Genomic DNA, 115343 nt, shown 5'->3' with positions numbered 1-115343 from the left:
AGTTCCCATCAAAATCTGTTTGTGCACCTCTAGTTGTTCCTTTAACAATAACCGATACGCCTGGTAATGGTAAACCATCACTAGATGAAATAATAGTACCACTTACTATAGCTTTTGTAGAATCTATATGATGTGTAGCAACTGGCCTTGTGTTTAAGCTGTGAGAACTATTATTAACTATGCGTGTTTCTGTATTAGTATTAGTCGTGTTATTTACATTATTAACTTTGGGTTTCTTCTTTATTGGTGTCGTTTTAAGAGTAAAATCTTTGTTGTACCAATCTCTTATAGTCTTATAATCATCTTTTAAATTTGATTTTCTACCTTCTAAATTAGCAAGTAAGTTTTGCTGTTGTAATTTTGATTGTGATAATCTACGCTTATACTCTTCCATTAATTCTGAAGGAGGCTCTATTTTATAACGCACATAATCTTCTATGCGATCTAGCACAATCATTGATGTATAAGGTGAAATTAAATGGTAAGCTTTAGCCAATTCTATTATATCACTTTTATGTTCTTCTTTGTTTTTAGTTAAATAATTAAGCTTCGCTTTTGCCCAAAGGCGTTTAGATATATCAGAATTTGAAGATGAAGAGATATCTACTTTAATGCGTTCCGTAATTTCATCGCCATAACCAAACAATAATTCAATAGGTTTCGCTTCAATATATTTTCCGCTTAAATTGAAATTTTCATCAACAATAGTATGAACTTTTGGATACATTTCATAAAGTGAATTATTATGCTTTACACCGAGAAACTGAAAAGCTTCATGTTTTAATTTTTCTAAAGCTGAATTTGTAGACGTCGTATTCAAATTTATATAATTGCCTCCATGATCAGATGCCATAACACCTAATAATTGATGATTTGCAGAACTAACAGAATTTAAACAATACAGTGTAGACTTATTCTGTAGATTTAATGTTCCTAAATTATGTAGACCATCAGAAAATAGTAGAACTTCATCAGATTTAGGAAGGGACAACCCTTTGTAAGATGTACCACCATCGTACGTAATTTCTTTTAGGGCATTTATGAGCTCCATACTCTTCCCTTTTTTTATTCTATAGACCGTATTACTAATTTCGGTATTACTAAATACCACTACTGTCACTTTTACATCACTTAGATATTCCAAATAATTAGAGATAACATCTAACTCTTTGTCTAGCTTTCTGTAATGCATAGAATACGAAGCATCCCAAAGAATTGAGATGGATCTAGGTTTTGTTTTTAGTCTTTTTTTAGGAACAAAAGTTTTACTCAAATGAAAGTACTCTTCAAAAGTTTGTAGTGCAAAAACATTTGTAATAGGTATTTCTAATTTTAAGTCTTTATCTAGTAGTATTTTTTTCTCATGATATGCAGCAGAAAGACCGTTATCGGTATTAATAAATTTAAGCGTTTTATTAAAACTTTCTGTTACAACCGGTACTTGATCTAGATTGTTGCATTTAATTTCAATTTTAAAATCATTTAGAGCGTCTTTAAAATCAAAAGGAATACTAAATTGACAGTTACCTTCATTTACCAATAAATTTTGCTCATAAGTAATAACAATTCGTTTATAACCCTTAGCAGGAATAGGATAAACTCTAGCTTTGTAATTATTTCCCTGGGTTTGCTCTAATAGCGCTGGATCTATACGTTGTTTAATGGTGTTTTCATAAGCCACTCGGCCTAATTCTTTCTCCACAACAACCGCAGAGCGTAGTTTTCCATTTAAGTCCATAGCAAAATGAGAAACACTTTGGCCTTGCGCTAAAGGAAAAGCTAATTCCCCTTCGAGAACTCTATTGAGTCCGTTATAAAACGTCATGTCATAAGTCACGGTCGCGTAGTTTCCAGAAATCTCTACATTTACCTGTAGTTTATCTAGTTTTAATTTGGACTTATCTTCTAATTTTACGGATGGGAAATTTTGAGAATTACTTGCTACTGATTGCATCAATACAAGTATTAAAAAGAGTAGTTTTTTCATTGGTTTAGCATTTAAAGTTCAATCAAAACTAAATGCCAAACCAATAAAATAAAACTTATAATGAGTAAAGTATGCGTTTCAATGAGTTAACTCCCTAAAACAGCTTTTATGGTTTTTTTACGTTGAATTTTTCCGTTTACAGTTTCTGAAAATTTCTCTGTAGTATAAATTTCCTTAGGAACTTCAAACTTACCTAAAGTTTTTAATTCTTTAATAGCCTTTGCCATATCTACTTTAGAATCCGTCGGATTTTCAACAATAAGAATCAATTTTTCGCCTAAAGTTACATCGTCTTCACCTGCAACAATAAAGCGTTGTTTTATAGCGGGCTGTAATTTATCTTCTATTTGTTCTGGGAATAGTTTTACTCCACCAGAATTGATAACATTATCAAAACGTCCGAATAACTGAAAGCTAGTTTCCGATTGTAATTCTACAATATCATTAGTAATTAAGGCTTCTTCAACCAGTTTTGGAGCGTGTATAACTAAACAGTTTCTATCGTCTTGCTCAAAAGTGACATGTTCTAAAGCTTTAAAATACGGTTCTTTTTCAGCAGATTTAGATTGTAACTGTCTTACAGCAACGTGTGTTACAGTTTCTGTCATTCCGTAAGTTTCAAAAAACTTAGGCTCACAGTTTTTAATTTTTTCTAACAGCGGTTTAGTGACTTTAGACCCTCCAACAATAATTGATTTAATATTCTCAATATAATTAATAGTGTGTTTTAATTGTATTGGCACCATCGCACAGAAATCATAAGTCTTTTCATAATCAAAAATTGGATGTGCAGACGGTTCTACAAAATCAATTTCTAATCCTAGAACCAAAGCACGTACAAACATCATTTTACCAGCAATAAAATGACTTGGTAAACAATGTAAAGCTTTATCTCCTGGTTCTAAACCGAAGAAATTACCTGTAGCTATGGCAGAATTCACCATCGCTTGTTTCATTAATTTAATTTCTTTTGGCTGACCTGTAGAGCCCGAAGTCGTTACATATAAAAAGTCCTTATTATTTAACCAATCGATTAAAAAATTACCTGTTACTTTTTCGTAAGCTTCGCCTTCTTTTATGAGACTATAAGCAACTTCTTTTAGATCTTCGTGACTAAAATGAAGTCCATTAAACTTAAAACGGTTGTGTACTTTGTTATATTCTGGTGTCATATTCTACTCAATTATTTTATAATTTTCTTTTGGTGGTTCTTCTACTTTTCCGAATAATTTATCTTTCCAGTTGCTCCATCCATATTTTTTTGAAAGTATTAATAGCATTATAGGATACACTATTAAAACAGGTAACATAATTTCTGAAATTGATCCTAATCCCGGTTCAGACGTATCTTTAAAAAGGGCATCAGTTTGCAATGCTGTCCAATCTGCTGTTACTAATAATGATGCAATTAAATTATTACCTAAATGAAATCCTAAAGCTAGCTCTAAACCTTCATCCATTAAGGTCATAATTCCTAAGAGCAATCCTGTTCCAACATAAAAAATCATCATTTGCCAAAATCCAATAGCACCTACTTCAGGGTTTGCACTATGCGCAACACCAAATAATATTGAGGTAAAAATTAAAGGAAACCATTTGTTCTTTACTAAGACACCTATGTGTTGCATTAAATAACCTCTAAAGAGATACTCTTCTAATCCAATTTGAAACGGGAATAAAATAATACTTATTATAAATAGAATTGAAAATTTAACAGGATTAAACTGAAACACAATTTCAGATGAATCTATAGAATACATTATAAAAAACGAAACAACGGTATAAATTGTAATCATTAAAAATGAGAACAAAATACGTTTAAAATCAACTTTATTTCGTGATGTTGTTAAGGATAAAAGACTCCGTTGATGTATAAATTTAACCAAAATAAATAACAGACCGAGCAAAAACACAAAAGGCAATAGATTAATAACTAACAAAACATTTGCGGGTAAACCCCAGCTATTCATAGCATCCATCGCAGCATCTAAATCACTTGGATCAGACACTAAATAAAAAATAAAATTACTAATAAAAATACCTGCGACTAAGATTGTTGTAAGGACAAACATCCAGAGTTCGCGTTGTCCTTTATAAGCTTGTTGTATGTAATTCATGTTATAAATTAAAGTTCCAGTGTTGTTTTAAATCGTAATGCAAAGTACCGTTTTTTACGCTTAATGGCGAAATAAAATTGTTAGTAAATAAACTTCCGGTTCCTAAACCTTGAGGCCTTGTATTTTTTAATGTATACGTCCATTGCGCTATGGCATTCAATCCTATATTACTTTCTAACGCACTGGTTATCCACCATTTTATATTTAAATTTTCTGCACTATCAATCCATTGCTGACTACCTCCAAACCCACCAACTAAGCTCGGTTTTAAAATGATGTATTGTGGCTTTATAGTTTGAAGTAAGTCTTGCTTATTTTCTTTAGAAAACACACCAATTAATTCTTCATCTAAAGCAATAGGCAATGGAGTTGCTTTACAAAGCTGAGCCATCGCATCAAATTGTTTTGGTTTTATGGGTTGCTCAATGGAATGTAACTGGTATTCTGATAATCGTTTTAACTTTTCTAAAGCATCATTAGGTGAAAAGGCTCCATTAGCATCTACTCTTAATTCAATATCTGAAACTGAGAACTCATTCCGTATCGATTTTAAGATATCTAATTCCGTTTGAAAATCAATAGCCCCAATTTTTAATTTAATACAACTAAAACCTGCCTCAATTTTATCCTTAATTTGAGAGCGCATAAAGTCTTCCTTGCCCATCCAAACTAAGCCGTTAATTGGTATACTGTCTTCTCCCTTTGAAAATTCAGAAGGAAATAATTGAAACTGATCTGTACGTTCTAATGATTTAAAAGCGGTTTCCAATCCAAACTGTATACTTGGAAACTCTATCAACTCTGCTAAAAGTTTTTCTACCCCAAGATGAATGTTGTTACAAGTCCATTTTAATTTATCTTCAAAATCTGGCCGATCATCAATAGATAAACCTCTTAAAATACCACACTCGCCAACGCCCGTTTTATCTTCATTTTCTAAAATTATAAACCAAGTTTCCTTGGTTGTCATCACTCCTCGCGATGTGCCACTGGGACGTTTAAATTTTAAAACATAGTGTTTGTATTCTGCTCTCATCATAGTAATCAAAAATACTTAATTATTTTCGTAAATTAGAGCTCAATTAACAATACAAAATGCCAAATTTTCCTAATATTATTCTTTATGCTATCCCGTTTTTTGTGCTGGCAATGGTGTTAGAATTATATGTAACTACTAAACAACATATTAAGACTTACGAATCTAAAGATGCCTTTACCTCTATTGCTATGGGATTGGGAAACGTGTTTTTGGGTTTTGCGAGTAAAGTTTTGGTGTTATTGGTTTTCTTTTTGGTTTATGATAACTTTAGATTGTTTACTATTCCTGTGGCTTGGTGGTCCTTTTTAATTCTATTTTTTGCGGATGACTTTGCTTACTATTGGTTTCATCGCGTCTCGCATGAATGTCGCTTATTTTGGGCTTCACACGTCGTTCATCATTCATCAGAACATTACAATTTAAGTACAGCACTTAGACAAACATGGTCTGGCGGTTTTTACACCTTTATCTTTTGGTTATGGTTACCGTTGTTAGGCTTTCATCCAGCTATGATTTTATTACAAATGTCTATTAGCTTGTTGTATCAATTCTGGATTCATACGGAAGCTATTAATAAAATGCCCAGATGGTTTGAAGCTATTTTTAATACCCCATCACATCACAGAGTGCATCATGGCAGTAATCCGATTTATTTGGACCGTAATCATGCTGGAATTCTAATTATATGGGATAAACTATTTGGAACATTTCAACCTGAATTAAGCGACGAAAAAGTAAGGTATGGTTTGGTCACAAATATTAAAACATATAATCCAATTAAAATTGCATTTATTGAATGGTGGTTGTTATTGAAAGACGCATCTTCAGGAAAAAAATCATTAAAAAACAGACTACTCTACCTTATTAAACCGCCCGGTTGGAAACATGATGGAACAGGCAAAATCAGTAATGATTTAAGAAATGAATGGTTAATGCGAAAAAAATAATTCTAGTTACTTTTAATCCGCATGCTATTGATTTATAGCGTTGAATTGTAAACTTTCAGCATTTTGTTAACCATTATGTCTTCAGAAAAATGATTAACAGCCTGTTTATATGCATTTTCTCCCAACGCCTTTAAAGTATTCGGGTGTGAGACGATAGTTTCAATAATAGCTGCTAATTGTACGACATTTTCAGACTCAAAAAGAAATCCATTCTCCCCCTCATTAATTTGGTCTTTGGCTCCTTCAATATTAGATCTAATCACGGGTTTTCTCATCATCATTGCTTCTAAAGGCACTAATGGAAAGCCTTCCATTCTCGATGGTAGAATTAACACATCTATCATATTATAAATATCTCTTGGATCTCTAAAAGGAATTAGTGTGACTAAATTTGACATTTTTTTGGCATCGATTAAGTTCTTTAACCAATCTATTTTCCCATCACCTACTATGATTAGATGTATTTTTAAATGTTTACACCGGTCTATCGCTGCAATTAAAATATCTACTCCTTTACGATGACTTATCCTGCCTACAAAACCAAAAATAACCCTATCAATAGGTATATTATTAATTCTCTTTAAATTTAAAACACTGTCTTTATCTAGGGTATACTTATGATCTTTAACTCCGTTGAAAATAAGTTTAACTTCACTTTTTTTATAGTTGTAATCAGACACTAAATTGATTTCTAGCTCTCTACTAATTGCAATTACATAGTCTCCTTTTCTATTGAACATGTGCTTTGGGATTTTCATGTTGTGATGTGTCACAATAAATTTTTTGCCCGTTAGAAATCTATATATAGCAGCTAAATAGGTAGTTACTGGATAATGGGCATGAATGACATCTGGCTTAAGCTTAAACAAATAAAACAAGGCAAATGGAATTGAAAAAATATATGAGAATAACTGATATAACTTAGTACGAAAATTAATCTTGTTATATATAGGAAAAGGCAGTTTAATAAATTTTACACCACTGCTTTTTACCTTTTCGAATAATGTTGTGGCACTTGGATTATCCCCGTGACCACCTGAAAGGATATAAACAGAATGTCCTCTTTCTATAAGGTTCTCAGCAACAGAATACATATGTGTTGTTGAACCTTCAGCAGGTAAATATCTAGCTAGGTATACGATTTTCATAACTATTAAAAAGAGAATTAAATAATTTTCATTTTTTTAATCATCAAATTAACACACTATGCTAGGTGACTAAAGCATATTTACTTTTACAAAAAATATGTACAACCTATAGGATTGTATATACCTCCTGAACTAACAAGTGAATAATATGATGTATGTAGCTATGAATCAAGTTCATATAAAGATATGTTTTTTAACTGAACTCTCTAATAAATAATTATAAATTTAAAGTGTATGCTATAAAACGAATTAAATTATCTCACATCTTTTCATAGAGATAACTATAAAATATGCATGTAATTTTCAGAAAACACAGAAGACATAAGACATAAGAAGGATAAGGTAAATTTAGCAATGATACTTAGAATATCTTCTCTATTAGGTTAACCGGCTTGAGCGTGTCGTTAATAATAATTTCAAAATCAACTACACCTATGATTAACTCTTCTTCGGTTATTACTTCTACTTTCCACAACCCTGGCATCGTATTATTTTTATAGGTGTAGCCACGATACCCATAATTTCGACCTCCTTTTATGGTATAACCAATATCTTCAATAGTTTGCCACTCTTCAGTTTGATTATTGTACCATTTCCAGCGGTGATAAATTGATTTTTCGATATCAGTTGGAGCAAATATGGATGTAAACACATAAACCGTTTCTTCAGGCTCTGAAATAAATTTTAACCGATGATCTCGCCAAAATATATACCAGTCGTCTGTTTCATATGTCACTGTATACGTATTGTTTTCAACTTTAATATTATGTGCCACTAATCCATTTTCTAAAGCCAAAGGCACAGGCGGAATTAGATTAAAAACATAGAACAAGTTAATCATACCGTAAAGGCCAAATACAAGTCCTATCACCTTTCCTAGTTTAATTTCAGCTCTAGTACTAGGACTTTTAAAATAAATAACGCTAATTAAAGTCAATGTTAATGCGAAACTAATAAGACCCGACAAAATAAAGACATTCGTATTCATTACTTTGATGAGCACTGGTATAATGAAAGAAAAAAAGGTGAAGTTGATAAAAAAGTAAACGCTGAATTGTAAATACTTATTGGAGATTCGTTTTTTTAGAAGCTCGTTCGCAAAGAGAAGCACTAATAAGATGATAAAAAACGACATCGTCTTAGATAGAGAAACACTTCTAGAAAAGTAGATGACATACGCGCTTGACAGTGCACCAAAGAAGAATTGAATAGCTAAGGGGTAATAGTCTCTTAATCTTAGTAAAAATCTATTTTTCCATTTAAAATCGTCTGCTAAGTTAAATAAGTAAATCGTAATCGTTAAAAACGTCATATGCAGACTTAAAACGGTTAAATCATATAAGCGATCAACGCGTCCAAGTGTTAACGTATCGAAAACAAATCCACCGATAAAGAAAATAATAGGTGCATATTTCTCGTGCTTACGTATGAATTCCCGAAAAACACTACTCCTAAATTTAACTAATGTTCTTTTCATTTCAATTATAGAAGCATCTAATTATTAAAGTTAATGTTTCACAATACGATATACCTTTTATCAAACCTATTTGATCTAATCAATCTGTTTTACTAGCGTTTAACGTCCAGATTAAAGCTTTTTCTTTTGTCGCTCTAAAAATGGTATTATGCTGCTCATTTGGTTCGTCTGAATATTTCCACACTAACTGCTTAGGTGATTTATTTTCTAAAATTTCAGCAATATTTTGAGAGTGAATAGAAATATCTTTTGCACCAGAAGCGGCAAACCAAAGTTTAGTCTGTCTTTCTGGGAAATTTTCTAAATAGTTTTCCGTGTTTTTTACTAAATAATGATCGTTCCACCATAATGACGGATCCATGGCTATATAAAAATCGAACGTATCTGGGTTAAGAAGAAACGTTTCCATTACAAATAAGCCAGCCAAAGATTCTCCAATAATACCTGTTTTATTAGCCGTTCTATACTTACCATTAATGTCCGTCATTAATTCATCTGTAATAAAAGCTCTAAAATCTTTTGCACCATCTGTTAATGGGCAATACTCCTCATCTGCTTTTACTTCAGAAGCACCAGACAAATCTTTTCTTCTATCTATGTTTTCTATGCCAACAAGGATAATTGGATCTATACTTTTATTTTCAACAAGTTTAGAAATCGTATTTGCAATATGTGGGAAATCCTCCATTACAATACCACCATCTGGCATATAAATTACTGGTAAAGAATCAGTACTCGTTTTATAATTTGGAGGTGTCCAAACGTTAATAACGCGCGTTTCATTTAGAATTGTAGATTCTATCTTAAAATTATCATGTGGAGGAATAGGATCGTTATACTGTGGTGCATTTGAGCAGCTATAAACAACAACACTAATTAGAAAACAACATATTAGATTTTTCATATTTTGAGTTTTTATTAATAGATTATAAACATTATTAAAAGTTGACCGTTTTATCAATGCAAAATACTATAAAACAACCAACTATAAAAACACACCAACTCTAGTGTCCGTTTTGCTCTAGTTTAATATTTAAACACGATTAAACTTATAACTCTATACGCTCTCCAATCTCTAGCAACATTAAGTCTTTACCCTTATCGAAGAATTTCCGTTTGGCTTCTTCATGATTAATCTCAATATACCCAAAGGTATCGAAATGATAACCTAGAATTTTATCGCATTCAACAAAATCGCTTGCTAAAATAGCATCATCAATACCCATAGTAAAATTATCTCCAATTGGTAAAATGGCCAAATCGAGTTTGGTTTGCATCGGAATTAATTTCATGTCCATAGTCAAAGCGGTATCGCCTGCAATGTAAATCGTTTTATGCTCGCCTTCAATAATAAACCCACCAGGTTGTCCGCCATAGGAACCATCAGGAAATGACGAGGTGTGAATGGCATTGACATATTTAAGATTCCCAAATTCGAAATCCCATGATCCACCATGATTCATAGGATGACCTTCTAAATCTTTGTTTTGGAAATGCGTTACAATTTCAAAATTAGAAATGATAATAGCACCCGTACGTTTAGCAATAGCTTCTACATCTAAAATATGATCTTGATGTGCATGTGTTACGAGAATATAGTCGGCCTTAAGCATATCTATGTCTATCTTTGAAGCTTTATCATTCCCCGTAATATAAGGATCTACTAAAATATGAATGTCCTTAATTTGAATACCTAAAGCGGCATGACCATAAAATGTGATTTTCATAATTATATATTTATGTTATTGTAAAATCATAAATTGTCTTTTCTTTCGACCAGAACTCATCATAATAAATTTTCCGTCTTGATAAGTTCCATAAAAAGGTTGATAATAGGTTTTACCCTTATTATCTTGAATCTTACTATATATTACTTCTCCAGAGCTGTTGTAAACAATATCGTAGAGTGATGACGATTCAAACCAACCTTTAGAAACTTTAGTTCTGCCATCATCTTTTTCGAGAAGGTTTTTTCCAGAGTTTAAAAGCACGTGCAATTCATCATTTTTTAAAAATGCGTTATAAGAAGGAGAATTAGAGCGTTTAAAGATACTTCTTCCCCAATCTAAATTTCCAGAGGCACCAAATTTAAAAATAAGGATATCATCATAATGATAAACGGTTTGCCAATAACCATTATTCATACCTGTAGAAACATAAGTTTGTGTGATATAAAACTCTTCAGCTAATAAATACGTGTTGCCTTGTGAATCTTTTAAAACATAATCTATGTAAAAATTAGTCAGTTCTTTTCCTTTTTCTTTTTTTCTTGAGCCTTTTTTATCACCATACAAATCTTCATATACATCTAAAGGTAACTCATAATTATTTTTACTAGCAACCGAGAAAATATCAGAATCAATGATAAAATTACAGCCCCCTTTAATCTTACCAGTTCTTTTTTCTGAATAAAAACCAATGAGGTGCAGTTTATTATCAACTATTGAAATCCTTAAGTTTCTAATATGCTGATCATCGAGACTTATAGATATTTCTTCGTTAGCTTTTTCTGTAATTTTATTTAAAATAAAACTATAGTTCGCTTCTCCTTTTTTCTTTTCTTTTTTGCCATTTTCGTATAGTTTTCCTAATACAAATACCACACCGTCGTCATTTATAGAAATATCATTATGTTGAAAATATTTTTCTTCATGCTTTTGATAACTCTTAGTGTATATGTGCTCTAAGGTAGTAGCATCAAACACTCTTATGGCATAATCATTTACATCTTTATAAATATTATCTGTAGCCATTGCCAAATATTGACCATTTGGAGATATATCTATACTGGTTTGACGATCTTTTCGATTACCAAATAAGAATCTTTTTTTTGCTACTGTAGCTTCGAATAATTTCTTTTTGTTATGTGATCCGCTTTTGATATTAAATGTATGACAGTAAACCAAACGCTCTTTAGCCTTAGGCGAAAACACCGTAAACACTTTAATTTCATCACCATAGACAACTTCGCCTATATACCTTTCCTTTTTGTCACTTTTTACGACTAGGTTATGTGTTTTATTGAGGTCATTGTCAAAAACATCGAACAATATATCATGCTTACTCTCTCTGACTATCCCTGTTAAGCCATTTTCAGTAGTATGAATTGTTAATACATCTATTGCTTTTTCTTTATCCTTGTATTCTGCGCTTTCGCTGATATTTAAGGTTGTGTTTTGCGCATTAATAATTGTAAATAAAATTAATAGGATTAACGTAAATAGCTTTTTCATATCATTTATGTAAATTAATTAAAGTGTTAAAATAAAAAAAACTTAAGCATTTACGAGCTTAAGTTTTATAAAAATTTTTATAAGTAACTATGTTTAAATAATCTAATATAAAATATATCCAACTCCCAAAAGTATTGCAATGAGGAATGTGGACAGGGCTAAAACCTTTAATTGACTATCGAAATCATTAGGTTTTTCTGCTGTTTTTATCTTTTTAAGATGAATTAATAAAGGGATAAATGCTAACAAATACATAAAATTATAAGGCTCAACATAATATAATATTGAGAATAATACTGAGACTAACATAGCACCTATTACAAGCGCAAAATGATACTGTTTAGCGCGTTTCTTTCCGAGTTTAATTGCTAAAGTAATTTTCCCTGCATTGGTATCAGAATCAATGTCTCGCATGTTGTTTAAATTTAACACACCTACACTTAATAAACCTATTGAAATAGCTGGTAAGATGACAACATGATCTAATCTATGCATAAAAAGAAAATAACACCCCAAGGTACTAATTAACCCAAAAAAGATGAATACAAAAACATCGCCAAGTGCACGGTAACCATAAGGAGACCTTCCCATAGTGTAATTTAAAGCGGCATAAACTGAAAATCCACTAAGTACTAAAAATAATAAAATATATAAAATACTCCCAGAATCAAAAGCGCTCCAAATAAGGACCATGGTTAATATAATAACGATAATAATATTAAGTTTAATACCATCCATCATTTCATCTGGAGTAATGGCACCACTCTGCAGGGCCCGTTGCGGACCTACACGTTCATCATTATCCGTTCCACGCATACCATCACCATAATCATTAGCTAAGTTTGACAGTACTTGCAAAGCAATTGTTGTTAATATCGCAAGAGCAAAAACCCATGGGTTAAATTTTCCATTATAAAATGCAAAACAACCTCCAAGAATAATTCCAGAAACAGAAAGTGGTAACGTTCTTAATCTCATGGCAGAAAGCCACGGTTTAATTTTATTCATTTCGTTTAGATTAAGGAATCCATTTTTTCGGAAAATTAGGCTTCCTTTTTTCTAAAAAGGCATCTCTACCTTCTTTAGCTTCATCTGTCATATAAGCCAATCGTGTAGCTTCACCTGCAAATACTTGTTGACCAACCATACCGTCATCGGTAAGATTCATCGCAAATTTCAACATTTTTATAGATGTTGGTGATTTAGCTAATATTTCTTGTGCCCATTCGTATGCGGTATCTTCTAACTCTTCATGAGGAATAACGGCATTTACCATGCCCATGTCATAAGCTTCTTGGGCAGAATAATTTCGTCCTAAGAAAAAGATTTCTCTTGCTCTTTTTTGGCCTACCATTTTTGCCAAATACGCAGAGCCATAACCACCATCAAAACTAGTAACATCTGCATCTGTTTGTTTAAAAATAGCATGTTCTTTACTCGCTAAAGTTAAATCGCAAACCACGTGTAAACTATGGCCTCCACCTACAGCCCAACCTGGCACAACAGCAATAACCGCTTTTGGCATAAAACGAATTAAACGTTGCACTTCTAATATGTTTAAACGATGGTAACCATCCTCTCCAACATACCCTTGGTGACCTCTAGCCTTTTGATCGCCTCCAGAACAGAAACTCCAAATACCATCTTTGGTAGAAGGGCCTTCTGCACTTAAAAGTACGACTCCAATATTTACATCTTCGCCTGCATCATAGAAGGCGTCATAAAGTTCTGAAGTGGTCTTTGGGCGAAATGCATTGCGTATATCTGGTCTATTAAATGCAATTCTGGCAACCCCATTGCATTTATGATAGGTTATATCTTCATAAGACTTGGCAACTTTCCAATCTATATGGCTCATATTTATCACTATTTAGAGCGCAAAAGTAAGAAATTAATAATAATACGCTAAACACTATTTTTTACTTTATTTTATTATGCAAGCATAGTATATTTGCGTTCAAAATATTAATATACAATGAATTATAACCCTAACCTGCATCATGAAGAATATAAGGTCTATAAATTGAAGTTAGGAACCGTATATATTTACTCGAATTTTTTGGTATCAGAGTTTGATGAAGGTGCAGATATAACTTTCAAAAACTTTGATGAACTCGCATTCATAATAAAAACACATTTTGAGGATAGACCTTTTGGTTTTATAGCTAACAGAAAAAATTCTTATTCAATAAACCTTAATGACGCTAAAATATTTAACGAAACATTCAAGAATCTAAAAGCTTATGCTATAATTGTTTATAGCAATCTTACTGAACGTATTATTGAAATTGAAAGTCACTTTTTCAAATTCAACAGAAAAGTATTTAAAGATTTCGAAAACGCTATAGATTGGATTGAAAACTCATTAGCTAATCCAGAAAACGATTCTTATAATAAATAAATACCGTCTTCTTTTATTTCTATCTGACGCTCTTTATATAACGAACCAACCGCTTTTTTAAAGCTCTTTTTACTCATCTGTAATAAATCTTTAATCACTTCAGGATTCGATTTATCATGCACAGGTAAAAAGCCTCCATTGTCATGTAATTCGTTTAGAATATGCTCCGCATTCGGTTCAATATTTCTATAACCTATTTGATTTAGTGAAATATCGAGCTTATTATCCTCACGGACTTTTTTAATAATTCCCTTAAATCTATCACCTACACTAATATCTCTATAGATATCATCATTAAAAACCAGACCTAAGTGCGTTTTATTTACAATAACATTCATTCCTAATTCTGAAGGGTGAGACACAATAAGATCTACCTCGTCAAATTGAGCAACAGTTAATTCTTTATTGTCTAAAAAACGATTGGTTTTACTAGAAGCAACAAGTCGCTGAGATTCTTCATCCAAATAACAATGTATTAGATACCAACCACCAGATTTCATTTTAAAAGCTTGTTCTCTAAATGGGCAAAACAATTCCTTTACCAAACCCCAATCTAAAAAAGCTCCGTAATCTGTAACTTGGTTACAACGTAATAAAGCAAAATCACCTTTTTTAATATAAGGTTGATCTGTTGTAGCAACTGGTCGTTCTTCGTTATCTAAATAAACAAAGACTTCAATTTTGTCACCTATATCAAATACTTTAGGCACATATCTGTTAGGTAAAAGGACTTCACCATCTGCACCATCTCCCAAAAACAATCCTGGTTCGGTATCTCTTAAAATTTCTAACGTATTGTATTCTCCTAAATATATCATGTTGCAAAGGTAAATATATTTTGATGAGATTTTAAAAAGAAGTTGAATGTATAATTAATTTTTTCTGCACAAAAAAAGCGTCATAATTTAAAAATTATAACGCTTAATCGTATTTAAACTTTTATCTATGAATAAACAGACTCTTTTTTGAAATGTACTGTTAATAAGTAGTAAACCACTACTCTATATTTTGACCGATTAGAACGACCATATGTTTCCATTACAGAATCAATGGCTTTGTCTAATTCAGCACCATCTTTTAATCCTAATTTTTTAATTAAAAAGTTGTTTTTTACGGTTGCTAATTCTTTTTCATCAGAACCAGAAACTGTAGATGAATCTGCATTGTAAATTGAAGGACCTAAACCTATAGTTACTTTAGTTAATAAATCCATATCAGCATTAACACCACATTTATCTTTTAAATCTGCCGCATACTTTACGATTAAATCATCTCTTTTACTCATGTTTCTATTTGTTTTAAGTTATTTAGTTTTCAAAATTATACCATTTAAAGGTAACAATTTTTAGACACAATAAAAATCAAATAGTCACATCTTTACTATTTTGCAACATTTATTTAATGTATTTAAAAAAATCTAATAGGATTTTATCATTACTACGCGATGGTGTAAATATCTCTAATAATTTTGGTTTTCTAGCTCCTTTATAAAAGGATTCTAATTGCTGTTCTAATTCCGTTTCATTTTTAGCAACAGCATACTCAAAACCATACATTTCAGATAATTGCTTAGCTGTTAAGTGATGTTTGGTTTCAAAGAAACGATCAAAATTTTCTGTGTTTTTATCACCTGGTAAGATTCTAAAAATACCACCCCCTTCATTATTAATTACAATAATTCTGAAGGTTTTTGGAATGTAATTGTTCCAAAGTGCATTGCTGTCATAAAAGAAACTTAAATCACCTGTAACCAGTGTGATTCGCTTATCTGATGCTACGGCTGCACCTATTGCTGTACTCGTACTACCATCAATACCACTTGTACCTCTATTACAAAATACATCAATACTTTTTGTTAGTTGAAACAATTGTGTGTAGCGTATTGCAGAGCTATTGCCCACTTGTAACTGACTTTGCTTTGGAATACTCTTTAAAACTGAATTGAATGCTTTAAAATCCGAAAACGGAAGAGTTTGCAGATAATCATCTTGTAATTTTCGTCGTTTCTGACGCACAGCAAGCCACACACTTTTATATGTACTTTTTGTATGGTGCGTAACTTCAGGTAAAAATGAACTTAAAAATGTATCGGGACGTAATTTAATATGCTTTTCTAGGCAGAAAAAAGTATCATTAGCTCTCGTTAAGCCAACATGGCAATGCAGTTCTGGCTTATAGGTTCTTAAAAATGCTTTTATTTTTTTTGAAACAATTAAGCCTCCAAATGTAATTAATATGTCTGGTTGAAGAGCTTTTAAATCATCTTCATCTAAGGGTGCAATTAACTTGTCAATACCAGGAAAAAAATCAGCATGGTGCAAATTAGAAGTCGTTTCAGTTAATACTATTATACTATCATCATCTGCTATTTCCTGTATCCATTGTGCTTCAATAGAATTGGGTTCTAATACACCAACCAAAATCATTTTTCGTTTAGCACTATGCCAAACATCTAGTAAGCTCTTAATTTCAAAACGATCGACCTTATCCTCTCTACTTCTAATTTTAAAAGGCTTTGGATTTATGGTTAATTCCTCTGTCGTTTCGTATAAAGGTTCATCAAATGGGCAATTAATATGAACTGGTCCTGAATTTAATTTCGCAACCGTAAGGGCATCATGAATTTCAGATTCATTATGTGTCTGTATGTCTTTTTGAAGCCCTAGGAAACGCTCTAGCTTATTCTCTATACTTTTAAGAATAGCTCTTTCACTATCTGTATGAGCGTTTTCTCCTTCCTTTAAATCTGATTTTAAATTGGCATTGTACACTACATGTTCTCCATAAACATTTTTTTGTTTTATAGTTTGTCCATCACCGATATCTATAAGATGTTTTGGTCTGTCTGCAGATATAACGACTAAAGGAATATTGCTGTAATAGGCTTCTGAAACCGCTGGATAATAATTTAGTAATGCACTACCAGAAGTACAAACCACAGCAACTGGTTCTTGTAGTTGCTGAGCAATTCCTAATGCAAAAAACGCAGCACAACGTTCGTCAACGATACTGTAACACTTAAAAAAATCATCGTTAGTAAAACCGATTGTTAACGGAGCATTTCTACTACCTGGCGAAATTATAATATGCTTTACATTATGTGTTTTACATAAGGTAACTACAGTTTGGGACAAAGGTATTTTTGAGTACTTCATATAAATACAAAATTACCTAATAAAAGGAGATAATAAAATAGAGCTTCAACTAAAAATATAACTAATTACATTTTTTATTTAATTAAGTACCGTATTGATTGTGCCTGTTTTATTTACGGTTTCTTCCCATTCGTTTTCTGGGTTAGAATCTTTGGTAATACCTCCACCTACATAGATATTTGCATTGGAGTCTTTGAGTTGCATGCAACGTAAATTCACGTAGAAATTAGACTGTGTTTTTACAACAGCGTAAGCATTATTCTCTACGTTACGCCTGTTAGTGTTACGAGTTCTGCTTTGTGTTAAATTTAATTCTCCTAAAAAACCAGTGTAATATTCTCGGCTATAGTTTTCATTATTAAGTATGAAATCCTTTGCTTTTGCTTTAGAAAACCCACAAACCGCTGGAGTTGGATGCAAAGCTTCAATTATCGATTTCAAATCCGCATCATCTTTTAAAACACTAATGATTCTCGTTTTAAGATGTAATAAATTTCCGGCTCTTACAGTATCTACTTCTGATACATTGATATTTGAAGCATATGGCTTTAGTTGTTCTGTAATGTAATCCGTTACAATTTGCTGCTCCTCAAACTCTTTATTTGTCCAGCTTACTTCCTTGTCTTCTTGGTAAGCTTGGGTTCCAGCTAAAGAAATGGTGGTGAGTCGTTTACCTTCAATTTTTAACAATAACTCTGGTGTGGCTCCAATCCATAATCCTACTTTAGGATGATACCAACAGTACACCATTGCATTTGCATAGGTATTAAAAAGCCGTTTAAAAATGTTTAATGGATTCGTATCTTGAAGTGATTTTGTTTCACAACGCGAAAGCACTACTTTTTGTAAATCCTTATTTTTAATACTATCGATTCCTTTAGAAACCAAATCGATATGTTGCATTCTTTCTTTTTCACTTTGAAGAATCTCAGTAGATTCAAAATCTTCAACGTCTAAATTATCAATTGTTATTTCAGAATACAAACAATGCTCTTTAGGAAAAAGAATACTGTTTTGCTTGAGATCGAAAGGAGCAAATAAAAATCCACTTTCGGCAAAAGTCTCTGATTTATAAACAGAATCGTCCTCTTGCAACCAACATTTAATTATTGAATTAATTGGTCTACTGTAAACTACAAAAGGTAAATTGTTTTTGTATTGCTGCTCTAAAGCATCAAAAAAGGATATAGAATCCATTACTTATTTCTTTTTTGGAAGTGAAATCGTAGATAGTCTACATATTGAAATTAGATTATCGGCTTCATCAGTTACTCTAATATCTAATAATTGCGTGGTACGTCCTTTATGTAAAAATGTCGCTTTAGCATAGATATAACCTTCGGTAACACTTTTGAGATGATTCGCTGTAATTTCTAAACCACGAACAAACATATTCTCCGTATCTATAAAAATATGCGAAGCAAAACTACCAACACTTTCTGCTAAAGCGGCAGTGGCTCCTCCATGTAATACTCCATCGGGTTGGTACACTTTAGATGTTACAGGCATTCTGGCTACTAAAAAATCATCACCAAAGTCCACCATTTCAATATCTAAGGTTTCCATTAAGGTATTTTTGCTTGCTAAATTCGCTTTTGCTAAGAAATCCTCTTTAGTCATTTGCATATAAAAATAGTATTTTTGAATCGAATACAAAGATACAGAAACCGCCTAGAAAAATGAATTCACAAGAGAAAGAAATCTCATACACCAGTACCAACTCCTACTCTACTTTAAATACACTTTCTGAACGTACAAAAATGGTTTGGTTGGTATGTCACGGTATGGGATATATGAGTCGTTATTTTCTTAAATATTTTAAAGGCTTAAATGCAGAAGACAATTACATCATTGCTCCACAAGCTCCAAGCAAGTTTTATATTCAGCCTAAAATGCATGTTGGTGCTAATTGGCTAACGCGAGATAATACTGAAGCTGGAATGGATAATATTCTAAATTATATTGATGCGGTATTAGAAGCTGAAAAAATTCCTGAAGGTGCTCATTTAATCGTTTTCGGCTATTCGCAAGGAGTAAGTGTGGCTATGCGATATATAGCAAAACGACAGCTACAATGCCAACAGCTTGTACTCCATTCTGGCGGAATTCCGAAGGAATTAACCGCCGAAGATTTTGAGTATCTAGCTAAAGATACCAAAGTGAAATTGATTTATGGCACTGAAGATGAATATTTAGATGAACAAAGAATTCAACTAGAATCAGCACGTGCTACACATCTATTTGAGGACAAAGTTTCGATTATACCTTTTAAAGGAACACATGTGGTTAATGTTGGGTTTATTGATAAATTAGTCTAAGAAAGATTTAAGCAATAAACCTCCTTTTAAAGGTTATTCATAATTTCTTGCAATTGTCCTGCTTTTATTGGCTTTATAATATAGTCAGAAATGTCGCTAATGTTCTTAGCCCTTTCTATATCTACAGGATCAACAGAAGAAGACACCATGTAGATCGTTATTTTCTTATTTAATTTAGGTTTGATTTTCACATACTCTTCCATAAATTGAAAACCATCCATAATAGGCATATTAATATCTAAAAATATGATATCTGGAAGTTCTTCATTGTTATAGAGATTATCTATTAAAAACTCTAAAGCCTCTTCACCATCTGAAAAAAGACTTATTTTTTTATCTAAATTAATGGACTTAAGTATTTTAACAATTGTAAATTGATAGATGTCATCATCATCAATTACACATATATTGTAATTACTATTCATAATTAAAAAATTATTGTAAACGTTGTCCCTTTATTTACTTTACTCGATACATTAATAGCTCCACCCATCGCTTCAATTTGTGTTTTGGTCATATATAGCCCCACGCCTTTAGCATCTGGATGTCTGTGAAATACTTTATTTAAACCAAAAATTTTATTACCATGTCTCTCTAAGTTTATACCTAAACCGTTATCTGTTATTGTTAATTTTATTTTCCCATTGTGGTTTTCAGATTCTATACTAATCTGTGGATCTCTATCTTTAGACCTGTATTTTATAGCATTTCCTATCAAATTAAGGAAAATACTCTCTAAATAAATTTTATCATAATTTATTGATGGCAATTTAGAAAAATCTGCTTTAATTATAGCACTAGTTTTTAATATTTCTCCACTTAAAATGTCTGTTGTGGTTCTCAGCACGTCTTCAAATCGAATAACTTCCTTATTCCGAGAATTGTCACTTCTAATTTTTAACGCCTCTACCAACGTGTTTAAGGTTACGGTAAGATGACTAATAACTGCTTCGAATTTTTTAAACAAAAAGTCTTTTTCTTCATTATCATCCGATTCTACATAAAATCCTAAAAGAGAATTTAAATTACTTACTGGCGCTCGGAGATTATGAGACGTAATCTGTGCAAAATCTGCAAGTTGACTATTTTGAATAATTAATTTCTGTGCTAAAACTTCTAAATCATTTTTAGCATTTATTATTTTAGTTTGTGCTAATTTTTGAACCGTTATATCTCGTATAGCTGCCGAGACTAATAAGCCTTCTTCTGTTTGAAGCGGGCTCAAACTTATTTGTATTGGTATTTCTATGCCGCTTTTATTTATAGCGAATAGTTCTTTTTCATTACCTACTCCCATAGCACTTACATTTAGGTTAGAGAAAAAACCGTCACTATAAGAAACATAGTCTTCTGAAGATTGCTTAGGAATAAGAATTTCAACAGGTTTATTAATTAATTCTTCTGCTGAATAACCAAATAATTTTTCAGCCTGTTTATTAATAAGTTGAATATTTTCTTCTGCATTTACAATTACCATGGCATCTGGTGCAGACTCTAACAAGCCTCTAAACTTGTTTTCTGCCATTCGCTGTGCCGTTACATCTTGGCAGGTCCCAATCATTTCAACCACATTACCAGTAGTATCTAAAATAACTTCGGCCAAAAGTTGTATGGTTTTTACCGTTCCATCTACTAATGTAATACGATGCATTAAGTCAATAACTTCTTTATCATTAATGGACTTCTCTACATGTGCTGTTACTCTATCTTTATCATCTGTATGAACAAAACTAAAATAGGTATCATACGATATCGTCGTATTTTCTTCAACTCCAAATATATTGTAAAGGTTAGCAGACCAATCTACAGCATTTGTTATAAGATTCCATTGCCAATTCCCCATCATCGTAATCTTCTCAGCAAAAGTTAATAACTGATTCTTGCGCAAAATTTCATTCTCCGCTTGTTTTTGAGCCGTTATATCTCTTATCGCCGCTGATAATAATAGTCCTTGTTCAGTTTGAAGAGGACTAAGACTTACTTGAATAGGAATTTCTTTACCTTCTTTATTTAAACCATATAATTCATTTCTAGCTGTTGTTAAACGTTTCTCAGGATCATTGCTAAAAAAGCTAGCACGATGTTCCGTATGCATGCCTTCAAATCTTTTAGGAATAAGCATTTCTACCTTCTTACCTATTAATTCGTCTATATGGTAGCCAAATAATTTTTCAGCTTCTTTATTAATTAATTGGATTTCATCGTTTTCATCGACAATAACCATAGCATCTGGAGCCGATTCTAATAAGCCTCTAAACTTATTTTCCTCCATCTTTTGTTCGGTGATGTCTTGGCAAGTTCCCATCATTTCAAGAACTTCACCTTGCTCATTGAGTATAACTTCCCCTAAAAAATGAACTGTTTTTATTTTTCCACTACCTGTTACAATACGGTGTATAAAATTACTAGGGAACTTTTTTTCTAAGAACGAATCAGCTACATACTTAGCGATATATTCTTTATCGTCTGGATGAACATAACTGTAAAATGTATCATACCTTAGATTAGTTATGCTTTCATCATGTTCAAATATTTTGTACAAATTAGAAGACCATTTTAAGCTATCAGTGACAACATCCCATTGCCAATTCCCCATCATGGTTATCCGTTCTGCAAAACTTAAAAAGTGGTTTTTACGGATTAGTTCTATTTCTGCCATCTTCTGAGCTGTAACATCTTGGCAGGTACCTATAACTTCTGTTACATCACCAAAATCATTTGTAGTCACCTGAGCTAAAAGTTGAACAATTTTTATCGTACCATCTTTTAATTGAATTCGATGCGTTATATCCGTAAACGCTTTATCTTCAACAGTCTTACGCATGTGTTCTGCTACACGATCCTTATCTTCTGGGTGCGAAAAATTAAGATATGTCTCTAATGTTGTATGCGTATTTTCATCCAATTGAAAAATACGATAAAGGTTCGTTGACCATTTAACGGTATCATTTGCAATATCTACTTGCCAATTCCCCATCAGCGTAATTTCCTCTGCAAAATTTAGTATTTGGTTTTTCCGAATCAATTCATTCTGAGTAATTTTTCTCTCAGTAATATCATTTGACACAGCTAAAAAGCCTATTTTTTTACCCTCATTATTTTTTATGGCCGTTAATGTTAATTCTACAGGAAACGTTGAACCATCTTTTCTTCTAAACGTCCATTCTCTTGTATCGTAAGCATTCTGCTTTGACAATTCTAAATAAGGACTAAAACCGTCGAGATCTTTATTATACTTTTTAGCAATATCTTTCTTAAAAGCGATAAGCTCTTCATCTAAATGATAAATCTCTGGTTTCTTTAATCCAATCATTTCTGAAGCGGAATACCCCAATAAAAATTCTGCACCATAGTTAAAATGCGTAATAATCCCATCATTATCAACCGATACAATGGCTAATGGACCAGAGTTAAATATTGCTTTTAATTGCGTGTGGGCATCAAATAATTCTCTTTCTGCGGCATAAGCGGCTGTAATATCTTGACAGGTTCCAATCATTTCAATAATATTACCGAATAGATCGGTAATAACTTCACCTAGAAGTTGTACAGTTTTAACCTCACCATTACCTGCTATAATACGGTGGGTAAGTCGCTTAAGTCTTTTCTCTACACGTGTTTGATCAAAATAATCGGTTACAATATCTTTATCTTCAGGGTGAACAAAACTAAAATACGTATTAAAACTTAATGTTTGTACCTCCTTATCGAGCCCAAAGATATTATACAAGTTATTAGACCATTCTACCTTATCTGCAACGGTATCCCATTGCCAATTTCCTAATAAGCTAATTTCTTCAGCAAAGTTTAATAATTGATTTTTTCTTAAAATCTCATTCTTCACTACCTGCTTCTCAGTAATATCGAATGCGACACCCAAGAATCCAATTTTTTCACCTTGTTCGTTCCTAATTGCCGTTAAGGTTAATTCTACAGGAAATGTAGAGCCATCTTTTCTTTTATACGTCCACTCCCGAGTATCATATTCATTTCGTTTTGCTAATTCCAAATAAGGATCAAATCCCTCAGGATCCATACCATATTTTTCTGCTATATCAATTCTAAATTGATCTAGTTCTTCGTCTATATGATAAATTTCAGGTGCTTTTAATCCTACCATTTCCGAAGATGAATAGCCTAATAGATGTTCCGCACCACTATTAAAATGAGTAAATATTCCATTATTATCAGTAGATACAATTGCAATAGGACCAGAGTTAAAGATTGCTTTTAATTGCATGTGCGCATTATTCAATTCTATTTCTGCTTCTTTTGTCGCTGTAATATCTTGGCTAGTGCCATTTATTTTAATAATCTCGCCATTACCATTTGCGACAACTCCACCTAATACCTGAATGGTTTTCACCACACCATCTCCTGTTACAATACGATGTATAAATTTATTAAATGTTTTCTCTTCAATTATTTGTCTTACACAGGTACCTACAAATTCTTTATCATCAGGATGAACCAAATTAAAATAAGTATCAAAATTTAAAACATCAATATCTCTATTGAGATCAAAAATATTATAAAGATTATTAGAACTTTCTATATTACCTGTAGCTATGTCCCATTGCCAATTTCCTAGCAAGGTTATCTCTTCAGCAAAATTTAATTGTTTGTTTTTTTGCAACAGCTCATCTTGAGCCATTCTTTTTTCTGAAACATCTGTAGACACTCCTAGAAACCCAATGACTTCACCTTTCTCATCTTTAATGGATGTTAAGGTTAATTGAACAGGAAGAATCGATCCATCCTTTCTCAAGTAGTGCCATTCTCGCGTATCGTAAGCATTATATTTTGCTAATTCTTGTTGTGCACTAAAACCGGTAAGACTTTTTCCATATTGTTTAGCGATATCCGCTGTAAAGTTATCTAATTCTTCTCTGAAATGGTACAAGATTGGTCTTTCTAAACCTATCATTTCATCTGCAGAATATCCCGTTAAAGCTTCCGCCCCAGGATTAAATTTATTTATAATACCATCTTTAGTCGTAGCAACAATAGCAATCGCTTTAGAATTAAAAATGGCTTCTAACTCTGTATGCGCCTTATTTAAAGCTATTTGAGAAAGTTTCTTCTCATTTATATCTTGAAACACCCCGAAAATACGTGTACATTCCCCATTTACAACCTCTGCTTGGCCAATAGCACGTGTCCAAACTATATTACCCTTTAACGTCACTAACTCGACTTCCACATCATATGAAGTTCCATTTTCAATCGCTTCATTTACAGATTTTTCAATAATATCTCTACTTTGTCCTTCTTTAAAAAAATTAATTCCTGTTTCTAAATTTGGTTTAAAATCTTCAGAAGCTTCGTGTATTTCGTACACGATTTTACTCCAAAAGAGAGTGCCGTTAATTAAATCTATATCCCATGTCCCAATACGAGACACTTCATTAGATTTTTCTAAAATTTTTTCTATACGATTTTTTTCATCTTCCTTTTCCTTTAGGTGTGTTATATCACCTGTATGCATTAGTAAACCTCCAATCTTACCTTCTGAAATATACCAAGGACGTACATCCCAAAAAATCCATTGTACGGTTCCATCCGCACGGATAAAAGGTGCTTCATCACAAGTGTCAATAGCACCATTTAAACACCTTTGATTCTTCTCTTTCCAATCCTCACCGATTTCTGGAAAAATATCATAATGGCTACGACCAATAATCTCTTCATTCTCCATTTTAAAATCAGTGACCCACCGCTGAGATACTGCTATATATCTCATATCATTATCTAACATGGCAATAGCTGTTGGTGCTTGCTCAATAAATACTTTATTATAAGCCTCTCTTTTTTCTAAATCTATTTTAAGACTTGTTAGCTCTAATAAATTTTCTTTTATCTTGGTTTGAGATTTTCCTAGTTCACTATTTACTTCTACTAGTTTATTATTTTGCTCAAATAATTGCTTTAGTGCAGGAACTAAAACAAATAGGAATTCCCCCAATAATATTAATATCGCAATAAATGCGAGGATATAAATCGTTTGTAAAAGATTTTGAAGATTTTTATCAGCACTCTTTTGATATTCTCTAATTACAGACTGCATCGTTAAGAAATAAGGCAATTCTGCGTCTGCTATACTATTTACATCTTCGGCAATTAAATTTTTATTAGGATTGTTTATAATATTCCTACTAGACGAAACTATTTTCTGTGATTGTGTATCCGTTATTTTAAGTAAAGAATCTAATACTTTACTTCCTCCTTCTAGTTTATTTACAGAATCTAAATAATGATGTGTGTTTTCAAATTCATCAACATAGTCTTTAAACGCCCCTATTATTTCTGAGCTGATCGTATCTCCATTAAGACTTTCAAAAGAATATACTAAGCTATTCATACGTTCGTTTAACATACACTGCTCAGATGCTTTATTAATTAATAAAGCTTCTCCTTTTTGATCATTAACGCTACTTTGAAGAATAAATAAGATGCCTATAATGATTAATATAAATGTAGATATAAATAATAAATATCTTTTTTTGATTAAATGTTCTAGTCTCTTCACAGTTTTTTAATAAATAAAATACGCCTGTCAAAACAAACAGAAACGTTTAAATACATTTGCTATAAAAAATATTTTAACTATAATACTTCCCGCGTATACATGTTTAGACACATTCAATTCATTGAGAGTCACTTATAAATAAAAAAAAAGACAAATATGACTTGGGGTAATACAAATAGATAAAACGTTAAAATACAAAAATTTTGTTAATGTTTTTAAGCGTCATACATTAAGTTAATAGGAATTTATAAAAAAAAAAAATGAGGATAACTTTTTATAAAAACGTAAAAATGAGTCTTTTCAAGGTTTGAAAAGACTCGTTTTTGCAAAAACATAAATTTATAATATGAGTGAAAACATTACATTAGCTTGTCTTCTGTAATGTTTTATTCTTATCTTTTAAAATAGCTAATTGCTTTTCTAAAAATGTAATAGCTTGTTCTGTTTTGTAACTCGATTTTGAAGCGAAATCTTCTAAATCTTGTTTAAACTTTTCTTTACCAGAAGCGGCTGCTTTAGATAAATCTTCTTTTACTTCAGAAAAATCGCTAGTAACCTGATTTTTAATTATTTTACCTTCTTTTTTAAGCTTATCTCTTGTAACGCTTCCTTTTTCTGGGGCTAACAACACTCCTGCCGCTGCTCCAATTAATGCTCCTAATACTATTGCTCCTTTATTAATCATAACTTTTTTCTTTTTTTATTAAACATGTGTTCTACATTATACGTCGTAAAACAGGCTATTTTGTTACAAACAAATTTATTACCAAGAGTTTATGAAAATATTGAGCTATTAGAAACGGTTATTTAACTTCAGTTTTGAATTCTCCAAAATGCCAAAGTATACCTGAAGGATCATGAAGAAAAAACTCATGTCCCCAATCATTATAAACAATATCTGAACATCTGACGTTTTCGTACTTTTCTATTAATCCACTTTGCTTCAAATGTTGCAGATGGTGTTGAACATTATCAACTTCTAGAAAAATCATGGTGTTATCTACCCAATCTTTTGCGTAATAATCTTGTAAATAAAAGGCGAACTCACCTGTTTTAAAGACAGACATATTATGAGAAATAACAAATTCATCAAATCCTAGATCCCGATAAAATTCTCTAGAAAGGTTGTAATCTTTTGAACCTATGAATGGTCTTATAGATTTTGGCTTTAATTTCATACATCTAAATTATAAATAATAAAGTGACATTTAAGCTTCATGAATCTTAGCAACCGGAATTCTATAAATAGCTCTCGGATAATCGGACATTCTAATGCCTTCTTTTCGTAATTCGGTTATAGCATTTTTTGCAATCCATTGGGCTGATTTACTTTCAAATTCTAGGATTTCATTAGCGACTTCTATAGCTCTAACATTGAGGTCTACATTGCGTTTTCCTATATTTCTTAAAGTCCAATTGACTGCTTTTTTAACGTATATTCTATCGTCATTAGACTCACGTTTTATAACTGAGAAAAACGGTTCAAATAAGCCGTTATCTGAAGTTTTATCTGCCATACAATATGATGCTAAAGTAGCAAATGCGGCTCTTTTTTCAAACTCAGATTCTCTTTCTGACCATTCTAATATTTTAGCAATAGCAAAGTCGCTTTTTGAAAACAACCCCATACAAAAGCTGTCACATATTTCCCAATTCTCAAAGGTCTTTACCCATTTTTCCATGAGCGCTTCTGTAACGTCTTTGGGCTTAAATAGTTTACTGCATAATAAACGCGCTTCATAAATTCCGCTATCAAAAAGCTGTAAAGCTAGTTGGTTGTCCGTACCAATTTCTTTAGCTATTACTTTTAAATCCTTATGATAAATGCCTAATGAATTATTTGAGATAATTCCGAATTTCTTCGCTTTAAACACCACTTTATCTTTGTCTTGTAAGTCATAAAGACAGTCTATGATTTCATTATAGGTCATATTATCGATTATGTTCTTATAAGTAAGTATTATAATAGTATCAAAACTAATCTCCGCTTCAAAAATCTTTTTTTTTTCTAAACTAGAATCGTATTAGTCAAACGGTAAGGCACCAGGTGTGTAGTAATATTGAAATTCTATAACTTCACCTGTATCTAAAGTATCGCGAGCGATAAGATAAAAGCTTTCTCCAACATGATTACTAAAATATGATTTTGCCGCATAAAACGTAATTATATCACCAGGTTGGTATTGTTTTACAGACTTAACATCTTCGTTATTATGGTAAGAATCATCATTAACCTCCAAACTGTAATGACTAAAACGTAGGTTGTCTTTATGCCAACGAACGGTACTAATTGCTTTTAATTTTTGAGGTTTATTTAAAAAAGAAACATAAGGTTCTTCTTTGGAAATATCTTTTTTAGATTCATATAAAATGAAAAAAAGTATAGCTCCGATAAAAAGCAATCCTAAAATCCCTATAATAATTATACTGTACTTGATGGTCTTTGAAGTTATTGCCATTAATTAACTAATTTCTCTACTATAGCTTTTACCGGAAGAATCTCTGTGGTATGCTCAATACTTGGGCCAGCCACCCAAACCGTTTTGTAAGTCGCTTTTTTCGCTGCTTTTTCAGTCGCTTTCATCCCTATTGAAAAACGGATCATTTTTACCCATTTTTTTAGGGTTTTACTTTTATTTAATACATTTTCAATCCAAGTCGCTTTGGTTCCAATTTTCTGAACATATGGCGTGTTAATTACCGTACAAGGTGTACCAGAAATACGCTCTGTCATAATAATATCTTTAGCTCCGTAATCTACACAAGCTTGTTTGTATTCTTCTGTAACACCAGCTTCAACGGAAGCAATAAACGGACTTCCAACAGAAACACCTTCTGCCCCGTAGCTTAACATTGTATCAATATCTGCTTTACAACCTACTCCACCTGCAGAAATCACAGGGATTTTTAATTCTTTACTTAACAAATTTGTTAATTCTTCTGGTGATAAATTTCCTCTATGTCCACCAGCTTCATTATTAACAGCGATTGCCGCATCAGCACCTAACTGTTCTACTTTTTTGGCAAATCTTAAATCGGTAACATCACAAAACACTTTTATACCTACAGCATGTGCTTGTCTGATGGTTTCTTCCGGACTTCCTAAAGAGGTTATTATAAAGTCACAACCTTCTTCGCAAATCACTTCTAACTGTCCTTTATACTTTACATTAGATTTGTTCACAATTAGATTGAATCCAAACGAACCACCTTCAACTTTACTAGCCTTAAGTTCTTTTAAAGCTGATCTTAACTCTTCTAAAGTTCTGTAGTTTAATGCTGGAATACAACCTGCTATTCCCGCTTTCATAGCTTCTGTTACCATAGCAACATTAGAGACTAAAAACATTGGTGCTTGAATAATTGGGTGCTTAATATCGAGTAACTCAGTAAGTTTGGTTTGCATAGTTTTTTGCTAATAAAATGAAAAACGTATTATTATAACTTAGTTATATGATTACAAATATAAAGTAATTTATTATGCGTGCATAACAGTTGGTTGCGAATTATGAAATAAATCTTACCATTATTAAGATAACACTAAAATTAGAGTTCTAAATTATGAAATTACCATAAAACTCTAGTAGTATTTATTTACAAAGAACTTGAATTATTCTAAAAATCGATAATAGCCGCATTTTAAATAGGCTCCTTCAGGGAATGCAATTGGATGATCACTATCGTGTTTGGTTTTAAGTTCTGTTTCAAAAAGTCTTGATTGAGAATTTAAGACCTGAGAATTCAAATCGAAAAAAGCTTGTGCCAATACTCTTGAAGAGCATGATGCTAAAACTAAAAGTCCATTTTTAGCAGTCAGCTGTTCTCCTAGTTCAGCTAATTGTGCATATTTCTTTTTTGCTAAATCTATTTCTGATTGTTGCTTAGCAAAACTTGGTGGATCGATTACTACAACATCATAGGTTTTACCTTTTGCTATTAAGGCCTTCATTTCTGCAAATGCATCACCCGAGATAGTTTTATGTTGACCTGTATAAGCATTTAATTTTCCGTTTTCGCGAGCCATATCTAAAGCTTGCTTACTTATATCTAAACTTGTAACATCGGTTGCCCCCTTTGCTAAAGCATGTACTGAAAATCCACCAGCATAAGAAAATACATCTAAAACTGATTTGCCTTTACTTAATTCGCCAACACGTCTTCTGTTGTCTCTATGATCTAAAAAATAACCCGTTTTGTGACCTTTTATAACATTGGCAGAAAAATTAACACCATGTTCTACAAATTCTACAACTTCATTGTTTAGTGTGCCAAAAATAACTTCACCATCCTTTAAAGAATGGTTTTTACTATTCTGCAAGCTTCTACTTAAACGCATTACGATGGTTTCAGCCTTTGACGTTTTTTGTAAACTTTCTAGAATAGGCTCTAAATAAGGTAACCAAATTTCGGAGTATACTTTTACCACTAATACGGAATCATATACATCAGCTATTAACCCAGGGAAACCATCATTTTCACCAAATAATAAGCGGTAACTATTAGTATTGGTTAAAAGTAACTCTGAACGCTTCTCAAAAGCCAATTTAATTTTATGCTGAAAAAAATCGGCATTAACCTCAACTTTAGTTTCGGCATTATGAATAATTTTAATACGGATTGGAGAATCTGCATCATACAATCCTAAACCAACGACTTTGTTTTTATTCTTACTGAAAATGATAGCTAAATCACCTGTATTAGCATCATCGTTAATCTTAACTATACTATTAGAAAACACCCAAGGATGCCCTTTAACTACGAACTGTTCTCCTTTAGCGTTAAGTTTTACAGCTAATCGTTTTGGGGTGTAATCGGTTTTGATTTGGATTGAAAAAGACATTCTTATATATTAGACTTCGAAAGTACAAAACTTAAATAAATAATAGTGAAAATTGATGCTTTCAGTTAAACATGTTACTTAAGATAATTGGGATTAACATCAATACAAAGAGTTGGTTTTCATCTAAAATTGAAGATTCAAAAATTCATAAAAGAAAACGTAATCGACTTAAGGAATTCTAAAGTGATTACGTTGAATTTACAAACCAAATAATTGGATTTACATTCTAATTTATATCCACCCTTAAACCAATTGAAAGTGTATTTATGTCTTCAGGATTATCTTTAAATACGGGATTCACATCATATTTTGCATACATACTTACATCTCTATAACCAAAATAAACACTTGGTCCAAAATTAAAACTGTTCATATTAAAGTGGTAAGTTTCTGTCTGCTTTATATCTTTACCTCCTTCTTTATATTTAATAAATTGGGATGTCTGAGTCCTTACTGAGAAAAATCCCCCAAGACCTAATCTAAAACCACGCTGAGATCTTAAATAGGTTTGCTCCGTTTTACTGTGGTATTGTGGCTTTGAAAAATCTAATTCTAAATGCACAGGAATTCCAAATGATAAATTATTTAATCTCGATTTTTTTAAGTCAAAACCAATATCTTGAAGCGTCGTTTGGTTGCCATTAGTAACCAATACATCATTATCCTCTTTTGGTCTTATTTCATCTGTCATCATTGATAATCCAAATTTTAGATTCCAAAGATTTGTATTTTCTTTAAGTCTATATTTAAAAGTAAAGCCTAACTCACCGTAACCTATCGGATTCACCTTAAAGCCATCTCCATAATAATCACCTCCATTTAAAACGGTATTTATACCTAAAGCAAAGACAAATTGAGTTGTGAAACGCTTTTCAACTTTTAAACCGCTAATAGAATCATTATAAAAATTTTCCTCTTTAAAAACGCTTATGAATGGTTTATCTAGTTCCTCAGTACGCTCTAATTTACCATTAACCTTATTTTTTATTAATAATTGTAACTTTTGTTCTTCAATAAAAACAGCAGCATTAATGCGTTTTGCATGGTAAGCAGCAAGTTTCTTTTTTTCTACCCCAGCTGCGTCTGCAGTGATCTCATTTTTTTCTACCATCTTATCAATCTTCTTAATCTCTTTTTTTAGGATGCTTTTTTCTGAAGTGGTGATAGAATCAATTCTCGAGGCAATAATTGCGGCTTTTTCTTCAAAAATATTGGTCTGTGCCATTAAATATGGCGTACAACATAGTATGGCAACTAATAAAATGGTCTGCTTCATAATAAAATGGTTTAACGTGATTAATTGTTGTGTTCGTAATTTCTGTTGGCAACAGCTTCGTTTATTTGCTTAAGCTGCTTACCTGCTTTCTTAAAAATGCTTTTGTTTTTTTCGTCGAATAGTTCTTTTTCCATTTCGAGTAAAAGTTGGTCAGCATCTAAATAAGAATCTGATAATTGTTTTTTATTCTGAATTAAATTTAAACTACTATCCTTTCCTGTTGACGTCAAAAGTTCCTCTGCTGTAATATATTGAAATTGTTGGGGAGACTTTATAACTGCTATATCTTCGGATTCTTTAGCTTTTACAAGATCTTTATCTATAACAATTGTAGAATTTTCCGTCAGTAATTTAGCTTCCTCAGTAGTTTCAATGTCTTGTTTTGTAACTGTATTTTTAGAAACCGTTTCATTTAAATTTGAAGCTATTTTAAACTGTTTTCTTATTTTAGGTTCTTGTTCAGAGTCTTGCTGCGCTTCTAATACTATAGCCTTATTATGATTTACAGAATCTGAAGTGTGTTGCTGCTGTGTTTCTTTAGGTACTTCTTTTTCATAACTGATTTCAATGGCTTGCTTTTCGACTCCTTCATGAAACAAAAACGTACCACCAACAAAAATCAAACCTAAAACCAAAGACGCAGCTACCGCATAGTGTATCCAAAGTTTTCTCTTCTTTTTTGGCTTCGAGTTTAAGGCTATAATTAAGCGTTCTCTAGCTTGTGAAGACGGCTCTATATGCCGGTCTTTAAAATTGTTCTGAATTAACTTTTCTATATTATTGGGTTCCATTGTCTTTATTATTTAATTTAGCCAGACTACATTTTAAAAGCTTTTTAGCATGTGCTAATTGCGATTTTGAAGTACCGATACTTACATTTAAAAGCTCCGATATTTCTCTATGCTTATAACCTTCAATCACATAAAGGTTAAAAATTGTTTTACAACCAATTGGCAATTGGTCCACTGCCTTTTGTATACTATCCGAAGTTGAATTATCTGTCGTTGACGCTGGTTGTGTAAAATAATAATCCCCAATTTCAACCACATTAAATTTATTCTTCTGAATGCGTAAATATGAAATACATTCGCGAACCATTATGCGTCTTAACCACCCCTCAAAACTACCATAAGGCTCATATTTATTAATATTTTGAAATGCTTTATGAAACGATGTGATCATTATATCTTCCGCAAATTGTAAATCTCTAATGTATTGCCTACAAACACCAAGCATCTTTCCCGAAAAGGTATCATATAGTGCTAGCTGCGCTTTTTGATTGGATTTTTGTGCTAATCCAACCAGCTCACTTACACTTTGATTTATAGATACTAGTTTTGACATTATTTTATACTTATAATTGAATAAGGTAATTTAAAATATGGCTATTTAAAAGTGATTTATATTCTGTAACTAAAATTAATACCGGCATTCAATATAGCTCCTGGTGAAAAACTACTGTAAGTTACTACAATTCTTAACCCATAATTTAATCTATGTTCTAAGTTAAAAGTGGTTTGAACTCCTAAATCTATACCTAGTCCATTGTTATCGTCTTCAAGAATTTTTTTATCAAAATTGAGATATGAAAACCCTAATATAGATTCTAGTTTTGTGCTTTCAGATTTTGCAAAATCATGAGCAACTTGAATCGCATATTTATCTAATTTATAATTTGAATCTAATGCTTTACTTCTCATCGTGGCATTTGCCGCTGACAAATATATGCTCATATTGGAAGTAATGGCATAGCCCAAAATTCCTTCAATGTTTTCGCCAGAATCTTTACCAACCAACTGTTCACTTAAAGTAAACCCTAATGAAAATTTTGATGTATCCGTTTTCTCTTCTTGAGCAGATATTAAATTAATACTTAAGATAAAGGCTAAAACAATAATGTAGTTTACTTTTTTCATAAAATGTGTTTTTAAATGATTATTAGTTTGTTTAAAGCTCACTTAAGTTTCGCTTCTATTATTAAAAACGCTTTTAAAACTAAAAGGGTTGGATGAGAATCAAAAAAAATAAAAAAAAAGGCAAATAAAAAAACGCAACCAAATTAATGATTGCGTTTTTCACTCTATAATTTCAGTCTTTAGCTTCTTCAAGCTTCTGACTTTAATTGTTGTTGAGATCCCCAAACAAGTTTGGGATAAGTGATTCACTCAAAATATGCCAAAAACATATTTTGGCTCTCTGAGATACCCACCTTAGTTGGCATAAGCGATTCACACAACTTTCACAAAAAAGCAAAAGTTGGTTCTCTGCTTACTTAACTTCTTCGAAGTCTACATCTTCAACATCACTACTATCATCAGCAGCTTGTCCTTTTGCACCTGCACCTGCGTCAGTTGGTCCACCTTCTGGTGCTCCACCTTCTGCTTGCGCTTTATACATTTCTTCACTTGCTACTTTCCATGCTTCGTTGATTTTCTCTAAAGCTGGAGTGATTACTGCGATATCTTTTGTTTCGTATGCTGTTTTCAATTCTTCAAGCGCTGATTCAATTGGTGCTTTTTTATCATCAGATAATTTATCACCGAATTCTTTCAACTGACTTTCTGTTTGAAAAATCATTGCATCCGCTTCATTCAATTTATCAGCAGTTTCTTTTGCTTTCGCATCAGATTCAGCATTTGCTTCTGCATCAGCTTTCATCTTTTGAATTTCCTCTTCTGTTAATCCAGATGACGCTTCAATTCTGATATCTTGAGTTTTGTTTGTTGCTTTATCTGTAGCAGATACTTTAATGATACCATTGGCGTCAATATCAAACGTTACTTCAATCTGAGGTGTTCCTCTTCTTGATGGTGGAATTCCATCTAAGTGGAAACGACCAATCGTTTTGTTATCTGCTGCCATTGGACGCTCACCTTGTAATACGTGAATTTCTACTGATGGCTGATTGTCTGCTGCTGTTGAGAATACTTGCGATTTCTTAGTAGGAATCGTAGTGTTAGACTCAATTAACTTTGTCATTACATTACCCATAGTTTCAATACCTAATGATAATGGAGTAACATCCAATAAAAGAACATCCTTTACATCACCAGATAAAACACCACCTTGGATCGCTGCACCTAAAGATACAACCTCATCAGGATTTACACCTTTACTTGGAGCTTTTCCGAAGAACGTTTCCACTGCATTTACAACTGCAGGAATACGTGTAGAACCACCAACTAAAATAACTTGGTCAATATCAGATTTTGATAAACCTGCTGCTTTTAAAGCAGAAGCACATGGCTCAATAGTACGTTTGATTAAATCGTCGATTAACTGCTCAAATTTAGAACGTGTTAATGTACGTACTAAGTGTTTCGGTCCACTAGCTGTTGCTGTAACGTAAGGTAAGTTGATTTCTGTTTGTGCAGAAGAAGATAATTCAATCTTCGCTTTTTCAGCTGCTTCTTTTAAACGTTGTAAAGCCATTGGGTCTTTACGTAAATCCATAGACTCGTCAGCGATAAACTCTTCAGCTAACCAATCGATAATACGTTGATCAACGTCATCACCACCTAAGTGTGTATCACCATCTGTAGATAATACTTCAAATACACCATCACCTAATTCTAAAATAGATACATCATGTGTTCCACCACCAAAATCAAATACTACGATTTTTTGGTCTACACCTTTTTTGTCCATTCCGTATGCTAATGCAGCAGCAGTTGGTTCGTTGATAATTCTACGAACTTTAAGTCCTGCTATTTCACCAGCTTCTTTAGTTGCTTGTCTTTGTGCATCGTTAAAATATGCTGGTACTGTAATTACAGCTTCAGTAACATCAGTTCCTAAATAATCTTCTGCAGTCTTCTTCATTTTTTGAAGCACCATTGCAGATAATTCTTGAGGTGTATATAAACGACCATCAACATCAACTCTTGGTGTGTCATTATCACCTTTTACCACTTTATATGGTACGCGTTCTGCTTCTTTTTTGGACTCAGAATACTTGTTACCCATAAAACGCTTAATAGAATAAACTGTTTTTGTTGGGTTAGTAACTGCTTGTCTTTTTGCTGGGTCACCAACTTTAATTTCACCACCTTCTACGAAAGCGATAACCGAAGGTGTTGTTCTTTTACCTTCAGCGTTTGGGATTACAACTGGCTCATTACCTTCCATTACAGAAACACAAGAGTTGGTTGTACCTAAATCAATTCCAATAATCTTACTCATAATAAATATATATGTTTTGTTGTGTTATAATTTTTTTAACTCGGTATGTATTAGTCAATGATTATGCCATGGCAAAAAATATGACATGATGTCACTTTAATAAATCGTTATCAGTTACAATGGCTCATAACACTTAAAATACCTGTAGATAACATTCATAATAATTTCTTCATCCTATTATAATACTGAGTATATACTAACGAAACCTCCGCTTGATAGTTTTACAAGAACTAAAACAACCAAAAAATTATGAAACATTTTTTACGCTTATTTTTTATCTTTTTTACATGTATTGCAAGTGCTCAGCTCAATACTGGCGACATGGCATTTACGGCTTTTCATGCCAATGACGATGACGACTTTGCTCTGGTAACGTTTGTTGACATACCAGCAAATAGTAGTATCTTTTTTTCTGACAAAGAGTGGACAGGCACCGCTTTTAATTCTGGTGAAGCGAATTATGAATGGCAAACTGGTTCAGATGTCATTGCCGCAGGATCAATTATTACCTTTTATACTATTAGTGCAACACCAAGCGTATCTCATGGAACTATTATTGGATCTCCTGGTGGCATTTCGGCATCATCTGAAGCTATCTTTGTATACCAAGGTACCGATATAGATACACCTACTACATTTATAACGGCTGTTGCAAATTCATCTTCGGCTTATGATGATGGTGTTGGAACAGGTTTAATTGGCACCGGACTTACAGAAGGCTCTACGGCTATAACTTATGCTAACGGAACGTCATTAGCTGTTTACAATGGTCCAAGAACGGGCTATACAGCTAACGGCTATAATGTTGCTTTAAATAATATGAATAACTACAATTTTGAAGCAGCTGCTAGTTTACCCTTTAACACGACTCCGTTTGTAATCTCCACGACAGATACAAACCCTCCAAGTGTTGCTAATGTATACTCATTAGACCAAACAACAATAGACGTTGTCTTTACTGAAGAGGTAACTCAAATTACTGCAGAAACAATAGCGAATTATGTTTTTAGTCCTGCTTTGACGGTTTATGCCATTGTATATGACAATACGACTTTAACAGCAACTGTGACGCACTCAGGATTCACAGAAGGTTTGGCATATAATCTAACCGTTAACAATCTTGAAGATGTATTTACCAATACACAAACAACGGCTTATGTTAGTGAAAACCTCTTTTACAATGCCTTAACTTCTGGTTTAATTATTACTGAAATCATGTACAACGCTCCTTCTGATAACTCTGATGCTTTAGAGTTTTTAGAAATTTATAATAATAGTACAGCTTCTATTAATTTAGGAGGTATAACAGTTAACGATGAAGGTAATTTTAATTTTACATTTCCTGAAATGTCAGTTGCTGCTAGTGAGATCGTATTGTTAGCTACTGACAAAATCACTGCTGATGCTTTTTATGGTGAAACGTTTTTAGATATGCCACAAGCTATTTCTAATGCTATAGGCAATGGTGGTGAATTACTTCAAATTAAAAATTCTAATGGAGATGTTATATCTCAAGTAGAATATAGCGACGATGCTCCTTGGCCAACTTCTGCTGATGGCGACGGCCCTTCATTAGAGTTATTAAATCCTGATGCGGACTTCAATGAAGGAACCAATTGGACGGCCGCCACAAACCTAGTTGGTCAATCGCTTGGTGACGCTATTTTTGCTTCACCAGGAAGCTATACTCCTGTCACTAATGTAACACCTCAAATTAGTTTTACTCAAAGTACGTATAGTATTAGTGAGGATGGAGTTTCTATTGATATCTCAGTTGAATTATCTGGACCTACATCAGAAATCGTTTCTGTTGATATTAGCTTAGTCACTGAATTACTTACAGCTACTGAAACTGATGATTTCACTTTCGTAAACCAAACTATTAGCTTTCCTGCAAATTCAACAGAGGCTATTACACTTACTATTCCTGTTACAGATGATATACTTGCCGAAATGGATGAACTTTTTATTTTAAAGCTTTCAAATCCTAATAATGGAACGCTTGGCGCTTATGAAACTGTTGGTATTTATATTTTAGATAATGACACTACGGTTCCTGTTGCAACTGATTTACTAAATATTGAATATGTCACCAGTTATTTAGTAGATGCTGATGGATCTGCAGAAATTGTAGCTCACGATCCTGTATCTGAACGTTTATTTGTACTGAACTCCATAGGTCAAAAATTAGAGATTATAGATTTTTCGGATATTAATGCAATCTCAACACTTAGTGCTATTGATTTATCTACGTATGGTGATCCAACAAGTGTTGCTTATATGAATAATATAGTCGCTCTTGGTATTTCAAAAGGGCCTTTAGAAGATGGTGTGGTTATTTTTTGTGATATTGATGGTACAATTCTTTCTACTGTAACCGCTGGAAATCTTCCAGATATGGTTGGATTTACTCCAGATGGCACAAAACTTTTAGTCGCTAATGAAGGTCAACCAAATGATGATTATTCTATAGATCCTGAAGGTAGTATTTCTGTTATTGATGTTACAGGTGGATTGGGTAATATTTCTCAAACTAACGTTACGCAAATAAACTTTAATTCTTTTGATACCCAAATTGAAACATTAAAAACTAATGGTGTTAGAATCTTTGGACCAAATGCTTCAGTGTCTCAAGATTTAGAACCAGAATATATCACATTCTCTAATGATTCTCAAACGGCTTATGTAACGCTTCAAGAAAACAATGCTGTTGGAGTTATTGATTTAGCAACAAACACAATTACAGCTATTCTTCCTTTAGGCTTAAAAGATCATGCTTTAACAGGAAATACATTAGACACATCAGATAAAACAGATTTTGTATTCTTATCTAATTGGCCAGTAAAAGGGATGTACATGCCAGATGCTATGGCCTCTTATGAAGTTGCCGGAACGACTTATTTAGTAACCGCAAATGAAGGTGACGCTAGAGAGTATGATACTTTTGAAGAAGAAGTAAACGTGAGTGATTTAAACTTAGATCCAGTTGTATTTCCTAACGCAGAATTCTTACAACTAGAAAGCAATTTAGGCCGCTTAACTGCTACAAATGCCAATGGTGATTTAGACAATGATGGAGATTTTGATGAAATTCACGTGTTTGGTTCTCGTTCTTTTAGCATTTGGAATGCAACTACAGGTGCTTTAGTTTATGATAGCGCTGATGACTTTGAACGCATCACTGCAAACGATCCAGTTTACGGATCACTTTTCAACGTAAGCAATAGCAATAATAACTTTAAAAACAGAAGTGATAATAAAGGTCCTGAGCCAGAAGGTGTCACGGTCACAGAAATTGATGGTCAATTTTATGCGTTTATAACTTTAGAACGTGTTGGTGGGTTTATGACTTATAATATTACCGACCCAGCAAATCCTGTATTTGAAAAATATATGAACAATAGAGATTTAGGCGACGATGAAGGTGGTGATTTAGCACCAGAAGGTATTATTTATGTGACACCAGAAAACAGTCCTAATGATACAGGTTTAGTAATTATGGCTAATGAAGTCAGTTCTACATTAAGTTTCTATGCGCTTAATGCTACAGTCCTAAGTACAGATGAATTTACGTTGCAATCTGAATCCTTAAAAATGTATCCTAATCCTTCAAAATCGAATCAAATGGTATATTTTAATAAAACGGTTTCAGTGACTTTATTTGATCTTCAAGGTCGTGAAATAGCATCTGAGGAAAATACAATGGATTTCAAACTACCAAGCTTAACTTCTGGTACTTATATTTTGAAAACAACAAATGGAGAAAGCTTCAAGCTTTTAATTAAATAAATCTGCTAATTTATGTCCATGAAAAGCACCTTCAATTGAAGGTGCTTTTTTTGTTATAATAATTTAATCATTTTTCATTTAGAAGTTAAATCTTAATAATATCTAAAAGGGCATGTTGTTTGATAACAAATAGCAATACATTAGTAATTAATTAAATTTTATATCATCATGAAAAAAATAACCTCTTTATTATTTGCCCTTACCTTTATATTAACGTCTTGTACAGGAGACCAAGGCCCTCCAGGTTTTGATGGTGCACCAGGTATACCAGCAGATGAATATGCTGCACAATCATTTGAGGTATCGCCAATTAATTTTCAATACGATAACAATACAGGTCTTCAGGAAGTAATTGTAGCTTTGCCTTATGACTTGCTAGATAGCGATGTTGTTTTAGTTTATAGATTAGATGAAGTAGTAACTATTAACGGACAAGATACTGATGCATGGTCTCCGCTTCCTCAGAACTTCTTTATTAACGACACTGATATTATTCAATATGTGTTTAATCACACCTTTTTTGATGTTAAATTGTTAATAGATGGAAACTTTAACCTTTCAACTTTAGATACTGGCTTTACTCAAAATCAGGTTTTTAGAATCGTTATTTTACCTGCAGATCCTGTTAATAGCCTTGATATTGATTTTGCAAACTTAGACAGTGTCATAGAAGCATTTCATATAACAGAGTTTGAAACACTATAAACTTACTTTCAAAGAAAAACACAAAGCCTGAATATTCAATTTTCAGGCTTTTTTTATTTCGGAAATTGCCACCATTGAATTAACATCTACCTATATTTGTAATATAATTAAAACGATTTCGTAGATGGAGTGTATTTCAGTTTTCGACATGCTAAAAATTGGTGTAGGCCCTTCAAGTTCTCATACATTAGGACCTTGGAGAGCAGCCGAACGTTGGATTAAAGAATTAAAAACTAAAAACCGTTTTGATAAGGTTGAAAAAATCACCGTAGACCTCTACGGTTCTTTATCTTTAACAGGAAAAGGACATGCCACAGATTTTGCTGTAATTTTAGGATTAACTGGTACTGATCCTGAGCGTATGCCTATAGAGGATATCGATACAATTATTACCGATGTTAAGACAAATCATGTTTTAAACTTTAATAACGAAAGAGCTATTCCTTTCGACTTTAAATCGAATATTATATTTAATCGTAAATCGTTACCATTTCATTCCAACGGAATGATTTTTACAGCACTAATTAACGGTAGAAATTATAAATCGACCTACTACTCTATTGGTGGTGGATTTGTGGTACAAGAAGAACGAAAAGTATCTAAAGCCAATAAAATAATTTTCTATTGTACATTTCCTTATCCTATTGCCTACGGAGAAGAGTTACTTAAGTTTTGTGACCAATTACAATTACCAATTTCTGGTGTGGTTTTAGAAAATGAAAAATCCATAAGAGATGAAGCCTCTATAGATTTTGAATTAAAACGTATTTGGAACACCATGCTAGAATGCATGTACACAGGTTGCCATACCGAAGGCAATTTACCTGGTGGATTAAACGTAAGACGACGTGCTTTTGACATGCACAAAAATATTATAGGAGATAATACTTATGAAAATCCTCAAGAATGGCTTGAGACCATTAGAAAAACGGAAGTTAAATTCCGCCAGATTTTAAAATGGGTCAGTTGTTTTGCTTTAGCAGTTAACGAAGTGAATGCCTCTTTGGGTCGTGTAGTTACTGCTCCAACAAATGGAAGTGCAGGCGTTATTCCGTCTGTATTAATGTATTATTTAGTGATTGAAAATCACGATGCTGGTTTTGACCACATTAAAAGATTCTTGCTAGTCGCGAGCGAAATTGGTAGTATCTTTAAAAAGAATGCCACTATTAGTGCTGCAATGGGAGGCTGTCAAGCCGAAATTGGAGTGTCCTCCGCAATGGCAGCCGGTGCCTTAACTGAATTATTAGGAGGCACACCAGAACAAGTTTTAGTTGCTGCAGAAATAGCGATGGAGCATCATTTAGGACTAACTTGTGATCCTATTGGTGGCTTAGTTCAAATACCATGTATTGAACGTAATTCTATGGGAGCAATTAAAGCCATTAATGCGGCAGAACTAGCTTTAGAAACTGATCCTAAAAACGTAAAAGTTCCACTTGATAAAGTGGTACAAACCATGTGGGAAACCGCAAAAGACATGAGCTCTAAATATAAAGAAACCTCTGAAGGTGGTTTAGCTGTTGGAGTTAACCTTACAGACTGTTAGACTTATGAGGTTAAAAATACTTTTTATATGTCTTTTTGTTTCAACGCTCATTCAGGCACAAAATCACAAATATTTAAACGCAGATACACGTCTTTACAACGAAGCTGATACGAATGAAGGCTTCAAGGGATATTTTAAAGTCAATGCACGCGTTGAAGTCCTTTCTGCACAAACAACCGATTGGAGTTTTGTTAAAGCGGATAATGACACTAAAGGCTATGTACCGTCAAAATACCTTTCAGACAAGCACAATTCAAATCAAAATATTGTAGAAGACAGCGACAATCCCATTTTAAATGGTGACAACTATTACGGAGGACACCATTTATTTGTAACTGTGGCCTCTTTAAGAGCGCGAAGTGAACCCAATTTATCTGGAGAAATCAGAACCATCTTAAGCATGGGGGAACCCGTACAAGTAAAGTATATACCTGTTGAAAAAGATGCATGGGTAAATATCTCTGACAACCGCTACATTCAAAGAAAATATCTTAATGAGCGTCCAGATTATGATGCTTTAGCATTGACTTACGCCAATATAGAAAAAAATAATATCGATGAACGCTTAAAGATTGCCGAACGCTTAGTAGAGTTAGCTTGGAATACCGGCTACGCTTATCTAAAATCTGCTTATCTTGTTTTACTAGATGTCGCCACGGATACAAATAATACAGCGTTGATAAAGTCTACACAAATGTATTTGACTTTAGCTGATGGTTTAGAACAGCCATTACCACAAGAAACGGTTACTAAATATATAGAGAAGGCAAGTTTTAAAATAAAAGGAGTGCAAACACACAAGCTAATTGTAGACTTAAATACTGTTATTGATACTTACGGTCAACCTTTCAAAATCGAAAATATAAGTGATGAATGTGGAGTTTACTATAGTGACACATTTTATCATTATAAAAACATGACGTTATCTGTTAATCCTGAAGAAAACTTGGCAGAAATTGTCGATATTATTTTAGATGAAAACAGCGTTTTTATTCTGAACGAAAACTCTATTATAGACCATACCATAACTGAAACTGAATTCATAAAATTATATTCTAAGTACATACGCACTAGCATACAAGATCTTCACACCTATACTATTTTCAATGATTATGGCGGCTATAACATCGTTTTCAAAAGCGGGAAGGTCTATAGTGTTACTGTTTTCAACCTTTGTTAGTTTTCTAGTATCTTTCAAATACATAATTCCCCAATGGTCTTCAACCAGCAATAACGGAAAAGAATAATACCAAAATGACTTATTTTTACATAAGGCTAAAACTTACAGGTCGCCCAAATGTTTACCATGTCTAGTTTGCAACTAATTACAGATTTGATAGTATTTGTGTCTTAGATTGATAATTATTTTAGCAAATCTCTTTACTTTTACAAACAACTAATAAAAACACAATGTCAACAGCAAAAAAAGAATACAAAAGAATCACCGTTAAGACTTTAGTAGATATGAAGTCTAAAGGTGAAAAAATATCAATGCTTACAGCCTATGATTACACCATGGCTAAAATTGTTGATGGTGCTGGTATTGACGTTATTTTAGTTGGTGATTCTGCCAGTAATGTTATGGCAGGACATGAAACCACATTACCAATCACATTAGATCAAATGATTTATCATGCATCCTCTGTAGTTAGAGCAATTGAACGCTCTTTGGTGGTGGTTGATTTGCCTTTTGGAAGTTACCAAAGTGACCCTAAAGAAGCGTTGCGTTCTGCTATTAGAATAATGAAAGAATCAGGTGGGCATGCTGTGAAGATGGAAGGCGGAAAAGAAGTAAAAGAATCTATAAAACGTATTCTAAATGCTGGAATCCCAGTAATGGGGCATTTAGGCTTAACACCACAGTCTATATATAAATTTGGAACGTACACGGTAAGAGCCAAAGAAGACCAAGAAGCAAAGCAATTAAAAGAAGATGCTTTAATGCTAGAAAAAGCGGGTTGTTTCGGAATTGTATTAGAGAAAATACCTGCTGCATTAGCAAAAGAAGTTGCTGAAAGCGTATCTATCCCTGTCATCGGTATTGGCGCTGGTGCTGGTGTTGACGGTCAGGTTTTAGTATTACATGATATGCTGGGAATGACTCATGAGTTTAACCCACGTTTTTTACGTCGTTATATGAATCTTTACGAGGAAATGACTACTGCTATTGGACAATATGTTGATGACGTCAAATCTGAGGATTTTCCGAATGATGAAGAGCAGTATTAATTTAGATTTTTAGATCCTTAGACTTTATTAGATTATTTAGATAGCTAAACTTAAAATATGGCTCATAAATTTAAAGAATTGCAGATTTGGAAAAGAAGTAGATTATTCTGCTCTGAAATTTATGCTATTACTTCAAAGTTTCCGGATTCAGAAAAATTTGGCTTAACTAATCAATTAAGAAGGGCTTCTGTTTCAATTCCCTCAAATATAGCTGAAGGATCTTCTAGAAATTCGAATAAGGATTTTGCTCGGTTTTTACAAATATCAATAGGTTCAGCCTATGAAATAGAAACTCAACTACTAATTTCTGCTGATTTAAATTTTATTGTAGAAAAAGAACTCCAATCATGCCTTTCGGAATTAGGTGAAATTATCAAAATGATTTCAAAGTTTAAATCTACTTTAATCTAATATTTTCTAAAAGTCTAAAGATCTAAAATGTCAAACAAAATCCTTTCTAACAAAAACAATCTACAGGTTATCCATGAAGACAATCACATCATAGTCGTTAACAAACGTGCTGGTGATATTGTACAAGGTGATAAAACAGGGGATAAACCTTTGAGTGAAGTGGTTAAATCGTATTTAAAAGATAAATACAACAAGGAAGGTAATGTTTATTTAGGTGTTGTACATCGTTTAGACCGACCAACGACGGGTATTGTTATGTTTGCAAAAACTAGTAAAGCATTACCTCGACTTAATAAATTGTTCGCAGAAAAAACAGCTAAAAAAACATATTGGGCTTTGGTGAAGAATCAACCACCTAAAACGAATGACACCTTAATTCATTGGTTAAAGAAGAATCCAAAAAACAATAAATCAACGGCGTATATTAAAGAAATTGACGCTAGTAAAAAAGCTATTTTACATTATAAAGTCATCCAAAAACTTGATAATTTCTTTTTATTAGAAATTGACTTAGAAACAGGAAGACATCATCAGATTCGCGTGCAATTAGCATCAATTGGTTGTCCTATAAAAGGCGATTTAAAATACGGGTTTGATCGCAGTAACAAAGATGCTAGCATTAGTTTACATGCCAGAACCTTAACATTTATGCATCCTGTAAAAAAAGAAAAAGTTTTCGTCACTGCACCTTTACCCAATGATCCTCTTTGGGATGCTTGCAATACTTAAATTTCTCTATAAGGGTATTTCAAATTAAGTATGGTGCCTCGTTCTAGTTGAGATTCTAACTGAAGAGTTGCATTCAATAATTCTGACCTTTTTTCCATATTAATAAGTCCAGATCCCTTCTCTGCATTACTTACATCAAAACCGATACCATCATCTTCTACTTTAATATTTAAGAATTGTTCTTCGTAATCTAAAGACACTAATAATTGTTCAGCTTCAGCATACTTTAAAGTATTTGAAAAAAATTCTTGAAGTATTCTAAATAAAATAATTTCATCTTTTTTGTTTTCAAAATTCACCTTCTCACCTGTTATTGACAAACGAGATTCTATGAGTCCTGATTTATTTAGACGTGCAACTTCATTTTTAACTGTAGCATCAAAACCTAAATTAAATATTATATCGCTATTCAATGATTTAGATAAGGCTCTTACTTCTTCTAATGAATCTTTTAAAGCACTTGCAGCATTTTCAACCTTAGACTTCACTTCATTTTTTGCAACACTCGCAGCAGCGCTCATTTGCATAGTTGCTAAAACTAACATTTGCCCGACATTATCGTGCAGTTCTCTACCGATATGTTTCAAGGTTTCTTCTTGTATTTCTTGTTGGGTTTTCACTAATTCTTCATCAAACACCTTTTGCTGGTTAACTTTATCCAAGAGTAATTGATTTTTACGCCGTTGAAATGTTGTAAAAAAAACAACAAAAACAACAATTAGTGTAAAGGTAAAGAAAATGACATACGAGATAAGTGCAATTAACTCATTGCTAATTGTTTCTTGTGCCTTAATGAATAAAGGAATGCAAATGTGTAACATGAATAAAGTAATATGTTAAAAGTATCTAGAAGCAATCCTCTAAAAACAATGAAATTTTCATTGACAGCATTGTAATACGAGTCAAAAATAAATAATGGAGTTAAACAAATATACCATAACGTAATCCCTAAACTTATATAAAATACATGTGATTTATAAAAGTTTAAAATTTGCTCACTTTGAATTAACTCTCTTAAATATAACAAGAACATAATGAAAAGGGCAAATGTCTGAACTGCCAAATTATAAGGCAGTGACATTATAAAGAAATCGCCAGATATTGAAAAATAGATCACTTTTAACACCGAGCCAATTAGAACAATTATTTTTATTATTCTGTGTGAGAAATCCTTATTGGTGTTTCTAATCATGAACATTCCAATAAGTATTAAGGAAATAAAATCATAAATATTATACAGCCACGTATTACTACTAATAATAGAGGATTCGATCCAATTAATTAAAGGAGTATCAAAATAACTATACAAGTAGGTATACATTGAAAACGTTTCGATGAATACGGTCACCCATAAATACCAAACAAATGGTCTTACAGCATCTTCTTTCGTTTTTAACCAATAATAAGAACCTGCTAAAGCTGCAGCTAACTCAAAATAATGAAATAACACATCGTAATTATCCACTTAAAGGTTTTATATTTTGAAAATTAAAAAAAGATTATTGAGGATAATTTGCACGAGGTGGCTTACCTTTTCCTCCATAGTTTAAGCCATCAGCATCTTCTAGATCACCTCCTCCGTCTTGTAAAGAAAATATACTGCCTTCAGATACATTCTTGTAACCTGTAGGCACGAAAAACAATGTGGCTAAGCCTTTTTCCTTAGGAGTGTCAGGATGAGCTCCAAGATACAAACGCAATCCATCTAAGGTATAACCGTTATCATTTGCTTGTTGTTTTGCATGAGCCAAATAATTCTCAATATCTTCTAATTTATACCAAGACGATCGGTTGTCTCCAGTTGGAGATCCTTTAAATAAAGAATCATTTATAATCTCATAACGCTCATTATAAGCTTGATCTAGAGTTTTAATCTGTTCAGGTGTGATTAGACCTGGTATTTTGTTAATTGTTGGTGGTTTTGTTGACATATTATGGTTGATGTTGAAGTAAAAATACATAGCTAGTGCTCCCAATACAATTCCTAAGACAAGTAATGCGAATTTTTTCATAATCAATGGTTGGTTTTATTAATAGTGACCGTAAATTATTGATTTTATTTAACATATAAAATTTAAATCAATCGTTTTCGCACAAGGTTAGTCTTTTAGTCTGATTTTTAGATTACTACCTGTAGTCTTCTGACTTAGAATGTTTATTGATTTTTCGGTGAATTGAAGAACTCTAGGATAACCACCTGTGGTTTGGCAATCTCGCATTAAAACAATAAGTTGTCCAGATGGAGTCAGTTGGACCGTTCCCGGCAAAACTGGCGACGTTAAAATAGATTCTAAATCATTTTGAATCAAAGGTCCGAGCTGATAAGCCATGCGATTATTGTATTTTAAAACCTGAAGTGTATCACTGAAAAGCAAATTTTGCTGGTTTTTAGAGAGTTTATCAAATTCTGGACCTTTTATGACGTCCAAAGTATCTTCATCCAAATAGGATGCATCAAACTTTAACTTTGCATTTTTAGGAAGTATTAATTTTGAAGATTTCATTGTATCTAAACAGTCATCCTTCTGGATTCGGAAACCATTCGTAATTCCTTTCAGCATACTTCTACTCCCTAAAACCATATCGGTTAAAAAGCCACCTTTTACTGCCATATAAGTTCTAAAACCAGACTCTAAGCGTCCAAAACTAATGGTATCACCATTATGTACAATAATGGATTTAAACATCGGAATAGCTTTGCCATTCAACTTCGGACTCATATCAGCACCAGTAATAGCAATTGTGGTAGATTTTAGAAATAACAAATCAGCTCCAGTCATGGTCATTTCCAAAACCGCAGCCGCTTTATCATTTCCAACAAACACATTTGCAAATTGACTAGAGTATGAATCCATAGCTCCAGAGATAGGCACACCATAATTACGATGGCCTAATCGCCCTTGATCTTGAATCGTGGAATAGAATCCTGTTTTTACTACCTTAATCATTTAATAATAACGTTTTGAAATCGAACTTTGGATTATTGATTTCGGACTTCATTTTTTGATGTTCTAATTTCGAAATTGGATGAAATTTCACCCTATCACCTGCCTTAATAAAACATGGTGGATTGTGTTTAGAATTGAATAATTCGATAGGTGAATTTCCAATAATATGCCAACCTCCTGGACTGTCTTGTGGATAGATTCCGGTTTGTTTTCCACCAATTCCAACTGACCCTTTTTTTATGTTTAGATTTGGTGTTAATTTTCGGTCTAAATGTAAGGTTGAATTGAGCCCTCCTAAATATAAAAACCCAGGTAAAAACCCGATAAAATACACCCTATAAATTGGGTCTGAATGCAATCTTATAATAGTATCTTTAGGCAACTTTATTTCTTCAGAATACGCTTCCAAATCCATGGCAAATTCAGGATCATAACAAACCGGAACCCTAAAGGTTTTTGATTCTATTTGTTTCAGATTTCTTTGGCTTGAGTATAGTTCTTTTAAGTCTAAAAACACATCATTGACATTATCAATAGTGATATTGTAAAATATTAATATTGAGCTATATGCGGAAATTACTTGAATTGATTGTTTAGTGTATTTATTTTCAATTTTTTCTTTAAAAATTAAGATGTCTTGAAGTATCTTTTCATCAATAATTGCTGGCCACTCTACCAAAATAGAATGCTCATTATACTGCGAATACTGAAGCTGAAAACTCATAATTATTATTGAATTTTAATATTATTTTTCACCAAGTTATCGGATAAATATTTCAAAATTTCAAGTGCATTTTCTGTGTCTCCATGCACACAAACTGTCGCTACTTTTATAGGCACTTCTACTCCATTTACGGACGTCACTTTTTGATGTTTTACCATACTCAAAACATGACTCAAAACAGCTTCTTTTTCATGTAAAATGGCATTACTATTTACCCTAGAAACTAGAGATAAATCATCGTTATAATTTCGGTCTGCAAAGGCTTCAAATTTAACTGTAATATTTTCACTTTTTGCTACTTCAGCTAATACCGAATTAAAAGGAGCATATAACTTAACTGGAGACGAAAGACTCTTTATGACTTCAATAATAACTCGTGCTGTTTTTTCATCTTTAGCTGCTAAATTATATAGTGCGCCATGAGGTTTTACATGATATAAATAAGCGCCTTCATTATGCAAAACCGTCTGCAAAGCACTCACCTGATGCCTTAAGCTCGCATACAAATCTGACGCAGAAAGCTGCATAATTTCTCTTCCGAAATTCAATGTATCAGGAAATGAAGGATGTGCCCCAATTTTTACATTATACTTTTTTGCTAGCCTAACGACTGCTTTCATGCTTTCTAAATCACCCGCATGTCCACCACAAGCTATATTACAAGAGGACAACAAAGGCATTAAATCCGTTTCATTACCGATACCCTCACCAACATCTGCATTAATATCTACACTAAATACCTCTTCCATTTTATATCACATTAAAAACGCTTAAAATTCCTTTGACTCCTAAAAAGATTGTAATAATTAAAATTATGACACCTAAAACATTCTGAAACTTCGAATTTACATAAGACCCTAAGACAGAAGATTTATTCATTACCCAGAGTAAAAACCCTGCTATAACAGGCAATAGAAATCCATTAGCAACTTGCGCAAATTTTATAATTTCAATAGATTTAAATCCAATACTCGAAAACACAACGCCCAATACCACAATCACCATCCAAACCGATTTAAACTTTTTAGATTTTAAATCCGCTTCCCAACCCAAACAGCCACTAGTTACAAATGCCGCAGCCAGCGGTGCTGTAATCGCACTTGTAATTCCTGCAGCGAACAAACCAATAGCTAAAAAGTATTTTGCAAAACTTCCGAACAATGGCTCTAAGCCCAACGCCAAGTCTGATGTATTTGTAATGGATTGTTTTTGAATCGCAGATGCCGCAATAATGATACACATGGATACCGTTCCGCCTAAAATCACCGCAACTAAAGTGTCTTTCTTTGCTATGGGTAAATCACTCTTTGACTTCCATTTGGTTTTCGCTAAAGACGCATGCAGAAAGAGATTGTACGGCACCACAGTTGTTCCAATTAAAGCTATAATTGTTAAAATACTTCCTTCTGGCGCAACAGGAATCACTATTGCTTTTAGGATTTCTAAAAGATTGGGTTTTGTGAGAATCGCTGTTGTTATAAAAGCAAAACTCATCAGAATCACCAAGAACACAAAGGTTTTTTCTAATACTTTGTAATTCCCGATATAAAGCAAAATAAAGGCAATAGCACCAATAATTAAACTCATAATATTGAGTTTAAGTTGACCTATTTCCCAAACCACATTCCCGACAATCGCTTCCATCCCCAAAGCACCACCACTAATGTTCCCTGCTTCATAGGCCGCATTCCCAATAACGATTGCACTAATAATTAGTAATACAGCAATGCCTTTTACGATTGGATGTTTAATTTCTTCTCTAATAATTTCAGACAAGCCTTTTTGCGATACGATTCCTAATCGCGCCGCCATCTCTTGCAATATAACGGTAGCAAAAATGGATAAAGCCATTGCCCACAATAATGCGAAACCAAAATTGACTCCTGCCAATGTGCAAACCGTCACTGTTCCCGGACCAATAAATGCCGCTGCAACTAATGGACCTGGACCTATATTTTTAAAGAATTTCCTCATTCTTTACCTATCGAATTTAGAGCGTAAATAGCAAAACTCCCTAACCAATGTCCGCCTTCATAGCTATCTCCAACAATACTAGGTAATGAATAATTAATATGTGCATTGGCTACATTTTGAAGATGCTTATATTCCGGCAAATCCTTAGCTATATAATTAAGACTCCATGCTCTTGAAAAGTTAACTCCATCAAGATGAACTAGTTTTCCATCAGTTCTATCCGAGACCTCACCGACTGCGATATCAAAATCATCATTACTAAGCTCTGGCATAAAATCGTTTATCCAAACTTTAAACTCCGCTACAGACAACACACGCTTCATTAAAGCCGCTTCCTCTAGACACGGAGATAAGAAATCAAAACCGCTCGGCTCCCATTCTATAGGACAATCTTGATCATCTTCATAGAAATCTTTCGCTCTTTGTTCTATTAATGTCTTTAATTCTATATGCTCAACAGCCACAGCATAATCATAAGCAAAACTCAACCCAAAAGCCGTATTTGGATGTTCTCCCACTCTAATTGGGTAATTTAATTTCGGTAAAAACTCTAAGTATTTTTCAACAATTAAATTCGTTAATGGTAGAAGATTAGCTTCTAACCGTCTCGCCACATCACTATCCCAAGTGTACAATTCTTCAGCTAACTTTAACAACCAAGCCCAACCATAGGTCCGTTCAAAAGATTTATTATACTGACCATCAAAGTATAGCAATTCTTGCGTTATATTTTCTTTCGATATATTTTGAAGCAATTTCCGCCCAATCTCCGCTCTATTTTCCAGATCAGGAAATTGCTTTAATAACGACACCAAACTCCAATGCCCATGAACTGCAGAATGCCAATCGAAACAGCCATAAAATGCTGGATGCAACTCTTGTGGTGTTTTTAAATCTAAAGCACTCCCAATGGTTTGTCCTAGTTTATTTGGGTATTCTGTATTAATACAATGTAATGGTAATTGCGCCAAGTGATTGGCCTGAATTAGACTTAGAGATGGTGTTCCTGCTATTTTTTCGGTCTCTAAAGCAGATTCAGTGGTGTTTTGATGCTCTTTTGTGTCACCACAACTTAATGCTAATAGAATTAATGAAAGTATGTATAGTTTGTTCATGTTTTGTTGTATTAAAAATATGGCTTTTGTGAAGATGGATGCTTCTCAGGCTAAAATAAAAAATATTTGACCGTAGTTGTCGCTTAAAATGACTTACTGGCTTATTAAATAGAGATTCCTGCATCCGCAGGAATTGACTATCCTAACCAGCCTTCGCGATCTAAACTGCGATACTGAATAGCTTCACTAATATGAGCACCCAAAACATCATCAGCACCTTCTAAATCAGCGATCGTTCTCCCTACTTTTAAAATTCTATCGTAAGCTCTAGCCGATAAATTTAGCCGCTCCATTGCTGATTTCAATAACTGCATGGAAGCCTCATCTAACTTACAATACCTCCGTATTTGCTTAGTGTTCATCTGTGCATTGTAATGAATGTTTGGCAAATCTTTAAAACGCTCCGTTTGGCGTTCTCTAGCTTTAGTCACGCGTTTTCTAATGTCTACTGAAGACTCACCATTACGCTCGTCTGCTAATTTTTCAAAAGGCACTGGAGTCACTTCGATATGAATATCAATTCGATCTAATAATGGTCCTGAGATTTTCCCCATATAACGTTGCATTTCCGCAGGAGATGATGTTATTGGCGAATCTGGATCATTAAAATAACCGCTCGGGCTCGGGTTCATACTGGCCACTAGCATAAATGATGATGGATAGGTAACTGTAAATTTCGCTCTAGAAATTGTCACTTCTCGATCCTCCAAAGGCTGACGCATTACTTCTAGAACTTCGCGTTTAAACTCTGGTAATTCATCTAAGAATAATACTCCATTATGTGACAAGGATATTTCACCAGGTTGCGGGTAACTTCCGCCGCCGACTAAAGCGACGTTCGAAATTGTGTGGTGAGGACTTCTAAAAGGCCGTTGTGCCATTAAACCCGTATGTTCTTTTACTCTACCAACAACCGAATGAATTTTAGTAGTCTCCAAAGCTTCGTGCAATGTCATTGGAGGCAGAATGCTTGGCAAACGCTTTGCTAACATGGTTTTCCCCGAACCCGGGGGACCAATTAAAATAATATTATGACCACCAGCTGCTGCAATTTCCATGCAACGCTTTATAGACTCTTGACCCTTAACATCTGAAAAATCGAATTCAGGGAAATCTAAATTTTTATAAAATTCTTCTCTTGTATTTATTATGGTTTGCTCTAAAGGCTCACCTTTATCGAAATGATTAATGACCTGCATGATGTTTTCGACACCAAAAACTTTTAAATCATCAACGATGGCGGCTTCTTTTGCATTTTGAATAGGCAATATAAAACCTTTAAACCCTTCTTCTCTCGCTTTTACAGCCATTGGCAAAGCACCTTTGAAAGGCTGTAAACTTCCATCCAAAGACAATTCCCCCATAATGAGGTAATCCTCTAAATTTTCTGCTTTAATTTGATTTGTTGCCGCTAATATTCCTAATGCCAAGGTTAAGTCATAAGCTGATCCCTCTTTCCGTAAATCGGCAGGAGCCATGTTGATGGTAATTTTTTTCCCTGGAATTCGGTAACCATTATTCTGAAGCGCAGCTGCAATACGATAATTACTTTCTTTAATGGCATTATCTGGAAGTCCAACTAAATGATAACCAACACCAATATCTACGTTTACCTCAACTGTTATAACAGAAGCCTCAACACCAAAAACAGCACTTGCGAAAACTTTTTTAAGCATGAATGATTAGTTTTCTTAAATGTAAGAAAACCAATGCAATAAAAAAACCTTTCAAAACTTAATATTGAAAGGCTTTCATACTGTAGACAATAAAATCTATTCTTTTAAAACCTTAATAATTCTTATAGCCTCACCAATTTTAACCTCAACAAAATACATTGCTGATGGTAAATAAGCCATATCTATTGTCGCATTTTCGCTATTAATAATGATGTTTCGCAACAATCTCCCTGTGACATCCATTATTGAAACACGGTCTATTATTGTAGAGTTACTTAAAAACAATTGATCATTCACTGGGTTTGGACGGAATGAAAATTCAGAAAACAAATAATCGTTAGCGCTAAGCGTACTTTCTTCTCCGAACGTAAGATTATCCAAATAGGCTTTATCATCTCTATTTTTACCGAGTTGCTGCAAGGACACTCTTAATGAGTTTCCTGCATAAGATGAAAGATCTACTTCTACATTCTGATAATCAGCTACATTATTAGCGCTAAAACTTTCTAGCACGTTTCCATTTACAACAACTCTAAATACAGATTCTGTATTAGAATCTAAAAACGTTTGTCTTAAATCGAAATTCATAAACAATTCTGAAACGTTAGTTGCATCAACTTCAAAATTCACTTTAGAGATAAAGTTTTGATTTTCTAGCCAATTTAAATCCGCATTCCCTGTGTTATACCACGCAGTATTATCTAAACCACCAGTCATCATAATCACATTTTCGCCATTATCATTAGCAGGCCTACATTGTGTATTTTCTGTTTCTTCCAAAATTAACCCTACAAGATTATCACCATCAAAATCATAACTTGTAACAGTACCATTTACCACCTCAACTCGTTCTTCATATTCACCTTCTAAACTAAAGGAATCAACTGAGATCGTACGAACTATAGAAGAATACCCAAAATCTAATAAAAATGAATAATCGCCATTTACGATTGGTGTAAATGTTGTTTCTATGGTGTAATAATTATAGAAACCATAACTAAATTCTGAAAAATAATTAATATAATTATCTAAGGCATCTGTTGTATTTCCTTGACCTGTCCAAATTTTAACACTCTGAGAACTATAATCCCCTTGCTCTTTTCTTATTTTAAATGAAAGCGTATACGTTGTACCAGCTTGCATATTAAACATTGGGGTTATCATGTAAGCCTCAATACCATACTCATCAAAAATAGCGTAGAGATAATCTGTATCTCCATCTCCAACTTGATAAGCACTTAAATTGGAATTACTAGACACCCAAACATCATCACCCTGAAAGCACTCGGGCAAGATACCTTGACCATAAGCATCCATGGTATCAAAATTTTCTACCCATGGCACACTTTCTACATTACAGGCTGTGGTGGCATTAATTGGTCCAACCCAATCACTTGTTCCTGATGAATCACAATTTGTTCTGACATAAAACTCATAAGTGGTTTCAACATCTAAACCAGTAATCGTTATGTCATTGGTATTTGTACTCGCAATTAATCCTGTACCTGGAGAGAATCCTTCTATTCCATATTCTACATCGAATGTTGCTCCTAAATCTAAATTTTCCCAAGATATCGCAACACTTGTATCTGAAACCGATAAGAAATCTACACTTATAGGTTCTAAACACGCCGGTCTTTCCTTGTATTCAATATCATCAAACATAACCATTGAGTAATCGTTTTCTTCATTATGCTTTATCGCAATATGATGTGCATCTCCTGTATATGACGCAAAATCGATTAAAAACTCTTTTCCAAATAACGGAACCTCATCTGCCCAAATAGTGGTAAAAGGCACAAATGTTTCACTATCTAATGGATTAGTCATAGTACCAATAATGATTCCTGATTGATTATAAGCTGACCCTGTGGTTTCATTTCTAACCCAAATTTTAAGAATTTTATTTGCATCTAAATCTGACAAAAACGGTGAAACTAAAACACCAGCTAAAGGTGAATTATCCGAACCATAAAAATTGACAAAACCTACATTTGGAGAAGAGCTAGGACTAACAACAAGGCCCTCTGAATTATAAATCCCTGAAACCGAACGATCGTTTCTTGTCCAGCAGAAATTTGGAATACCACTATTTGAATTTTGATAATATGCATTATAACTATCAAAATCCTCGTAAAAAGGTGCTGATTCTACACAAGTTATAGTAAAAGCATAAGGCACACTCCAGTCGCTAAAACCATTCTCGACATTACAATATGCTCTGACGCGATATTCATAATTAGAAAACGTATTTAAACCATCTAAAACGAAAGGATTTGAATCGGCTTGCGTAACTGTTCCACTTCCTGAAGAAAACCCAATTGGGCCATATTCAATTTCCCAATTTTGAGGTCCTTGTTGCGTGTTATTATCTTGCCATGTTAAAGTAATTTCACCAGAATCCGTTTGTGTTGCTTCTAAATTAGTTGGTGTAACACATCCGATTTCGGTATACTCAAAATCATCAAAAAGAATAACTTGACGCTCGTTTATTCCAGCCTGTCTAATTCCTATATATTCATCCTCTAGATAGAAATTTGCTAGATCGATCTCGAACTTTGTCCAAGTATCTTCATTGTCATAAGCGTTTGTGATTGTATAATACGGTGTAAACGTTGTATAATCATCAGGATCTGACATCGTACCAATAATAACCTCTGAAGGAGTTGCATAAGCGCTAGAAAGTGGATACATCCAAAACGATATTCTCTTGTAATTATCTAAATCAATTAATCTTGGCGAGACTAAAATTGTTTGTTCTGAAACTTCTTCATGCAATGGATTATTGGTTTCGTTTAAAAACCATATCGCTTGCTCTCCTGTATGCGAATCAGGTGTATAGACAGCATTATTATCATAAACCCTTATCTGAGCAATTTCATCCCAATATGGTGATCCTACTTGTGGTAACAAACCTGTCCAACAATGTTCTAAATAGCCTAATGGATGATTTTCAAAACCTTCTTGATAACCAACCTCATAACCTTCACACTTTGTTTTAAAAGTTTGCTTTACGGACCATCCACTAAATGTACTTCCACAATTTGCTCTTATATAGAAGTCATATTCCGTATCTTCTAAAAGATTAGAAATCGTTAAGAATGAACTATCATTGGTTGTAATAATTGTCCCGCTTCCTATTTCAAAATCTGAAAAACCATATTCAATTTCCCAATCTGTAGGGTTTGAATTTTCATAAGTCTCCCAACGCACATCTACAGCATCATAACGTTCATCTAAAACAACTGGATAAAGTGGCTCTGTACAGTCTGGAACACTTTCAAATGTAAAATCGTCTAAGAAAAAATCGCTATTTGAACTCTCATTCTCTAGCCTAATTGCGATGTATGTATCACTTCCTGTATAATTATCAAAATAAATAGTGTGTTCTTTCCATTGTGCTTGTGGTCTTCCGTCGTTTTTAAGCTCACTCATCTCTTCAGGTTGTACATCTCCAACTAAAGTAAATGTAGAAATATCTGCTGGGTCTGTCATTGTGCCAACCTCAATAGCTAATTGATTGTAAGTTGATGAACCAAAACTCCCATCTGAAATAAGATTAAATCGTAATCGCTTAGTATCATCGATATTTAATATTTGTCTTGAAACAAGATATAATTCGGTTTCTCCTGTATTATTATTGAATCTTAAAAACTGATTTCCACTTACAGGCAATACTCCATATTCTTCAATAGGACTAATATATGCATAAGTATCGCTAGAAATAACACTCCAACACGGACTTAATTCACCTTCAAATTCAAAAGATTCAAAATAATCCCCTTCAATAGGAAGACATGTTGTAAAAAACGTTATCACTTCTGTCCACTCTGAATACAACTCGTCATCTTCACACTTTGCTCTAACTCTAATACCGTATTCCGTGCCTTCAAGAAGGTTTTCTAACACATAACTATTAGATGTTACCACTATTGACTCGTCAGAATTATAGGCATTTAATTGTTCAAACTCAAGTTCGTATTCTATATCTGAATCACCTGCCGTCCAACTTATTTCTGCACTATTGTCATAAATATTATCTAAAGTTAACGCTGTAGGAACATTACATACAACAGATTGTAGATAAGAAAAATCATCAATAAGCACCTGATCACCTGAATAATAATTAGCTCGGCTTTGTCTAAAAGCTATAAATTGATCTGTACCATTATAATCCGTTAAGTATACGGTTCTCTTTTCCCAAACATCAGGTTCAACTTCTCCTGTAATAGTTTGCAACGCTTCAAAGGTCGAAGCATCATCAGGGTTACTCATGGTTCCAACAGTTAAACCTTCATCGTAATTACTAATATAAAACTCAATCTTTTTATCGTTTGATAAATCTGTAAACAATGGTGACACCATCATAACTCCATAATTAGAATATGAACTGGTATCTCCCAAGTAAGCCGAGTAACCATCGTCACCAAAGTTATTATCAATAACCATTTCGAAAGATGTTGTATAATGGTTTGAAGAAAACTCATAAGCTGTCCAACATTCATCTAGCGATGAGCTATTAAAATCGTAAGTATACCCTGTAAAATAAGATTGACCACAACCTACATCTACTGTTACTTTATCTGACCAATCACTCGTACTATTTGCATCACAAATGGATCTCACATAAAAATCATACACAACACCTAATGGTAAATCTGTAACACTAAAAGGATTTGAATTTGCCTGAATCAATGTACCATCATCAAACCAAAACCCTTCTTCTCCGTATAATATTTCCCATTGCGTAGCGGCACTTTGGTCGCTCCAAGACAATTCAATTGCTCCGTTAGAAATTGATGTATTCGCAAAATCACTTGGTGTTAGACAGGTTGGAATATCTGAATATTCAAAACGATCTAAATAAATAATAGAAGTCCCTCCTATTGGCTCATCTGCGATTTGCATTTTGAATGCTACATAATTATCTGTTCCAGAATAATCATCAAAATTGATTGTGAATTGCTTCCACTCTCTGTAAAGCATATCGGCACTTAAAATAGTTTCTTTTGCCGTAAAAGTGTTTTCACCTGCAGGATCAGTCATAGTACCTACAACAATATCAGCGTTGCTATATCTTGGATGCAACCAAAACTTAACACGTTTAGTACCATTACTTAAATCACTAAACCCTGGAGATACTAAATACAGATTATCTGTCTGCTCATAGTTATTGAATTTAATAGTATTTCCACTTCCTCCAAGTGGATATTGATTAGAACCATCTACAATATTTGTATCATTTATTTCTGGATCTACAACCGGTAATCGCGACCAACAATTGGCAAACTCATTGCTATCAAAATCTTGACTATAATATCCTGAAAACAGACCGCAATCAGTATGTAAATTGTAAAGCTTAAACCAATCACTATAACTACCACCACCACAATCTGATCTGATATAAATATCGTAAGTAGAATCTGGGTATAAATTATTAACGGTTGTATTTTCTCCTGTTCCACTAAGCATAGCACCTGAACCTAATTCAAAATCTACTAAACCATATTGAATGTCCCAATCTGTAACTCCTACAGCATTTGACCATTCTAAATCTACTGTCGTATCTGTTATTGCTATAACTTCTACATCAACAGGCTCTAAACAATCTGGTGTATTTTGATATACAAATTCATCTATATAAAATTCAGCATAACTATCTACCTGAACCTGATTAAACGCTATAAAACGATCATTCCCTGTATAGTTCTCAAAATTTATAATAATTTGCTGCCACTCACCTTCTATCAAATCTAATGATGAAATGGTTTGATACGGTGTAAACGTTGACATATCGTTTTGGTTCAATAAAGTACCAATAACCAAATTAGACTCTCCATCTACATTCTTTAACCAAAATTTGATACGCTTAGAACTATTTAATTCAGATAACTCAGGAGTAACAATAGCGCCGTCAACCGAATTTTCTATTTTAAGAGCACCAACAGATGCAGCTGTATTTCCATCTTGAGTTATATATCCACTTCCTAATATTTCCCAGCAATTATAGAATTCACCACCATAACCATCTTCAAAATCATAAGCGTAATCTGCAACAAGTGCTGGACATGCCGTTGTAAATTGACTTGAAAACGACCACTCACTATTTTCATCATTACTACACTGCGATCTTATATAGAAATCATATGTGGTATTACTCTCTAGTCCTTCTAATAAAAATGGTTTTGATGTTGTATTTACAAGTGTACCTGAACCTAAGGTAAAGTCTTCTGGCCCATATTCGATATCCCAACTTGTAGCATTACCTAAGTTGGCCCAATCTATTAATGCTTCTGTAGCATATTCTGTGACTTCTGCATTTATAGGCGCTATGCAATTTGGTGAATCTTCGTAAATAAAATCATCAATATAAGCAAATGTATAATACCCACTTAATTTAAAGGCTACATGATTTGCTGCGCCTGAGTAATTTTCAAAATCGACATGAATTTCTCGCCATTGATTCCCCTCTCCATCATTTAAGCTCATCGTCCTATAGGGCTCAAATGTGGTAATATCGTCAGGATCTAGAATTGTCCCAACATTAAGACCAGTATTTTCTGGCGAATACAACCAAAACGACACACGTTTAGAGCTATTAAAATCTGATAACTCTGGAGTGATTAAAAAAGCCTCATTATTAGATGACACACGCATACCAACAGAATTATTCCCAGTATGAGCCGCGCTTAACGTTTGTACATAATAATAATTAGACAATGAAAGTGGAAATTTTCGCCAACACCCATCAATACCAGGCTGTGTTGTGGTTTCAAAACCCTGTGTATCATTTACCATTAAAGCATCGCAATCATCCGGATTACAAATTTCGGCAAAATAACTAGTTAATGGTATTGTGAAATTCGCATCTGCGTAGCTAACGTTATCGACACAAACACTACCTAAAGACGATGCATTATCGATATTGAAATATGTAAAAATTGTATTATTACCATTCTTAGCATTTACTGATGCTATTTGAGAACCACTCAGATCTAACCATACTAAATTAGGATTATTAGAAACATCTACTGTATTGACGTATAAATTATCAATAGACAAATAGGCCAAGTTGGTATTATTACTTACATCTAGCTCCGAAATAAAATTATCAGTGACATAAAGATTAAATAAGTTAATATTATTTGAAACATCTACACTCGTCAGGTTTAAGTTTCTAAGATATAGCAGTTCTAAATTTGGCATGTTAGACACATTAATTTCAGACTGATTAGTATACCATAATGAAATTTGCTCTAATAAATTATTATTTGAGAAATCTATAGTGTTTAGGCTATAGCAATAAGTGGCGCTGAAGACCTCTAGATTAACATTATTAGTAATATCTAGATCTACAATAGAGGTGAAATTTAATTTAAGATCTTTCAGAGCGATATTAGCTGACAAATCGAGCTCGTAAACCGAATTTGCAGCAACATTTAAAATCTGAAGGTTAGGATTTAAACTTGTATTTAGTTCTGTAATATTATTACCATTACAAGCCAATTCTTGTAAATTAATATTCTGAGAAACATCTAGAATACTCAACTCATTAGCTGCAATATCTATTTTCTGTAAAGCAATATTATTTGATAAATCAACTGCTGTTATTTCATTGTTATTACATAGCAACTCTACAATAGATATAAAACTCTCTATACCTGTAAGATCAGAAATATCTAACGAACCTAAATTAAGACTTCCGGCATAAGCTGCTGCTTCTGAAACCTGAATTTCTTGATCTCCATTGGTATCAATAACTGGATCGTGATTTAAAAGGGCTGTTTTAAAATTTACATCTGGAATATTTACATTCTGAGAAAAGGAGAATTGTGCAACTACAACACAGAAAAATATTGACATTATAAGCTTAAGTAGATTCATTAGGGCTGGTTTAAAAAGGGTATATTCAATTCGTTTAAAGACTATTACAAGATCGTTAAGTTTGTAATATTTGATAATGCGCTTTACACATAAGTATTAATTAATGCTACAAAACAATTGTTCAAAATTGTTAGGCTTGGAATAATGTTAAATAAATGCTAAAATATAAAACAAAAAAACCTTTCAAAGTGTTATTTTGAAAGGTTTTAATTATAAAACATTAGAGAATCTAGCTTTTAATAAATCTTCTAACCGTTTTATCTGTACCAGATTTAATTTCTAAAAAGTAAACGCCCTTGGTTAAACTTGAAACATTTACGTTGTATTCTAGATTAGACAATTCAACTGCTTTTAGGATTCTACCATTAATATCAACTATTGTTAATTGATCAATAATATGATTCGACACAACCTCTAAAACATTTTGTGCAGGATTAGGAAACAACTTCACCAATTGCTTATGAAATTGACTAACACTTAAAGGTGCTACAATTTCAGTACTTACCGCATTAGTTATAATTGGCGCATTAAAATCAAAATAAATAGCAGCTTCGCCTCCAATAATATCACCAACAACGACATCATTTTTTGGCTTTATTCTAAACGCAATGTAGCCTTGCGACAGCTCTTCATCATCAGATTGTGCCAATAAATTAATGTTATCGTAAATAAACGCTACCTTATTTTCATTTGTAACTTCAACCGTGTAATCGTGACTAGAAGCCAAAGGCTGTAATGTTTTCCAATCGAGTTTAGCGTCTAAGACATCTTCAATTCTTACATTGATTGCACTTGCTGTTCCTGTATTTTGAAAACGAATAATATAATCTAAGTAATTCCCTTTTTCTTCTTCAAAAATAGTTGAACCTTGTAACACACGTTTGTCATTAGGATCATACGAATTCACCACAATTTGTTCTAAAGTATAACTATTATCTTCTGGCGTGATATCTGAATTTACAGGAAGAATTTCAGATGTAAATACCAACACGTCATCACTATTTACAGTAGGTGGCGTAAAGACATTAAACTCCAACTTAATTGTTCTTGATTCAAAAGGTGTTAAATCTGTAAAATCAAACGTTACACTGTTTGTTGTTTGCGACGCAATCGCTTCATTAGCCGATAATAAACTAAGCATGGTGTCATCAAAAGTTATGGCTACTGAACCATCTAATTGCGTTGTTCCGATGTTACTAAAGATTAATTCGTACGTGGCATCAAAACCTGGTCTTGCAGGATTAACAGGTAACAACATCACATTTAGATCATCTACAATCTCATTGGCTTGAATACAAAAATCTATCAACTCTGTATTATTAAAATCTGTAAAGACCGTAGTTTGCGATTGAGGTACAACGGTAAAATAATCAGGAAGACTAGATTCTAACGATGTGACATACGTATTAGACGATACATAATTAACGTACCCACCTTCAACACTTGTAAATGTTGCCGTAGTATCTACAACACTCTGAGACTGTATCATTAGATTTTTAATTTTAAAATCTGCTGCGTCACAACCATCATTATCAATGTCGTATTGCAATGTTCCTGTAACTTGATTTAAACAATCTTCTGTAAGAGTTATGTCTTGGTCTGTAAGTGCCTGAATTCTCAATGCTAATAAATTACCAACATCATCTACACATATAGTTTCTAAATTAGGAAGCCCTGGAAATGTTGTTGAATAGATCTGATCAATATTATCATTTCCTCCACTCTTAAAATTTACGTAAGTTAAGTTCGGGTTATTACCGATAGAAAATATATTCATATTGGTACTATTACTTAAATCTAAATGTTCTATTAGTGTATTAGTACAGTTTAAAGTTCTAATATTAATATTTCTTAAATCTAATACCGTAAGAGGATTACCATAAACCGTTAATGCAGATAACGCTAAATTATTAGTAACATCTAACGCTGTTAAATCATTATTTCCAAGCCCTATCCCTGTTAATGCTGGCAAACCAGAAACATCTAATGAGACCAAATTATTACTTGTTAAACTAACTGATGTTAGATTTGGGTTATCACCCAAAATAACTTGTTCTGCACCAGCATAATTTGCATTTAAACGCTTTAAAGTCGAAACACTTGAAACATCAATAAGGTCAATATTATTATAAGCGCAACTCAGTATTTCTAAGACCGCAAAATCGGCAATACCTGTTAAGTCCGTAATATTAGAGCTTTGAATATTCAATTCCGTAATGGTGTTTATTTTTGAAGTCGGAATTTCTCCATTTGAAGGACTTGTATCATAACCTTGACTAATTAATTCTATTTCAAATTTTAGATCTGGTATTAACGTTACCTCTGATGCTGCAGCACATTCTGCTTCCGTTTCCACTAAAGTCACCGCACCACCTCTGTACCAGTTACCATAGTTTATATTGGCATTATCTACAAAAACGCAGTACAATTCAGGGTTGTAATGAAGCCTCAAGGTCGTAAGAAGATTATTATTTCCATTCCTTAAATAAGCGGTCTGCAATTGGTTGGCTTCAACTTTTAATGTGTTTAATTGCTGATTACTTTCAATATCTATAGTGGTTAGCTGATTATCATCTAGCTCTAAAATTTCTAAATTTGAATTTTGAGAAACATCAATTGTCGTAAATTGATTATCATTAAGTATTAAATCTTTTAAGCCAGAAAGCAATGACGTGTCAATCGTTGATATTGGTGATTGCTGACATTCCAAATATGTAAGTGCTGTATTATTAGAACCAAAGACAAGGTTTGATACCAAGCCATAAGAACATCGCAATTCCGTTAATGCTATATTATTGGAAACATCTAAGATAGAAAAACCACCACTTCCGCAATCTATAGTTTCTAACAATACATTATTAGAAAGGTCTAAACTGGTAAGTTGAGAAAGTGAATGCGCAACTATTGTTTTTAAAGCTGTATTAGAACTTAAATCTAAAGTTGTAAATTGATTGATAGCGCAGTTTAACTCTTCAAGTTGCGTACAATTGTTAACATTCAGAGCAGTCATCTGCATATTTGTACAGCTCAATATTCTAAGATTTACATTGCTCGATACATCTAAGCTAGCTAGATTATTACTACCTACATCAATAACCTCTAATGCTGGATTATTAGAAAAATCAACCGCAGTTAAATTATTACTATTTAAATTAATATTCACCAAAGCCACATTGTTACTTAAATCCACTGTGGTTAACTCATTATCCTCAGCTTCTAATATTGTAGCATTTATAAAGAACTCAATCCCTGTAAGGTCAGAAATTCGTCCTGTACTTCCGCCATAACCACGTATTTTTAATCTTCCAGTTACAGCAGCTGCTTCAGATACCGAGATTTCATCATCGTTGTTAGTGTCTATAGTTGGCTGGTTCTGACTTACCAATTTAGCCTTGAAATTAGCATCAGGGAAATCGATTATCTGACTGAAGGCGGTTTGTGCAAAAAGCACACATAATAGAATTGTAGTTAGTTGTTTCATAGTAGGGATTTTGGGCGAAAATAGGAAAATATTAGTAAACTAGGTTTGGCTGACAAATTCTAAAGCACGCTGCTCATTATAATAAGCCTTTCCTTTTTGAATAAATCCGACATGCCCTCCATATTTTGGCATTTCTAAAAAGACATTAGAATTCTGTTTCGCTTCTTTTACGGGATAACATTCAGCAGATAAAAAGGAATCATTAAGTGCATTAATTATTAAAGACGGTACTTTTATATTTGGCAAGAATTGCAAGCAACTGGCTTTCTCATAATAATCAAAAGCGTCCTTAAAACCATGCGCTTTTGACGTATAGACATCGTCAAAATCTATTAAAGTTTTAATTGAATCAAAATCTGCAACTGATATATTATTAGGGAATTGCTCTAATTTTGGTTTCAATTTATCTTTTAAATGCGCTAAGAATCGAATCGCGTAATGTTTATTTTTTAAACTCAATAATTCTCCGCAAGAGCCTTTTAAATCACAAGGTGTAGACACTGCAATAACCGACTTTAGTTCCGTTGGAAGTTCCCTTCCTTCACCCACATATTTCAAAACCATATTAGCACCTAAGCTTATGCCTTTAATATAGATTTCATCATAAACTCCTTTTGACAATACATGTTTTACCGTAGCATCTAAATCCTCAGTTGCACCAGAATGATAACTACGAAACAAGAGATTAGGTTCTCCACCACAACCTCTAAAATTGACAGCAACAGCATCGATGCCATTGTTGTTAAAGTGTTTTGCTGTTCCTGTAATATATGGTCGTTGCGCATTACCTTCTAACCCATGTAAGAGAATAATGATCTTATTAGATTTTTGTTTCGCGTAGCTCCAATCTAAATCTAAGAAGTCGGTATCTGGAAGTGTTATACGTTCTCTAGTTTGCTCTACACCTTCAACTTTTCGAGCTAGTCCAGAAAAAACAGTAGATACAAAGCTTTTCTTAGCCCAGAATGGTGGTTTGTAGGTTGATTCTAATATTGGCATTAATTTTTTATTTTATAACGACCTTTCGACTGCGCTCAAGGTGACATCTTCACATTATTTTAAAACTGTAAATTCAATTGCAGAGTCATTATACACTTTATGAGTTTGTACTTTAAAATCAGATGCCTTAGCTTCAAATATGTTATCGACATACGTCTGTGGATTCGCATCTATGTAAGGAAAGAACGTACTCTGAACTTGCACCTGAATCTTATGTCCTTTTTTAAAGGTATGAAACACATCTTGCAACTTTAAATTCACTTTTGTTTTTTCGTTAGGTACAAACGGTTCTGGCTCATACATACTATTTCTAAAACGCCCTCTTAAGACTTCACTACGTACCATCATATGATAATTACTTAGCTTTAAATGATCTTGAACATCGTCTGTGTTTTCAGTATCTGCAGGAAACACATCAATCACTTTTACAATCCAGTCTGCTGCTGTTCCTGTTGTTGACACATATAACTTTGTTAGAATATCTCCAGCAAGTGTAACGTCATCTTCCAAGATTTCAGTTTCAAAAGTTAATACATCTGGTCGTCTTGAGGCGAAACGCTGATCGTCTGTCATGAATTTTCTTGGTGTGAAACCCACTTTTATATCTTCCGTGTATGGTACAGGTTTTTTAGGATCACTTATAAATTCTGACGCTCCATACATTTTATTAGGTTGTTCTGTTAAACGCTCATAAGGCTGCATGTAATAACTTTCCTTCGTTGCATTTTCTGGTGGCCAAACGTCAAAAGACTGCCATTTTTTTGTTCCTGTATTAAAGAATTGTGCTTCAGGCAAATTAGTTTGTCCATTTGCCTCTCCTTTTAGGAAATGATTAAAAAATTTGGTTTCAATATTTTTCTGAAAATGATCTGATATGCTATCTCCAAAATGAATATTCCCAACAACTTGTCTTTCGCTATTTCTAGCCCAATCTCCATGACTCCAAGGTCCAAAAACAACAGTATTATAATTATCGCTATTTTCTTCAATGCCTTTATACGTATTAAAAGGCCCATATAAATCTTCAGCATCAAACAAACCACCAACAATCATCGTCGCAGGCTTGATATCTTTTAAATGTTGAATAATCCCTCTACTCTTCCAAAACTCATCATAAGTAACATGTGTTTTTATTTGCTCCATAAACACATTAGTGCTGTCGTAGAATTTATTCAGTTTACTTAATGGCATGTGGTCTAAGAAAAACTGATGTTGATCTTCTGTTTCCATATCTGGAAATGCATACCAAGCTTCAGTTGTTGGCTCTTGTTTCATAGCTCCAAATAAAGCAGTTGCTCTCCAATAACTCAATAAAAACGCACCATTATGAATAAAATCATCAAAAAAGAAATCACCAATACAAGCTTGTGGAGACACGGCTTTTAAAGCTGGATGAGAATCCAATAAAGAATAGGTGGCATAAAAACCAGGATATGAAATGCCGTAAGTTCCAACATTACCATTATTGTTTTCAACATTATTTACCAACCATTCAATAGTATCATAAGTATCACTTGCTTCATCAGTTTGAACCCCTGTTTTATTAGGAATATAAGCACGCATATTATCATAAACCCCTTCACTATTCCAACGTCCACGCACATCTTGGTATACCATAATATTACCTTCTTCCATAAGGTATTTGTTCGGCCCTATTTTAGATTTGAATTCATCTTCACCGTAAGGTTTGCAGCTGTAAGGCGTACGCATCATTAGCATCGGATACATTTTGGATGTGTCTTTTGGCGAATAAATAGTAGTATGCAACTTAATTCCATCACGCATCGCTATCACCACTTCTTTCTTTGTGTAATGGTCTTGCGGATTATAAATCGTCTCAACGGCAACTTCCGAAATCTCTTTAACAGAAGATGTTTCTGCAGGCTTGCAACTTGAAAGTGTTATAAAAATTAATAGGAAAAGCGTAATTCTTTGGAATATCATTGTCGTTAAATTTTGAAAAGTTTAAAGATAAGCAGTTAAAATTTTATACCTACAAGGTTTTTAAAACCTCGCAGGATAGAATTAGGTTTTAAGCGACTTCAACCGAAGTAAACTCGAACTTTCCTCCATCAAAAAGTCCTTTATCACTTAATTTCAATGCTGGAATCACCAATAAGGCCATAAACGACAAACTCATATAGGGTGCATGAAGCTTGCTTCCTATTTGCTTCGCCATTTTATCTAATTCGGAATATTGCTTTCCTATAACGTCAGCACTTTTATCACTCATAATCCCTGCCACAGGAAGTGCTACTACTTTTTGTTCTGAATCTGAAACTGCACAAATACCACCTTCATTTTCTATTAACAAGTTCACAGCTTTACAAATAGCCTCATCTGAAACACCAACAGCAATGATATTATGAGAGTCATGACCAACAGAACTCGCAATTGCACCTTCTTTTAGTCCATAATTTTTAATAAATGCTATAGCTGGTGTATCGTTTTGATAACGATTTACAACAACCATTTTTAAAATATCAGTTTCGGAATTTGATACTAGATTACCATCCTCAATCGTTGAATCTTCAATAATTTCATTGGTTACTAACTCTCCATCCAAACATTCAATAACTCTAATTTGTTTTGAATTTGATTCGAATCTAAAATCTGAAACTTCCATTTTATCCGTTTTGAAATTGTTTAAATTCTGAAAATCAACATGTTTTATGTTTGACACTCCATTATCATAAACCAATTCACCGTTAATATACGTTTGAAGCGTTTTAAAATCTTTTAAATCGTCGACAACAATACAATCGGCATCATCACCAACATTCAACAATCCTACATCTAAATTATAGTGCTTTACAGGATTCACACAAGCTGACTGCAATACTTTAAAGACATCATTACCTTTAGCAACAGCTCTTGCACAAACTTCGTTTATATGTCCTAATAGTAAATCGTCAGGATGCTTATCATCACTACAAAACATCATGTTTTCGTAATGCTCGTCTAGTAAATCGATAAGTGCATTAAAGTTTTTAGCGGCACTACCCTCACGGATAATAACTTTCATTCCTTTTTGAAGCTTTTCTAAACCTTCATCATAGGTGAAACATTCATGATCTGTAGAAATCCCTGCTGAAATATATTTAGTTAAATCGTCACCTCGTAATCCTGGCGCATGGCCATCAACTGGTTTATTGTAATGTTTTGCCCATTCGATTTTCTTAAGCACTTCAGCATTATCATAAATGACTCCGGGATAATTCATCATTTCAGCCAAATACTTAATATCAGGATTCGCCATTAAGGTTTTAATAGCATCAGAATCAATCACTGCTCCTGCCGATTCAAAACTCGTCGCGGGAACACAAGAAGGTGCTCCGAAATTGAATTTAAAAGGGGTTTTCTTTCCGTTTTCAATCATAAATTCGACACCTTTTACTCCAAGTACATTGGCAATTTCATGCGGGTCGGAAACGGTAGAAACAGTACCGTGATTTACAGCAATCTTTGCAAACTCACTTGGCACCAACATTGAGCTTTCGATATGAATATGTGCATCTACAAAACCGGGTAAAATGAAATGATTTTCTTCACAATCCTTTTCTACGATAGATTCAATTTTACCATTTTTAATAGTCACTTCCCCTTTGTAGATGTTTCGATTTTGAATATCTACGATGTTTCCTTTTAATATCAAATTGTCTGTTTTATTTTATTATAATAATCACTTAAAATTCAAAAACACAATACTCTTAAACAATTAATTGTAAATTATTTACATCAATTTATTGAATCTCAACTTTAAGTCTGTTTTTTGTGTTGTTTGTCACTTTAAATCGTTCGTCAGCACGTTTACCGACAACCCAAACGACCTTATTATCGGACGTTAATAACCATGTATTTTCTTTTTCAACCAAAGACTGTTTTTCATCTTTAAGGTATTTACTCAGCTTCTTTTTACCGGTCATTCCTGAGGGTTGAAACACATCCCCTTCTTTCCAAAGTCTGAATTCTAATGGAAATTTTAAGAGGTCTTTATCAACGAAAATTGTGTTTTTTGAAACCTCAAAAAGGCCTTCAACAGTATCAAAAGAAAGCTTACCTATTAGTGTTTCTATGTCTTCAACAGCGTCATTGATTAATAGAGATTCTTCGTTTCGTTCTAAATCCCCTAAATCTGTTAGGATTAAAAACTCGCGATGCTTTATTAAACGATGAGAATTCGATTTTACCAACTTACCAGATTGCGTGTCTAATAAATCGACGATATCATTCCATTCTGTAAAACCATAGTCCTTAAACAATTCAAACAAATAGGCTTTAGGATTATTAAGTTTTTTGAATTCTGAAATTTTATAAGTTATTCCGTAAGCATCATTACTCACAATAGCGCTTTCTGCAAAGTTATTGAGGTTATCTTCTATGAGACCTACTGTATCATTAAGATTAGAAATGGTGTTTTGAAAGCTATCTAGTAATTGTGGATTGATTTCCTTTAAAATCGGAACAACTTCGTGACGTAATTTATTCCGCAAGTATTTTCTTGAAGCATTACTCGCATCTTCCCGCCACAAAATGCTTTCCTGATTTACAAAGGCTTCAATTTGCGCTCTTGAAAACGGTAACAAGGGTCTTACAACATTATCATTAATCATCGGGATTCCGGTTAAACCGTTTAATCCGGTTCCTCTTGTGAAATTGATAAGAAAGGTTTCCAAGTTATCATCAGCATGATGCGCTGTTAAGATATAGTCGAATTTTAACTGTTCTGCTAATTCTTTAAACCAATCGTAACGCAATTCGCGCGCAGCCATTTGTATAGACCGTTTATGCGCTTTCGCATAGGCTTCCGTATCAAAATTCTGAATAAAAATTTCGACATCTAATTCTTCTGCTAATTCTAGGACAAAATCTTCATCCTTATTGCTTTCCGCTGCTCTTAAGTTGAAATTACAATGGGCTAGCGAAAAATTAAGATTAAGACGCTTACATAAATGCGCCAATACAACGCTATCTATTCCACCGGAAATAGCAATTATAAACTTGCCTTCTTTTAAAAATGGAAGATTCTTATGGATATGTATTTGAAAATCGTTTTGCACATTTCAAAGGTATTGAAATTTATGGTTTCTAAAACCGACTCTTTAATGTTGTTGTAGGAAGATTCAGAAAGCGATATTGCCTTAATGATAATCTACATATTTAAACGGATGTTAAAATGACAATTATCATATACAAGTCATTTCCTTTTAATTAACTTTAAGGGAATTTAAAATTATTAGGTTATGAACGTATCAGAGGAATCTACAACAACATCTGCACGAACTGCCTTTGACAAAAAGGTGCTTTCGGCTTTACCACATTTACATCCATATGTAAAACATAGAATTTATATCGCTGAAACAACTGGCATCTTACCAAAAAACATGTTTTCATCTAACGGAATCATTGACGAAAGTATCATCGTTTTATATAGTGATGGTTTTGATGTGGATGCCGATGCTATGGCTATACGATTAGAATTATTTAGAATTGTAGATAATTATATGAATGTGTTATTTAAAAATGAAGCATTTCATAAGAACACCATAAGCACAGATGACATTCTTAAGAAAGAATTATCTAAACTAAATGAAGATTATACGATTGACGGTGATTTTGATTTTATACTAAACACAGAGTTGAACGATATATCTTACCATCAGGATGAAGAGAATTCGTTGCATTTATATTCAGATAAAGAAACTTCCATTTTAAAAGCCTTTGATATTAAGGATTTATCTATATCTAAGTCTCCGAGAGTGTTTGGACAACTTTACAACTGGCTACCGTTTAATGTCTCTAATATTGTGGATTTATACATTATAGGTAAACTCGATTTTGAATCTATTGCTAAGATTAAAAAGATTGAACAGAAGCGGGTTGAAGCGATTTTCGATAAAGTTAAGCGCACTTTTAGACGGCATATTGAGTGATGGTTGTTGGTTGTTGGTTGTTAGTTGTTAGTTGTTAGGGTAAATAAACTATTATTCAGAGTTGCACGAAGAAGGCACGAAGATGTGCATAGCGATTTTTCTAGATGATGAAATGATATTTTATTTTATTTTTAAATCTGTAAGAAAAAGCACAAATTGAAACTAGATGTCACGCTGAGCGCAGTCGAAGTGCTTATAGCAATTGCAACTAAAAAAACTATCCTTCTAAAGATTCGCGCATGGCTTTTGCTTTAATTAAGCATTCTTCATATTCCTTGAGAGGATCACTTTTTGCTGTGATGGCACCTCCAACCGAATAAGAAATGTATTTTTTGGTTTCATTATAAAGGATACTTCTAATAATGACGTTAAAATCGAAATTTCCTTTTGGTGTGAAATAACCCACTGAACCAGAATATAAACCACGTTTTGTTTCTTCGAGGTTTTCAATAATTTTCATGGCTGAAATTTTTGGAACACCTGTCATGCTTCCCATCGGAAATGTGGACCTTATGATGTCTACAGCATTTGTTTCTGGTTCTACTTTAGATTGCACTGTTGAAATCATTTGATGCACTTGTAAAAACGAATGCACTCTACAAAGCTCCTTCACCTCTACACTGCCTTTTATAGCGGTGTGCGATAAATCATTACGAACCAAATCGACAATCATTATATTCTCACTTCGTTCTTTTGGGTCTTTTGATAAATCTTCGGCGAGCTTTAAGTCTTCAACTGTACTGTTTGAACGTTTGGCTGTCCCTTTAATGGGTTGCGAAATAATGGTTGTTCCATTCTTTTTAATATAACGCTCTGGCGATGCAGACATCATATATTTATCTTCAAATTTTAAAAAACTGGCAAAAGGTGGCTTTGAAATAGCATTCAGTTTATTAAAAGTTTCGAATGGATTTATTTCGCTGTCTTCTGCATAAAACTCTTGGCAAAAATTAGCTTCATAAATATCACCGCGTTGAATATGACCCAGCATTTTAGTTGCTTTTTCAAAATAAGAGTCTTTGTGGATTCTTAGTTTTATTTTGATGGGATGGTTCGATTTTTCGATGGTTAGATGATTCGATTTTTCGATTTCTAATAAATCATCCTCAATCTCATCATCAACCATTTTGAGATATTTTATTTCAACCTGGTTATCTTTAATTAAAAACAACTTTTTAGGTTGAAAGAAATACAAATCAGGAAAACCTAAACCATCATAATTTTCAGATTTTAGGTGCTCTGTTGTGTTTTTTAAATCGTAGGTGAGATAACCGAAGATCCAATCGTTGGTTAATGTCTGATATTCCTTTAAACGCTCAAACGCATCAAAATAATCGGTGCGTATTGTTGTAAACGCATCAACAGCCAAAACCGCATCGTAATTACTATACTGATTCTTATGGTTATTAGAATCTAACCAAACGATATCGTCAAATTGCTGACTCCAAAGCAATAAATTTTGCTTAAAGGTCTCACTGTTTTTAAGTTGATGGCTATGTGTTGTTCTCAATAGAAATATAATTGCTGCAATTTACCTAAATTAAAATTTGGCAGGAAATAAATTTGAATCCAAAGCAATTTCATGGGTTCTATAAGAATTGTATATTTCAAAAAAAATAAAATCCATGTATAGTTTAAAGAATGATCTTTTACAGATTAATATAAAACCTAAAGGTGCCGAGTTATGTAACATCACTTCAGCAAAGCATAACACCGAATTTATGTGGCAAGCTAATCCTGAATTTTGGGGAAGTCACGCGCCAAACTTATTTCCTATTATCGGTTGCATGAAAGATGATACATACATCTACAATGACAAAACGTATCCTATGCCAAAGCATGGTTTTGCAAGACATAATGATAATTTCACGATTAAACATCAGAGCGATTCTAGCATTACGTTTTCATTAGTTTCAAATGAAGAATTATATACTTATTATCCTTTCTTGTTTGAATTTGAAATCACTTATACACTTTCAAAAAACACCCTAATCATTAAACATTCGGTTACCAATTTAGACGACAAAGCACTTTATTTTTCTTTAGGAGGTCATCCTGCTTTTAATTGTCCGCTTTCGAAAGATGAAAACTATACCGATTACTTTTTAGAATTTGAGCAATCTGAAAACAGTCAGTCTCACCTATTAAACATGAATACGGGATTAATTTCTGATAAAACCAAACCCGCATTTACGGAAGGCACTAACATAAACCTAAAACCAGATCTATTTAACGAAGACGCTTTAATTTTTAAAGATTTAAAATCGAGAATAGTAAGCTTAAAGCACAAAACCAAAGGGAACGTTTTGACTGTAAATTTCGAAGATTTTAAACACTTAGGCATTTGGGCAAAACCAAACGCACCTTATGTTTGTATTGAGCCTTGGTTGGGTTTTGCTGATAATGAAACTACAGATCAAAATATTAAAACTAAAGAAGGGATTATAACATTGGAGGCTGGTTCAAAATTTGATGCGGGCTACAGTATTGAAATAAACAAAAATCACTTACAGTAAGTTGTTTAGATTAAAAATCTAGATTGTTGTTTTAATTTTATTGAAGCAAAATGCCCTATTATTTAAAATAGTATATTAATTTGCTTTAACAAAACGTTAACACCATCCTATGAGCTACCAAATCTTAAAAAACAATCACCTATTTCGTCTTTTTATAATTTTATCGTTTTTATCGCAATTTGCATTTGCTCAAAACAACGATAGCTATAGTTTGTTATGGAAAATTGAAGGTGGCAACACAGATGTTCCTTCTTACATATTTGGAACCATGCATATTGATGATGCTAGAGTTTTTAACTTTAGTGATGCCGTGATGCCTGCTATTGAAAACACAGAATATTTTGCTTTAGAAGTTAATGCAGACTCATTAATGACTGCAATTATCAATAAGGAATATGACATCACGGCGAACGCATTTTATAAAAATTTATTAAACCCTGACGACTATAAACGTCTTTTAGAACGGTTTGAAGAGATAAACAAATACTCTTTAATCGACTCTGAAATTATGAGTCCAGATCGTGTGGTTAGTATGCTAATCCCAGATATTGATAAAGAAGATGACAAATCTACCTTTGTAGATTTTTATCTTTTAGGTCAGGCACGCACCATGAATAAAACAATTACCGGATTGGAAAATGTAAAAGATCAAATGAATTATTTTGACAACCTTTCCGATGAAGAGAAAACAGAACAAATTCTAAGCCATTTAAGCGTTGATGTAGATAGCATTACTAGAACCAAGGAAATAATGACAAAGGTTTATGCTAGTGGTGATTTAGATAAAATTGCAGATTTTGTTAATCAGTATGACATTAATGATGCGACTATGATTTCTAGAAATAAGGTAATGAGTGCTAGCATTATCGAAATCATGAAAAAAGGAAGTCTATTTGCGGGTGTTGGAGCAGCTCATTTAGTAGGAAAAGGAAATGTTATAGAATTGCTACAAAAAGAAGGCTATAAAGTCAGTGTTGAAGAAGCTAAATTTACAGGAGTGGCCGATACGTATAAAGTCGATTCTTCAAAAGGTTTTTGGTATAACTATACAGATAATGATTTAGGGTTTCAACTAGAACTACCACAAGCTCCTAACATTAAGCAAGATTACGATAAGTTTACAATTTATGGTTATGGAGATATGCCCACTGAAACGAGCTACCTTTTTATGGGATTTAGTGCAGGCTATACTTTAGCACAATCTCAGATAGACACCTTATTAGAAACTATGATTTCTAATATTATCGAAAAAAGAGAAGGAATCGTTATTAAACAGGAAAAACTAACGGACCCAGATCAGTTTGGCTCTGATATTACCGCTGAATTACCTGATGGCCATATGATAAAAGCAAGATTTATCATAAAAAATAACCATTTCTACTATTTCTCAGCTGAAACTTCACAAGATCAAATCGATGAAAATTATATTAAGCGTTACTTTAATTCAATTGCCGTTGAAGGAGTAGAATTAAAACCAGAAACTACAGGCTGGCGAGAATTTAAAAGTAAAAAAGGAGCTTTTTCAATTCAAATACCTGTTGACGCTAAAGATGTCTCTAGAGAACATGCTAATCCTATTGATTCAGAAGGTGATCCTTATTTCCTTAACCTTTTTATCGCCACTGACACTGATAATTCAAACAATTATTTAATTCGCTATAACGACCAACCTTTGGGCTATTTCCTCCAAAACCCAGAAGTAGCTTTTAAAGAAACAGAAAACAGTTTAACTCAAAGTGCTACATTACTATCAGAACCAAAAATCATTTACTTGAATGATATTGAAGGGCGTGAATACGAAATAAATATTAGTAATAAATTCCATTCTATTGTACGTGTTTATTTTAGAGGCAACAGAACCTACCTTTTACTTAAACAAAAACTTAATGAAACAGAAAAAGTAAACGTTAACGACGAATTTTTTAATAGTTTCACTTTACTGCCTCATGAAGACATTGATCTTACCGAGTATGAATCCCCTAATAAAGATTTCAAAATAAAACTGTTTGAAAATGTAAAAGAAGTCATTGACACATTGGATTATACGGATTCTAATGTTCTAGATTCTTACGATTACACCTCACTAAATCCAAATTCCGGAGGCATTTACCAATATGGTTATAATAATATTGGTAAATATTTTAGAATTAGTAGTTATAAAAAACTCCTCGAAGACTATAAAAATGCCTTAACGGAGTACAACGATAGCATCATTAGTGAAAAAATTATAGTTAGAAACGGTGATTCTTTAATTCAGTTTTCCGTTAGAAATAAATTGTTTAAAAACGCAAATCGCCAAGTTGTTAATCAATTTTGGTATGATAATTACAGGCTACATATTTCTAAAGCCATTGTTACAGACGAGGAGTTAGATAATGGTATTGTAGATAAAGTGTTCACTTCCATAAGTGTGCAACCTGTAACTTCAGATATTGACATCTACGAATCTAAAGCAAAGTATATTATTGAAGATTTAAAATCTAAGGATACAATCGTCTATAACGCAGCTTTAAAAGCATTTGATTATTATGAATTTGACAAAGATGATTTACCTATTTTAAGTGACGCATTGAATTATTCTTTTTCAGAGGAAACTGATGATGTTATAAAATCTAATATTATATATGAGTTCAGTCTAATTAATGATGAATCCTCTTTAGATATTCTAGAATCATTTTACAATACATCTAGCACTTCCGATGTATTAAAAACAGCTATACTCATTGCTATACCAGCTATTAAATCAGAAAAATCCTTACCGCTTTACAATACTTTATTGTTTTCAAATCCACCGACTAAAGAAGATTCATATGACTATAGTTTATTTCAACCTTTTAACGACTCATTAAGCTATGCCATAGAAAATTATGATAAACTAATATCGCTTATGTCTGTAACGCAATATAGAAATGACATTATCTATTTATCTAATGATATATATAATTCCGAATTAGAAACAAATAACATTGTAGAATCAAGTTATAATAAGATTCTAGATTATTTAATTATAGACGCTGAAGTGTTTTTTAATCTAGCTCCACCTGAAGATGATTACGACGAGGATTATGATTACACCTATTATAATTTAATGGTAGCTTACTTACAAAGTCTAAATACCGTAAAATATGATGATAACATTAGTAATACCGTTACATCAACCCTTTTAAATAGAGATGATGACAAATGGTTACGGTTATTAGCGATTACTGCTAGAATTTTTAATGAGTACTCTATTTCAGATGAACTATTAAATCAATATTTAGAAGATAAATATTATAGGTTTGAAATCATGGACGCTTTTCATAAAATCAACAAACTAAAGAATATAGATCAAAAATTCCTTAAAGAAAAGGAGTTTGCCGAGCTATCCTTTTACAATTATGCAGGTGAAGATGGTGGTTATCCGGATGAAATCGGGTTTTTAAAAAAAATTAATAGAGATAATACTACGTTTTATGCGGTTAAATTTAACTATATAAAAGAGGAACCAAGTGAAACCGTTTCATATATTGGTATCGTTGGTCCTATTGAAAAAATATCTCAAGAATCAAAATTCAAAATGTATGATTCCTCAAGCTATTGGGATGAATATGATGATGAATGGATGACTAAAATAGAGTCTCTAATTACAGATTTTTTAGAGTTCTCTAAATAGTTATCTATTAACAACTATCTTTGCACCTTAAAACAGAAACGTGACTTTTAACGACCTTAATTTAAATACACCTTTATATAACGCTTTAGACGATTTAGGATTTGACACTCCTACTCCAATACAGGCGGAATCTTTTAATGTAGTAGCTGCCGGTAAAGATGTCGTTGGTATTGCACAAACTGGTACTGGTAAGACCCTTGCCTATATGTTGCCTATATTAAGAAATTTGAAATTTTCGCAACAAGAAAATCCGAGAGTTTTGATTTTAGTACCAACACGTGAATTAGTGGTTCAAGTTGTTAGTGAAATTGAAAAATTCTCTAAATACATTAACAATCGTGTTTTAGGTGTTTACGGTGGTACTAATATAAATACACAGAAACAAGCTGTTGCACAAGGTCAAGACATCATTGTTGCTACTCCTGGTCGACTGTATGATTTAGCTGTGAGCCGTGTTTTACAGTTAAAGTCCATTCAAAAATTAGTAATTGATGAAGTTGATGTTATGTTAGACTTAGGTTTTAGACATCAACTACTTAATATTTTCGATATTTTACCTCCGCGTCGTCAAAACATTATGTATTCGGCTACGATGACTAAAGATGTTGATGATTTAATTACTGACTTTTTTAAAAGTCCAACAAAAATATCAATCGCAGTTTCTGGTACTCCTTTAGAAAACATAAAACAAGAACGTTTTAATGTTCCTAATTTTTATACTAAAGTTAATCTGTTAGAACATTTGCTTCGTGATAAAGACCAATTCTCAAGAGTCTTAATTTTTGTGGCTTATAAGAAAATGGCAGATCGTCTTTTTGATCAATTGGAAGAATTGTTTCCTGCTGAAACTTGTGTTATTCACTCTAATAAAACGCAAAATTACAGGTTGCGTAGTATTGAGCAATTTAGAGAAGGGGAAAACCGCTTATTAGTTGCCACAGATGTTATGGCAAGAGGTTTAGATATTGAAGGTGTTTCTCATGTTATTAATTTTGACACCCCCGATTATCCTGAAAACTACATGCACAGAATTGGTAGAACTGGTCGTGCTGAAAAAGAAGGACATACTATTTTATTTTCTACTGAAAGCGAGCAAGAAGGCTTAGAACGCATTGAAGAATTAATGCAGATGAAAATTGAAACCCTTGAGATTCCCGAAGACGTTACGATTTCAACAGAATTAATCGAAGAAGAGCGTCCGCAAATTCGTGAGCGAAACAACCCAATTAAACGTCGTGATGAAGATGCTCCTGGACCAGCGTTTCATGAAAAATCTGAAAAGAACTCTAAAGAAAACTTAGGTGGTTCTTACAAATTTAAAATTGCAGCAAAATATAAGAAGCCAAAAACAAGAGGTGATAAAAATTATAATCAGCGGAATAAGAAATAAACGCTTCTACTCTAGTTTTATTAAATCATCACAATATTTATTGTAATCTAAACAAAGAATTATTAGAGTTTCTAAAAGCAATTGATTTAACTCTTTATCTTTAGGCTTAATTGCATATGCGAGTTTAAATTCGGAGTATGCTCCTAAAATTCGGCCTTTACTTACACGCTGCTTTCCTGATTTTATTAAAAAATTAAAAGCATCGTTGTCTTTCTTTATAGCCCAAGCCAATTCTTGCTTATGTTGCAACCTAGAATGGTCTAACCAACTTGGAATACATAACGTAATAACCAACACCATAACAAGGAACAATATTATTCCAAAATTATAACTTCCTTTATTATTTGAGTATTGAAGCTTAAATTCCCTACTATAGGTTGGAACCGCAGTAAATGAGCCCTTTCGTTGTATAGAAAATGGCTTACGAGGACGCATCCCATAAATCCATTTCTGCAAACCCAAACCCATGTATCCCATAACATTACCTTTATATTATAGGTCTTAAATTTGAAGGTTTTGTTACAGTATTTTAATAGATTATGAAATAATAACAGAATGTTAAATAAGTAATTTTAGTAAAATAATTATTTATCAAATTGAAATATCATTTATAAAAAAGACCTGTCAGGTTTTTAAAATCTAACAGATCTGAAAATATTTTATAACTTTAAAATGTTACTGTCCACCAACAGCCTTCAAAGAATCTAGCTGACGCTGTAAAGTATTAATCTTATCGGTATTATTTTCAATCCTCGGAATAGACATTAAGGAATCCATTTGCTGCTCCATAATATCTTCATCCTTTGGTTTTTCATCAAAAAAATAACCGATACCCTCACTAGCTCTCCAAGCTTCATTTAGTTGTTTATAAACTTCCTCATCCCAGGTGCTTGGATGTTTTACATCTATCCAAATAACATCTCTATATTCACTGTCTATCAACACTAAATCTGGTGTTGCAGAACCGTCAAACTGTTGTGCATCTGTAGAACTTATTGATGATATGGTTCCTAAGAAAAACATACGCTTTCTACCCGCGATGTCTTTAATATAAGGTCTAAATTCTACAGGAGTGCTGGCGGTCCAATCATATTCCTTACGAGATTCTTTTACTTTTAATGGCATTGCAGAAACACCAGCATACCCTTGTTTTTTAGTCGCATGGTCGTAATAATAGAGTTTGTCTGTTCCGTCAGCAGGTACAAACACACTATAACTTAAACTAGTACGCTCATTACCCACGGGTTCTAACCCAAACCAATGGTATAAACCACTATAAGCATCTGAATTTGAATCTGAAAAATTAAAATCAGTAACATAAGGTTGTTGATTCTGATCTTTTGGCATCAACGGTATCTTAACGGCCGTTTCCATATTCCAAGGTAAAGGATCACTAAAACCACCTAAGAACTTTAACGATTCGGCTTCAAGTTGAGACACCTTTTCAGATAATGTATTTTGCTTCATTAAGAACGGGTAATTTTTAATCTCTTCTGGACTTACATACGTCCCTTTTCCTATTAAAATACGCTCCATATAATCGTTAAAATCATGTTCTCCGTTTTCAATAATCATCACACCTCCAAAACTTGGATAAGGAAAAAAGAAACCTTTCCATTTAATTAAACTCACCACCTGCACCCATTCGCCATTATCATTTTTCATATAAAACGTATCACTAGGCTCATGATTAAACAGCATCCAAGGATTAAAGCGCTGCACTACGGCATTGTAGGTGTTTCTACTAAATTTTAAAGATTCACCAATTGAAAACGTCACATCGATACGATTCTCATTAGAAAATCTAGGAAATGGTGTGGTACTACTTACTGAAAACACTTCTTCCGTATTATCGCTAATACGTTGCATAACGTACTTTTCACTCGGCTGAATAGCCATAGTCCACTTATTCTGACCATCTACTCTTACTAAATGCGGTAAGGACACGTCTTTAGTTTCACCAACACTTTCGTTAGCCATAGAAAAAACGTTACGTAAAGGCTGAATACGTTCATTTTGGGTTAGTGGTAATTCGTTTATTTCAACTTTATCTATACTCTTGAAAACATTGTACGTTTTCATATAATCATACATTTGATAATGCCAACCAACAACATATAATACACCAAAAAAGACAATAAGCAAGGCTAAAACACCTAATCGACTGCCTACTTTTGCTGATTTTCTGAATTTACGTAAACCTAAAAATAGAAGTATTACACTTACCAATATGATGAAAATATACTTTCTTAGAAATAATAAAACAGGTTGATAATCATCTCTAAAAAAGAATAATAACACTAATAATAGCACTACTACTAAAACAGTGATTCGTTTTTGTTTGCCGCCTTTATTCCAATATGATTTTATCATAGTAATTGTTTATCATTGCGAAGTTGACGTTTGTGTCAACTGTGGCAATCTGTTCGTTATTTTTATAAATATTTTAATGTTAATGAGATACTTCGACTGCGCTCAGTATGACATTTAGGATTACATTAATCCCTTATCTTTTAAACGGTCACGTGCACTTGGCTTTTCTACTTCAGGTTCTGTTTTAATTTCTTTCTTTGCTTCCTCAACCACTTTTGGCTCTCTGGTTCTTAGATCCTCTATAAAATCTTTCCCTTTTTCAACGACATCATCAAACTTGTCTTCTAAGGATTCACTTTGTTCCTCAATAACTTCAGACGATTTAATTACAAAACCAGCGATATAGGTTCCTAAAAGTGTTCCAACGGCAAAAGATGCAAATGCAGAAACGCCGTTATAACTACTAAAAACAGCAATTGGAGTTAAGAACTCTACGATTAACGCGGATACCAAAACCAAACTAACCACAAAAATAATACGTGGTAAAAGTGATTGTTGGTAAACAAATCCTTTTGGATTATCCGGACTCATTTGTAGCTCTTTACTATTGACTATTTTATTTAAAAAGCGATATGTCGCATTGCTATTAGACTCTCTCCAATACAGAAAGATTCCGAATAAAATGGCGGCTATAAATATAACGAGTTCAATTCCCATGGTTGTAAAAGTTAGAAGTTGGAAGCAGTTAAGATTGAAGCACGAAGCTTGAAGCTAGAAGTTTGCTGACAACTTGAATTAATATTTTCTTTGCGTCTTTGCGAGCAAAAAAAGTGCTCTACTAAATTAGTCTAAAATTATCAAATATTGTTACGGATTCTTTCAATTACCCAATCTTTAAAGGAATCACCCCAAGTCAAATAATTTATATAAAACTGCTCTTTGTCATACCAATACAAGAATAATACATCCATTGGCGCAATGTTAATGAGTAACTTATGAATTAAATCGCGATGCTCGGAAGACAACGATGAATGCGGTTGATGCAAGGCAAAATAAAAGGCCTGATCTACAATATCTTCAATTTTATAGGCATTACTACGTTCTAACTTTTCGAGATATATTTCGACACTCATCACTTGCTTTCTGGCATTGATGTCTATTTTGTTTAAATAACTTTTAAATAATACATTATCATTTAAAATATCCTTAATAGGATGTTCAGTCTCTTTTAAAAACTGAGCTAATTCAAACTTCTTAACGCGATCGTAATTTGGTGTTTTTACTAACGTCTCCAAATCACATTCAATAATTAAATGATCTTTTAACTTATCTACTAATTCTGGTTGCTCAATATGATAAATCAGCACATCGTGAATGGTATCTTTTATCGCTTCCTTATAATGTTCTTTACTTTCAAAAACGACTATCGGTTTTATAAAATCGCGAAGTAAATACACTCCGTCAAAAGCTCTTGTGTAAAACGAATCTGTTCTAAATTGTAACGGATGTAAGCTTAAATCTCTTTCTCTTAAGTCCCCATAAGTAGTTGCAGAATCTAGTAATTGTTGATGAATGCCTTCATCTATAAAGTTATTACCATTTTTAAATTTATCAACGAGATGTAACTGATCTTTTTGAACCTGTTCTAAGTTATCTATAAGCTTGAATGTGATATTAATTTTATCATATTTCAAGACATCTAAAGGCTCATAAAACACATCGATATTCTGATCAAAATCTAAGCAAATAGCAGAATCTCTTGTAATATCATTAATTTTTTGACCATGCGTTCTAAAAACATGTTGCATCATTTCCTTATCAAAAGAATGAAAAGGCAAATACACCGGTTTCCCTTTTTGTAATGGTGAAATTATAATCCCATGCGGATTTGCATCACCATGATTAAGATAGTGCATGTTACTTTTTTCTTCAGCAACCTCAGGACTCCAGCCTACTCCATCAATAAAAAATGATGTTAGTTTTGTTTCTGTAAAGCCTAAAGTCTTTAAGCATTTGTTGTACCGTTCTACTAATTTTCCGCTAATGGGAATAAGTTCGCTTCGGTATAAATTGGCTTGTTTTAGTTTCTGCATCTTGTTGCTGTCTTTCGGCTTCGCTCAAGATAAACTTCAGCGGTAATCTCATTATTTATAATTAAATCTCTCAAAAAATCATTAATAGGTTTTAAAACTATTTCCCACTAAACACCATTGGTTTTATTTAACCTTCTTTTTTTATTTCATTCCATTCCTTTCTACTCAGGAATTAGAATTTTATTAATCTGAGCATATTGCAATAACATAATCGTTTTTGCATCAATAATCTCTTCTTTTTTAATCATTTCTAAAGCCTCTGAAAACGGAATTTCAAGAATTTCAATGTCTTCATCTTCACTTTCTAATCCCCCACCTTTACTAAATTTCATGTTCTCATCATATTCTGCAATAAATAAGAACATTTTTTCTGTTAAAGCTCCAGGTGATGTATATGCTGTTAAAACTAGTTTTGCATCACTTATTTTATAACCTACCTCTTCTTCTGTTTCCCTAATTATGGTTTCTAAAGGCTTATCATTATTGTCAATTGCTCCTGCACAGGCTTCAATTGACATACCTTCACCACTATTATTCTCATAAGCTGGCATACGGAACTGTTTAGTAAGAATAACCGTTTGTTTTTCTACATTGTATAGTAATATCGCAGCACCATTTCCTCGATTATAACATTCCCGTGATAAACGTTTCCATTCCCCATTTTTAAATTGATAATCATAATCGATTCTATCTAATCTTGCCCATTCTTTTGAAAGGGTTGTTTTAGTTATGTTTTTTAGGTTGTTCATAAAATTTATTGTCGCTCGTTATTCACTGTGTCGGAATGACATAGACTTCACACTTTTTACTTTACACTTTTAAATTTAATTCCCAAACTGCGCTCTAGCTTCACTATCTATATTCATCTGATTCACTCTCGCATCTACTTTTCGTTTAAAGTCTGTATCAGCTATGGTTGCTACGTTATCTAAATAGCGAATGACTTCTTGTCGTCTTATATCTGAAAAGTTTAAACCTTTCATATTCGATTTCATTAATTCTTGAAGCATATTGAACTTCGTTTCGTAATCCTTTTTGAAATAGGTTTCAGGATTTTCAAACCAGTCTTGTTCTAAATCAAAATCTGTTAATCGTAATGAAATTGCAGATTGAATGTTTCTAACATCTCTTGAAGAGAAAAACGGAAATATCTTCTGAATCTCTTTATACAAAGCTGCATAAAACATATGGTCGTTGTTTTCGTGAAGCTTTTCTACTTTATTAAACGTATCATGAACACGTTCTTCTGAAGGGTGCTCAACCGCATTCAAAATTTCGCCCATACTGTTTGCTAAACCCTGATCTGATAAGTATTTATAAACTTCCGGATCATTCATGTTTACAAAATCTGGCATGGTATCTTTTAACTTCTTCCACCAGATGTAATCTTGATCTACAAAATCGTGCTCAGAGCGTGCTCCATCAATTTTAAATCGACCTTGCACACGAGAAATCACCGCTTTATCTAGCATTTCTGGAAGGTTGGTAAATAAACCAATTGAACTGTTTCCGTAATTCACAGCATAAGCACCTTCTGTATATCTTAAAAATACACCAATCACTTCTTTTACACCTGCTGAAACTCCTTGAGCGGTTCGTTCTTGCAAATTATTTTCGGCATCATCAATTGGTGCAAAAATTAATTTGGTAGGATCTTGCAGAGGCTTCATCCACTCTACCATTTTTTCGGCAGAACCACCTTGAAATGTAGATATCAGCGTATCTGGCATTGGGTGGAATAAAAATGGAATATCTAAATTATCAGAATGTTCTTTAAGTCTGGTGGCGATGGCAGCAATTAACATACTTTTTCCTGTTCCTGGAATTCCGTAACCCATAAAAACAGGCATAAATCCGCCTAATTCTTGAAATGGATTCTTCTTTGCTTCAATATCATAGCTTAACAAACGTTCAGTTAATCGACGACCAAAATGTTTAGCATCCTTGTTACCGACAATTTGTTCGAACTGTATTTTGTTGAATTCTATACTCTTTGCTGTTCCTTGAAATATATTTTCCCAACCGGAAACTGCAAAGTCTGAGTTTTCAAGCTTATACGTTCGGTCCGAAACGGTTTCTGTATATTCTAAACTGCTTTTACGTAGTTGAATTTCTGCAATTAAAGCTTCAAAATAAACCACTGTAAAATCTATAACATCTTTATCTGACTTTATAATTTCAGGATGACCTAAATACTTGTCGTAATAAAACAACTGACACGAAATTCCTTTTAAAGGTGTTAAAAAAGACACTTCTGGAATACCAGCAAACTTCTGCTTCATCACTGATAAATCGTCTGAAGCATGCGGTTTTAAATCATGTAAAATTTTATAAGCTGTAGCAAACAACATAAAAGCCGTTGATGTATGCATTTTGCTTTCGTACTCTCTCCTTCCTGAACTATCTAAAGCTGATTTATTTTCACTTAAACTCGATAAACCTGAAGCATCATAGTACGAATCTTTAATCCATATACCCAAAGTCAATCCTTCTTGTACAGCATATAATGTCTGATTTAAGAAAATAGGAAGTGCTACTGATTCTGGAAGCAAACGCTTTTTTAAAGCCAAAATGGTTTTTGAAACTGAAGTGACATTGACATTGCTTCCGTTATTGGCTCTAGACAAATACAATAAAATAGATTCGTCTTTGGCGTCGTTATCTTTATTTTTAGCGCGTTGACCTTGTTCCCATTGAATAGATTTTAAGTATGATGTTGCTTCATCGCGAAGCATATCTAATTCATTTTGTTTTATAGGGAAAGTTGAGTTGTGTTCCATTGATTGAGTTATAGGTGAAAAGTGAAAAGTAAAAAGTTTTCTTACTCGAATCTTCGAGCTTCAGACTCCAAACTTTCATCTTATTTATCGATTTTTAATTCAGAAATCTGAATAGGCGACAATGCTAACTTATTCATAATTTCAGGTGTTTTATTATATAGCATTTGTATGATTCTGTGCGGTGCAAAGACATAACGCTGTCTAAACATAGCGTCCCAACGTTGATAGGTTTGTTTACTGAAAAAACCACCTTCTTTAAATTCGCTAGCCGATTTTAATTCATCTATTTTAAATGAAATCGCATACGATTCTAAAGGGATTTCCTTATTTGCTATACTTTGTAAAATGGCATGTGTGACTTTATTTTCGTCTTTAGCAAATATGTTATGAATTGGCCCTAAATCCACACGTTTTATGAGCTTTGGAAATACTTTAGGAAGACGTTTATCTATACCATACGCCATCGTATCTAAAGACATTTCTCGGTCTGCAATAGATTTTAAAGCACTATAAATTTCATCCCGTTCTTTTAAAGGATCTTTACCATCGAAATCAAAATACATGTAGCAAATAAATGGTCTGTTGTGAGACACATCATAAAAACTCCAACTCACCAAATACTCTGCAACAGAACCTTCTGGTGCTGCTATAATTTTACCTTGCACAAAACGATTAAAAATGTATTCTTTTTTAGCAGACGTATAGTAAACTATTGACGCTGCTTGAAAGAGCTTACGCTTAGCTATAGGTTCTTTCTTTCGCATTAAAGTATCTAAAAATTCGTCTTTTAAAGTATCTACGTCAGTAAGTTTTCCTAAATAATCTTCACGTAATGCTAAATCGTTAAATAAGTAACGGAATTCTAAATAATTAGGAAAACTAGAGTCTGTTAAATCGACTTTCATGTTTTCTTCATCGTCATACATGTATTTTACACGCATAGCTTCAATAGAATACAATAATAAATCGCTGTATTGCTTAAAGAGAAGTACTTCTTGTTGGTTTAAAATTTGTTTTTGTTGAACAGCAACAATGAGTTCTTTCAGCGAGAAATCTATCATTTTGTGATAGAATACATATTGCTCTTTGGAATCTAATATTGCTGAATCTAATGGTGTTACAATCATTTTAGTAGGCAGTTGGCAGTATTCAGTTTGCAGTGTCCCAAGAATACCTGAAAAATATTATTTAAAAAAGATATTGAATATATAGTTTTAGCCACTGTATTCAGTCCCGATTTGACTGCCAACTGAATACTGATAACTAACAACTACTTATTATCCTAACAAATCATCATCTCCTGCTTCTGGCTTTGGTTCACCTGCTGGCTCTCCTCCTCCATCACCTCCTGAAGGTGCGTTTGCATCTGCTGCGTAGTAATCTTCGAAAATTTCTTTCATATCAATGCCGTAACGCTCAGCAAAATTCTTTTGAATAGACTTATCTTTTTCTCGAATTTCTTGTAAAGCTTCAGCATAACTACCATAAACACCCTGCATCACTTTTTCGTGCACTGGAATATTATCCATCATTTCTTGACGCGCTTTAGCACTTGCGGTATGCATCGCTGCTAAAGTGACTCCAATATGTTCATCCGTTTTAACACCTAAATGTTCTAAGATTGCTGCAAATTCTTGATCTGTACGTGCTTTTAAAGCCACTACATAACCATCGTAATACTTTAAACGCTCATCTGTATCAGACTTTAATTTTGCACGGTGCGTTTGTAAATTACTACGTAAAGATGTTAATACTTTAATAGTAAGGTTATGCTTGTGTACGAAACTATCTTTTGAAGCAGCTAATGTTGTGTAAGCATTCTTAAGACCTTCTAACTCTTCTACTTTTTGCTCTAAAGTGGTTACTTTACTCAAAGCATCCGAATAATCAGTTGACTGCTTATCTGCTACTTCTTCTAAAGCTTGACGTGCTTGTTTTAATAACGCATATTCCGTCTCTAGCTTATCTTCTACTTCTTTTTTCTTTTGAAGTGCTTTTGTATGATTATTAGAAGCCTCTACAATAGCTGTTTTAAGGCTTTCTTCAACTTCCTTAATTTCAATTTCTCTGTCTTTTAGACGCTTAATCGCTGCTTGACTCTTAAATGATAATTCATTTAATAAGGTTTGAACATCGGCTGTTTCAATTCGTTGCTGAAACATTGCTTTTGCTTCATTATCTGCAGCATCACGTGTTTTTTGAGCGTTCTTAAGTTCTGCTTCGGCATCATTTATTTTACTTTTGCGTCCCCAAAGGTTATTCCACCAAGTGTCTGGTTTGTTATTTGCATCCTCAAGTTCAACTTTTGCGCGCTCTAATCGCTTAACAGCGTCGTCTATTATTTTTTGTTCTGAAGCGTTTAATGCTGAAAAACCTTCAAACATAATTCCGACTTCGTCCTGATAATCTGTTAAATCCTTAATAGCATCTAATAACGTAGATCTGTCTTTTTCTGCCATATCAACCACATTATCTAATGTGGCGTTTAATATTTTCTGACGACTTTCTGGGTCATCTTCTTGAGCAAGCTTTGACTTCATTTGGTCAATGGCTTTTCCCCAATTTACATCGACTTTTTCAGCTTTCTCTTGTGAATTGGTTTCTAATAAATCAAAATCATCAGGCATATAGTGTAGTGTTATTAAAGTTGAACATCATTCTGTTAAGCAATTTCGGTAATTTTTTAAGACTACAAAAACTTTAGTTACTAAAATATAGGTAGCAGTTTTTTAATATTTGTTACAGAAAATTGAAAGAAAATTAAATTTCTTAATAATTTAATAACCTCATATTCACCTTAAAAACACTGTGGTTTAACGGACTTATACAACAGTTAATCGGTGCGTTTGTAAACTAATAGTTTGTAAATAATTTACTATTAAGTATTTAACATTAACTTTTTTTATATATTAGCGCTGTAGAACCCAAATCTAAAACGAATAATAATAATAATAATGCATAAGAACCTGCTTTCAAAGGCTTTGATTGTGACGACTACACAGCTTACGATGATCTTAATAGCCGTAGCATCTATTTTTCTCGTTTTTATTTTAATAGCCATCATTAAGATGTATAAGTTAAAATCGGAAAACAAAAAATTAATGCAAACCAATGCTTATAAAGATTATGAAGAGTCTGGTGAAGATTTACATAGCGGGCATCTTTATGGTGATAATTAAATAATGAATTTAACAGCGATTACTCTTATTCTAGATGGCTCTTCTCAACGAATGATAAGTATTTTGGGAATTGGGTTTGTTACAATGACAATTTTATGGGCTTTACAATATTTAAAATCTAGAAAATTGAAAGAAAAAATAAAACAGTTAGAAAATCAATAAAACATAAAAAAAAGAGCCAGCAATTTGCTGGCTCTTTTTTGTTTCAATAGTCGGTAAATTTACCTTACCAACTTTCTATACTTAATTCGTTTTGGCATTAAATCACCACCCAAACGTTTCTTCTTATTTTCTTCATATTCACTAAATCCTCCTTCAAAGAAATAGACTTGAGAATCTCCTTCAAAAGCTAAAATGTGCGTACAGATTCTATCTAAGAACCACCTATCGTGACTAATAACAACAGCACAACCCGCAAAGTTCTCTAAACCTTCTTCTAACGCTCTTAATGTATTAACATCTAAATCGTTAGTTGGCTCATCTAAAAGTAATACATTACCTTCTTCTTTAAGTGTCATAGCGAGATGTAAACGGTTACGCTCACCACCCGAAAGCAATTTTACTTTCTTGTTTTGCTCACCACCAGAGAAGTTAAATCGACTTAAATAAGCTCTAGAATTTACTTCCTTACCACCCATCATTACCAATTCTTGCTCATCACTAAAGTTTTGCCAAATTGTTTTTTCAGGATCAATATTAGAATGTTTCTGATCAACGTATGCAATCTTAGCCGTTTCTCCGACTTTAAATTCACCTTTATCTGATGCTTCTTCTCCCATTATCATTCTGAAAATAGTCGTTTTACCAGCACCATTTGGCCCAATAATACCAACAATACCTGCTTGAGGCAAATTGAAATTTAGATTATCGTACAGTAATTTATCATCATAACCCTTAGCAACACCAATAGCTTCGATTACATTTGTTCCTAATCGTGGTCCATTAGGAATATAGATTTCTAATTTTTCGTCAAGCTGCTTTTGATCTTGACTCATTAATTTATCATAGTTCTTCAAACGTGCTTTTTGCTTTGTCTGACGACCTTTTGCACCTTGACGTACCCAATCTAGCTCACGCTCTAATGTCTTTTGACGCTTAGAGGCTGTTTTACTTTCTTGTGCCATACGTGTAGACTTTTGATCTAACCAAGACGAATAATTTCCTTTCCAAGGAATTCCTTCACCTCTATCGAGTTCTAAAATCCAACCTGCAACATTATCTAAGAAATATCTATCGTGAGTTACTGCGATAACCGTTCCTTTATATTGTGCTAAATGATGCTCTAACCAATGTACAGATTCTGCATCCAAGTGGTTAGTAGGCTCATCTAATAATAATACATCTGGTTCTTGTAATAATAAACGACATAAGGCTACACGGCGACGTTCACCACCAGAAAGCACACCAATTTTCTTATCACCATCTGGGGTTCTTAAGGCGTCCATGGCTATTTCTAACTTAGTATCTAATTCCCAAGCATTAGCAGCATCAATTTGATCTTGCAGTTCTGCCTGACGGTTCATTAGCTTTTCCATTTTATCGGCATCGCTATACACTTCCTCTAAACCAAATTGATCATTAATACTGTTATATTCATCAAGTATAGCAACGGTTTCTGCAGCACCTTCGCGCACAATTTCCATAACCGTTTTGTCATCATCTAATTGCGGTTCTTGTTCTAAATACCCAACCGTATAACCCGGTTGAAAAACCACATCACCTTGATAGTTTTTATCAACTCCTGCTATGATCTTTAAAAGTGTAGACTTACCAGAACCATTTAGACCTAGAATACCAATCTTAGCACCATAAAAGAAACTTAAATATATATTTTTTAAAACAGGAGTATTAGCTCCTGGAAAGGTCTTTGTTAGACCAGACATTGCAAAAATTACTTTTTTATCGTCACTCATAATTGTTAGTTATTTATTGTAAAGTTAAACTATTGAACATCACAAATTAATTACACACGTCCTTTTAAAGCATTGAAAACCCATGCTATACAGAAAAAACCACCACCAACAGCAGCAAATCCCCAACCTGCAACATCATCATATCTAAATGCTCCAAGGGCAATTAACCCTAATCCTACAAAGACCATAATCCATGTTGCCCAAGCTAATACCGTATTTTTATTCATTGCCATAATCAATCTTAGTTTTAATCGTTAGTTAGTTTACAAATATCGCATTTTAAATAAAAAAAGCATCACTATTTGTGATGCTTCTAATGTAAATTGTTTCAAACAACTAAAAATTAATCATAGGAACTTCAATAAATAATAGTTCACTATCGGTTTTGGCTATTATATTGAAATTATCCGTTTCTGAAATTCCAATGGCATCTCTAGATTCTAAAGTCTCACCCTCGATTTCAACACTACCAGAAATAAGCATAGCATACACACCATGACTCTTCCCTTTTAGTTGATATATGAATGTTTCATCTTTTGACAAATCAATTCTTGAAAGCTTAGCATCTTGATGAATTTTAAGACTTTCTACATCAGTATCTTCAAAAGACGTTACTAAGGTTTGAAGCTGTCCTTTTCGATCTTCAGACTTGAATAATTTCTGATCATAACGCGGCTCTACATTTCGTTTTTGCGGTATTACCCAAATTTGAAATAAACTTAAATGCTCATCAATCGCCCCATTAATTTCAGAATGCTGAACGCCTGTTCCTGCAGACATTACTTGCACTTCACCTGGATGAACAGCTAGCCAATCGTCGTTCATATTATCACGATGCTTTAACACGCCTTTTAGTGGTATGGTTATAATCTCCATATTATCATGTGAATGTGTTCCAAACCCCATTTTTGGACCAATAACATCATCATTTAAGACTCTTAATGCACCGAAATGCACGCGTTCAGGATTATTCCAACTTGCAAAACTAAAGGAATGATTTGCTTGTAACCATCCATGATCTGCAAATCCTCTACTGTCTGCTTTATGTATTACTTTTTTCATGATTATTTCCTTTTATTTAATTCTACTAGCGCATTTTATCCAATAAGTCACTTAATTGTTCCGCTTCAGCTTCACTTAAATTTTTAATTAACTCTTTATTCATATCGCTCGGAATTGTGTTTAGCAAATCCAGGCCTTGCTGTGTAATTTCAATTTTAACCACACGCCTATCGTGTTCTGATGGCAACCGTTTAATTAATTGTTTTGCACATAGCTTATCCATTAATCGTGTTGCATTAGGCGAGCGCTCTAACATTCGATCCTTTATGGTTTGCACTTTTAATGGCTCATTTGCTCCTCTTAAAATTCTTAAAATATTATACTGCTGTTGTGAGATCCCAAAGTCCTTAAAAGATTCGCTTTGACGGCTCGTAATCCAATTGGCTGTATAAATAATATTCAGAAGCGCCTTTACTTTAAAGTTTTCGAATTTTGAATTAATATCTTTCGATAAATCTCCCATATTTTAATAGTCTTAAAAATTCTATTTAGGCTTTGATGTCATCATATTTATCTGTCTCACCAAACACTTTAGCGACATAAGGACAGCTTGCCCTTGCTTTTAATTTATTTTCTCTTGCGAAATCTGCAACGGCTTTAATTAATTGTAAACCGAGATCTTGACCTCTGTAGTTAACATCAATCTCTGTATGATTAATATCGATGAGACCGTCTTTAACATTAGCATACGCGATTTCACCAATCTCCTTTTTATTATCTAGTAGATAAAATCTATTTTTTGATTCTTCGTGTTTTAATTCCATAATTATAGACTGTCTTTAAATAGTTTTACTTTATTTAATAATTCTGAATTTAAGGCTTCATTTGTAATCTTACCATCAGAAAAGTTATCATAAAATGAAGGTAAAGAAAATTGAGCAACAATATTGGCATCGTGTCTAGGAAAACGATCAGAAGCCATTTCTAAAACAGAAGCCCCTCCTCTAGCGCCAGGAGAGGTTGCCATAAGCAATAAAGATTTGTTTAAAAATGTCTTTTGTTCTACTCTAGACGCCCAATCAAATATGTTTTTAAAAGCCGTACTATATGCTCCGTTATGTTCCGCTAAAGAGACTATAAAACCATCTGCTCCTTTTAAGTGACTGACAAAATCTATAGCTTCTTTAGGAAAACCTTCGGCTTGTTCTCTATCTGAACTATATATTGGCATTTCAAAATCGTTTAAATCTAATACTGTTGCACTAACACCATCTACTAATTGTGACGCGTAAGTGACTAATTGTTTATTAATTGAAGTGCTGCTATTACTTCCTGCAAATACTATGATATGCTTCATTTGTTTTAGTGTTTTAGTGTTTAAGTTTAATTGAGTTTTTTATAAAAGATATAAGATGTTATCAGTAAAATAAATGCTAATACCGCTGCCATTTGTTCACCATCACCGATCATATAATGTGCAAAAAAGGCTAGAATAAAAGCAAAAAAGAAACCGGAATACGCCCATTCCTTTAGCGTTTTTAGGCCTGGTGCCCATAGTACAATCAATCCTAATAATTTAACAACAGCATAAGGATAAATAATATAGGCTGGATATCCAAAATTTGTGAATGCGATTACCATATCGTCATGTTTAAAAAAGTACATGCTAATAGAAAACAACATTAACAAAGTTAATAAGCCTGTGGCTGCGTAATAGATAATCTTATTTTTTTTCATTTTTCATTTGTTTTAAAGGTACAAATCTACAATAAAACTAATTAGTTTCCAAGGAAAATAATTCCATGTAATATTATTTTACAAACCAATCACTTTCCAAACATCTTTTCGTTTTGTAAATTCGTACAAAACAAAAACTAAGTTTTAACTCATAAACAACACCCACTTTCATGGGCAACTCATATGGATATCAAATTCAATAAAAACGAAGACCATAATAAGCTTCTTCTTTCCGATCTTAAAAAACGATTAGTTAAAGTAAAACTCGGTGGTGGAGAAAAAAGCATTGAGAAACATAAGGCTAAAGGGAAAATGACAGCTAGAGAACGTGTTAATTACCTTTTGGATCCTAAAGCTAAGTCTATAGAAATAGGAGCATTTGCTGGTGAAGGTATGTATGAGCAATATGGTGGCTGTCCATCGGGAGGTGTTGTTGTGAAGATGGGCTATGTAAAAGGAAAGCAATGCATTGTTGTTGCCAATGACGCCACTGTGAAGGCAGGTGCTTGGTTCCCAATTACAGGAAAAAAGAATTTACGCGCCCAAGAAATCGCTATTGAAAACCGCTTACCAATTATTTATTTGGTGGATAGCGCTGGTGTTTTTCTACCAATGCAAGATGAAATTTTCCCAGACAAAGAACATTTTGGTCGTATTTTTAGAAATAATGCCATAATGAGTAGTATGGGAATTACCCAAATTGCGGCAATTATGGGAAGCTGTGTCGCTGGAGGTGCTTATTTACCGATAATGAGTGATGAAGCTATCATTGTGGATAAAACAGGAAGTATTTTCTTAGCAGGAAGCTATTTAGTAAAAGCTGCAATAGGCGAAACGATTGATAATGAAACTTTAGGTGGAGCTACAACGCACTGCGAAATTTCTGGAGTTACAGATTACAAAGCAAAGGATGATAAAGATGCTTTAGATAAAATTAAAAATCTCGTTGATAAGATCGGGGATTTTGACAAAGCTGGTTATAATAGAGCTGAATCTAAAAAACCAAAAGAGAATCCGGATGATATCTATGGAATTCTTCCAAAAAGTCGCGCTGACCAATACGATATGAAAGAGATTATTAAGCGTTTGGTTGACAACTCTGAGTTTGACGAGTACAAAGAAGATTATGGCAAAACCATTATCACAGCTTATGCTCGGATTGAAGGTTGGGCAGTTGGTATTGTGGCTAATCAACGAAAATTAGTAAAAAACGCAAAAGGAGAAATGCAATTTGGCGGTGTTATATATAATGACTCTGCAGATAAAGCCACGCGTTTTATTGCCAATTGCAATCAGAAGAAAATACCTCTAGTTTTCCTGCAAGACGTTACAGGCTTTATGGTTGGTAGTAAATCGGAACACTCCGGAATCATTAAAGATGGTGCCAAAATGGTAAATGCGGTTAGTAATTCTGTAGTACCAAAATTCACGATTATATTAGGTAATAGTTACGGAGCCGGAAATTATGCGATGTGTGGAAAAGCGTATGACCCTAGATTAATTGCAGCATGGCCAAGTGCAGAACTCGCTGTAATGAGTGGTAATTCTGCTGCAAAAGTGTTATTACAAATTGAAACTGCTTCACTTAAGAAGAGAGGAGAAAAAATCACTAAGGAAAAAGAAGCGGAATTATTCAATAAGATTAAATCGAGATACGACGACCAAGTATCTCCATATTATGCCGCATCTCGTATTTGGACCGATGGAGTAATTGACCCTTTAGACACAAGAACATGGATTTCTATGGGAATAGAAGCTGCTAACCATGCTCCTATTGAGAAACCTTTTAATATGGGTGTTTTACAGGTTTAAATTAACAGTTTATTAAAAAAAATAATGTTTAAATTTTTAATTTTATTTACCGTTTTATCTTTTACAATTAGCACCATGGCTCAGACAGGTGTTGATTTAGGTCTCAATAAAAAGAAAAAATTTATTTCTATTAAGAGCCTTAATAAAGCCGAAAAAGAGCGCATTGAAGATTTTTTTATAACAGATAATGACACTTTAGTAAATCTTAAAAATGACCTTACAGAAGCAGAATTAAAACTGTTTTGTGAATGTTACACTAATGATACTATTATAAAAAAATATAAAGAAGCCGTCTTTCAATATTCTTGGAGTAGGAATAAAAAGTTAAAAATTAGGCAATGGAATGCAGAAATTAAAGTTTATTTCGATTCTGCAATTCCTAAAGATGTAAAGAAAGAGTTTATTGCATTTTATAAACCTTTAAATGAAGTAAAAAATTTAAAAATAGATTTCGTAAAAAATAAAGATGCATCTAATTACGTCATAAAAACCTCCGATACTATAATTTCTCAATTTGGTGCTGATGAATCTGATTATAAAGAAACTCACCCTTTAAAGCGAATCAGTTACAACATTGCAACAGACAATACTTATAAGTTTTATAGCGCAATTACTCTAATTGATTTAAATCGACTTGAAGACAAATCCTTACTTCTTCAAAAACTAAAACAAGTATTCTTTATAAGTTTAGGTCAGTTCGTCGTAAATGAACGTGCTGACGAGACTAGTTTGTTAAGTACTAGATATAAAAACAGTTCTACGATATCTAAAATGGACATAACCCTCCTAAAAATGCATTACCTTAAAATATTTGATCAAGCCATTTCTGCATATGTAATAAATGAGTTGGTAAAAAAATCTAAAACACTATGTACCGATGAATAAAACATCTATATTTTTATTATTCTATTTGTTATTTTTTCTAAATGTTTTTTCACAAAATCGTCAAATCAGTGTGCATAAAGATTATTATGTCCCAAAAACCTCTTTTAAAGAAAAATATAAACCAATAGATTCTATTGGCTATTTAATAAGAGATGGAGATACATTAATTAAAGTGCCAACACTTATACAACCAAAAGGCACACCCGTTCCTTATGAATATAAGGATTCTACTTTTTTAGAATATTATAAGAAAATAGCATTTAATCCAATTCACAAAGACTCTTCGGATACGAAGCCTATGAAATATTGGAAAGCCCCAATAAAAATTTACTTTTCAGAAACTATAAATAATAAAGTAATTAGAGATTTTATGAAATTCACTAAATTACTAGATAGCAAAATAGATTCGTTGAGTATATCTCGTGTAAAAGAATTAAACGAAGCTAATTATATAATCTATGATGATAATAGTTTCCAATACGAAGCAAAGCTGAATTCCGACAGATCTGATTATTGGATTTATTGGAATAATAAAAACCAGATCAACAAAAGTTTTATAAGAATTGTAAATCAACGTGAGTTTTCAAATAAACTTGCTGCAGAAAAGATGAAAGACTTATTCTTTTCTACTCTAGGGTGGTTTAGAAAAACTTATGAACTAGGTTGTGATAGTTACTTTTCAAATTGCTATTCGGAAAACAAGTATTTATCCGAATTTGATGAAGCTTTATTAAAATACCACTATTCGTATGGAATATGTAAAGGTACAACACGTACTTTTTTTGAAGAACAACATCGAACTTCTAAAAAAATATTAGAAAATCATCACACGAAAATATTAATATATCAAAATTAGATACAAAAAAGAGCGCAAATTGCGCTCTTTTTTTTATATCATAAAATGCTATTAAAGAGTTACCCCTTCACGTTTAGCTTTCTTTTCTTCTCTTACTTCTTTAAAACGTTCCATTGCTGAACCAAAAATCCAATATGGTACTACAAAGGTTAAAAGGAAAATCATTAACCAAAATCCTATAGTTAATATGGTTAAAAATGCTAAAAATCCTAAATATTGATCAAAGTCGAACATAATTCTTGTGTAGTTTTCGTTTTGTTAGTACAAAGATATAACCAAAATATAAATTTTACAACAGCCTTGCGTAGTTTTATTAACACGTTATTAAAAAAAGACTATAATGACTTCATTAATAAATCTGCTGTAGCCGGATTTGTAGCCAATGGCACATTGTGTACATCACACAATCTCATTAACATAAGAATATCTGGTTCATGCGGATGGCGATCTAATGGATCTCTAAAAAAAAGTACCATATTACATTTTCCTTCTGCTACTCTTGCTGCTATTTGTGCATCACCACCTAAAGGACCAGATAATAAAGCATTAACATTAAAACCTGCTTTAGATACTTTTTCTCCAGTTGTTCCTGTAGAAATTAAATTAATATTTTTATGATGTAAAACGTCGCTATGTTCATTTAAAAATTGAACCATTTCAGCTTTTTTTCCATCATGAGCTATTATAGCTATTTCCATATTACAAGTTTTTCACGTGATAGTCTACTAAGCCTTCAATTGGTCGTCTCACAAAATTACCAACTTTAAAGCCATATTCTTTAGCTACTTGCTTAATTTCTTGTTGACCAAAAAAGGCGATAGAACCTGCAAAATGAACAGGCGCACCTGCTTTTAATTCCTCTTTATATTGAAGAATCATGTTTTCTGCAAATAGACGAATACCTTTAGTTATAATATTACTAATGTATTCTGAATCTTTATTGATAAACATAAATTCGGCATGGTCAGCTAAATACGCACTTGGATTCGTTTGCTTGTAAAGATTGTATTTAATAAAATCGGCATCTAAATTATGCTTATGAGCAAATGCAACACTAATGGTATCTGGCATTTTCTTAAAGTAGTAATCTCTAATTAATTGTTTACCAAAATAGTTTCCACTGGCATCGTCCATTAATATAAATCCAAGACTATTTACACGTTGGTGCAAATCTTTACCATCATAATAACTACAATTAGAACCTGTTCCTAGTATACAAACTACAGCAGCTTCATCGTTAGAATTAATACATGCTCTAACTGCCGCATAGGTATCTTCTCTAACTTCTACGGTTGCGTTAACGAAATAAGATTCAAGAATTGATTTTAATAACAGTGTTGGTTTCTCTGTTCCGCAGCCTGCACCATAAAAGTAAATATGTGTAACATCGCTAGCAATAGCCATTAATTCTTTACTCTTACGAATTGTTTTATTCAGTTTTTTTTCTGCTACAATAGCAGGATTTAAACCTTTGGTTCTTATTTTGTCTACGGCTTGTTTGCCATTAGAATCTATAGCAATCCAGTCGCATTTTGTAGAACCTCCATCTGTAATTAAAATCATAATAATCTATATAATTAAAAATTCCGTAGCCTATGATAATTCATAATTCTACGGAATTTTCTGAATTAACACTAGGTCTTATAAGCTATTTGCTTTTTGAGCTAAATCAATTAATTTGTTTGAATATCCAAATTCATTGTCATACCAAGAGATTAATTTAAAGAATTTAGAATTTAATTCAATTGAAGCATCCGCATCAAAAACACTAGTTCTTTCTTCACTTACAAAATCTTGAGATACAACAGCATCTTCAGTATATCCTAGAACACCTTTCATAGATCCTTCAGCTGCTTTTTTCATTGCTGCTTTAATCTCTGCTAAAGTTGTGTCTTTTTTAGTTTTTACAGTTAAATCTACAACTGAAACATCTACAGTTGGTACTCTAAATGCCATACCTGTAAGTTTTCCGTCTAATTCAGGAATTACTTTACCTACTGCTTTTGCAGCTCCTGTAGAACTTGGAATAATGTTATTAAGTGCAGAACGTCCTAAACGGTAATTTTTAGGTGATGGTGCATCTACTGTAAATTGTGTAGACGTTGCTGCGTGAATTGTTGTCATTAAAGCTTCTTCAATTCCGAAGTTATCTTCTATTACTTTAGCGATAGGTGCTAAACAGTTTGTTGTACAAGACGCGTTAGAAACGATAGTATCGCTAGCTTTTAGCGTATTATCATTTACACCCATTACAAACATTGGTGCATCTTTACTTGGTGCAGAAATTACTACTTTTTTAGCACCACCATCAATATGGTATTGCGCTGTTTCTAAAGTTGTAAAAATACCTGTACATTCTGCAACAACTGTTGCGCCTGCTTCATCCCACTTTAAATTTTTAGGATCTCTTTCTGCTGTAACACGAATTGTTTTTCCGTCAACTACTAAATGTCCATCTTTTACTTCAACAGTTCCGTCAAATCTTCCGTGAACTGAATCATATTTTAATAAATATGCTAAATGCTCTACATCTAATAAATCATTAATTGCCACAACATCAACGTCATTACGTTTTACTGTTGCTCTAAAAACTATTCTTCCTATTCTACCGAATCCGTTGATTCCTAATTTTAAATTTGCCATTTCTCTATTTTTATTTTAATTTTTATTCGTTATTAAATTGACATTATATCAGAAACTCTTAAAAGTTCCTTGTTTATTTTTGATTTTCCTTTTACAGCTTGATCAAATGGTGTTAATTCTATGACGTCGTTTTTCATACCAACCATATAATTACTTTTGCCTGTAATTAAACTTTCTACAGCCTTTACTCCCATTCTACTTGCAAAAACCCTATCAAAACAAGACGGTGGACCTCCACGTTGCATATGCCCAAGTACAGAAACTCTAACATCGTACCCTTCCATATTTTGGTCTACATAATCTTTAAGTTCAAAAACACTTTTACCTATTTTATCCCCTTCGGCGACTACAACTATACTCGATGATTTTCCAGATTTTTTACTTCGTTTTAAAGATTCAACAAGTCTATCTAGTCCTAAATCTTCTTCAGGAATTAAAATTTCTTCTGCTCCACCTGCAATACCAACATTTAAAGCAATATGCCCAACATCTCTTCCCATCACTTCAACAAAAAACAATCTGTTATGTGAACTTGCTGTGTCTCTAATTTTATCGATAACTTCAACAACTGTATTTAAAGCTGTATCGTAACCAAGTGTATGTGTTGTACCAAAGATATCGTTATCTATAGTACCTGGAATTCCCATTACTGGAAAATTAAATTCCTTATTAAATATCATGGCACCCGTAAAACTACCATCACCACCTATCACAACAAAAGCATCAATACCAGCTTTTTTTAATTGCTCGTAAGCTAATTGTCGGCCTTCTTTTGTTCTAAATTCTTTTGATCTCGCAGATTTTAAAATCGTACCACCTTTATTAATGATACCTTTTACACTACGTGCATCCATCTCTATAAAATCCCCATCAATCATCCCTTCATAGCCTCTATAAATACCGTAGCATTTTATATCATGAAAAGCACAAGTTCTTACTACAGATCTAATTGCAGCGTTCATTCCTGGCGCATCTCCTCCAGAGGTTAAAACACCTATTTTTTTTATTGTTTGTAGCATTATCTTAATTATTTACAGTAAAATTAAGAAACTTAATATATAAAAAAGTGACTATTATCATAAAATAACTAGCGAAAAAACAATTCAAACGTTTTCGTTAATAAGTATTTAATAAGTATGAAAGAATTTACGGAGTTTAAGATTTGTTTTTTGTCTTTTTATCCTTCATAGTCATATAAGCGGGCAGTAAATCATTATCATCGTTCTTCTTTTTTTCCTTCTCTTTACTTTCATTTTTATCTTTTTTGTTTTTACCCGAAAAGATAATTTGAAGTAATTCTTTGAACGAATCAAACTCTACATTATAAGACAAACCAACACCTTGTGTATAGCCAATTTCTTCACCAAAGTTTCTAATACTATTTTCTCTATTGAATACTTTAGCTCTTAATGTACCATCTTCATTTAGCAATAAATCTATTTGAACATCTCCACTAATAACCGTTTGGCTAGCACTTCCAAATGGTACACCTACCTTACCGTTTACTAATATTTTATCACTTATTTTGGTTTGAAGTGTTAAACCAAACTTATTGTTAGTCTGTAATTCTGGTGTGTCTTGGCCTAATTCAAAATCAATACCGATATCTAAATTTCCATTATTTGTACCAAAAAGGTTGTTTACAATTCCTGTTAATCGTTCTGAAATCGTCCCTGTGAAGTTAGCACCTCCTAAACTGCTAGAAAACCCTCCTGTTGCTAAAAATATTAAGGCTTGATTATCGCGTTCGTCCTTAGAAGACAACCTATAATCTAACTCAGATTTAACGGTTGAACTCACATTAGGGAATCTAAAATCGAACTGTGGATCTGGTTGTTCTAATTTGCCTGTTAAATGAATTTCGACTTCTACATCGATACTCTGATTTATAGGATTATCTAATAAAACGGAAGGATTAGCATTGCCTTCATAAACCGCTTTTAAGTTTAGTTCGGCATTTAGAGGATCACCTTCCCATACAATACTTCCTCCTTGTTCAACCTTAAATTTCTTTTCTACAAAGCCACCGTATTTAAAATTGTAAAACCCTTCGTAAACCACAAAATCTCCCCACATGTTGAAGGTTCCGTTGGTATTTATTAAAAAGTTTAATCCACCTACTCCTCGTCCTTTTATAGTGCTTCCTGCTTCTTTATCTATTACAATTTCAATAACTGCGTTTTCGTTGACATTTAAATCAAAATCTAAGACTAAACCTTTAACTTCAATTTGCTCTGAGATTTCTCCTTTAATTCTGGCTGCTTTCTCTTCAGGACTTAAAAAATGAATAAAAGAGTTGTCACCAAAACTTTCAGAATCATTAAGCGGTATAAAAAATTCTGTTCCTGCTTCGGTTCTTCCATTTATAACTTTAATAGTGAGTTGATCTGTTGGCCCTTTTATTTCTGCTTTTCCTGAAATAAATCCTGTACCATAATATAATTCATCTTCAGATTCTTCTGTGTTTAAAACCAAAAGTCGGTCGGTATCTAATTCTAAACCTAGTTTCCAATCTGAAAAGTTATTGTGTGCAATAAAGCCATTTAAACTTCCTTTAGAAAAGTATTTAGAGTCCGTCATGGAAACATCATTAAAAATAAACTGCTGACCTCTTAGTGATACTTTTGAATCGAAATCAAAACCATAATCCACGTTGAGATATGGAATGGACATACCCGCTCTATCGAGCAAGAGCTCCCCATAAATAGCAGGTTTATTTAAGCTTCCGGTTACATTAGCATAACCAGAAACCAAACCTCTTATATTATTAATAACCCCTTCTCCCAATGGATTTAAAGGATCTAGCAAAAACTCTTCGAACTTAACGTTTAAATCAATTACAGGATTCTTCTCTGCGACATCTATGGTACCTTTTGCGTCTAATGATTTTAAATTATCATTAACTAAAGTAACATCGACGTTATAATTGGTAATAGAATTATTCCCTTCTATTTTGGCTTTAAGATTTCCTAAGTCGTAATCATTTACAAAAAACCCGCTGACTTCTACATTAGATTTTGGTAAATAAACGCCTGCATTCTGAACCACATCTAGATGTCCGTTTACAATACCTCTTAGAGCCAAACTGTCAATTCGGGGTGTTATTTTTACCAATTGCACATCTTTAAAATCTACATTGAAGTTCTTATTAATAGAGTCTTTTACTTGGCCTGAAACTAATATTTCTTCATCCTCATGTGTAATTCGTATTGGAAAAATATCAAAAGCTTTAAAATCTCTATCAAAAGTCACTTTATTTAAGGTGTCCTTTTCTGAATTTAAAAGCCAATCAAATCCTTTAAACTTTACTTCAGATTTTCTTAATCCCACAACAGATTTATTTGCTTTATCTATAGTATAAAACAGACTTAGATTAAAGTCATCTGTATTATTAGTTCCTCCTTTAAATTCAGACTTAATTAATAAAGTATCCCTCTTGGTAACGTTAATGAGGCTAAATTGAGAAGCGTTATAAATGCCAGCACTAAGAGTATCAATTTCCACAAACGTATTAAATAGAGGATTACTGTTATCAATACTAACATTAATATTATTAGCAAAGTAATCTTTAAATTTAATTTCTGGCGAATTAAACGTGAGCTCAAACCCTTTTTCATCGGTTTCTATCCGTCCTTCAATAAACGTGTTTTTACCTAAAATAAGGTCTTTAAAAAACACCGTTGCGATTTTAGAATAAATGTTAAATCTAAAATTGATATACTGATCTTTTTCTACAACATTTGGTACAAAATTGGTATAAATACTTCCCACAGAATTCTCAACCAAACCTAATATATCCTTGGTTTTAAACTGACCTGTAATTTTACCATTAATAATGTCTGGTGAATTAATGGCTAAGGTTCTTTCATTATTATCAAAAGAAGATACAATATCAAAATCTTGAAAACTGTAATCACTATCTTGATTTTTATAGGTGGTGTTCTTAATATTAATGGCACCAACGGCATTATCTATAGTTGTACCTGTTGCAGACATGGTTACTAAACCTCTAAATTCTGAAATACTATCTCGTGTTACAAAATTTAATTCACTAAGGTTAGCATAACCAACATTGGCTTTAAAGTCGAATTTTTTAAGGTCTTCAGAAAAATCTGCTAATCCATTAAAATCGAGTTGTAAATTAAGGTCTTCAATTTTTACAATTCCGTTAAAAATACTATTTCCAAGATCACCAGAAAGCTTTATATCTCTATAGGTATAACCGTTATAGTCTAACACAAAAACATCTCCTTTAACATCTGTTCTTAGGTTTTTAATTGTAAACCCTTTTCCATCAACATCAAGATTTAAAGAGGCATTTTTAACTAGTGGATCATTAATGAGCTCACCGATATTAAATTCATCCAACACAATATTTCCTACATAATTGGCATTATCAATATTATCGATATTTGTAAGCAGTAAATTAGATTTTATAAAACCCAAATCTGTGTCTATTTCTAAATCTGCTTCAACACGTTTAGCGGTAATAAATGATGTTCCCTTTATGTTAAAATTTCCAACCTTAGAAATAACACTAGGAATAGAGTTCCCTAATAGTCTTGGTAATAAAGCCGTTAAGTCTCTATAATTCGACGCTAAATTTTGAAAATTTCCTTGTAAAGCAAAACTATCGTCCTCTTTACTAAACAGGTTTTTAAATGTAATATCCCCAATAATTCGGGTATTGGTCGTTGTGCTTATATTGAGGTTTTTAGCTTCAAGATTGTTTAATGTCCCTGATAAATCGGCATTAAATGCTGCATGTTGGTCTGTACCAAACTCATCAAAAAACACATTTAACTCTGTTAGTGAAATATCAGAATCTCTAAAGCTTGCGACCACATTTACCTTGTCTGTAAAATGCTTAAAATCTTCTCGGTTGTAATCAAATCTTAAGTCTCCTTTTATTTCCGATTCTTCTGACTTAATGTTAAGATCACCAAAACTCATATGATCTAAAGTGTACTCAAAATTTGCCATTAAGTTCTTAACGGCTATACCTCTACTATCTCTAAAGCTGAATTTATTAATTCGAGATCTTACCTCAGGACCATTAATTAAGAAGTTGGTGGTATTTGCATTGAGTTCTGTGAATTCAAATATTTCTGGTGTTTCTAAATTTTCATCAATTAATCTAAATATTCCATTTTCAATGGAAACATCACTCGATGAAAACAAAAACTCACTTGGACCAACTCTTGGATTATCGTCATCAAACTTTGCCACAAAGACATCTAAATTAGTATCTGATTCTCCTTTATACGTTTTTAGGTTAAAAATAACATCCTGAAGGTCAATATCTCCAAAATTGAGTTTGCTATTTAATAAATTTTGAAAGCTAATTATAGAGCTATTTAACTCCCCAACACTGATCAGTGTATCCTTTTTATAATCTCTAATTAATATTTCTTTCAATTCAATATCCCCATTGAGCTGAAGTCCAACGCGACCAATATTTATATTAGTTTTAAAATCGCTATTAATTCTATCTGTAGCATATCTCCCTAACTTTGTTTGCACAGCTGGAATAGATAACACTAGAAACAAAATAAAAAATAGCAACACTATAATTGCTACTATTTTTCCTATTATTTTGAATATCCGTTTGATAGAATTTATGAGATTTAATTTTTACACCAATTAAACTTCAAAATAATCGATTAAATTAGTTTCTTTTTCCTTTTTATTTCATTAAAAAAAATAGAACCGTAGCTATGGCTATGCTTAGATTTTTTATATCCTAAAAAGAAAAAATAATTCAAATTTATTATCAACCATTTTAAAATTCATTTGGTCTGATTTCTTATTACCTTTGTCCATACAATACGTTGTTAAATAAGGAAAAGGACTTTAACTGGTAAAATTAACAATTATTGTGCCCAATATCGACTATGAAAAAAGAAAATATTTACATCCTCGGAATTGAGTCGTCTTGCGATGACACGAGCGCAGCAATACTATGTAACGATCAAATTCTAAGCAATGTTGTTGCAGACCAGAAAATACATGCTGAATATGGTGGTGTTGTACCAGAATTAGCATCGCGTGCGCACCAACAAAACATTGTACCAGTGGTACACCAAGCCATAGAAAAAGCTGGAATTAAAAAGGAGCAATTAAGCGCTGTAGCTTTCACTAAAGGCCCAGGGTTAATGGGCTCTTTATTAGTTGGCACCTCTTTTGCCAAATCATTGGCTTACGGGTTGGATATTCCTTTGATTGACGTCAACCACATGCAAGCCCATATTTTAGCCCATTTTATTGACGAAAAAGATCATAAAAAACCACCTTTCCCTTTTTTAGCCATGACTATTTCTGGTGGACACACGCAGATTGTAAAAGTGAATAGTCATTTTGACATGGAAGTTATAGGTGAAACTATTGATGATGCCGTTGGCGAAGCTTATGATAAAAGCGGAAAAGTTTTAGGCTTAGGATATCCTGCAGGACCAGAAATTGACAGACGTGCGCAACTCGGAAACCCGAAAGCGTATCAATTTACCAAACCAAAAGTTGATGGATTGAATTTCAGTTTTTCAGGATTAAAAACGAACATTCTCTATTTTGTACAACGCGAAGTCAAAGCAAATCCTAATTTTATTGAAGAAAACTTAAATGATATCTGTGCGTCTATTCAATATACTATCGTTGGAATTTTAATGGCTAAATTAAAACTAGCTGTGAAGCAAACTGGCATAAATCATATTGCAATTGGCGGAGGCGTTTCAGCGAATTCAGGTATTAGAAAAGCACTTAAAGATGCTGAACAAAAATTTGGATGGACGAGTTATATTCCAAAGTTTGAATACACCACCGATAATGCTGCCATGATTGCTATTGTTGGGTATTTAAAATATTTAGAGAAAGATTTTTCGGATTTTGATGTCATGGCTACGGCACGATTGAAAATTTAATTTTTGAGTTTATATTCTTAAAAACACTATTTACCAATTAGCTTTTATTATCCCGCTACTTCTGAGTATCTCAGTGAAAAAGTTGTACACAGAGATTCTCAGAAAAAATAAAATTCTTGGAGAGAGAAGTCATCATTCATGTCTCATTTTTAGATCTACAAGATTTTTGCACATTACAAAAGAGTTTATTTTTCAAAATTGTTAAAACATCTGTTAATATTCTTACATTCTTTACTTCAATTATAACCTAAAATTTAGTTGCTTTGCAGTACCCCAAAATCTAACTAAATTCAAATCTAAATTATGAAGCATTTATTTACACTTTTACTTTTAATTCCTTTATTCAGTTTTTCTCAAGAGTCTTTTGAAAAACAACTCGATTCCATTTCAACGTCAGAGGAAGCAACGGCGTTTTTAAAAGAAAACAAACCTAAACAAGGTAAATTATCTACATATAATAGAGAAAAACATAAAACCAGATTAGCCAACGACCTGTTTAATCTTTCTAAAGGTGGAAAAAAAGTAACAAGAACCGACTTTAAAAAAACCTTTTATAAAGTTGTAGATAAATCTGATGTGGATCATTTTAAATTTGACATTATTATAATCGATGCGTTTAAAACTTCAGAAGAAGAAGCCAAAATAAAACGAGAGAAGGTCTTTGCATTATACCAACAAGGCTATAAGTTTAAAGATTTAGCAAAGCACCACTCTTCTGGAAATACAGCAAAAACAAAAGGTGATACCGGATGGATAAAAGCTGGTGATATGCCTCTTGCTTTTGATGCTGTGGCAATACATGAAAATCATGACATCGGAGATGTTTTTCCTATCGACGATGTTGAAAATAAAAAATATTATTTAGTTCTTAAAACCGAAAACAGAACACCAATTGAAGAGATTACAGTCTTAAAATTCACTGAAGATATTGAATAATGCAATTATTTTACAATCCAAATATTTCTGAAAACGATACAAGCTTTAGTTTTGACAAAGATGAAAGCAGGCATATCGCAAAAGTTTTACGCAAAACTATTGGTGACACGTTGCATATCACCAATGGAAATGGTTGGTTGTTTACTGCAGAAATCACATTCGCAGATCAGAAACATTGCACGGTTGCTATTACTTCTAAAAGCCTACAACCTAAAAGAGGTTATAATTTACATTTAGCTGTTGCTCCAACAAAAATGAACGACAGGTACGAGTGGTTTTTAGAAAAAGCAACAGAGATGGGTGTAGAAACCATTACCCCTATCATTTGCGATCATAGCGAACGTAAAGTGGTGAAGACCGAACGTTTTGAAAAAATCATTCAGTCCGCAATGAAACAATCGCTGCAATCTTATTTACCAAAATTAAATGCTCCAGTCGCTTTTAAAGACTTCATGAATCAAGATTTTACAGATCAGATTTTTATTGCTCATTGTGAAGAAACAGATAAAAAATCTTTAAAATCGCAATTAAAAACAGCATCAGATTGTATCATTTTAATTGGACCAGAAGGAGACTTTAGCGTTAAAGAAATCGAAATGGCCTTGGAGCACCATTTTATTCCCGTAACTTTGGGTGAGACACGCTTAAGAACAGAAACGGCCGCTATTGCAGCTTGCCATTCTGTGGCATATACTAATGAATAATATGAAAGTACTTTTTTCTCTTTTCTTTTCTCTCTTTTCCCTCTTCTTGTTTTCCCAAGATGTCGCCATCCTAAAATATAAAGGAGGAGGCGATTGGTACAGTAATCCAACGGCTTTACCAAATTTAGTAAAGTATTGTAATGATAATATTGACACTAACATCAACGAAAGTATTCAAACTGTAGAAGCAGGAAGTATTGATGTTTTTCAGTTTCCTTTTTTACACATGACGGGTCATGGTAATGTGTTTTTTAGTGATGATGATGCTGAAAATTTAAGGAATTATCTCATTTCTGGTGGGTTTCTTCATATTGATGACAATTATGGAATGGAACCTTACATCACTAGAGAACTGAAGAAAGTATTTCCAAACAATGAATTAATCGAAATTCCTAAGGACCACAAAATATTTAGTTCGGCATTTGAATTTCCAAATGGTTTACCTAAAATCCATGAGCACGACGGTAAAGCGCCTCAAGCTTTTGGGATTTTTCAAGATAGTAGATTGGTATTATTATTTACTCTTGAAAGTGATTTAGGAGATGGTTGGGAAGACCAAGAAGTACATAATGACCCGGAAGATGTCAGAGAGAAAGCACTAAAAATGGGTGCTAACATTCTGAAGTATGCTTTTGAGAATTAATTTTTATTTAGAACAAAGATAAAAGAGCTTAGAACAAAGACTAAATAGTCATGAAAAAGTTTTCAATACCATATAAAATAGCAGCTGCGTTATTAGTTCTTGCTTTTACGTTTCAGTCTATGGAGTCTATAAATAGTCATACCTACTCCGCTGGCTTATCTAACTTTCATGCTGAATGTCCTAAAGGAATAACATGTTGCTTCGGACATTCATATCATTCAATATATAATTGCGGAAATGCAACTCACATTAATTGATTAAGCCTTTCAATAAAATTTTAAACCTAACTTTTGAGCCAGTTAAACCACTACAATTCCAATTTCAAAAAACAAACATTTCCTATTACAGTAGTTTGCGATAATGTTACCAATGCTCCAAATATTGGGAGTCTATTCAGAATTGCAGATGCTTTTGGTATTGAAAAACTCATTTTTTGTGGGTCAGATATTCCATTAGGTAAACGGATGACAAAGACGTCTCGTTCTACTGAAAAGTATGTTGATTATAGTATAGAAGACGCTATTGAAACACAAGTAAAAACTTTAAAGGCAAATAACTACTATCTCATTGCTTTAGAAATTTCAGAAAACAGTCAGCCCATAACCGAATTTAAACTTCAAACCAACCAACCCATTGCGTTAATTTTAGGTGATGAAAATTTTGGAGTATCTGAGGCTATTTTAGAACAAGTAGATGCTATCGTTCATATTAATATGTTTGGAAATAATAGCAGCATGAATGTTGTCCAAGCTACTAGTATTGCCCTTTATGAAATCACAAAACAATTGAATGCTATTTAGATTGAAACATTTAATCTCAACATCTTTAAGTATATTTATCGCATGAAACGAGCCTGCTAAACGCAATTTCAATCAAGCAGACTATTAATAGCGAACAACATGTGTCCTATTAAAACAATAAATACAAACACATGAATTCAAAAATCATAGCCAACGGTATTTTACGAGCTTTAGGGGTTGTTCTAGCTGTAATTTTGGTGTTATATTTCTTATTTAAAATTCAATCTGTTATTGTTTACATCGCTCTTGCTGTTGTTATTTCATTAATAGGCCGACCAATTATACTATTTTTAAGAGAGCGATTAAAATTTAACAATACCATTGCTGTGGTTACCACAATGGTTTTACTTCTAGGGATATTAGTCGGTCTTATAGGATTATTTATACCATTAATAATTGAGCAAGGTCATAATTTAGCCTTATTAAATATTGAACAACTACAAGGTAATATTGAAAATCTTTATGATCAAATTATCACCTACTTTCAGTTTAACAATATTGATATTGAACAATCTATAGAAGATTCACATTTACTTTCAAAACTCGATTTTGCTATTATACCAGACTTTTTAAATAGCTTTATTAGCGGCTTAGGCAGTTTTAGCATCGGACTGTTCTCCGTACTCTTTATTTCATTCTTCTTTTTAAAAGACAGTAAGTTGTTTGAAGATGGTTTAATGACATTTATTCCCAGCGGAAACGAAGAGCGTTCTAAGCGCTCAATTACAACCATTAAAGATTTACTATCACGTTATTTTGTAGGTCTTATATTTCAAATTTTAATCTTATTCGTAATATACACTATTGTCTTACTAGTCTTTGGAATTGATAATGCTATTGTTATCGCATTTTTATGTGCACTTCTTAATCTTGTGCCTTATGTTGGGCCATTAGTTAGTGGATTTTTAATGCTTTTATTAAGTATGTCTAGCAATTTAGGAGAAAGCTTTAGCGAAGTGATTTTACCAAAAACCACCTATGTGATGATTGGTTTTATTTTTGCACAATTGGTAGACAATTTCTTTAGTCAGCCTTACATTTTTTCTAAAAGTGTAAAATCTCATCCGTTAGAAATCTTCTTAGTAATCATCATAGCAGGCATTTTATTTGGTGTTGTAGGAATGATTGTAGCGATACCGACTTACACAGCAATAAAAGTAATTTTAAAAGAGTTCTTATCGGATTATAACATCGTTCAGAAGTTCACCAAAAACCTATAGTTTTAAATTGAATAAGACACTGCTAAATATCGAAATTCAAGATTTTATAAACGACAATATAAATTCAGACACTTCTGCTTTATTATTAAAAGGTATTCCTTTTGAATCGGTAGATTCAAAATTAATCATAGAACAAATTGAAGCGAAAAAACGGTGCCATAGGAAACTACCAACGTGGTTTACAACACAAAATATATACTACCCTAACAGGTTAAATATTGAACAAACCTCTTCAGAACTAACTGCTGAATTTAAAGCAAGCTTGGTATCTGGAAATTCGTTAATTGACCTCACAGGAGGATTTGGAGTTGATGCTTATTATTTTTCAAAACAAGTAAACCATGTTACCCATTGTGAAATTAATTCTGAATTATCCGAACTTGTAAAACACAACATAGAAGCGCTCAATATTACTAATATTATCTGCATTAACGAAAATGGAATCAAAGCTTTAAAACACATTAATACGCCGCTAGATTGGATTTATGTGGATCCATCGCGTCGTGACGATTCAAAGCAAAAAGTCTTTCTACTTTCAGATTGCGAACCAAACATAAAAACATATCAAGATTTATTTCTAAAATATGCTAAGAATGTGATGATTAAAACCTCGCCATTATTGGATTTATCGGCGACACTTTCTGATTTAAATTATGTAAAAGAAATTCATGTTGTGGCCGTTAACAATGAGGTTAAAGAGTTATTATGGACCTTAGAGCGTAATTATAACGGTAACGTTTTAGTAAAAACAGTGAATTTACAAAAAGATAAATCTCAAGATTTCAATTTTAATTTCAACAATGAGTCTGAAGCCATAGCAACTTACAATGAGCCCCTCACCTATCTATACGAACCCAATGCTGCTGTTTTAAAATCGGGTAGTTTTAATTCGGTTAGTGCGCTTCTTAATGTAGACAAGTTACACAAACACTCGCATTTATACACTTCTGAGACACTTATAGATTTTCCGGGTAGACGATTTATAATTGAAAAGATCCTACCATTCAACAAAAAAACATTCTCAAAAGAAAAAATCTCGAAAGCAAACATCACCACTCGAAACTTTCCGCTTTCTGTAAGCGATATTCGTAAAAAACTAAAAGTTAAGGATGGTGGAAATAGCTATCTCTTTTTCACTACAGATTGTAATGATTCTAAAATTATTATTATTTGCTCTAAAGTATATTAGCAATTCTTATATCATTTTATTATCTAGTTAGTATTCATTTCTTCAGTCACAGAAATCCGTCTTGAACAACAACCATATCACCTCCCCAAAGTTTAACCAAGAATGAAATATCAACAGGAAAGAATGAGGACGATCCATCTGAATTATATTTCACAGGACATTCTAATCGGTTATTATTTATAATTCGACATTTATTCTGGCCATTATCAGAAATAAATATAGCGCCAGAATCTAACTTTTCATATACTTTTTTTAGGTCGATAATGGCATATTTCAAAAATTCTGAAGATTTGCTTACTTCTTTTTTAGAGCAATTTAAAATACCATAAGTAAAATAATGCGCCTTCATTTTAAAATATTCAGATTCTTTACGATCCTCATGTTTATTTTTATCGCGTCTATAACGAATTGTAAAATCGTTGAAGGTTTTATATTTTTCTTCTCTAAAACGTTCTTGTACACTTTTTATAGCATTTCCATTTCTAAAAATGTAATCAATACCGTCCGTCATGTCAATAAATTTAGCGTAGCTCTTTTTTAACCTAACCTCTTGCCAATCAATGCGTTTATAAATATTAGGTAGTGCAATATGTTTATGCACGTAATCTGTAAACGCTCTATCTTTTTTATAACTAGACATTTAACACTTTAGAATTTATAAATGGTCACTTTAATAAAACAAACACTAAATAGATATAAGAAATTTCAACACAATTCTTATATCTCTCTGATAAATATACACTTAAATATGCGATGTAAATTATTCCAATAATTTTTTAAAAAAACTCAAAAAAATTGTTGCGTTCTTTAAAATGTTAAGTTACATTTGCATCCGCATTTAAAGAGAATGTTCTTTTGCTTATTGGAGAGGTGCCTGAGTGGCCGAAAGGAGCGGTTTGCTAAATCGTCGTAGGTGGAAACACTTACCCAGGGTTCGAATCCCTGTCTCTCCGCAAAATTTACTGCAGCATATGCGACTGTTAGTAATATTAATGATAACCAATTCGGGGTGTAGCGTAGCCCGGTTATCGCGCCACGTTTGGGACGTGGAGGCCGCAGGTTCGAATCCTGCCACCCCGACTTTTATTGAATTTTTAGAGTTTTACTCTGGAATGGTCGCATAGCTCAGCTGGATAGAGCACCTGCCTTCTAAGCAGGCGGTCCTAGGTTCGAATCCTAGTGCGATCACAAGAAGCCTTAACATTTATGTTGAGGCTTTTTTGTGTTTTATAAGTATATATAATATAACAAATTTGAAAATTGTTGAGAGAGAGCATGGATCAAGACCAAAAGTTGTGTTTAAGCAAAAATGGTTGTTAATCTAAAAAGGAAAAATTCTATATTTTTAACACCTCTAAACTGTGC

92 protein-coding genes and 3 tRNA genes (1 of these 95 running past the window's edge) are annotated in these 115343 nt (G+C 33.0%); 28 read left to right on the top strand and 67 right to left on the bottom strand.

The window, feature by feature from the left end:
• The 4 genes from HM984_RS11245 to HM984_RS11230 all read right to left on the bottom strand — a co-directional run.
• A protein-coding gene (locus HM984_RS11245; RefSeq protein WP_179349238.1) for a DUF2135 domain-containing protein crosses the window boundary here: on the bottom strand, positions 1-1987 show its 5' portion. The gene continues 1460 nt to the left of window position 1, outside the view; only the first 1987 of its 3447 coding nucleotides appear in the window; it begins with the start codon at positions 1985-1987; its stop codon lies beyond the left edge, outside the window.
• 86 nt (positions 1988-2073) lie between these two features.
• A complete protein-coding gene (locus tag HM984_RS11240) occupies positions 2074-3159 on the bottom strand; it encodes an AMP-binding protein (protein WP_179349237.1) in 1086 nt (361 codons plus the stop codon).
• Positions 3160-3162: 3 nt separating this feature from the next.
• Complete coding sequence (locus HM984_RS11235) at positions 3163-4104, bottom strand: CPBP family intramembrane glutamic endopeptidase (RefSeq protein WP_115812616.1); 942 nt, start codon at positions 4102-4104, stop codon at positions 3163-3165.
• Between the two features lies 1 nt (position 4105).
• Positions 4106-5140, bottom strand: a complete 1035-nt coding sequence (locus HM984_RS11230) for an o-succinylbenzoate synthase (protein WP_179349257.1) — start codon at positions 5138-5140, stop codon at positions 4106-4108.
• Positions 5141-5199: 59 nt separating this feature from the next.
• On the opposite strand from HM984_RS11230, the gene HM984_RS11225 reads away from it, so the two are divergent.
• A complete protein-coding gene (locus HM984_RS11225) occupies positions 5200-6090 on the top strand; it encodes a sterol desaturase family protein (protein WP_115812611.1) in 891 nt (296 codons plus the stop codon).
• A gap of 32 nt (positions 6091-6122) precedes the next feature.
• On the opposite strand, the gene HM984_RS11220 is transcribed toward HM984_RS11225, so the two are convergent.
• The 7 genes from HM984_RS11220 to HM984_RS11190 form a co-directional block, all read right to left on the bottom strand.
• On the bottom strand, positions 6123-7238 hold the full coding sequence (locus HM984_RS11220) for a glycosyltransferase family 4 protein (protein ID WP_179349236.1): 1116 nt from the start codon (positions 7236-7238) through the stop codon (positions 6123-6125).
• Between the two features lie 361 nt (positions 7239-7599).
• Positions 7600-8715 carry a DUF2914 domain-containing protein gene (locus HM984_RS11215; protein ID WP_179349235.1) on the bottom strand — a complete coding sequence of 372 codons (1116 nt, stop codon included), beginning with the start codon at positions 8713-8715 and terminating at the stop codon, positions 7600-7602.
• 79 nt (positions 8716-8794) lie between these two features.
• Positions 8795-9619 carry an alpha/beta hydrolase gene (locus HM984_RS11210; protein ID WP_115812605.1) on the bottom strand — a complete coding sequence of 275 codons (825 nt, stop codon included), beginning with the start codon at positions 9617-9619 and terminating at the stop codon, positions 8795-8797.
• Between the two features lie 145 nt (positions 9620-9764).
• Positions 9765-10442, bottom strand: a complete 678-nt coding sequence (locus HM984_RS11205) for a metal-dependent hydrolase (RefSeq protein ID WP_179349234.1) — start codon at positions 10440-10442, stop codon at positions 9765-9767.
• Between the two features lie 15 nt (positions 10443-10457).
• Complete coding sequence (locus HM984_RS11200; RefSeq protein WP_179349233.1) at positions 10458-11948, bottom strand: hypothetical protein; 1491 nt, start codon at positions 11946-11948, stop codon at positions 10458-10460.
• Positions 11949-12050: 102 nt separating this feature from the next.
• Positions 12051-12926, bottom strand: coding sequence for a 1,4-dihydroxy-2-naphthoate octaprenyltransferase (gene menA / locus HM984_RS11195; protein ID WP_306455292.1), 876 nt, complete (start codon positions 12924-12926; stop codon positions 12051-12053).
• Positions 12927-12966: 40 nt separating this feature from the next.
• Positions 12967-13806, bottom strand: coding sequence for a 1,4-dihydroxy-2-naphthoyl-CoA synthase (locus tag HM984_RS11190; protein WP_020894547.1), 840 nt, complete (start codon positions 13804-13806; stop codon positions 12967-12969).
• Positions 13807-13923: 117 nt separating this feature from the next.
• Between HM984_RS11190 and HM984_RS11185 the strand changes: the two genes are divergently transcribed.
• The gene (locus HM984_RS11185; RefSeq protein WP_115812597.1) at positions 13924-14349 is read left to right on the top strand and encodes a hypothetical protein; all 426 of its coding nucleotides are present in this window, start codon (positions 13924-13926) and stop codon (positions 14347-14349) included.
• On the opposite strand, the gene HM984_RS11180 is transcribed toward HM984_RS11185, so the two are convergent.
• From HM984_RS11180 to HM984_RS11160, 5 genes are all read right to left on the bottom strand, one after another.
• Positions 14337-15167: a CvfB family protein gene (locus tag HM984_RS11180; protein ID WP_179349231.1), complete on the bottom strand. Its 831-nt coding sequence runs from the start codon at positions 15165-15167 to the stop codon at positions 14337-14339. The genes HM984_RS11185 and HM984_RS11180 overlap by 13 nt on opposite strands.
• 125 nt (positions 15168-15292) lie before the next feature.
• A complete protein-coding gene (locus tag HM984_RS11175) occupies positions 15293-15634 on the bottom strand; it encodes a DUF2853 family protein (RefSeq protein ID WP_115812593.1) in 342 nt (113 codons plus the stop codon).
• 109 nt (positions 15635-15743) lie between these two features.
• Positions 15744-17504: a 2-succinyl-5-enolpyruvyl-6-hydroxy-3-cyclohexene-1-carboxylic-acid synthase gene (gene menD / locus HM984_RS11170; RefSeq protein ID WP_179349230.1), complete on the bottom strand. Its 1761-nt coding sequence runs from the start codon at positions 17502-17504 to the stop codon at positions 15744-15746.
• A 78-nt stretch (positions 17505-17582) separates the two neighbouring features.
• Positions 17583-18701, bottom strand: coding sequence for a chorismate-binding protein (locus tag HM984_RS11165; protein WP_179349229.1), 1119 nt, complete (start codon positions 18699-18701; stop codon positions 17583-17585).
• A 3-nt stretch (positions 18702-18704) separates the two neighbouring features.
• Positions 18705-19130 (bottom strand): PaaI family thioesterase, encoded by a 426-nt coding sequence (locus HM984_RS11160; protein ID WP_115812587.1) that lies wholly within the window; start codon positions 19128-19130, stop codon positions 18705-18707.
• Positions 19131-19183: 53 nt separating this feature from the next.
• On the opposite strand from HM984_RS11160, the gene HM984_RS11155 reads away from it, so the two are divergent.
• Positions 19184-19822: an alpha/beta hydrolase gene (locus HM984_RS11155; RefSeq protein ID WP_179349228.1), complete on the top strand. Its 639-nt coding sequence runs from the start codon at positions 19184-19186 to the stop codon at positions 19820-19822.
• A gap of 26 nt (positions 19823-19848) precedes the next feature.
• On the opposite strand, the gene HM984_RS11150 is transcribed toward HM984_RS11155, so the two are convergent.
• From HM984_RS11150 to dnaK, 13 genes are all read right to left on the bottom strand, one after another.
• Positions 19849-20247 (bottom strand): response regulator, encoded by a 399-nt coding sequence (locus HM984_RS11150; protein WP_179349227.1) that lies wholly within the window; start codon positions 20245-20247, stop codon positions 19849-19851.
• A 2-nt stretch (positions 20248-20249) separates the two neighbouring features.
• Complete coding sequence (locus HM984_RS11145; RefSeq protein ID WP_179349226.1) at positions 20250-26351, bottom strand: PAS domain-containing sensor histidine kinase; 6102 nt, start codon at positions 26349-26351, stop codon at positions 20250-20252.
• A 364-nt stretch (positions 26352-26715) separates the two neighbouring features.
• Positions 26716-27036, bottom strand: a complete 321-nt coding sequence (locus HM984_RS11140; protein WP_179349225.1) for a YtxH domain-containing protein — start codon at positions 27034-27036, stop codon at positions 26716-26718.
• A 118-nt stretch (positions 27037-27154) separates the two neighbouring features.
• Positions 27155-27529 (bottom strand): VOC family protein, encoded by a 375-nt coding sequence (locus HM984_RS11135; protein ID WP_179349224.1) that lies wholly within the window; start codon positions 27527-27529, stop codon positions 27155-27157.
• A 30-nt stretch (positions 27530-27559) separates the two neighbouring features.
• The gene (locus tag HM984_RS11130) at positions 27560-28282 is read right to left on the bottom strand and encodes a DNA alkylation repair protein (protein ID WP_179349223.1); all 723 of its coding nucleotides are present in this window, start codon (positions 28280-28282) and stop codon (positions 27560-27562) included.
• A 93-nt stretch (positions 28283-28375) separates the two neighbouring features.
• Positions 28376-28810 carry a hypothetical protein gene (locus HM984_RS11125; protein WP_179349222.1) on the bottom strand — a complete coding sequence of 145 codons (435 nt, stop codon included), beginning with the start codon at positions 28808-28810 and terminating at the stop codon, positions 28376-28378.
• Entirely contained in the window at positions 28810-29757 is a 948-nt protein-coding gene (locus tag HM984_RS11120; protein ID WP_179349221.1) for an NAD(P)H-dependent flavin oxidoreductase, read from the bottom strand. Before HM984_RS11120 ends, HM984_RS11125 begins: the two co-directional genes overlap by 1 nt.
• A 204-nt stretch (positions 29758-29961) precedes the next feature.
• Positions 29962-31191: a class I SAM-dependent rRNA methyltransferase gene (locus tag HM984_RS11115; protein ID WP_115812569.1), complete on the bottom strand. Its 1230-nt coding sequence runs from the start codon at positions 31189-31191 to the stop codon at positions 29962-29964.
• A 226-nt stretch (positions 31192-31417) separates the two neighbouring features.
• Complete coding sequence (locus tag HM984_RS11110) at positions 31418-32467, bottom strand: hypothetical protein (protein ID WP_179349220.1); 1050 nt, start codon at positions 32465-32467, stop codon at positions 31418-31420.
• A gap of 20 nt (positions 32468-32487) precedes the next feature.
• On the bottom strand, positions 32488-33258 hold the full coding sequence (locus HM984_RS11105; RefSeq protein ID WP_179349219.1) for a hypothetical protein: 771 nt from the start codon (positions 33256-33258) through the stop codon (positions 32488-32490).
• Entirely contained in the window at positions 33245-33811 is a 567-nt protein-coding gene (locus tag HM984_RS11100; RefSeq protein ID WP_179349218.1) for an RNA polymerase sigma factor, read from the bottom strand. Before HM984_RS11100 ends, HM984_RS11105 begins: the two co-directional genes overlap by 14 nt.
• Before the next feature lie 56 nt (positions 33812-33867).
• A complete protein-coding gene (locus HM984_RS11095; RefSeq protein WP_115812561.1) occupies positions 33868-34383 on the bottom strand; it encodes an outer membrane beta-barrel protein in 516 nt (171 codons plus the stop codon).
• 352 nt (positions 34384-34735) lie between these two features.
• A complete protein-coding gene (gene dnaK, locus HM984_RS11090; protein WP_115812559.1) occupies positions 34736-36649 on the bottom strand; it encodes a molecular chaperone DnaK in 1914 nt (637 codons plus the stop codon).
• A gap of 249 nt (positions 36650-36898) precedes the next feature.
• Between dnaK and HM984_RS11085 the strand changes: the two genes are divergently transcribed.
• The 7 genes from HM984_RS11085 (at position 36899) to HM984_RS11055 (ending at position 46061) form a co-directional block, all read left to right on the top strand.
• Positions 36899-40438: a choice-of-anchor I family protein gene (locus HM984_RS11085; protein WP_179349217.1), complete on the top strand. Its 3540-nt coding sequence runs from the start codon at positions 36899-36901 to the stop codon at positions 40436-40438.
• Positions 40439-40606: 168 nt separating this feature from the next.
• Positions 40607-41143 carry a collagen-like protein gene (locus HM984_RS11080; RefSeq protein WP_179349216.1) on the top strand — a complete coding sequence of 179 codons (537 nt, stop codon included), beginning with the start codon at positions 40607-40609 and terminating at the stop codon, positions 41141-41143.
• Between the two features lie 124 nt (positions 41144-41267).
• Entirely contained in the window at positions 41268-42692 is a 1425-nt protein-coding gene (locus tag HM984_RS11075; RefSeq protein WP_179349215.1) for an L-serine ammonia-lyase, read from the top strand.
• Positions 42693-42696: 4 nt separating this feature from the next.
• Entirely contained in the window at positions 42697-43872 is a 1176-nt protein-coding gene (locus HM984_RS11070; protein ID WP_179349214.1) for an SH3 domain-containing protein, read from the top strand.
• Between the two features lie 230 nt (positions 43873-44102).
• Positions 44103-44921: a 3-methyl-2-oxobutanoate hydroxymethyltransferase gene (gene panB, locus HM984_RS11065; RefSeq protein ID WP_115812549.1), complete on the top strand. Its 819-nt coding sequence runs from the start codon at positions 44103-44105 to the stop codon at positions 44919-44921.
• Between the two features lie 57 nt (positions 44922-44978).
• Complete coding sequence (locus HM984_RS11060) at positions 44979-45332, top strand: four helix bundle protein (RefSeq protein WP_179349213.1); 354 nt, start codon at positions 44979-44981, stop codon at positions 45330-45332.
• 27 nt (positions 45333-45359) lie between these two features.
• Positions 45360-46061: an RluA family pseudouridine synthase gene (locus HM984_RS11055; protein ID WP_179349212.1), complete on the top strand. Its 702-nt coding sequence runs from the start codon at positions 45360-45362 to the stop codon at positions 46059-46061.
• On the opposite strand, the gene HM984_RS11050 is transcribed toward HM984_RS11055, so the two are convergent.
• The 15 genes from HM984_RS11050 to tilS form a co-directional block, all read right to left on the bottom strand.
• The gene (locus HM984_RS11050; protein WP_257018489.1) at positions 46058-46723 is read right to left on the bottom strand and encodes a sensor histidine kinase; all 666 of its coding nucleotides are present in this window, start codon (positions 46721-46723) and stop codon (positions 46058-46060) included. The two genes, HM984_RS11055 and HM984_RS11050, sit on opposite strands and share 4 nt — an antisense overlap.
• Before the next feature lie 98 nt (positions 46724-46821).
• Positions 46822-47526 (bottom strand): hypothetical protein, encoded by a 705-nt coding sequence (locus HM984_RS11045; protein ID WP_179349210.1) that lies wholly within the window; start codon positions 47524-47526, stop codon positions 46822-46824.
• Between the two features lie 34 nt (positions 47527-47560).
• Positions 47561-48073 (bottom strand): hypothetical protein, encoded by a 513-nt coding sequence (locus tag HM984_RS11040; protein ID WP_179349209.1) that lies wholly within the window; start codon positions 48071-48073, stop codon positions 47561-47563.
• 87 nt (positions 48074-48160) lie between these two features.
• A complete protein-coding gene (locus HM984_RS11035; protein WP_179349208.1) occupies positions 48161-49009 on the bottom strand; it encodes a 5-oxoprolinase subunit C family protein in 849 nt (282 codons plus the stop codon).
• The gene (gene pxpB / locus HM984_RS11030; protein WP_179349207.1) at positions 49002-49733 is read right to left on the bottom strand and encodes a 5-oxoprolinase subunit PxpB; all 732 of its coding nucleotides are present in this window, start codon (positions 49731-49733) and stop codon (positions 49002-49004) included. Before pxpB ends, HM984_RS11035 begins: the two co-directional genes overlap by 8 nt.
• 5 nt (positions 49734-49738) lie before the next feature.
• Positions 49739-50482, bottom strand: a complete 744-nt coding sequence (gene pxpA, locus HM984_RS11025) for a 5-oxoprolinase subunit PxpA (protein ID WP_179349206.1) — start codon at positions 50480-50482, stop codon at positions 49739-49741.
• 1 nt (position 50483) lies between these two features.
• Complete coding sequence (locus HM984_RS11020; protein WP_179349205.1) at positions 50484-51707, bottom strand: Nramp family divalent metal transporter; 1224 nt, start codon at positions 51705-51707, stop codon at positions 50484-50486.
• Positions 51704-52822, bottom strand: a complete 1119-nt coding sequence (locus tag HM984_RS11015) for a DUF2891 domain-containing protein (RefSeq protein WP_179349204.1) — start codon at positions 52820-52822, stop codon at positions 51704-51706. The genes HM984_RS11020 and HM984_RS11015 overlap by 4 nt, the downstream gene beginning before the upstream one ends.
• A gap of 137 nt (positions 52823-52959) precedes the next feature.
• Positions 52960-54498, bottom strand: a complete 1539-nt coding sequence (locus HM984_RS11010; protein ID WP_179349203.1) for a YifB family Mg chelatase-like AAA ATPase — start codon at positions 54496-54498, stop codon at positions 52960-52962.
• Positions 54499-54594: 96 nt separating this feature from the next.
• The gene (locus HM984_RS11005) at positions 54595-62382 is read right to left on the bottom strand and encodes a T9SS-dependent choice-of-anchor J family protein (protein WP_179349202.1); all 7788 of its coding nucleotides are present in this window, start codon (positions 62380-62382) and stop codon (positions 54595-54597) included.
• Between the two features lie 229 nt (positions 62383-62611).
• Positions 62612-65863 carry a T9SS type A sorting domain-containing protein gene (locus HM984_RS11000; RefSeq protein ID WP_179349201.1) on the bottom strand — a complete coding sequence of 1084 codons (3252 nt, stop codon included), beginning with the start codon at positions 65861-65863 and terminating at the stop codon, positions 62612-62614.
• A gap of 39 nt (positions 65864-65902) precedes the next feature.
• Complete coding sequence (locus HM984_RS10995) at positions 65903-66862, bottom strand: YheT family hydrolase (protein WP_179349200.1); 960 nt, start codon at positions 66860-66862, stop codon at positions 65903-65905.
• A gap of 54 nt (positions 66863-66916) precedes the next feature.
• Positions 66917-68806, bottom strand: coding sequence for a CocE/NonD family hydrolase (locus HM984_RS10990; protein ID WP_179349199.1), 1890 nt, complete (start codon positions 68804-68806; stop codon positions 66917-66919).
• Between the two features lie 88 nt (positions 68807-68894).
• Positions 68895-70517, bottom strand: a complete 1623-nt coding sequence (gene ade / locus HM984_RS10985) for an adenine deaminase (protein WP_179349198.1) — start codon at positions 70515-70517, stop codon at positions 68895-68897.
• Positions 70518-70605: 88 nt separating this feature from the next.
• Entirely contained in the window at positions 70606-71922 is a 1317-nt protein-coding gene (tilS, locus tag HM984_RS17755; RefSeq protein WP_179349197.1) for a tRNA lysidine(34) synthetase TilS, read from the bottom strand.
• 183 nt (positions 71923-72105) lie between these two features.
• Between tilS and HM984_RS10975 the strand changes: the two genes are divergently transcribed.
• Positions 72106-72795 (top strand): hypothetical protein, encoded by a 690-nt coding sequence (locus HM984_RS10975; RefSeq protein ID WP_115812497.1) that lies wholly within the window; start codon positions 72106-72108, stop codon positions 72793-72795.
• Between the two features lie 217 nt (positions 72796-73012).
• Here HM984_RS10975 and HM984_RS10970 read toward each other — a convergent pair whose 3' ends face one another.
• Complete coding sequence (locus tag HM984_RS10970; RefSeq protein WP_179349196.1) at positions 73013-74305, bottom strand: anthranilate synthase component I family protein; 1293 nt, start codon at positions 74303-74305, stop codon at positions 73013-73015.
• 115 nt (positions 74306-74420) lie between these two features.
• Between HM984_RS10970 and HM984_RS10965 the strand changes: the two genes are divergently transcribed.
• The 3 genes from HM984_RS10965 (at position 74421) to HM984_RS10955 (ending at position 80356) form a co-directional block, all read left to right on the top strand.
• Positions 74421-75311, top strand: a complete 891-nt coding sequence (locus HM984_RS10965; RefSeq protein WP_179349195.1) for an aldose 1-epimerase family protein — start codon at positions 74421-74423, stop codon at positions 75309-75311.
• Positions 75312-75420: 109 nt separating this feature from the next.
• The gene (locus HM984_RS10960) at positions 75421-78966 is read left to right on the top strand and encodes a TraB/GumN family protein (protein ID WP_179349194.1); all 3546 of its coding nucleotides are present in this window, start codon (positions 75421-75423) and stop codon (positions 78964-78966) included.
• Positions 78967-79006: 40 nt separating this feature from the next.
• Positions 79007-80356, top strand: coding sequence for a DEAD/DEAH box helicase (locus tag HM984_RS10955; RefSeq protein ID WP_115812489.1), 1350 nt, complete (start codon positions 79007-79009; stop codon positions 80354-80356).
• Positions 80357-80362: 6 nt separating this feature from the next.
• Here the strand turns inward: HM984_RS10955 and HM984_RS10950 are convergent, their stop codons facing one another.
• From HM984_RS10950 to HM984_RS10915, 8 genes are all read right to left on the bottom strand, one after another.
• The gene (locus tag HM984_RS10950) at positions 80363-80833 is read right to left on the bottom strand and encodes a hypothetical protein (protein ID WP_179349193.1); all 471 of its coding nucleotides are present in this window, start codon (positions 80831-80833) and stop codon (positions 80363-80365) included.
• 198 nt (positions 80834-81031) lie between these two features.
• Positions 81032-82729 (bottom strand): hypothetical protein, encoded by a 1698-nt coding sequence (locus HM984_RS10945; protein ID WP_179349192.1) that lies wholly within the window; start codon positions 82727-82729, stop codon positions 81032-81034.
• A 120-nt stretch (positions 82730-82849) separates the two neighbouring features.
• On the bottom strand, positions 82850-83386 hold the full coding sequence (locus HM984_RS10940; RefSeq protein WP_115812481.1) for a hypothetical protein: 537 nt from the start codon (positions 83384-83386) through the stop codon (positions 82850-82852).
• Positions 83387-83526: 140 nt separating this feature from the next.
• On the bottom strand, positions 83527-84762 hold the full coding sequence (locus tag HM984_RS10935; protein ID WP_179349191.1) for a DUF6638 family protein: 1236 nt from the start codon (positions 84760-84762) through the stop codon (positions 83527-83529).
• A 161-nt stretch (positions 84763-84923) separates the two neighbouring features.
• Positions 84924-85511, bottom strand: coding sequence for an NUDIX domain-containing protein (locus HM984_RS10930; RefSeq protein WP_179349190.1), 588 nt, complete (start codon positions 85509-85511; stop codon positions 84924-84926).
• 75 nt (positions 85512-85586) lie between these two features.
• On the bottom strand, positions 85587-87542 hold the full coding sequence (locus HM984_RS10925) for an AAA family ATPase (protein ID WP_179349189.1): 1956 nt from the start codon (positions 87540-87542) through the stop codon (positions 85587-85589).
• Positions 87543-87622: 80 nt separating this feature from the next.
• Positions 87623-88669 (bottom strand): hypothetical protein, encoded by a 1047-nt coding sequence (locus HM984_RS10920; protein WP_179349188.1) that lies wholly within the window; start codon positions 88667-88669, stop codon positions 87623-87625.
• Positions 88670-88819: 150 nt separating this feature from the next.
• Positions 88820-90169, bottom strand: coding sequence for a coiled-coil domain-containing protein (locus HM984_RS10915; protein WP_179349187.1), 1350 nt, complete (start codon positions 90167-90169; stop codon positions 88820-88822).
• Positions 90170-90496: 327 nt separating this feature from the next.
• On the opposite strand from HM984_RS10915, the gene HM984_RS10910 reads away from it, so the two are divergent.
• Complete coding sequence (locus tag HM984_RS10910; protein WP_147298365.1) at positions 90497-90721, top strand: hypothetical protein; 225 nt, start codon at positions 90497-90499, stop codon at positions 90719-90721.
• A 221-nt stretch (positions 90722-90942) separates the two neighbouring features.
• Here the strand turns inward: HM984_RS10910 and ettA are convergent, their stop codons facing one another.
• The 7 genes from ettA to HM984_RS10875 form a co-directional block, all read right to left on the bottom strand.
• On the bottom strand, positions 90943-92634 hold the full coding sequence (ettA, locus tag HM984_RS10905) for an energy-dependent translational throttle protein EttA (RefSeq protein WP_179349186.1): 1692 nt from the start codon (positions 92632-92634) through the stop codon (positions 90943-90945).
• A gap of 50 nt (positions 92635-92684) precedes the next feature.
• The gene (locus HM984_RS10900) at positions 92685-92867 is read right to left on the bottom strand and encodes a CAL67264 family membrane protein (RefSeq protein ID WP_040757621.1); all 183 of its coding nucleotides are present in this window, start codon (positions 92865-92867) and stop codon (positions 92685-92687) included.
• A 103-nt stretch (positions 92868-92970) separates the two neighbouring features.
• Entirely contained in the window at positions 92971-93696 is a 726-nt protein-coding gene (locus HM984_RS10895; RefSeq protein ID WP_179349185.1) for a pirin family protein, read from the bottom strand.
• 25 nt (positions 93697-93721) lie between these two features.
• Entirely contained in the window at positions 93722-94159 is a 438-nt protein-coding gene (locus tag HM984_RS10890; RefSeq protein WP_179349184.1) for a MarR family winged helix-turn-helix transcriptional regulator, read from the bottom strand.
• 25 nt (positions 94160-94184) lie between these two features.
• Entirely contained in the window at positions 94185-94460 is a 276-nt protein-coding gene (locus tag HM984_RS10885) for a GNAT family N-acetyltransferase (protein ID WP_179349183.1), read from the bottom strand.
• A gap of 2 nt (positions 94461-94462) precedes the next feature.
• Complete coding sequence (locus tag HM984_RS10880) at positions 94463-94993, bottom strand: NADPH-dependent FMN reductase (protein WP_179349182.1); 531 nt, start codon at positions 94991-94993, stop codon at positions 94463-94465.
• A gap of 26 nt (positions 94994-95019) precedes the next feature.
• Complete coding sequence (locus tag HM984_RS10875; RefSeq protein ID WP_179349181.1) at positions 95020-95373, bottom strand: DoxX family protein; 354 nt, start codon at positions 95371-95373, stop codon at positions 95020-95022.
• A gap of 183 nt (positions 95374-95556) precedes the next feature.
• Here HM984_RS10875 and HM984_RS10870 point away from each other — a divergent pair, with 183 nt between their 5' ends.
• Genes HM984_RS10870 through HM984_RS10860 form a run of 3 tightly spaced genes read left to right on the top strand, consistent with a single transcriptional unit; the run spans position 95557 to position 98926 of the window.
• On the top strand, positions 95557-97185 hold the full coding sequence (locus tag HM984_RS10870) for an acyl-CoA carboxylase subunit beta (protein WP_115812462.1): 1629 nt from the start codon (positions 95557-95559) through the stop codon (positions 97183-97185).
• A gap of 24 nt (positions 97186-97209) precedes the next feature.
• On the top strand, positions 97210-98070 hold the full coding sequence (locus HM984_RS10865; RefSeq protein WP_179349180.1) for a hypothetical protein: 861 nt from the start codon (positions 97210-97212) through the stop codon (positions 98068-98070).
• Positions 98063-98926 carry a hypothetical protein gene (locus HM984_RS10860; RefSeq protein ID WP_179349179.1) on the top strand — a complete coding sequence of 288 codons (864 nt, stop codon included), beginning with the start codon at positions 98063-98065 and terminating at the stop codon, positions 98924-98926. Before HM984_RS10865 ends, HM984_RS10860 begins: the two co-directional genes overlap by 8 nt.
• A 51-nt stretch (positions 98927-98977) precedes the next feature.
• Here HM984_RS10860 and HM984_RS10855 read toward each other — a convergent pair whose 3' ends face one another.
• The 6 genes from HM984_RS10855 to HM984_RS10830 all read right to left on the bottom strand — a co-directional run bounded on the left by HM984_RS10855 (position 98978) and on the right by HM984_RS10830 (position 107092).
• Positions 98978-99160 (bottom strand): hypothetical protein, encoded by a 183-nt coding sequence (locus tag HM984_RS10855; RefSeq protein WP_179349178.1) that lies wholly within the window; start codon positions 99158-99160, stop codon positions 98978-98980.
• Between the two features lie 101 nt (positions 99161-99261).
• Complete coding sequence (locus HM984_RS10850) at positions 99262-99624, bottom strand: methylglyoxal synthase (protein WP_179349177.1); 363 nt, start codon at positions 99622-99624, stop codon at positions 99262-99264.
• Position 99625: 1 nt separating this feature from the next.
• A complete protein-coding gene (locus tag HM984_RS10845) occupies positions 99626-100489 on the bottom strand; it encodes an N-acetylglucosamine kinase (protein WP_115812454.1) in 864 nt (287 codons plus the stop codon).
• Between the two features lie 78 nt (positions 100490-100567).
• The gene (gap, locus tag HM984_RS10840; RefSeq protein ID WP_115812452.1) at positions 100568-101569 is read right to left on the bottom strand and encodes a type I glyceraldehyde-3-phosphate dehydrogenase; all 1002 of its coding nucleotides are present in this window, start codon (positions 101567-101569) and stop codon (positions 100568-100570) included.
• A gap of 32 nt (positions 101570-101601) precedes the next feature.
• Positions 101602-102588, bottom strand: coding sequence for a 6-phosphofructokinase (gene pfkA, locus HM984_RS10835; protein ID WP_115812450.1), 987 nt, complete (start codon positions 102586-102588; stop codon positions 101602-101604).
• Between the two features lie 136 nt (positions 102589-102724).
• Positions 102725-107092, bottom strand: a complete 4368-nt coding sequence (locus HM984_RS10830) for a translocation/assembly module TamB domain-containing protein (RefSeq protein WP_371312380.1) — start codon at positions 107090-107092, stop codon at positions 102725-102727.
• A 371-nt stretch (positions 107093-107463) separates the two neighbouring features.
• Between HM984_RS10830 and tsaD the strand changes: the two genes are divergently transcribed.
• The 7 genes from tsaD (at position 107464) to HM984_RS10795 (ending at position 113978) form a co-directional block, all read left to right on the top strand.
• Positions 107464-108486 (top strand): tRNA (adenosine(37)-N6)-threonylcarbamoyltransferase complex transferase subunit TsaD, encoded by a 1023-nt coding sequence (tsaD, locus tag HM984_RS10825; protein WP_179349176.1) that lies wholly within the window; start codon positions 107464-107466, stop codon positions 108484-108486.
• Between the two features lie 303 nt (positions 108487-108789).
• Complete coding sequence (locus tag HM984_RS10820) at positions 108790-109422, top strand: peptidylprolyl isomerase (RefSeq protein ID WP_179349175.1); 633 nt, start codon at positions 108790-108792, stop codon at positions 109420-109422.
• Positions 109422-110126, top strand: a complete 705-nt coding sequence (locus tag HM984_RS10815; protein ID WP_179349174.1) for a 16S rRNA (uracil(1498)-N(3))-methyltransferase — start codon at positions 109422-109424, stop codon at positions 110124-110126. Before HM984_RS10820 ends, HM984_RS10815 begins: the two co-directional genes overlap by 1 nt.
• Before the next feature lies 1 nt (position 110127).
• Complete coding sequence (locus tag HM984_RS10810; protein ID WP_179349173.1) at positions 110128-110769, top strand: DUF4159 domain-containing protein; 642 nt, start codon at positions 110128-110130, stop codon at positions 110767-110769.
• 290 nt (positions 110770-111059) lie between these two features.
• A complete protein-coding gene (locus tag HM984_RS10805) occupies positions 111060-111569 on the top strand; it encodes a TrmH family RNA methyltransferase (RefSeq protein WP_179349172.1) in 510 nt (169 codons plus the stop codon).
• A gap of 131 nt (positions 111570-111700) precedes the next feature.
• Positions 111701-112789: an AI-2E family transporter gene (locus tag HM984_RS10800; RefSeq protein WP_179349171.1), complete on the top strand. Its 1089-nt coding sequence runs from the start codon at positions 111701-111703 to the stop codon at positions 112787-112789.
• Between the two features lie 7 nt (positions 112790-112796).
• Entirely contained in the window at positions 112797-113978 is a 1182-nt protein-coding gene (locus HM984_RS10795; RefSeq protein ID WP_179349170.1) for a THUMP-like domain-containing protein, read from the top strand.
• 46 nt (positions 113979-114024) lie between these two features.
• On the opposite strand, the gene HM984_RS10790 is transcribed toward HM984_RS10795, so the two are convergent.
• On the bottom strand, positions 114025-114618 hold the full coding sequence (locus HM984_RS10790) for a hypothetical protein (protein ID WP_179349169.1): 594 nt from the start codon (positions 114616-114618) through the stop codon (positions 114025-114027).
• A 224-nt stretch (positions 114619-114842) separates the two neighbouring features.
• On the opposite strand from HM984_RS10790, the gene HM984_RS10785 reads away from it, so the two are divergent.
• The 3 genes from HM984_RS10785 (at position 114843) to HM984_RS10775 (ending at position 115166) form a co-directional block, all read left to right on the top strand.
• Positions 114843-114931: transfer RNA gene (locus HM984_RS10785), tRNA-Ser, on the top strand.
• A 52-nt stretch (positions 114932-114983) separates the two neighbouring features.
• Positions 114984-115058: transfer RNA gene (locus tag HM984_RS10780), tRNA-Pro, on the top strand.
• A 34-nt stretch (positions 115059-115092) separates the two neighbouring features.
• Positions 115093-115166 (top strand) — tRNA-Arg (locus HM984_RS10775).
• Positions 115167-115343 lie beyond the last annotated feature (177 nt).

Source organism: Winogradskyella pacifica, assembly GCF_013403915.1.
GTDB classification, from domain to species: Bacteria; Bacteroidota; Bacteroidia; order Flavobacteriales; family Flavobacteriaceae; genus Winogradskyella; species Winogradskyella pacifica.
This window is presented reverse-complemented; position numbering and strand designations above follow the sequence as displayed.

Excerpts from the sequence above, each read along its gene's own strand:
- HM984_RS11240 (WP_179349237.1), bottom strand. The coding sequence starts at position 3,159 with ATGACACCAGAATATAACAAAGTACACAACCGTTTTAAGTTTAATGGA.
- HM984_RS11235 (WP_115812616.1), bottom strand. The coding sequence starts at position 4,104 with ATGAATTACATACAACAAGCTTATAAAGGACAACGCGAACTCTGGATG.
- HM984_RS11230 (WP_179349257.1), bottom strand. The coding sequence starts at position 5,140 with ATGAGAGCAGAATACAAACACTATGTTTTAAAATTTAAACGTCCCAGT.
- HM984_RS11225 (WP_115812611.1), top strand. The coding sequence starts at position 5,200 with ATGCCAAATTTTCCTAATATTATTCTTTATGCTATCCCGTTTTTTGTG.
- HM984_RS11220 (WP_179349236.1), bottom strand. The coding sequence starts at position 7,238 with ATGAAAATCGTATACCTAGCTAGATATTTACCTGCTGAAGGTTCAACA.
- HM984_RS11215 (WP_179349235.1), bottom strand. The coding sequence starts at position 8,715 with ATGAAAAGAACATTAGTTAAATTTAGGAGTAGTGTTTTTCGGGAATTC.
- HM984_RS11210 (WP_115812605.1), bottom strand. The coding sequence starts at position 9,619 with ATGAAAAATCTAATATGTTGTTTTCTAATTAGTGTTGTTGTTTATAGC.
- HM984_RS11205 (WP_179349234.1), bottom strand. The coding sequence starts at position 10,442 with ATGAAAATCACATTTTATGGTCATGCCGCTTTAGGTATTCAAATTAAG.
- HM984_RS11200 (WP_179349233.1), bottom strand. The coding sequence starts at position 11,948 with ATGAAAAAGCTATTTACGTTAATCCTATTAATTTTATTTACAATTATT.
- menA (WP_306455292.1), bottom strand. The coding sequence starts at position 12,926 with ATGAGATTAAGAACGTTACCACTTTCTGTTTCTGGAATTATTCTTGGA.
- HM984_RS11190 (WP_020894547.1), bottom strand. The coding sequence starts at position 13,806 with ATGAGCCATATAGATTGGAAAGTTGCCAAGTCTTATGAAGATATAACC.
- HM984_RS11185 (WP_115812597.1), top strand. The coding sequence starts at position 13,924 with ATGAATTATAACCCTAACCTGCATCATGAAGAATATAAGGTCTATAAA.
- HM984_RS11180 (WP_179349231.1), bottom strand. The coding sequence starts at position 15,167 with ATGATATATTTAGGAGAATACAATACGTTAGAAATTTTAAGAGATACC.
- HM984_RS11175 (WP_115812593.1), bottom strand. The coding sequence starts at position 15,634 with ATGAGTAAAAGAGATGATTTAATCGTAAAGTATGCGGCAGATTTAAAA.
- menD (WP_179349230.1), bottom strand. The coding sequence starts at position 17,504 with ATGAAGTACTCAAAAATACCTTTGTCCCAAACTGTAGTTACCTTATGT.
- HM984_RS11165 (WP_179349229.1), bottom strand. The coding sequence starts at position 18,701 with ATGGATTCTATATCCTTTTTTGATGCTTTAGAGCAGCAATACAAAAAC.
- HM984_RS11160 (WP_115812587.1), bottom strand. The coding sequence starts at position 19,130 with ATGCAAATGACTAAAGAGGATTTCTTAGCAAAAGCGAATTTAGCAAGC.
- HM984_RS11155 (WP_179349228.1), top strand. The coding sequence starts at position 19,184 with ATGAATTCACAAGAGAAAGAAATCTCATACACCAGTACCAACTCCTAC.
- HM984_RS11150 (WP_179349227.1), bottom strand. The coding sequence starts at position 20,247 with ATGAATAGTAATTACAATATATGTGTAATTGATGATGATGACATCTAT.
- HM984_RS11140 (WP_179349225.1), bottom strand. The coding sequence starts at position 27,036 with ATGATTAATAAAGGAGCAATAGTATTAGGAGCATTAATTGGAGCAGCG.
- HM984_RS11135 (WP_179349224.1), bottom strand. The coding sequence starts at position 27,529 with ATGAAATTAAAGCCAAAATCTATAAGACCATTCATAGGTTCAAAAGAT.
- HM984_RS11130 (WP_179349223.1), bottom strand. The coding sequence starts at position 28,282 with ATGACCTATAATGAAATCATAGACTGTCTTTATGACTTACAAGACAAA.
- HM984_RS11125 (WP_179349222.1), bottom strand. The coding sequence starts at position 28,810 with ATGGCAATAACTTCAAAGACCATCAAGTACAGTATAATTATTATAGGG.
- HM984_RS11120 (WP_179349221.1), bottom strand. The coding sequence starts at position 29,757 with ATGCAAACCAAACTTACTGAGTTACTCGATATTAAGCACCCAATTATT.
- HM984_RS11115 (WP_115812569.1), bottom strand. The coding sequence starts at position 31,191 with ATGTCTTTTTCAATCCAAATCAAAACCGATTACACCCCAAAACGATTA.
- HM984_RS11110 (WP_179349220.1), bottom strand. The coding sequence starts at position 32,467 with ATGAAGCAGACCATTTTATTAGTTGCCATACTATGTTGTACGCCATAT.
- HM984_RS11105 (WP_179349219.1), bottom strand. The coding sequence starts at position 33,258 with ATGGAACCCAATAATATAGAAAAGTTAATTCAGAACAATTTTAAAGAC.
- HM984_RS11100 (WP_179349218.1), bottom strand. The coding sequence starts at position 33,811 with ATGTCAAAACTAGTATCTATAAATCAAAGTGTAAGTGAGCTGGTTGGA.
- HM984_RS11095 (WP_115812561.1), bottom strand. The coding sequence starts at position 34,383 with ATGAAAAAAGTAAACTACATTATTGTTTTAGCCTTTATCTTAAGTATT.
- dnaK (WP_115812559.1), bottom strand. The coding sequence starts at position 36,649 with ATGAGTAAGATTATTGGAATTGATTTAGGTACAACCAACTCTTGTGTT.
- HM984_RS11085 (WP_179349217.1), top strand. The coding sequence starts at position 36,899 with ATGAAACATTTTTTACGCTTATTTTTTATCTTTTTTACATGTATTGCA.
- HM984_RS11080 (WP_179349216.1), top strand. The coding sequence starts at position 40,607 with ATGAAAAAAATAACCTCTTTATTATTTGCCCTTACCTTTATATTAACG.
- HM984_RS11075 (WP_179349215.1), top strand. The coding sequence starts at position 41,268 with ATGGAGTGTATTTCAGTTTTCGACATGCTAAAAATTGGTGTAGGCCCT.
- HM984_RS11070 (WP_179349214.1), top strand. The coding sequence starts at position 42,697 with ATGAGGTTAAAAATACTTTTTATATGTCTTTTTGTTTCAACGCTCATT.
- panB (WP_115812549.1), top strand. The coding sequence starts at position 44,103 with ATGTCAACAGCAAAAAAAGAATACAAAAGAATCACCGTTAAGACTTTA.
- HM984_RS11060 (WP_179349213.1), top strand. The coding sequence starts at position 44,979 with ATGGCTCATAAATTTAAAGAATTGCAGATTTGGAAAAGAAGTAGATTA.
- HM984_RS11055 (WP_179349212.1), top strand. The coding sequence starts at position 45,360 with ATGTCAAACAAAATCCTTTCTAACAAAAACAATCTACAGGTTATCCAT.
- HM984_RS11040 (WP_179349209.1), bottom strand. The coding sequence starts at position 48,073 with ATGAAAAAATTCGCATTACTTGTCTTAGGAATTGTATTGGGAGCACTA.
- HM984_RS11035 (WP_179349208.1), bottom strand. The coding sequence starts at position 49,009 with ATGATTAAGGTAGTAAAAACAGGATTCTATTCCACGATTCAAGATCAA.
- pxpB (WP_179349207.1), bottom strand. The coding sequence starts at position 49,733 with ATGAGTTTTCAGCTTCAGTATTCGCAGTATAATGAGCATTCTATTTTG.
- pxpA (WP_179349206.1), bottom strand. The coding sequence starts at position 50,482 with ATGGAAGAGGTATTTAGTGTAGATATTAATGCAGATGTTGGTGAGGGT.
- HM984_RS11020 (WP_179349205.1), bottom strand. The coding sequence starts at position 51,707 with ATGAGGAAATTCTTTAAAAATATAGGTCCAGGTCCATTAGTTGCAGCG.
- HM984_RS11015 (WP_179349204.1), bottom strand. The coding sequence starts at position 52,822 with ATGAACAAACTATACATACTTTCATTAATTCTATTAGCATTAAGTTGT.
- HM984_RS11010 (WP_179349203.1), bottom strand. The coding sequence starts at position 54,498 with ATGCTTAAAAAAGTTTTCGCAAGTGCTGTTTTTGGTGTTGAGGCTTCT.
- HM984_RS11005 (WP_179349202.1), bottom strand. The coding sequence starts at position 62,382 with ATGAATCTACTTAAGCTTATAATGTCAATATTTTTCTGTGTTGTAGTT.
- HM984_RS11000 (WP_179349201.1), bottom strand. The coding sequence starts at position 65,863 with ATGAAACAACTAACTACAATTCTATTATGTGTGCTTTTTGCACAAACC.
- HM984_RS10995 (WP_179349200.1), bottom strand. The coding sequence starts at position 66,862 with ATGCCAATATTAGAATCAACCTACAAACCACCATTCTGGGCTAAGAAA.
- HM984_RS10990 (WP_179349199.1), bottom strand. The coding sequence starts at position 68,806 with ATGATATTCCAAAGAATTACGCTTTTCCTATTAATTTTTATAACACTT.
- HM984_RS10975 (WP_115812497.1), top strand. The coding sequence starts at position 72,106 with ATGAACGTATCAGAGGAATCTACAACAACATCTGCACGAACTGCCTTT.
- HM984_RS10965 (WP_179349195.1), top strand. The coding sequence starts at position 74,421 with ATGTATAGTTTAAAGAATGATCTTTTACAGATTAATATAAAACCTAAA.
- HM984_RS10960 (WP_179349194.1), top strand. The coding sequence starts at position 75,421 with ATGAGCTACCAAATCTTAAAAAACAATCACCTATTTCGTCTTTTTATA.
- HM984_RS10950 (WP_179349193.1), bottom strand. The coding sequence starts at position 80,833 with ATGGGATACATGGGTTTGGGTTTGCAGAAATGGATTTATGGGATGCGT.
- HM984_RS10945 (WP_179349192.1), bottom strand. The coding sequence starts at position 82,729 with ATGATAAAATCATATTGGAATAAAGGCGGCAAACAAAAACGAATCACT.
- HM984_RS10940 (WP_115812481.1), bottom strand. The coding sequence starts at position 83,386 with ATGGGAATTGAACTCGTTATATTTATAGCCGCCATTTTATTCGGAATC.
- HM984_RS10935 (WP_179349191.1), bottom strand. The coding sequence starts at position 84,762 with ATGCAGAAACTAAAACAAGCCAATTTATACCGAAGCGAACTTATTCCC.
- HM984_RS10930 (WP_179349190.1), bottom strand. The coding sequence starts at position 85,511 with ATGAACAACCTAAAAAACATAACTAAAACAACCCTTTCAAAAGAATGG.
- HM984_RS10925 (WP_179349189.1), bottom strand. The coding sequence starts at position 87,542 with ATGGAACACAACTCAACTTTCCCTATAAAACAAAATGAATTAGATATG.
- HM984_RS10920 (WP_179349188.1), bottom strand. The coding sequence starts at position 88,669 with ATGATTGTAACACCATTAGATTCAGCAATATTAGATTCCAAAGAGCAA.
- HM984_RS10915 (WP_179349187.1), bottom strand. The coding sequence starts at position 90,169 with ATGCCTGATGATTTTGATTTATTAGAAACCAATTCACAAGAGAAAGCT.
- HM984_RS10910 (WP_147298365.1), top strand. The coding sequence starts at position 90,497 with ATGCATAAGAACCTGCTTTCAAAGGCTTTGATTGTGACGACTACACAG.
- ettA (WP_179349186.1), bottom strand. The coding sequence starts at position 92,634 with ATGAGTGACGATAAAAAAGTAATTTTTGCAATGTCTGGTCTAACAAAG.
- HM984_RS10900 (WP_040757621.1), bottom strand. The coding sequence starts at position 92,867 with ATGGCAATGAATAAAAATACGGTATTAGCTTGGGCAACATGGATTATG.
- HM984_RS10895 (WP_179349185.1), bottom strand. The coding sequence starts at position 93,696 with ATGAAAAAAGTAATACATAAAGCAGACAGTAGAGGATTTGCAGATCAT.
- HM984_RS10890 (WP_179349184.1), bottom strand. The coding sequence starts at position 94,159 with ATGGGAGATTTATCGAAAGATATTAATTCAAAATTCGAAAACTTTAAA.
- HM984_RS10885 (WP_179349183.1), bottom strand. The coding sequence starts at position 94,460 with ATGGAATTAAAACACGAAGAATCAAAAAATAGATTTTATCTACTAGAT.
- HM984_RS10880 (WP_179349182.1), bottom strand. The coding sequence starts at position 94,993 with ATGAAGCATATCATAGTATTTGCAGGAAGTAATAGCAGCACTTCAATT.
- HM984_RS10875 (WP_179349181.1), bottom strand. The coding sequence starts at position 95,373 with ATGAAAAAAAATAAGATTATCTATTACGCAGCCACAGGCTTATTAACT.
- HM984_RS10870 (WP_115812462.1), top strand. The coding sequence starts at position 95,557 with ATGGATATCAAATTCAATAAAAACGAAGACCATAATAAGCTTCTTCTT.
- HM984_RS10865 (WP_179349180.1), top strand. The coding sequence starts at position 97,210 with ATGTTTAAATTTTTAATTTTATTTACCGTTTTATCTTTTACAATTAGC.
- HM984_RS10860 (WP_179349179.1), top strand. The coding sequence starts at position 98,063 with ATGAATAAAACATCTATATTTTTATTATTCTATTTGTTATTTTTTCTA.
- HM984_RS10855 (WP_179349178.1), bottom strand. The coding sequence starts at position 99,160 with ATGTTCGACTTTGATCAATATTTAGGATTTTTAGCATTTTTAACCATA.
- HM984_RS10850 (WP_179349177.1), bottom strand. The coding sequence starts at position 99,624 with ATGGAAATAGCTATAATAGCTCATGATGGAAAAAAAGCTGAAATGGTT.
- HM984_RS10845 (WP_115812454.1), bottom strand. The coding sequence starts at position 100,489 with ATGATTTTAATTACAGATGGAGGTTCTACAAAATGCGACTGGATTGCT.
- gap (WP_115812452.1), bottom strand. The coding sequence starts at position 101,569 with ATGGCAAATTTAAAATTAGGAATCAACGGATTCGGTAGAATAGGAAGA.
- pfkA (WP_115812450.1), bottom strand. The coding sequence starts at position 102,588 with ATGCTACAAACAATAAAAAAAATAGGTGTTTTAACCTCTGGAGGAGAT.
- tsaD (WP_179349176.1), top strand. The coding sequence starts at position 107,464 with ATGAAAAAAGAAAATATTTACATCCTCGGAATTGAGTCGTCTTGCGAT.
- HM984_RS10820 (WP_179349175.1), top strand. The coding sequence starts at position 108,790 with ATGAAGCATTTATTTACACTTTTACTTTTAATTCCTTTATTCAGTTTT.
- HM984_RS10815 (WP_179349174.1), top strand. The coding sequence starts at position 109,422 with ATGCAATTATTTTACAATCCAAATATTTCTGAAAACGATACAAGCTTT.
- HM984_RS10810 (WP_179349173.1), top strand. The coding sequence starts at position 110,128 with ATGAAAGTACTTTTTTCTCTTTTCTTTTCTCTCTTTTCCCTCTTCTTG.
- HM984_RS10800 (WP_179349171.1), top strand. The coding sequence starts at position 111,701 with ATGAATTCAAAAATCATAGCCAACGGTATTTTACGAGCTTTAGGGGTT.
- HM984_RS10790 (WP_179349169.1), bottom strand. The coding sequence starts at position 114,618 with ATGTCTAGTTATAAAAAAGATAGAGCGTTTACAGATTACGTGCATAAA.